Origin of the sequence: Amycolatopsis halotolerans (assembly GCF_042647905.1) — a bacterium.
In the GTDB taxonomy this organism is placed as follows: Bacteria; Actinomycetota; Actinomycetes; order Mycobacteriales; family Pseudonocardiaceae; genus Amycolatopsis; species Amycolatopsis halotolerans.
Genome location: NZ_JBHRWI010000030.1, coordinates 275,680 through 383,441 on the forward strand (window position 1 = coordinate 275,680; position 107,762 = coordinate 383,441).

A 107,762-nucleotide genomic window follows, 5' to 3' on the forward strand; every position below is an offset into this window, starting at 1 on the left:
ACCGGCGTGCCCGGCCGCTCTCGCCGCCACGCCTGCTGAATCTCGTCCACTTCGTCGCTTGACGGGTTTTCCCCGCCGCCGGTACCGTCGTCCACAAGAGGTACTTTAGCAATAAAGGACGTGGGGATGAATCGGGACGTAGTAGTGACCGGGGGCAGCACCGGAATCGGATACGCGACCGCCGCGGCGTTTGCCCGGGACGGCGATCGGGTCACGATCACCGGACGGCGCGAGGACGTGCTCACCGAGGCGGCGACGCTGCTCGGCGCGCGTGCGGTGAGCTTCGACGCGAGCGATCCCGAGGCGGTCGAGGCGGCGTGCGAACAGTTGCCGGAACGGGTCGACGTGCTCGTGAACAACGCTGGCGGCAACACGGATTTCCTGCGTTCCGACGGTTCGGGGCTGAAGGCGCTCGATGCTGCTTGGACGGCCAACATCCGGGCGAATCTGTTCTCCGCCGCGTTCGTGACGTCGGCGCTGGGGGAGCGACTGGCTGACCGCGGCCGCGTCGTCACCATCGGTTCGATCGCCGGGCACACCGGTGCTGAGTCGTACGGCTGGGCGAAAGCCGCGGTGGAAGTGTGGAATACCGAAACCGCTCGCCAATTCGGTCCGCGCGGGATCACCGCGAATATCGTCGCGCCGGGGTTGATCGTGGACACGGAATTCTTCCGCGGCAAGCTCTCCGCCGAACGTCAGGAGCGGCTGGTCGAGAGCACGATGACGAAACGCGCGGGCAAACCGGAGGACGTCGCCGAGGTGGTGCGTTTCCTGGCTTCCCCGGAGGCCGGACACGTCACCGGCCAGGTCGTGCACGTGAACGGCGGCGCGTACGTCGGCTGACCGCAAGGCCGGTAACTTTAGCTGCGTCCCCTACCTCAGCTGGGCGTCACACGCAGCACTTTGTCGTTGCTGCCGTTGGAAGTCGTCACGTACAGCGAGCCGTCCGGTCCGCTTCGGGCTGCTCGCAACCGGCCGAATTTGTCGTTGAATTCCGCGGGCAGTGTCACTCCGGTGACCTTCGCGGCGGCGTCCAGGTGCAGCAGCAAAAGCTTCTGTCCCTTCAACGCCACCACGACCAGCGCGCCTTCGTTCGCGCCCCACTGCTTGCCGGTGAGGAACGCGTCGCCGCTGGTCGCTTCGGTGATCTGGCCGGTGGTCCACAGTGGACGGACCGCGTCCGGGAACCGGGTGGTGTCGGTCATCGGCACGCTCTCGTCGTAGCTGGCATCAGTGCCGTCCTTCGACGGGTCCCAGCCGTAATTCCCGCCTGGTCGCAGGAGATTCACCTCGTCGTCGAACGCCGGTCCGTGTTCGGAGGTGACCACCTGCCCGGTGCCCGGCCGGATCGCGACACCCTGCACGTTCCGGTGGCCGTAGGTGTAGATCCGGCGTTCGTTCGGGTCCGCGGAAGACAGGAAAGGGTTGCCGGGCAACGGTTCCCCGGTCTTGGCGTCGATCCGCAGCACCTTGCCGCCGAGGCTGTGCCGGTCTTGGGCCACCGTGGACCGCGCGGTGTCGCCGGTGCCGACGAGCAGCGCGCCGTCGGGAGCGAGCGTCGGGCGGCAGCCGGAATGCCGTCCGCTCGGGTTCACCGGCAGACCGGTCAGCAGGTCGCGCACCTTGGCCGCGCTCGCGCCGTCGTCGGCGAGCCGCCAGGTGACGAGCCGGACGTCCACCGCGCGGCCGTTTTCCTGGTGGGTCTGGCAGGTGGTGAACTCGCGCGACGCCGCGAAGTCCGCCGCCAGGACCAGGCCCATCAGGCCGCCTTCGCCCCGCACGAGGACGTCGGAGAAATCGGCGCGCACGTCGGTCTTCCGGCCGTCGCGGATCAGCGCGAGCTTGCCGGGGCGCTGCGGCACGAGCAGCGATCCGTCGGGAAGGAAGGCGACGTCCCAGCCGTGTTCGAGGCCGTCCGCGACCTCCTGGACGGCGAACTTCCCGGGCTCGGCCGGAGCCGGGACGCTCGCCGGCGCGGCCGAGCAGGCGGCGAGCAGCAGCACTGGAGCGAGCAACGCGACGAGACGCATGGGTCCAGCATGCCCCGATTCAGCCGCCCGGACGTACCAATCCGGATTCATACGCGAACACGACCGCGTGCACCCGATCCCGCAGCCCGAGCTTGTTCAGCAACCGTCCGACGTGCGTCTTCACTGTCGTCTCGCCGATGAACAGCGTCCCGGCGATCTCGGTGTTCGACAATCCGCGGGCGATCAGGCCGAGCACGTCCTTCTCGCGTTCGGTCAGCGTCTCGAGTTTCTGCTCGTCCAGCGGCGTCCGGTGCGCGCTGAGATAGCGGTCGAGCAGGCGTTTCGTCACCGACGGCGACACCATCGCGTCGCCGCGCAGCACGCCGCGGATGGCCACCAGCATCTCGTCCGAAGGTGCGTCCTTGACCAGGAAGCCGCTGGCCCCGGCGCGAAGCGCGGAGTAGGCGTACTCGTCGAGGTCGAAGGTCGTGATCACCAGCACCGAGGTGTCCGGGAGTTCGGCGCAGATCTGCGCGGTGGCCGCGACGCCGTCGAGGACTGGCATCCGGACGTCCATCAGCACGAGGTCCGGCCGCCGCGCGCGGGCGAGTTCGACGGCTTCCGCGCCGTCGCCAGCCTCGGCGACCACCTCCAGGTCGGGCTGGCTGTCGACGATCATCCGCAGCCCGACGCGCACCAGTTCCTGGTCGTCGCAGATCAGCACGGACGTCATGCGGCGTCCGTCCGCAGCGTGGCCGAGACGCGGTAGCCGCCGTCCGGCAGCGCGCCGGTTTCGAGCCTGCCGTGGTACATCGCGACGCGCTGGGCCATGCCGGTGAGCCCGCGCCCGGACCCGGGCAGTCCCGCCGTGACCGGCTGGCGTCCGCCGGAGTTGGTGACTTCGACGTGGATTTCCGGACCGGCGAACGTGACCCGGACCCGGCCGGTCGCGTCGGACGGCGCGTGTTTGAGCATGTTGGTCAGGGCCTCCTGGACGATGCGGTACGCCTGAAGCGCGACACCGGCGGGCAGGTCGGCGATGTCGCCGTTGACTTCGAGGGTGACGTCGCGGCCGGACTGCTCGACAAGCGTGCGCAACTGATCGAGTGTCGGCTGCGGAGCGCGCGCGGGTTCGCCGGCGTGCATCACCTCCAACAGTCGGCGAAGCTCGGCGAGCGCGGAACGGCCGGTTTTGCTGATGGTGTCGAGCGTACGGTCGACAGCGTCCGGATCGTGATGGCGCGCGAGCTTCGCTCCTTCAGCGTTCAGGACGATCACGCTCATGCTGTGCGCGAGTACGTCGTGAAGCTCGCGCGCGATTCGTGTGCGCTCTTCGGCGACTGAAGCGCGACTGCGGGCCTGTTCCTCGGACGCCGCCAGTTCCGTTCTCAGTCGTTCTTCTTCGGCGAGTTGTTCCTTCGTGCGGAAGAACGCGCCGAGCGCCCAAGCCGCCAAGTACAGCGGCACTGCGCCGACGATGGTGAGCGTCGGGTTCAGGGTGTTGACGCCCCAAGTGAATCCCCAGAAAGTGTCCAGCCCGGCGACAGCTACCGCGAAGCCGATGAACCATCTGTCACCGACTTTAACGAGCGTGTACAGCATGACAGCCATCGCGAGGTCGCCACGGCCACGGTCATACGCCCATACCTCGTTCGTATAGACGACAGCTACCCCGATGAGGATCAGGAGCGCGACTGTGCGCGGATAACGGCGGCGCAGCAGCAGAGGCAGCAGAAACAGCATCGAAGCCATGCGGATCTGCCACGTGTCCTGATCCGCGATGTTGGGCCCGAAGGCGATAAAGACGGCGTACAGCGGCAAGTCCAGCAGCCAGCGCTGCTTGCGCCCCCACATGACCAGTCTCCGCACGAAACGAACGTAACGCGAGACCGTCGTCGCGCGCGTCGTTCCGGAGGATGGCCGGGGTCCTCCGAGCGAACGACTTTTCCCGCCGACCGAGCCGATCCGCGACGACCAGGCCGCTTCCTACCGTCGAAAACATGTCGATTACCAGGGAGTTCTTCCGGCACCCGATGCGAACCGGCGCGATCGCCGCCAGCTCGGCACGGCTGGCCGGAGTGATGACGGCAGGGCTGGGCATCGAGAGCGCGCACAGCGTCGTGGAGTTAGGGCCGGGAACGGGGGTGTTCACCGAAGTGCTGCTTCGCATGCTTCAGCGCGACGCGCACTTCACCGCAGTGGAAATCAACTCGCACCTCGTACAGGAGCTACGCGAACGTTTCCCGTCCCTGCGTATTGCGGAGGGCTCCGCAGAACACGTCGCTGCGTACGTGACGATGCCGGTCGACGTAGTTGTCTCCGGTCTGCCGTGGACAGCTATGCATGCCGCGCCCCAAGCCGCGGTATTGAACTCCGTCTGCGAGGTGCTTTCCCCACAAGGCCGCTTCACCACCTTCGCGTACGCGCACACCTCGTGGACACCGCCAGCGCGTCGCTTCGCACGGCTGCTGCGAAGCCGCTTCGCGGTTGTCGAACGCACCAGCGTGGTTTGGCGGAACCTGCCACCGGCGTACGTGTACCGCGCGGCCTTGCCGGTGCGGTCGGGACTGGACCGGTATGGACAGCCTGCTTCAGCCGCTTCTTGACGCTCCCGCGCCGCTCGTCTACCTGATCTGTGCGCTGGTGATCATGGCCGAGACCGCGCTGTTGCCCGGCATAGTGCTGCCGACGCTGTCCACCTTGCTGCTTATGGGTTTCCTTGTGCAGCGCGGGACTCTACAGCTGTGGCCAGCGCTCACGGTCTGCGTCGCGTCGGCGCTCGCGGGGGACCAGCTCGCGTACTGGGAGGGACGTCTGTGGGGCCCGAAGCTGCGTCGGTCGCGCGTAGGGCAGCGGATCGGCACCGCGAAGTGGGACAAGGCCGAAGCGACCGTCGCGCGTTATGGCGTGCCAGCCGTCGTCCTAGGGCGGTGCCTCGCTGGCGTACGCACTCTCGTGCCGCGCGTCGCGGGTTCTGCTGGGCTGTCGTACCGACGCTTCTTTGTCGGCAGCCTGTGTGCGTCGGTGCTGTGGGCGGGTGTGGAGTTGACGTTGGGTCAGGTCACCGGCTGGGTCGCGCCTTGAGCAGCTCGGCGGTCGAGGCGTCGGCGGGCAGGAAAGTTTCGAGGCTCAGCTCCGCGACGGTCACGTCGACCGCAGTAGCGAACTGCGTGATCGCGGTAAGCAGCCGAAGCTCGCCCGCCGAACTGGACAACTGCAATGGCACAGCGAACCCGAGGTGGTCACCCGACGGTTCACCAGGCGACGGCAGATAGCCGGTGAGTTCGTCCAACAGCGCCTGATGCCGTGGATCAGGCCCGTGCGCCAGACCACGACGCGGCCGTTCGAGCACGTGCTGCGCCCAATCAGCGAAATTCTGGATCCGCGGAGCCATCCCACGAGGGTGCAACGCCAGCCGCAGCACGTTGATCGGCGGTTCGAGCAGTTCCGCCGCGACGCCCTCGGTAAGCAGATCGAAGCCGTCATTAGCCGCGACGAGATCGCCGTAGCGATTCACGACCAGCGCCGGATACGGCTCGTGCCCGGCGAGCAGCGCGCGCAGCGACTCGAGCACCGGCGTCAGCGCGGGGTCGTCCAGCCGCGTTTCGGGGTAGACCGGCGCGTATCCGGCGGTCAGCAGCAGGGCGTTGCGCTCGCGCAGCGGCAGGCCGAGCGCCTCGGCGACCCGCACCACCATCCCGCGGCCGGGCAGCGAACGGCCGCGTTCCATGAAGCTGACGTGGCGTTGCGTCGTCCCGGCTTTCAGCGCTAGATCGAGCTGGCTGAGCCGACGGCGGGAACGGGCGTCGCGCAAGGCGTCGGCGAACGTGGTGGGCACCTGCGCGATTCTGGCCGAGGTTTCGGACGTCGGGCCATTCCCCGCAGGGAATTGCCGGGACGCCAGTCCGCGCTGGATCGTCGACGGCGTGGAATTCGGACTTCTTCTTCCTGCCGGACAGGCACAGCTCGAAGCAGGCGGCACCTCGCGTGCCCTCGTCGCGGTGGCCCGTGAAGCCGAACGGCTCGGGTTCGCGTCGATCTGGGCCGGTGACTCGCTTTCCCGGCCGCGGATCGAACCGCTCACCCTGCTCACCGCGGTGGCGCAGGCGACTGAACGCGTCACCGTCGGAACCGCCGTGCTGCTGCCCGCGCACCGCAATCCAGTGCAGACCGCGATGACGCTCGCCTCTGTCGACCTGATCTCCGAAGGACGCCTGGCAGTCGGCGTCGGCGCGGGTTTCCCCGGCTTCAGCGAGCGAGAGTTCGAGCTGTCCGGGGTTGATTTCCGGACGCGGTTCTCGCACCTGGACGACGTGGTCACGCTCTGGCGCGAACTGTGGACCGGGCAGCCGAGCTCGTTCCACGGCAAGGTCCTGAACTACGACTGGCTGCCGCCGGCGATCCGCCCCGCGCGCCCCGGCGGCCCGCCGATCTGGCTGGGCGGCGCGACGCCAGCCGCGCTTCGCCGTACCGCGCTGCGCTACGACGGCTGGCTCCCGTACCCACCGGATCCCGCTGATTACGCGTCCGGCCTCGCGACGATCCGCGCCGCGACCGATCGCCCGGTCACCCCGTCGCTGTTCCTGACCGTCTACGTCGACCCCGACCCGCGCCGCGGCCAGCGCGTCCTGGAGGACTACGCGCAGGCGACGTATCAACGGTCGTTGGCGCAGATCAGCACCATCCAGGCGACCGTGACCGGCCCGATCGAGGAAGTGGCGGCGACCGTGCGCCGATACGCCGAGGCCGGAGCGGAGCACGTGCTGCTGCGCGTCGGCTCCCTGGAACCCGGTGCGGTCGAGCGGCAGCTGCCCCTGTTGGCGGAGGTGATCGCCGGGGAGCGGAAACCTGTCGGTGCCGCGACGTAGGCTGGGATGGTGACCGACGCTGTACTGTCCGGACTCCTCCAAGCCATCCTTCCCGACCCGGCGCTGCGCGGCGTTGTCGAGCGCGCCGGCGCCCCGCTGCTCGAACTGCAAGGCGCTGTCGCCGTACGGCAGCTCGTGGCCGCCGCGCTGGCCGAAGACCCCGAGCGCGGCGGCGCGGGCCGTCCGGTGCTGGCTGTCACCGCCACCGGGCGCGAAGCCGACGAGCTGACCGCGTCGCTCAGCGCGCTGCTCGGCCCCGATCGCGTGGCCGACTTCCCGTCCTGGGAGACGCTGCCGCACGAGCGCCTTTCGCCGCGCGCGGACACCGTCGGGCGGCGGCTGGAAGTGCTGCACCGGCTGCACACCGGCGACGAGGAACTGCGGGTCGTGGTCGCGACCGTGCGCAGCCTCATCCAGCCGATGGCCCCCGGGCTCGGGTCGCTCGCGCCGATCGACCTGGTCGTCGGCGAGGAGCAGAGCTTCGAGGACCTGCTCGAACGGCTTGTCGAGCTGGCGTACACGCGCGTGGACATGGTCGAGAAGCGCGGCGAGTTCGCGGTCCGCGGCGGCATCCTCGACCTGTTCGGGCCCACCGCGCAGCATCCGGTCCGCGTCGAGTTCTGGGGCGACGAGGTCAGCGAGATCCGCGCGTTCGCGGTGTCCGACCAGCGTTCGCTGCCCGGCGAGATCCAGCGGGTCACCGCGCCGCCGTGCCGCGAGCTGCTGCTCACGCCGGACGTCAAGGCGCGCGCGGCGGAGCTGGCCACCACATACGAGGCCGATGCGCACCTGGCCGAAATGCTCACCAAGCTGTCCGGCGGCATCCCGGTCGAGGGCATGGAGGCGCTCATCCCGGTGCTCTGCGAGGGCGAGCTCGCCCTGCTCACCGACTCCATGCCCCGCGGCGGCCACGTGCTGCTGGCCGATCCGGAGAAGATCCGCGCCCGCGCGGCCGACCTCGTCCGCACCGGGCAGGAGTTCCTCGAAGCCTCCTGGACCACGGCCGCGGCGGGCGGGCAGGCCCCGATCGACCTCGGCGCGTCGGCGTACCGCGAGCTGTCCGAGATCGCCGCGCACGCGCAGGACACCAAGCGCCCGTGGTGGACGCTCACCCAGCTGACCAGCGAAGACCCGGACGTCTACCGCGTCGGCATCGAGCCCGCGCCCGCCTACCGGGGCGAGCTGGAACGCGCGATGACCGACCTGCGCGCGCACCTCGCGTCCGGCGGCACCGGCGTGCTCGTCGTCGCCGGACAGGGCACCGCCAGCCGCGCGGTCGAGCAGCTGATGGCGGCCGAGGTCCCGGCGAAGCACGCCGAGGTGCTCGCCGACGTGCCGCCCGCCGGGGTCGTCACGGTCACCTGCGGCGGGCTCGCGGAGGGCTTCGTCTCGCCGGAGCGCGCGCTCGTGGTGCTGTCCGAGGCGGACCTGACCGGCCGCGGCGCCACCGCTGGATCGTCCACAAAGGACTTGAACACGAAGATGCCGTCGCGGCGTCGCGGCGCGGTCGACCCGCTGGCGCTCAAAGCGGGCGACTACGTGGTGCACGACCAGCACGGCATCGGCCGGTTCGTGGAGATGGTGCAGCGCACGGTCGCCGGCGCGACCCGCGAGTACCTGCTGCTGGAGTACGCCTCGTCCAAGCGCGGCCAGCCCGGCGACCGGCTGTTCGTGCCCACCGACCAGCTCGACGAGGTGTCGCGCTACGTCGGCGGCGAACTGCCCACGCTCAACAAGCTCGGCGGCTCGGACTGGAAGAACACCAAGGCACGCGCCAAAAAAGCGGTCAAGGAGATCGCCGCCGAGCTGGTGCAGCTCTACGCCGCCCGCCAGGCTGCGCCCGGGCACGCGTTCGGCCAGGACACGCCGTGGCAGTCCGAGCTGGAAGACGCGTTCCCGTTCACCGAGACCAACGACCAGCTCGCGGCCATCGACGAGGTCAAGGCGGACATGGAGCGCGGCGTCCCGATGGACCGCGTGATCTGCGGCGACGTCGGCTACGGCAAGACCGAGATCGCGGTGCGCGCGGCGTTCAAGGCGGTGCAGGACGGCAAACAGGTGGCCGTGCTCGTGCCGACCACGCTGCTCGCGCAGCAGCACCTGAACACGTTCACCGAGCGCATGCGGTCGTTCCCGGTCACCATCAAGGGCCTTTCGCGGTTCACGCACAAGGCCGAATCGGACCGGATTCTCGAACAGCTCGCCGACGGCGAGGTCGACATCGTCATCGGCACGCACCGGCTGCTGCAGACCGGCGTCCGCTACAAGGATCTCGGCCTCGTGATCGTCGACGAGGAACAGCGGTTCGGCGTGGAGCACAAGGAACACATCAAGTCGCTGCGCACGCACGTCGACGTGCTCACCATGTCGGCGACGCCGATCCCGCGCACGCTGGAGATGTCGATGGCGGGCATCCGCGAGATGTCGACCATCCTCACCCCGCCGGAAGACCGGCACCCGATCCTGACTTACGTCGGCGCGTACGACGACAAGCAGGTCGGCGCCGCGGTCCGGCGCGAGCTGCTGCGCGACGGCCAGGTGTTCTACGTGCACAACCGGGTGTCGTCGATCGAGAAGGCGGCGAAGCGGATCCGCGAGATGGTGCCGGAGGCGCGTGTCGTCACCGCGCACGGCCAGATGAACGAGGACAAGCTCGAAAAGATCATCCAGGGTTTCTGGGAGAACGAGTACGACGTCCTCGTCTGCACCACGATCGTCGAGACCGGCCTGGACATCTCCAACGCCAACACGCTGATCGTGGAACGCGGCGACATGCTCGGCCTCGCCCAGTTGCACCAGCTGCGCGGCCGCGTCGGACGTGGCCGCGAACGCGGGTACGCGTACTTCCTCTACCCGCCGGAAGCGCCGCTCACCGAGACCGCGCACGACCGGCTCGCCACCATCGCGCAGAACACCGAACTCGGCGCGGGCATGGCGGTCGCGATGAAGGACCTGGAAATCCGCGGCGCGGGCAACATCCTCGGCGCGGAACAGTCCGGGCACATCGCGGGCGTCGGGTTCGACCTGTACGTCCGGCTGGTCGGCGAAGCGGTCGAAGCGTTCCGGCGGCACGCGGGCGCGGAGCCGGCGGAGGACGAGGAACTGGCCGAAGTCCGCGTCGACCTGCCGGTGGACGCGCACATCCCGCACGACTACGTCCCCGGCGAACGGCTGCGGCTGGAGGCGTACCGCAAGATCGCGTCGGCCCCGGACACCGCGGCGCTGGACGCGGTTCGCGAGGAACTGGTCGACCGCTACGGCCAGCCGCCCGCCCCGGTCACGCGGCTCCTCGCGGTCGCCGCGTTCCGGCACACCTGCCGGGCCGCGGGCGTCACCGAGGTCGCGGTGCAGGGCAACACGATCCGGTTCGCGCCGCTGCCGTTGATGGACTCGCAGCTGGTGCGGCTGAAACGCTTGTACCCCAAGGCGTTGTACAAGGCGGTCACCAGCACCGTGTCGGTGCCGAAGCCGACCGAAGGCCCGGCAGGCGGCCGCATGGGCGCGCCGGTGCTGCGGGATCAGGAGCTGCTCGACTGGTGCACGAAGCTGTTGGCCCAGCTGACGAAAACCCCGGCGGCGGTGTGAGCGCTGGGGCATAGGCCACGCACCACCGCCGGACATCGGCCACGGCCGCGGCATAACTGACCGGATCGGCTGTGCCACGCCATTGCGGTACGAAATCGGATGCTCGCGGAGATCTCGATGGCGAAGTACTGCCGCGCCCCTCGGTCACGATGGCGAAGTACTGCCGCGCCCGCTCGGTCGTGACGCGCTTTTCGTGGCCGACCGGGAGACGGTTCAGTTCGCCGGGCAAACCTCGAACCCCGGCGGTTGCGCCGTAGCCAGCCGCAACGACACCTCCTCCTCCGGCGTCGGCAACGCACCGCAGCCGGACATCGGCAACGGCCGGGGACGCCGCGGCACGCGAGCCCCCGAACCGCCGCCGCGACCTGGGTACACGAGCAGCCCGCGTTCCGGATCCGGCACCGCGTCGAGAGCGGCGGTCACCGCGGGCAGGCTCCGGAAGCGGTCCCGTTTCTCTTCCGAGGAAAACTCGATCTCCAGCGTCACGCCCCAGTGGTGGACGTGCCACGTCCACTGCTCGGCGCCGTTGGTCAGCGCGGCCTCGGTCAGCCGGTCGCCGTGAGCGCGTTGCCACGCGCTCGCCGCGAAGGCCCCGTCGAGGACTTCGATCGACAACCAAGAGTCCATATGTCGACAATAGCCCGCTGAATGCCTCGATGGTGTTGCGTTTCGAGGGCATGTGAGAGGGTAGGGCCTGTGATGCGGATCATGGGGCGCCGCCGTGCGCTGGGCGCCGTTCTCGCCGGAGCTTTCCTTCTCGCCGGATGCGGTACCGGCCCCAGTCAGGTGGGCACCGCCGCGGTCGTCGACGGTCAGGTCACCACCATCGACCAGGTTCAGGCCCTGCTCGACCGCGCCGTGCAGGAGCAGCCGTACGCCCGGCAGCTCGCCACGCGGCACCAGCTCGACCTGGTCGGGCGCGAGATCGTCCGGCAGAAGCTGCTGCACGAGGTCGTCGTGAAGGCCGCGCGGAAGGAAGGCATTTCGGTCGACGAGGCCACCGTCACCGAAGCCATGCAACAAGATCCGCTCGCGTCGCCGGTGCCCGAGGCCGTCACGCAGGACCAGTCCGCGGCCGTGACCCAGCTCGTCTGGCGGCTGCGCGATCACCGCGAGGCCGTCACCGATCAGTATCTGCAGCAGCGGATCGCGCTGAAGTACCTGCCGACGCTCGCGGTGAACTTCGACTACACCAGCATCGGCGCGCCGACCTCGGAGAGCCAGGCCCCGTCGATCGACCCGAAGGTCGCGCGCGGCCAGGCCATCGCCAAGGCCGAGGAGTACGCGGCCAACCCGGGCGCGATCCAGTCCGACATCCGCGGCGGCGCGCAGGGCAACGTCGGCCAGCAGGCCCCCGCGCTGTCCTCGCCGCAGGACGCCGCGACCGTGCTGTTCGGCGTCCCCGCGAACACCGCGATCGCGTTCCAGCCGAACCCGGCGAGCGCGCCGACCTGGTGGGTCACCGCCGTGGTGCGGAAGCGGTCGACCGACGCGAAGGTCGCCACCGACCAGGTCCAGCAGCCGACCGCGGCCCAGCTGGGCGCGATCGGCGTGCGGATGCTTCAGCCGTATGTCGGCAACGTGGACTTCAAAATCAACCCGCGCTACGGCGTGTGGGACGCAGTCGGCATGAACCTCGCCCCGAGCGCGGCCGAGGTCACCGGCGTGGCCGTGCCGCTGCGCGGCGGCGGTGCCCCGGCGCAGCAGTGACCGGCACCGTAGTCCTGGTCCACGGCGCGACCCTGCCCGCGGCCGCATTGCCCCTGCTTCGCACTAATGCGGTGTACGCCGCGACCGACGTCGATGCTGCGCAGTTCGGCGTTCCGCCAGTGGGCCAATCTTTCGCGGACATCGTCCTGCTCGCCGCTTCCCGCGCAGAACCGACCGCTGCCGCGATGCTCGCCGCCGGCGCGCAACTGATCGAAACCCCCGTGCCCCCGCTCGTGGAAGCGGTCGAGGTCATGGACCGCCTGCGCTCCCCGGGCGGCTGCCCCTGGGACGCCCGGCAGACGCACGAATCCCTGCGGCAGTACCTGGTCGAGGAAACGTACGAACTGCTGGAAGCCATCGAGGACAACGACCGCGCCGCCTTGCGCGAGGAGTTGGGCGACGTCCTCCTGCAAGTCCTGTTCCACGCCCGCGTCGCAGCGGAGCACGGCCGCGCCCCCTTCACCATCGACGACGTCGCGGGCGACTTGGTGGACAAGCTGGTAGGCCGCCACCCCAACGTCTTCGCCGACGCGGCCCGCATCGCGACGGCCGAGCACCAGGAACTGAAGTGGGAAGAGCTTAAGCAGGCCGAGAAGCAGCGTAAGTCCATTGTGGATGGTGTTGCGCTGGGTCAGCCCGCCGTCGCTTTGGCCGGAAAACTAGGCCAGCGCAGCGGCCGGGCCGGGATCCCGCTGGACCTGTTCCCGCAGGACTCCTCGGCCCCCGCCCAGCTGTTCCGTACCGCGGCGACCGCCCGCCGCGGCGGGTTGGATCCGGAGGGCGAGCTTCGTGCGGTCGCGAAGCAGTTCGCCCGCGACATCCGCGCGGCGGAGATCGCGGCTCGGAAGGCCGGGGTTGAACCGGCGACGCTGGAGGCTGAGGGCTGGCGGAAGTTCTGGCCGTCGGCTTAGTCGGTTTCGCTGCTTGGGTTTCTGTCGCGTGCTCGGTTGACGGCTGGGTGAAGTTCGAGCTTGCCGCATGTCTTCTCGGTCGATGTCGAGTCCGTGCTCGCCGCCCGTATTCCGCGTGTCACTGCGCTTTGCGCTAGGCGTTTCGCGGAGCGCCATGCACTCGCGTTCGTCGTCGTTCCTGGCGCTGACGGGCACTTTCGCTTCGCCCGACAGTCGCGTCGAACCAGCGGCTTCCTGCTCATCACCCGTGCCGGTGTTTAGCTTCGCGACCCGCTCACGCTTTCGTCCGCTGACTCTCACTGCCCTGCGGACGTTGACCGCTCTCCGTGCCGTGTCTCAGCTGCGCCGCCTTGCATGACGTGCAGCCACTTCGTCCGATTGACGGGCTGCCCCATTCATCCACGCCCCGCCGTCTCCCCATCGCGATTGCCCCCGGCGGTCAGCACTCGTGCGTTCGCGCCGCGCTGAGGCTCGGCGCTCTCCCATCGCTCAAAGCCCGTGCCTCTGCGTTGCCTCCGTCCTCGCGCCCCTCGGATTGGCCGCTTCGCCCGTCGACTCTCGCTGCCCGTTTCTTTGTCCCGTGCCTCGGCCACGCGGCTTTGCCTGACCCCGCCGCCCTCACTCGATGGACGGAGCCCCACCCATCCGCCCACGCACCCCCTGTCGTCCGGGCACGATTGCCCTCGATGCCCGAACCGCCCCGACTCCGCAAATGTGATCCACATCACTCGCTCATGAGAACCAGAAGCGCGGAGGTGGCGTCTTGCCTGGTGTGAGACACAAGCCACCCAGGGAGCCGGACGAGGAGCACCTCCTCCGGCGCACCGCCCGCGGTGACCGTGCGGCGTTCGAAGAGCTCTACCGCCGCACGTCGCCGTGGCTCGCGATTCGCCTGCGGCACCGCTGTTCCGACGACCAGATCGTCTTGGAGGTGATGCAGGAGACCTACCTGGCCGTGTGGCGCGCCGCGGGTTCGTTCGCGGGCGTCGTCGCCGGCGGCTCCGCTGTGGGCTGGGTGTGGACGATCGCGGTGCGGCGGCTCATCGACGCCTATCGGCGGCGCGCGCACCACGCGCATCCGCCTCCCGCGGCGCAGGAGGCGCTGTCCGCACCGGCTGCCGAGGAGGAGGCGCTCGCCGGCACGGTCGGCGATTCGGTGGGCGACGCATTGCGCAGCCTCGCGCCGGAGCTGCGCGACGTCCTGCAAGCCATGGTGCTCGACGGATTGTCGGTCCGGGAGACCGCGATCCTGCTGGACCTGCCGGAGGGCACGGTCAAAACCCGGGCCCGCCGTGCCCGGATCGCGATGCGGGAGGCGTTGTCGTGAAACCAGGAGTGGCCGGAGAAGGTCAAGCCATGAACCACGTATCCGACCGGATGCTCGCCGATTACGTCGCCGGTCGCGCACTGCCGGGGGACGAGGCATGGGCGATCGAAGGGCACCTGGAGAAGTGCGCGCAATGCCGGGCGCGGCTCGCCGGCGCGTCCACCGCCGAGGTGGCCGGTCTGCTCGACACCGTCTGGGCCGGGCTGGAGCCGGACCTCGCGCACGCACCGCAGCCGATGCCGCGCCGGGCCGCGAGATTGCTGCATTGCTGGGCGACCCCGGTGATGGTGCCGTGGCTGGTGATGGTCCTCGTGGTCGGCGCGCTGTCGGTCTACCTCGACCGGTCACTGCACGACGGGCTGTCGTTCGTGCAGTTGCTTTCCCCGGTACTGCCGGTCTTCGGGGTGGCGGCGGCGTGGTCGCGCGGGCTGGATCCGTCGTACGAACTCACCGCGGCCACCCCGCGAGCCGGGCTGGAGCTGATCCTGCGGCGGACCACTGCGGTCGTGGTGCCGGTGCTCGCGGTGCTGCTCCTCGCCGGATGGCTGGTCGGCGCGCGCATGGGGCTCGGGCTGCTGCCGAGTCTCGCGTTCACCACGGGGACCCTCGCGCTCGGCACGTTCATCGGCGTCGCCTGGGCTGCGTCGATCCTGATCGGCCTGTGGCTCGGCGCGCTGGTGGTGCCGAGCGTCGCGTTCGGGGGCTCGGTACTGCTGGAGACCGCCGCCTGGCCGGGCTGGCTGGCGGCCGCTGTCGTCGCGGCGGTGTTCGTAGTGCTTCGCCGAAACACCTTCACGCAGCTTGCTGCGCATCACTGACGGAAACGAGAGGGGACACCGATGCGGGCCGTGGAAGCCGCCGAGGTCGCTCCGGCGACCTACGCCTGGGAAATCCAAGCCCAGGCGCTCACAGTACGGGTCGGCCGCAAGAAGATGGCGGTCGACGGCCTCGACCTGGCGCTCGGCACGGGGGTGCACGGGCTGCTCGGGCCGAACGGCGCGGGCAAGACCACGTTGATCCGCACGCTGGCCACGGTGCTGCGGCCGACGGAAGGCGAGCTGTCGCTGCTCGGAGAGCCGATCGGGGGGCACTTCGAACAGCGCGGCCTGCGCCGGCGGATCGGATACCTGCCGCAGACCTTCGGCTACTACAAGCGGTTCACCGTTCGCGAGTTCGTCGAATACATGGCGTGGCTCAAGGAAATGCCCAAGCGCGAGGTGCCGGGCGCGGTGCAGCGCGCGATCGAGCGGGTCGGTCTCGCCGAACGCGCCGAGGACAAGATGAAGACCCTGTCCGGCGGCATGGTCCGCCGGGTCGGCATCGCGCAGGCGATCGTCAACGACCCGGTGCTCCTGCTGCTCGACGAACCCACCGCCGGGCTCGATCCGGCGCAGAGACTGCGTTTCCGGGAGCTGCTGCAGGAAATCGGCCGGGACGCGTGCGTCGTCGTGTCCACCCACCTGGTCGAAGACGTCGCCGCGGCGTGCTCGGACGTTGTCCTGTTCGCCGACGGGAAGCTGGTTTTCCAAGGCACGCCGGCGGATCTGGCCGCGGCGGGCAGTGCGGCGGACGTCGGCGACAGCCCGATCGAGCGCGGTTATTCGGCGCTGCTCGGCCACGCGCAGGGGAAGGGGGCCTGGTGATGAGCGTGTTCCGGACCGAACTCCGGCGCACCGTCGCACCGTGGGTGCTCGTCGCGGTCTTGGCGGTGGGTCTGGGGTTCCTGCTGTTCTCCCGAGGACCGTGGAGCCACGGTTCCGCGGCCTGGAACGCCACGTGGCTGACCTCGGTCCGATGGTCCCGCTACCTGCTGGTGCTGGTGTGGCCGATCATCGTCGGGGCCGCGGCGATCCAGGGGATGCGGGACGCCAGGGCCGGCGTCGGCGAACTGTTCCGTTCCACGCCAAGGCCCGCCGGGCAGCGAGGCACGACGCTCGCCTTGGCCGTCGGGCTCGCCGCGGTGGTCGGGTACCTGGTGCTGGTCGCCGCCGGGGTCGGGCAGGTCGTGGCCGACGGCGGGATGTTCACCGCGGCGTGGATGATGCAACTGCTGCTCGGAGTGCTGTCCGTGGTCGCCGGTGCGGCGCTGGGACTCGGCCTCGGGCGGCTGCTGCCTTATCCGATCACCGCTCCGGCGCTCACGGTGCTCGCCTTGGTCGGCGGGCTGGTGCTGCAGATGTCGGGCGAGACCGAACGGGGGGCGAATCCGGCCGTGCTGCTCGGGATAGGGCAGGTGGAGCCGCGCGGTCCGTTCGACGTGTCAGTGCCAGCGGTGCAACTTGGACAGCTGTGCTGGCTGCTCGGGCTCTCCGCGGCCGGATTCCTGTTGCTGCTCGCCAGTTCGGCGCGGGTCAAGGCGTTCGCGCTGCTCCCGGTGGCGGCAGGGCTGGCAGTGGCCTTGCCGCTGTTCCCGGCCGCTCCGGAGAACAACTACACCGTCGACAAGACGGCCGCCGCCCTCGCGTGCGACGGTCCGGTGTGCGTCACGCGGCTGCACGAGGATTGGCTGTCCACTGTGGCCGGTCCTGGCAAAGAAGCCATGAGGCTGCTGGAGAAACTGCCACAACGTCCGAACCGGGTCGAGGAATCGACGGTGTCGTTCCGCAACAACAAAGTGAGTCCTCGAGACCCGGCCCGGCTGTTGATGCAGCAGGACGACTATGCGATGTATGGCAAGAGCGGCCCCAGTCTCACCGCGACGCTGCTGAGTGGCGCCGGGACGCCGCCCTGCCATGCGGCGTCCTACGGAGGCGAGCAGAACGACCGGGAGGACGCTGCGCGCTGGGTAATGGCGCGATGGCTGATCGGTTCGTACGCGCCGCCGCATTCGTACGCACAGCCTCCGCTGCAGACCCGGACGGACCCGGCGTGGTCCGCGCTGAAGGCGGTGCCGGAGGCGGAGCAGACCGCTCGGGTCGCTGCGGCGCGGCACCTTGAGCTGACCTGCACCGGGGACCCGCTGAGGGTTCTCACGGAAGGTGCGCGCTGATGCGGTGGACGGCGCTGTACGCGCGTTCGCGCCACCTCACAGTGGCGTTGGCGGCGGTGCTGCTCTGTGCCGCCGTTCTCCCGCTGCTGCTGGGCGACAGTTGGTCGACGGTCTTCGCGACAGTCACCCTTGGCGCTGCCGTTGCGGTGGCGGGTGTGGGCCTCAGCGGGCAAGACCTCGACCTGGACCGCACGGCCTCCTTCCGCTGGCCGCCACGGCGACTGACGCACCTCCTGGTGATCGGTGTGGTGGCGGGCGGAGTAATGCTTGCCGCACAAGGTCTTGCCGATCTCCCGATAGACTCGAGCTGGATCCTTCGCGATGTGGCCGGGCTCCTCGGCCTGACCGGGTTGGCGGCCACGCTGTTCGGCGGCCAGTTCGGCTGGACGCTGCCGATGGGCTGGGCGATGACGGCGGCGCTCGTCCCGAAAGCCGTTGGCCAGGCCTACGACGTCGTGGCCTGGCCGATGGCGACGGCGGACTCCGCCCAGGCGTGGTGGGTGGCCGGGCTGCTGTTCGTGGCGGGCACGGCGGCGTACACGATGGCGGGTGCTCATCGTTGAGAGCCAGCGGATTGGTGAAGCCAGGCGCAGTCCCGTCCCTCCCCCGGGCAGGGGCGGGACTGCGGACTGGCGTGCCTTCAGACGTTCCGGTTGTTCGGCTTCACCTCAAGCGGTTCGCTGTCGGGGTCCTCGATGCCCATGCTGATGATGCGCTGCGGGTAGATGCGGATGACCGCGCCGTCGAGGTGGCCGTCCGGTTCGAAGGCGTTCGGCACGGCTTCCGCCCGGCCGCGGATCTCCAAGCAGCGGATGCGCATCGGCTTCGTCGAGGGCTGGTCGTCGATCACGATGGCGACCTGGCCGTTGGCCGCGACGTTGCGGTACTTCCGGCTCTTCGTCAGGTTGTACCCGGACACGTCGATGGTCCGCGTCTCCGGATTCCAGGAGAACGCGACCGGGCTGACCTGCAGGGTTCCGTTCGGCTGCTGCGTGGCGACCCGGGCGAGCGGCCGGTCGGCCAGGTAGCTGAGTTCTGCGTCGGTGAACATGCACCTACCGTGCAAGTTCAAGCTTGCTTGAAGTCAAGCGCACGCGGGGGAGCACGTGCTCGGCGAACCGCCGCATCTCCGCCTCAAAGGGCTGAAATTGCAGCATAAACGTCTCGATTCCCAGGTCAGCCCACTCGCGGATCCGCTGTGCGACGGTGTCGTAACTGCCCACCAGCCCGGCCGCGGTGCCGCCGTTCGTGCCTATGTGCGGGTACTTCGCGAACGTCTGAAACATCACCGCCTTCGGATCGGCGTCCGCGACCAGCGCCTCCCAGCGCGCCTTGCCCGCCTCCGCCAGTTCCCACAACGCCGCCAGCTCCGCTTCCGCCTCGGCGTCGGTTTCGCGGGCGACCACGAACGCGGACAGTCCAAATCGGACTGGCGGGCCGACGCGCGGGCGGGCGGCGACGTCCTCGATCAGCCGGGCGACGTTCTCCCTCGGCTGTCCGTTGATGAACCACACGTCGGCCTTGTCCGCCACCAGCGCGCGTGCCGGGTCCGACTCGCCGCCGACATACACCGTCGGCGACGAACCGGCGGGCCGCAGCTGGTAGCCGTCGACGTGAAAATGCTTGCCCTCGAACGAAACCCGCTCGCCGGCCAGCAGGCCACGCACGACGCTGATCCACTCGCGGCCGTACTCGTACCGTTCGTCGTGCTCGGCGAACGGAATGCCGGCTCGCGCCAATTCCGGCTTGAACCACGCGTTGACCAGGTTCAGGCCGAACCGGCCGCCGCTGATCTCCTGGATCTGCAGCGCCTGCTTGGCCAGCACCACCGGATGCACGAGATACGGCTTGATCGCCGCGATGATCTCGATCCGTTCGGTGAGCGCGGCGAGCGCCGCCGCGGACGTCCACGTCTCCAGCTGGTCCAGTTCGTCGCCGAACGGGTTCACCACGTGCTGCGCGATGAGCGTCGAATCGAAACCGAGCCGGTCGGCCTCGACGATCAGCCGCCGGTTGCGTTCCCAGCTCGCGTCCACCGGATCGGCCGGATGATCGAACGGGCCCCACGACCCGTAGACGACCGCCCACACCCCGAACCGCGGCTGTGCCACAGCGACCACGACGGAACTCCTCACCTCGCGCGGATGAACGCGGTCACCGTCGCTTGCCTGCAAGGCACCGGCAACCGGTCCCACGCAGTGGCGGGGCGAGGAGGTTTGTACTGGTCAGCCGAAGAGCCCGGCACCCCAGTCGCTGGTCGGCGTGAGGCCCGGCGGGATCGCGAAGTGCGCGGAACCGGTGTGCTGCAGGTACTCCATCATCGCGTCCTTCGAAGACAGCACCTGCTGCATCGGGACGTACTGCGTGCGCGTGTCCCGGTTGAACGCCAGGAAGAACAGCCCCGCCTCGAGGTGCCCGACACCGTCGGAGCCGTCGACGAAGTTGTAGCCGCGGCGCAGGATCTGCACGCCCTTGCGTGTCTGGCGCGAGGCCAGCCGGACGTGCGCGTCCTCGGCGATCAGCGGCGTCCCACCCGCGCCGCCGACCTGCAGGTCGACCTGGTCGAACTCGCCGGTCTGCCCGAGCGGCGCACCGCTTCCCTTGGAACGGCCGACAATCTGCTCCTGCCCGGCGAGCGTTTCGCGGTCCCAGGTTTCGATGTGCATCCGGATCCGGCGCGCCACCAGGTAGGTGCCGCCGGCCATCCACGCCTGTCCGTCGCCGGCCTGCGCCCACACCTGATCGCGGAGCACGTCGGTGTCCTCGGCCTTGACGTTGTTCGTACCGTCCTTGAAACCGAACAGGTTGCGCGGCGTCTGCTGCGAGCGCGACGTCGACGAGCTGCGGCCGAATCCGAGCTGCGACCAGCGCACCTCGGTGACGCCGAAGCCCAGCCGCACCAGGTTGCGCACCGCGTGCACCGCGACCTGCGGATCGTTCGCGCAGGCCTGGATGCACAGGTCGCCGCCGCTGCGGGCCGGGTCGAGTTTGTCCTTCGGGAACGCGGGCAAGTCGATCAGCTGCGGCGGACGTTTCGCGGCGAGGCCGAACCGGTCGTCGAAGAGCGAGGGACCGAAGCCGATCGTCAGCGTCAGATCGGAGGCGGGCAGGTCGAGCGCCTCACCGGTGTCGTCCGGCGGGGCCTGCGCGGACCCGGCGAGGGCGCCGTTCGGGCCGACCTCCTCGCCCGCGGTCATCCGCCGTGCCGCGGCAGTCCAGGTGCGCAGCAGTTCGCGGAGCTTCTTGGCGTCCTTCGTGGTCACGTCGAGCGCGGCGAAATGCAGGTTCGGCTGCGCCGGGGTAACGATGCCGGCCTGGTGCTCGCCGTGGAAGTCGACCTTGGCCGTCGCGGCCGCGGCAGGGGTGTCGCCACCGAGCCGGTCGAAGCCGACGCCGGCCGCCGCGCCCGCGCCGGCCAGCGCGACCCCCGCGCCGGCCAGCCCGAACAGCTTCCGGCGGGAAACCTGGGTTCCCTCCTCGGTCCCTGCTTGAGAGGTCACCGCGCCACGACCTCCGCGACCTTGCTGAGCGGCTCGCTCAGCGCGTCGACCGCCGAGGCGAACGCCTTGATCTGATCCTGGGAGAGCTCGTTGTAGTACTTGAACCCGTCCCCGGAGCGGGTCTTGTCCAGCAGCCCCTGCACGTTCGCGAACTCCTTGTCCAAAGTGGACACCAGGGTCGCGTCGCGCTCCTGCAGGATCGGCCGCAGCGCCGCGATCGCGCCCTTGGAACCGTCGAGGTTGGCCTGGAAGTCCCACAGGTCGGTGTGCGAGAAGGTCTCCTCCTCGCCGGTGATCTTCTTCGTCGCGACCTCGTCGAGCAGGCCCTTCGCGCCGTTGGCCAGGTCCAGCACGCTCAGCTGCAGCGTCTTGGTCTTGGCGACGAGCGCCTTGACGTCGGTGAGGAGCTTGTCCGCGATCTGCGGGCTGTCCGGCTTCAGGCCGGTGGTCCACAGGTCCTTCTCCAGCCGGTGGAAGCCGGTGAACTGCTGGCCCGGCTCGACGTCGGCCTCGCGGGCGTCGATCGACGGGTCCAGGTCGCCGAACTTCTCCGCGACCGGCTCGATCCGCTCGTAGAACACGCGAGTGCGCGCGTACTCGGCCTTCGCCTCGTCGACCTTGCCCGCCTTGACCGCGGCGACGAACTTCGCGGTTTCGGTCTCCAGCGCCGAGCTGTTGTTCTCGACGTAGGTCGCGTAGCTCTTGGTGGCAGCGATCTTCTGCGCGCTGGCGTTGCTCTGGCCCTGCGCGCCGCCGGTGACGGTGAAGTCGCCGCGGATGCCGTTGCCCGCCATGCCCGGCTTGCACGCGGTCTGGTACTTGCCGGCGTCCGGGACCTCGACGATGAGCCGCCGGTTCAGCCCCGGCGCGATGTTCTCGACCTCGCCCATGATCCGGTCGCCCTCGGCGTAGAGGTAGAACTCGGTGACCTTGGCGCCCTTGTTGGCGATCTCGAACGTCAGGTTGCCCGCGGCCGCGGTCGTCGCCGACACCGAGCAGGCGGTGTCGGACGCCTCGACCTTGATCGGCCCGCCCGCGGCCGCGCCGGAAGGACCGGACGCGGAGTTCGTGCTGTCGCAGGCGGTCAGCGCGACGAGCGCGCCGAGACTGGCGAGCACAGCCGTCGAGGTTTTGCGGATCTGGGGCACGGTCACTCCTTGGCGGCGGCCGGGGCGGCGGGCGCCGCTTCGGTCTTGTTCTTGCGGGCGGGCTTGAGGAACAGCGGCAGCACGATCGCCACGTAGACGACCCACGCGATCGCTTGCAGCACAGTGGTTTGCTGCGAATAGTTGAAGATTCCCTTGAGCAGCGCGCCGTACCAGGAGGTTTCCGGCAGCGTGCTCGACGCGTCGAAGGCGAGCGTGGTCAGGCCGGGAATGAACCCGGCTTCCTGCAGGTCGTGCAGGCCGTAGCCGAGGACGCCGGCGGCGACGAACACCAGCAGCACACCGGTGATCGTGAAGAACTTCGCCAGGTTGAACCGCACCGCGCCGCGGTAGAGCAGGTAAGCGAGCACGATCGCGGCGGCGATCCCGATCACGAACCCGATCAGCGGCTGCAGGGTGTCGGACTGCGCGGTCTGCACGGCCGAGTAGAAGAAGACGGCGGTTTCGAGCCCTTCGCGGCCGACCGCGAGGAACGACAGCAGCAACACCGCCGCCGGACCGACCTTGAGCGCGTCCTCCATCTTGCCGCGCAATTCGGCCGCGATGTGCCGGGAAGCCTTGCGCATCCAGAAGATCATCGCGGTGACGAAGACGACCGCGACAATGGAAAGCGTGCCGCCGAGCAATTCCTGATGCTCGAAACTCAGCTGCGCCGTGCTGTAGGTGAGGATCGCGCCGACGCCGACCGACAGCAGCACAGCCGCGCCGACCCCAGGCCACACGAACCGCAGCGCCTGCCGTCGCTGCGTTTTGACCAGGAAGGCGACCAGGATGCTCACCACAAGCGCGGCTTCGAGGCCTTCGCGCAGCCCGATGAGCGCGCTCGAAAACACCACTGTTCAGCCCTCCTTCGACTACCTGACCTGATGTTTTTAGGTAAGGCTTGCCTGTAAGTCCAGAGGGAGTTTCGCTGAACGGGCCCGGCAAAACGGGCAAAAAGACGTTCTGGCGGGGGTTAGGTTAGGGTAACCGCAGGTCAGAGCGTCGCCGAGAGGTCACGTAACGAATTGTGTGACCTGGATGGCTCAGGCGTCGAGTTAACCATCCGCTTGCCATTCGCCCAGTCCAGCGTCCCTCAGCCGGGTTCATCAGTAACCTGTCCGGGTGGCCGATACCACTCAGCCGACGATCGCCCCGTCTCCGACGGGCCCGCCGCGCCGCTACCCGAGCCGCATCGCGTTCGCGCTGGGTCTGGTGCTGACCGGGGTCGTGCTGGTGGTGACCATCGGAATCCAGAATCCGAACCCGCCCGCCCCGACCGCCGCGGCCGGTCCGCCGCCGGTTTCGCCGAAGCCGGAACCGCGCCCGCAACCCGGCACCGAAGCCCCGCGGGTCGGCCTGGCCGCGCCGCCGGACCGCCCGCTGGTGTCCGACCAAGCGGAACTGGACGCGTGGGCGACCCGCGTCGCCGACAAGACGCGACTGGACGCGCGAGTGCTCGCCGCGTACGGACGCGCGGAAATGTGGATGCAGCGGCAAAAACCGTCGTGCCACCTGTCGTGGGCGACGCTCGCCGCGATCGGAAATCTGGCCTTCGGAACGGAAAAACCCGGCCCCGACGGCACCATGGCGGTCAACCCCGACCGAGCGGAAGGCCCGGACACCGACGGAGGAAAACTCGACGGCGACCGCACCGCAGACCACCGCGTCGGCCCGCTGCGGATCATGCCCGCCGCCTGGCACAAACACGCCCAACGCGCGAACGGCGACGGCAAACCGGCCGACCCCCGCAACCTCGACGACGCGGCTTTCACCGCCGCCCGCTACCTCTGCTCGGGCGACGACGACCTGGGCGCTCCGGAAGGCTGGTGGAAAGCGATGCTGTTCTACAACCCGGCGGTGAACTACGTGCAGGACGTTTTCACCGCAGCCGATTCTTATGCGGCGGAGAGCGTGGCTCCCTGAGCGGATTGGCCGGGTTGGGCAGCTGCTGGTCGGCGGGAAGGCCTGGCCTGGTTGGCCGGATCTTCCTGACTTGGTTGGCTGGGGTGGCCCGACTTGGTTGGCCGGGACTTCCTGGCCTGGTTGGCCGGAGTGGCCTGACCTGGTTGGCCTGACCTGGTTGGCCGGGACTTCCTGACTTGGTTGGCCGGGGTGGCCTGACCTGGTTGGCTAGCGACGGCGACTTGGTTCGATGTTCGGCCGGGGCCGGTTTTGCTGCTGTGCTTGGCTTTTGGTGGTGGGCTGTCAGCGATGTCGCGTCGCGGTCCGCTCAGCGGCTCGCCGGTGTGGCGGTGCGCGGCGCAATGGCCGGTGCGGCAGCTTAGGCCGATTCGGCTCCGCGCGGCGCACTGTGCGCCCGCTGACCCGCTGACCCGCTGACCCACTGGCGCGCTGGTGCGGTGGCGCGTGGCGCGGTTCGTGACTGGGCGCGAGCGGTGACTTGAGCCGGTTCGGCTCGCGGCTGCTCAGTGTGGCGAACGATCCGGTTCGGCCAGTCGCCGGACTCGGTTGCCCGGTCTGCTTCCGGCCGGTGGGCAACTGCCGTCGCACCTAGCCTGATCAGCTGGGATGGCCGGACTTGATCCGTTCGGCGGTCGGCTGCGCCCCGATCCTGCCAGGGCGTCGCTCAGCCGCCAGCAGTCAGTGGGTCGTCAGCGCGGCGCTCACTCGCACCGGCTTCTGGGTCAGGCCCTCCGTGCGCACCGGCTGCTTGCGCGGCTGGACCGGGTGGCGTTCGTTGAGTTCGACGAGCGTCGGGGCCAGTGCCATCAGCACCAGCACGATCAGCCCGGCGGTCGCTCCGATCACGGTCAGCGCGGTCATGTCGGCCTCCTCTAATCGCTCTCTGTGATGACACCAAGGATCGCGCTTCGCCCGGTCTGCCCGGATCGGCCGACCGGCCGAGCCCTGTCGCCGGATGGCCAGGCTTCCCGCTGCCCTGTTCACTTCAGAAGACGCGCCGGAGCCGTGCTGGATCCGGCGGTTGCACGGGAGTGCCTCCGCGCGTGCACATTCGGGACGTGCGGGCTCAGTGGTCGCTCAGCGTGATCCTTGCCCTGACCTCGCTGATCGCCTCGAGATACTCCGGCACCGGGTTCATCGCCGACGCCATCCGCAATTGCGCCAGCGCCTCGGCCAAACGGCCGAGGCGCTGGAGGGTGCGGCCGAGCACGAACCGGGCGTAATGGTCGGTGGGGTCGAGCTCCAGTACGCGGGTGAACGCGCGTTCGGCGCGGCGCAGCTGGGCGGAGTGGAAGTACGCGCGCCCGGCGAGCAGTTGCACGCTCGGCTTGTCCTGCTCGTCGGCGAGGAGGGGTTCGAGCTCTTTGAGCGCGTCGAGCGGGCGCCGCCGTGCGACCAGATGCTCGGCGTTGCGGAACCTGCGGAAGCGCGATTCGCCGTCGGGTTCGGGGGCTGCTGCGGCGTCCGTCATGGTCGCCTCACGATACCGGCGAGGAGGGCGTTGCACGACCGTCAGACGAGTCGTGATGGACTGTTCCGCCATGAGCAGCGATCAGGAACCCGACTACGTGGGACTGGCGCCGTACCTCTACTACAGCGATGCGACCGCCGCGCTCGCCTGGCTGACCAGGGTGTTCGGCTTCACCGAGGAAGTCCGCTTCGAGGACGGGGCGGGCGAGGTCTTCCAGGCCACGCTCCGCGCGGGCGGCGCGCGGCTGCAGCTGGCCGGGGTCGGTCCCGAATACTGGGAGGCCAAGGGGGTCGAAGGGCCGGTCGGGCAGTTGAACGTCGTGTACGTGACCGACGTCGACGCGCAGCACGAGCGCGTGTCCGCGGCGCTCGGCGAGGACGCCGCGCCGGAGCCGCCCCAGGACCAGCCTTACGGCGCGCGGATCTTCACCGTGGCCGATCCCGGCGGCAACAGCTGGACGTTCTGGCAGCAGGTGACCGATCAGGTCGAGCTGCCGTCGGGGTGGCGCGAAGTCCGGCCGGAGGACCAGGCCGCCGACGAGACCGGCGAAGTGCCCGGCTGAGCTGGAGAACACGCAGCGGAACGGCCCCGCACCGGCCTGGCCTCCAACGGGTGAACCCGCTGGGCGGTTACTCTGGGCGGCGTCACCGCAGGCACGACCCACCAAGGAGCAGAGCGTGGCTCTCATCGAGCAGGTAGGCGCGCGCGAGATTCTCGATTCGCGCGGGAACCCGACCGTCGAGGTGGAGGTGGCGCTCGACGACGGCACCCTGGCCAGGGCGGCGGTCCCGTCCGGGGCGTCGACCGGCGAGCACGAAGCGGTCGAGCTGCGCGACGGGGACACCGGCCGCTACAACGGCAAGGGCGTGGAGCGCGCGGTCGCCGCGGTGCTCGACGAGATCGGGCCGGACCTGGTCGGCGTCGAAGCGGTCGACCAGCGGATCGTCGACCAGAAGCTGGTGGACCTCGACGGCACGCCGGCGAAGTCGCGGCTGGGCGCGAACGCCATTCTCGGCGTTTCGCTTGCCGTCGCGAAGGCCGCCGCGGAATCGGCCGAGCTCGAGCTGTTCCGCTACCTGGGCGGGCCGAACGCGCACGTGCTGCCGGTGCCGATGCTGAACATCCTCAACGGCGGCGCGCACGCCGACACCGACGTCGACATCCAGGAATTCATGATCGCGCCGATCGGCGCGGAGTCGTTCCGGGAGGCGCTGCGCTGGGGCACCGAGGTGTACCACGCGCTGAAGTCCGTGCTGAAGGGCCGCGGCCTGGCCACCGGCCTCGGCGACGAGGGCGGTTTCGCGCCGAGCCTCGCCAACAACCGCGAGGCGCTCGACCTGATCCTCGCCGCGATCGAGAAGGCGGGCTACGCGCCGGGCCGGGACGTCGCGCTCGCGCTGGACGTCGCCGCGACCGAGTTCTACTCCGACGGCGCCTACACCTTCGAAGGCTCGAAGCGCAGCGCGGAGCAGATGTCCGCGTACTACGGCGAACTGCTGCGCGACTACCCGCTGGTCTCCATCGAGGACCCGCTGAGCGAGGACGACTGGGACGGCTGGGTCCAGCTGACCTCCGAGATCGGCGACAAGGTCCAGCTCGTCGGCGATGACCTGTTCGTCACCAACCCGGACCGGCTCGAGGAGGGCATCACCCGCCGCGCGGCGAACGCGCTGCTGGTGAAGGTCAACCAGATCGGCACCCTGTCGGAGACGCTGGACGCGGTGTCGCTGGCCACGTCGTACGGCTACAAGTCGATGATGAGCCACCGGTCCGGCGAGACCGAGGACACCTTCATCGCCGACCTCGCGGTCGCCACCGGCGTCGGCCAGATCAAGACCGGGGCCCCGGCGCGCGGCGAGCGGATCGCGAAGTACAACCAGCTCCTGCGCATCGAGGAAACCCTCGCGGACGCCGCGCGCTACGCCGGCGACCTCGCCTTCCCGCGGTTCAGCGCGGAGGCCTGAGGGGCACATGGCCGACCGGGGGAGGGCGCGCGGCCGCCGCGGCGGCCGGGCCACGGCGGGAAGCGGGTCCAGCAGGGCCCGCCGTCCCGCATCGGCCCGGCGCCGCACCGGCGCGGGCACGACGGAGACGACCAGGGCCCGGCTTCGCCGCGGCCTCGCGGCGAAGCGCGCCTCCGGTGCGGCCAAGGTGCTCGGCATGTCGACCACCCGGCGCGCCGCCGTGGTGGCGATCGTGGTGTGCGCGCTGGCGTTCACCGTCGCGGTCCCGTTGCGCACCTACCTTTCCCAGCGGTCCGAGGTCCGCGACCAGGAAGCCCAGCTCGCCCAGCTCCAGCACGAGGTCGCCCAGTTGCGCGACCGCAAGGCCCAGCTGAGCGACCCGGCCCAGATCGAGGCGGAAGCCCGCCGCCGGCTCCGGTACGTGAAGCCTGGCGAGACCCCGTGGATGGTCCAGCTGCCAGAGGACCAGCCCGGTTCGCCGACGGCTGCTCAGCCTGGGCAGCAGCCCGCTCCGCAGGCGCCTTGGTACGAGAACCTGTGGGCGCAGGTCTCCGGGGGTTGAGGTTCCCGGCCGGTTGGCTTTGGGGTCGTTAGGCATGCTCCTTGCGTGTTGTGGGTGCTGATACTTCTCTCGCGGCTGGGCTGGGGTTCCGTTCGCGTGGGCTGACTTTTGTTCCGGTGCCTTGATTTCGTGGCGAAGCTTCGGCTGCCATCCACGTTAACCACATCGCAAGGGCCCCGGAGGCGGCTGAGGCGAGTTGTCCACACGGTGTGCGGGTTGTGGACAACTCGGCCGTTTCGGCGGAGGTCGCGAGGGGTCGGACGGACGGCGGCATTAGCCTGGAGAGCGTGAACAGCAGCACGGAGACACCCCGATTCGAGCCCGTCACCGATGCCGACCGGGAGGTCATCGCGCAGCAGCTCGGACGGCCGCCGCGGGCGTTGCGGGCGGTGGCCGCCCGGTGCCCCGGCGGGCATCCGTCGGTGGCCCAGACCAGTCCGCGGTTGGAGAACGGGACTCCGTTCCCGACGTTGTATTACCTGACCTGCCCGCGGCTGTCGTCGATGGTGGGCACGCTGGAGGCGTCCGGCGTGATGAAGGAGATGACCGAACGGCTCACCACCGATCCCGAACTCGCGGCGACTTACCAGCGCACGCACGAGACGTACCTCGCCGAGCGGGATGCCATCGAGTCGCTCGGGACCCAGGTGACCGCGGGCGGGATGCCCGGACGGGTGAAATGCCTGCACGTCCACCTCGCGCACACGCTCGCGGCCGGCCCGGGAGTGAACCCGTTCGGCGACGAGACCCTCGCCTGGGTCCGCGAACAGGGCTGGCCGACCGGCGACTGCGCCGGGTAACGCTCCGGTCTCGGGCGCGGATAGGCACAGCAGAGGCCGGTGCCCGCCTGGGTGGGAATGCTTCGCGGCGCGCACCGGAGCTTCACACCGAGCAGGCGAGCCTGGGCGCACCGCCGGGCGCGCCGGGGAGGGGCGGAAAGTGCGGGTGCCACGCAGATCTCGGCGGTCGGTGCGTGCTGAATCGTCTCCTGGTGCGGACGGCCGGGTCGAGCCGGTGGTGGACGGTGCGGGTGAGCGGGGCACCGGTGGTGAGTTAGGTGCTGGCGATGAAGTAGCTGGCGACGCGGCGGCTGGGGAGTCCGGTGCTGGCGATGCGGCGGGCGGTGAGTTCGGCGCTGAGCGTGGGGCGGTCGAGGAGCCCGGTGCTGGCGACGCGGAGGTGGGTGAGTTCGGCGCTGAGCGTGGAGCGGCCGGGGAGTCCGGCGCGGGCCACGAGGCGGGCGGTGAGTTCGGGGCCGATGCCGTCGGTGACGGGATCGCTGCGGGTGGCGAGACCAGTGCGGGTGACGAGACCAGTGCTGACGGCGAGACCAGTGCTGACGGCGGGGTTGCCGATGCGACCGGCGACGGGGTCGTCGAGGGGACTGTTGTTGGCGGCGGGATCGGCGATCGCGCGGTTGTCGCTGTGGCTGACAGCGGGACCGCTGCTGGCGGCGATGCAGCTGGCGGCGACGGGATCGGTGAGGGTGGCGCTGATGGAGAAACCGCCAGCGCGACAGTCGGTGGAGGCCGCGTCGATGAGGCGGTGGCGGGGGCTGAAGTAGCGGGCGAAGACGGCGAAACCGCCTCTGGATCGGCTGGAACCAAGAAGAGAACCGCCGTGTTGGTCGGGCCGCCGCTGGATAGGTCTCGGTGGGTGCGGGTTCGGGCTCGGCGGGGGCGTTATCGGGCTCGGCGAGTGGCGTCGCGGCATCGGACGGTTGTCGCGGTGCTCGCCGGGGTTCTTGGGGTGCTTCCGGCGGTCGTCGGTGCGGGGGTGGTCGTCGGGTGGGTCGGGCGGATGCCGGTGGTGCATACGGCGGACGTTATGCCTGATCAGGGGTACGACCCGGGGATTCGCGGCGTCGCGGTCGACGGGCGGTTGCCTGATGCGCCGGCGCCGATTCCCCTGCCTGCGTATGACCTTCCGGACGGGCCGCTCGGGATTCCGGCTACTGCGCTGGCCGCGTATCGGCACGCGGCGGAGGTCTTGGGGAAAGAGCAGCCGGGATGTCATATCGACTGGGCGCTCATCGCGAGCATCGGGCGGATCGAGTCGGATCACGCGCGGGGCGGGTACGTCGACGCTGCGGGGACGACGCTTCAGCCGATCCTCGGGCCTCAGCTCAACGGGACTGGGCCCTACGCGGCGATTCCGGACACTGATCACGGCGTGCTCGACCACGACCCGGTTTGGGATCGTGCGGTTGGGCCGTTCCAGTTCATTCCGGCGACCTGGCGGATCTACGCGGCTGACGGCAACGGTGATGGCAAGGCTGACCCGAGCAATCTCTTCGACGCCTCGCTCGCGGCGGCGCGGTACCTCTGCTCTGGTGGGCTTGATCTGGCCAATCCGGATCAGTTGAGGACCGCGATTTACCGCTACAACAACTCCGATGCGTACGTCACCACGGTCATTCTCTGGGCGGAGGCCTACCGGAAGGGCGTCGCGCAGGTGCCGGACAGTCCGGTTCCGGTCGGGGCGCCTGGGCCGACGGCGTCCAGTGCCGCGTCGCCAGCGAATCCGGGGGATCGGCCGAGAACTACCGAGTCGTCGTTACCGCCGGTCTCTACTGGGGCTCCGTCGGTGACGCCTACGGGGACGACGCTGCCGGGCAGTTCGTCCGGGAGTCCGTCGGGCAGTCCGACTGAAACGTCGACCAGTTCGACGTGCGGATCCACCACGCCTACGACGACGACCACTACGACGCCGACGGAGACCTGCACCTCGTCGAGCAGCACTCAGGCGAGCAGCAGGGCGTCGGCTGCTGGCTGACCAGCGAAACCAGCGAAACCGGCGACCAGATCTCCTCCGGTAGCCTCGCTTACATCATTACAAAGCAGGGGAGCCGATGAGTCTTCGTCAGTTCGAGTACGCCTTGGCGGTCGCCGAGGCGGGGTCGGTGACTGCCGCGGCCGAGCTGCTTCACGTCGCTCAGCCGTCCGTGTCGCAGCAGATCCGCGGGCTTGAGCGGGAACTCGGCGTGCAGCTCTTCTCCCGCACGCCCACGGGGCTGGTGCCGACCGTCGTGGGGCGGGCGTTTCTCAAGGACGCTGAAGTCGCGGTAAGGGCGGCGCGGCGGGCGCAGGCGACGGCGCGTGCGGGCGCGGACGAGCTGGCCGGCGAGTTGCTCGTCGCGGCGCAGATGGGGTTGGGGACTCGGCAGTTGCCGGGCGCGTTGGCTGCGTTGCGAAGGCGGTTTCCGCGGTTGGCGGTGACCGTTTTCGAGGAGCCGAATCCGGCGGAGCTGGAGCAGTTGGCGCGGCGTGGGGTACTGGATCTCGCGTTGCTCGGGTCGGCCTGCGATGAGGGGTTGTACGAGGGGCATCACCTTGGTGACGAGGAGTTCGTGGTCGTCCTGGGGACCGGGCATCGGTTGCTCAAGAAGGACCGGATCGCGTTGCGGGAGTTGGAAGAAGAGCAGTGGATCCGGTTCGATCCGGACAGTGCGCTCGACGGTCACCTAACAGAAGTGTTGCGCGACAACGGGCTGGAGCCGACGGCGGTCGCGCGGGTGTCGCAGACTTCGACGGCGGTGCGGTGGGCCGCGCACGGGCTGGGCGTGACGCTCGTTCCGGCGTCGGCGGTGCCGGAGGGGCATGAGCACCTCGTGCGGCCGGTGTTTCCGGTCGTGGCCCAGCCCGTCGTCGCGGCGGTGCGGCCCGGGGCCGGGCCCGCGGAGATGGCGTTGCTCGAGTTCCTGCGGCAGGAAGCCTGGTACCAGTCCGAGGCTCCGGCCGCCTGAAGCGTCAGAGTTGCGTGTCGCCTCCGTCTACGACCAGTTCGATGCCGGTGGTGAAGGTGGCGTCGAAGGCCAGGAAGGCGACGGCACGGGCGATTTCCCCAGGGGTGCCCAGCCGTTTCATCGGGTTCGCCGCGGCTCGGGCGGCCTTGAACTGTGCGGCCTCCTCGGCAGACATTCCGGCTTCCAGGATCTCGGTGTCGATCGGGCCGGGGCTGATCGCGTTCACCCGGATGCCGCGCGGGAGCAGTTCGGCGGCGAGGGTGCGGGCCATCGATCGCAGGGCGGCTTTGCCCGCGGAGTAGACGCTGGTTTCGGCAAGGCCCATGACGTTCGCTGTCGAGGTGGTCAGGACGACGCCCGCGCCGGAGCGCAGCAGGGGTGCGAGCTTCTGCACGGTGAAGTACGCGCCCTTGACGTTCACCGCGAACTGCTCGTCGAACTGCTCCTCGGTGACCGACTCGAACGGTGCCGTCCGCGCGATCCCGGCGTTGGCGAACAGGGCGTCGACCGGGCCGGGGACCTGGGCTGCCAGTGTGTCCAGGTCGGAGAGCGACGCCACATCGCCGCGGACGGCGGTCGCGCGGTCACCGAGTTGGGCTAGCGCGGCGTCGAGGCGAGATTGCGAGCGGCCGGTGATAATTACTCGAGCGCCGCCGTCGGCGAACAGTTTCGCGGTGGCGAAACCCATTCCGGTGCTGCCGCCGGTGACGACGACAGTTTTGTTCTGGTAAGCATTCATCGCGGGTATTCGCCTCCGTCGACGGCCAGACCGCTCCCGGTCAGCCAGTTCGCTTGGTCGGACAACAGGAAGAGCACGGCGTTGGCGATGTCGTCGGGGTCGCCGTCCCGGCCCAGCGGGACGCCGGGGAGGTCAAGACCGCCGGACGACAGGCTCGCCCACTGCTCCCGCGTCGCCACGCCGCCGGGGGTGGCGGTCCGGCCGGGAGACACGGTGTTGACGCGGACGCCGGCGGGTGCCAGTTCGGCGGCCAGGCCTTGGCTGTACGCCTCGAGCGCCGTCTTCGCGGCGACGTAGTGCAGGAAGGGCGGGAACGGCGGGCGGATCGCGGCGGTGGAGATGTGCACGATCGAGCCCGATCGGCGCTCCCGCATGCCGGGGGCCAGCAGCGCGTCCAGGCGGACCGCGGCCAGGAGGTTGACCGACAGCGCGTCCTGCCATTCGTCGTCGGGGATCTCCAGGGCGCTGGGGTGCGGACGCGCGCCGCCGGCGTTATGGATCAGCAGGTCGACGCCGCCGAGGACCTCCTGCGCGGCGGAGGCGATCGTCTGGGCACCGGCCCGCGTGCGGACGTCGGCCTGGACGAAGGACGCGCCTTCCGGCGCCGGACCGGCCGACCGGGCGGTGGTGAGCACCGTCGCGCCCGCGGCCAGCAATTGCGTCACGATCGCCGCGCCGATTCCGCGGGAACCGCCGGTGACCACTGCGCGCTTTCCCGCTATCCCGTAATCGGGCATGCCAATGAACCTCTCGATAAAAGAAGAAGAAAACCGCCGCGAAATGAAATGCGGCGAACACGTCAACCGTACGGCCGGAAAAGAGGGAAAGGCAAAGACCAAATGTCGGTCAGGGGGCATAGGGCCCGCCTATGCCCGCCTCGCCTGCGAAGCGCCGCAGACCAAGTAAAGTCGGAGGTATGCCTCGGGTAGCTGCGATCGACTGTGGGACCAACTCCATCCGTCTGCTCGTCGCCGAGTTGACGCCGCGCCACGACGGCACGGTCGACCTGCGCGACCTGCACCGCGAGATGCGCATCGTGCGGCTCGGCCAGGGCGTCGACGCCACTGGCCGGCTCGCGCCGGAAGCGCTCGAGCGCACCCGCGCGGCGCTCGCGGACTACACCGTCGCCGCGCGGCGCAAGGGCGTCGAGAAGGTGCGCATGGTCGCCACCTCGGCGACGCGCGACGCGAGCAACCGCGACGAGTTCTTCGCGATGACCCGCGAGACGCTCGGCGTCGAGGCCGAGGTGATCAGCGGCGACGAGGAAGCCCGGCTGTCCTTCACCGGCGCGGTCGGCGAGCAGGACCCCGAGGACGGGCCGTTCGTGGTCGTCGACGTCGGCGGCGGCTCCACCGAACTCGTCCTCGGCACCTGGAACGGCCGCGAGGCCGAGGTGATCGCCGCGAAATCCGTCGACATCGGCTGCGTCCGGATCACCGAGCGCGCGCTGAAGGGCGACCCGCCGACCGCCGACGAGGTCGCCGCCGCCCGCGAACTGGCCCGCGGCATCCTCGCCGAGGCGTTCGACGTCGTGGACGTCGCGAAGGCTCGCACCTGGATCGGTGTGGCCGGCACCGTGACCACGTTGTCAGCGGTTTCGCTGGCGCTGCCCGAGTACGACTCCGAGCGCATTCACCTGTCGAAGCTGACCCATGGCGAGATCGACCGGGTCGCGCAGGAGCTCCTCGCGGCCGACCGCGAGACCCGCGCCGCGAACCCGGTGATCCACCCCGGCCGGGTCGACGTGATCGGCGGCGGCGCGGTCGTCGTGCAGGTGCTCGCCGAGGAACTCGCCGCGCGCGGTGGTCCGGACCAGTTGGTCGTCAGCGAGCACGACATCCTGGACGGCATCGCTTTGTCGCTCGCCTGAACGCTCCGCAATGCCCCGGTGACCACGCGCGCACCCCGCGTCCGAACCCGTACCAAAATGACCGAACGTCATCTACCTCACTTCGTTGTGGGCTGACTGGGTGACGGTCGGCGTTGTTATTCATGTGCAACCCGGTGATCCGGTTACGAAGGGCCGATCACGCTAGCCTCCATCTCGCTATTCGGACGCTAGAAACGGAGGGGACATGCGGGGTTCATCCAGGCTCTGGAGCGCGGCCGCAGTCGTGACAACCTTGTCACTGCTCCTGACTGCCTGTGGGGGCGGCGGATCCAGCAGCGGGTCGTCGGGGGAGGCGGATCCGAACGGGACCTTCACGGTCTACGGCACGGAACCGCAGAACACACTGATCCCGACGAACACCAACGAACTCGGCGGTTCCAAGGCCGTCGACCCGATGTTCTCCGGACTCGTCGCGTACAAGGGCGAAAACGGCGAGCCGTACAACTTGATGGCGGAGTCGATCACCACGACCGATTCCAAGGTCTTCGACATCAAGATCAAGCACGGCTGGAAGTTCCACGACGGCACCGAGGTCAAGGCGAAGAACTTCGTCGACGCCTGGAACTACGGGGCCAACTCCGCGAACGGCCAGATCAACAGCACGTTCTTCGAGAACATCCAGGGCTACTCCGACGTCCACCCCGCCGACAAGACGGCGAAGCCGACCACGGACAAGATGTCCGGCCTGGTCGTGAAGGGCGACTACGAGTTCCAGGTGACCCTGGAAGCGCCGTTCTCCGTTTTCACCACCAAGATCGGCTACACCGCGTTCGCGCCGCTGCCGGACTCCTTCTTCAAGGACCCCGCGGCCTTCGCGAAGCACCCGATCGGCAACGGCCCGATGAAGTTCGTCAGCCGCACGCCGAACGTCGAGATCAAGCTGACCCGGTTCGACGACTACCAGGGCTCGGACAAGGTCAAGTTCAAGGACCTCGACGACAAGATCTACGCCAGCCAGGAAACCGCGTACCAGGACCTGCTGAGCAACAAACTCGACTTCATCGAGACGCTGCCGCCGTCCGCGCTCACCGCGGACAAGTACAAGACCGACCTCAAGGACAACCTGGTCACCGGGCACCTGCTGGGGATCAGCACGATCGCGGTGCCGTACTACGTGCAGGGCTACAACAACCTCGACCTGCGCCGGGCCATCTCGATGGCGATCGACCGCACGCAGATCACCAAGACGGTCATGCACGACACCTACGTCCCGGCTGACGGCTACGTCTCGCAGGGCATTCCGGGCTACCGGCCGGGCGTGTGCGGCGAGTACTGCAAGTTCGACCCGGCGAAGGCGAAGGAACTGTTCGCGAAGTCCGGGTTCAAGGGCAAGCTCACCATCGCCTCGAACGCCGACGGCGGCCGCAAGGAGCCGCTGGTGGCCGCGTGCAACAGCATCAAGAACACCCTCGGCGTCGAATGCGACTTCGTTCCGGCGACCGACTTCGGCCAGTGGCGCAGCATCGTGACCGGGCACAAGCTGACCGGCATGGGCCGTTCCGACTGGTCGGCGGACTATCCGTCCATTGAGGACTTCCTCAACCCGCTCTACCGGACCGGGGCCTCGTCGAACGACTCGACCTACTCCAACCCGCAGGTCGACGCCCTGCTGAAGCAGGCAGACTCGACGGCGGACAAGGACGCCGCGGTCAAGCTGTACCAGCAGGCCGAGGACCTGGTCGCGAAGGACCTGCCCTCGATCCCGGTGTGGGACGAGAAGGGCGTCGCGGCCAAGTCGAAGCACACCAAGACCGTGGTCCTCGACTTCCGCCGCCGCGCGGACTACTCCTCGGTCGAGGTCCTCAAGAAGTGATGCGCTGACTCGTCCGTTCCCACCACGCGGCTCGTGAGTGTCCGCGCCGGCCACAAGCAGGCGCGGGCACTCGCGGGCCCGGCGCGCACTCCTAGGAACCACGCATGATTCGTTACGTCTTGCGCCGACTGCTCCAGTTGATCCCGGTGTTCTTCGGCACCACGTTCCTGATCTACGCACTGGTGTGGGCCGTGCCGGGGGACCCGTTCTCCGGCAAATGCGGTCAGCAAGCCTGCCCGCAGGCCTACATCGACCTGATGACCGAGAAGTTCCACCTGAACGACAATCTGATCGTCCAGTACTTCAAATACCTCGGGAGCCTGTTCAGCGGCGACTGGGGCGAGACGTTCAACGGCTCCTCGGTCGGCGAACTGATCTCCACCTCCTACCCGATCACGCTGCGCCTCGCGCTCGTCGCGGTGCTCATCGAAGCCATCATCGGCCTCACCGCCGGCGTGCTGACCGGCTTGCGCGGCAAGGGTTTCCTCGACAACCTGGTGCTGGTCTCGACCACGTTCCTGATCTCGCTGCCGGTGTTCGTCACCGCGATCGTGCTGCAGATCGTGCTCGGCGTGAACCTGGGCATCATCGACGCCAGCGTCTCGGACGATCCGAGCTTCGGCGAGCTGATCGTGCCGGGTATCGCGCTCGGCAGCCTTTCGATGGCTTATGTCGCGCGGTTGACGAGAACGTCGATCGCGGAGAACCGGCACGCCGACTACATCCGCACCGCCATCGCCAAGGGACAGCCCAACAGCCGCGTCATCGGCATCCATTTGCTGCGCAATTCGGTGATCCCGGTGCTGACCTTCCTCGGCACCGACCTCGGTTCGCTCATGGGCGGTGCGATCGTGACCGAGGGCGTGTTCAACATCAACGGTCTCGGCGGGCTGATCTTCCGCGGCCTCCAGAACCGGGAAAGCGCGACCGTCGTCGGCGTCGTCGTGCTGCTGGTGCTGGTGTATCTGCTGATGAGCCTGATCGTGGACCTGCTCTACGCCGTTCTCGACCCGAGGATCCGTTATGACTGACCCGAATCTCGTCGGCGGCGGAGGAGTCGACGCGGCACAGCTGTCGCATGTGGACAGCTCGGCCGACGTCGGTCCGAAGAAGCCGCGCAGTCTCTGGGGCGACGCGTGGCGGCAGCTGCGCCGCAAGCCGACGTTCGTGATCTCCGCGCTGATCATCCTGCTGATCGTGCTGATCGCGATCGCGCCGGGGCTGTTCTCGCATCGCGACGCCGGTTACAGCGATCTGACGCACGCCAACGAAGGCCCGTCCGCGGACGCCTGGTTCGGCTACGACAACCAGGGTTACGACGTTTACGCGCGGACCATCTACGGGGCCAGGGCTTCGCTGCTCGTCGGTGTTTTCGCCACGCTGCTGACTGTCCTTTTCGGATCGTTGATCGGCATCGTCGCGGGCTACTACGGCCGCCTCATCGACAGCCTGCTGTCCCGGCTCGGCGACGTTTTCGCCGGGCTTCCGTTCGTGCTCGGCGCGATCGTCATCCTCACCACGTTCAACGCGCCGGGCACAAATCCGGGGCAGGTCACCATCATCGTGCAGGTGGTGTGCTCGATCGCGGTGCTGACCTGGCCGGTGGCGATGCGCATCATGCGGTCCGCGACGCTGGTGGCCAAACAGCTGGACTACGTCAAGGCGGCCCGCGCGCTCGGGGCCAGCACGCCGCGGATCGTGTTCCGGCACCTGCTGCCGAACACGCTCGCGCCGGTGCTCGTGTACGCCACGATCGCGCTCGGCGCGGCCATCGGAGCCGAGGCGACGCTGGCGTACCTCGGCATCGGGGTGCGGCCGCCGGTGGTGTCGTGGGGCGTCATGATCAGCGACGCCCGCGACTATTTCCGCGCGGTCCCGCACATGCTCCTGTTCCCCGGTGCGTTCGTCACCGTCACCGTGCTCGCGTTCGTGATGCTCGGCGACGGTATCCGCGACGCGCTCGACCCGAAGTCGAGGTAGCCGCGATGTCCACAGTGTCCAATGCGCCTGGTCCGGCGGCCGAGAACGAGCTGCTGCTCGAGGTCGAAGACCTGCACGTGGAGTTCCGCACTTCCGACGGCGTGGCCAACGTGCTCAACGGCGTCGGCTATTCGGTGCATGCCGGGGAAACCCTTGCCGTGCTTGGCGAATCAGGTTCCGGCAAGAGCGTCACGGCGCAGACCATCATGGGAATTCTCGACACTCCGCCGGGCGTGATCACCGGCGGGTCGATCCGCTATCGCGGCGAGGATCTGCTCACCGCGCCGGAAGACCGGCGGCGGCAGGTGCGCGGTGCGGAGATCGCGATGATCTTCCAGGACGCGCTTTCGGCGCTGAACCCGGTTTTCACCGTCGGGTTCCAGATCGAAGAGCAGCTGCGGGTCCGGCTGGGCATGTCCAAAAAGGACGCGCGCAAGCGGGCGGTCGAACTGCTCGACCTGGTGCGCATTCCGGCGGCGGAACGGCGGGTGAAGGACTATCCGCACCAGTTCTCCGGCGGGATGCGGCAGCGCGCGATGATCGCGATGTCGCTGGCCCTCGACCCGGATCTGCTCATCGCGGACGAGCCGACGACCGCGCTGGACGTGACCGTGCAGGCGCAGATCATGGACCTGCTCGCGGACATCCAGCGGGAACGGCGGATGGGGCTCGTCCTCATCACGCACGACCTCGGCGTGGTCGCGGAGGTCGCGGACCGGATCGCGGTGATGTACGCCGGGCGGATCGTGGAACAGGCCGACGTGCGGGAATTGTTCAGCTCGCCCGGGCATCCCTACACCGCCGCGCTGATGGACTCGCTGCCCCGGCTGGACCTCAAAGGACAGACCCTGGAGACGATCAAGGGCCTGCCGCCGAGCCTGCTCGACATCCCGGCCGGATGCCCGTTCCATCCGCGCTGCAAGCGGGCCGAGGGGCGGTGCCGCGACGAGCGGCCGTCCTCGCACACGCTCGGGTTCGGCCGGGTCAGTGCGTGTCACTTCGCCGAGGAGGTGGTGGAGAGCCGTGGGTGAGCCGATTCTCAGCGTCCGCGATCTGGTCAAGCACTTCCCGGTGCGTGACGGTGTGCTGTTCAAGCGGACCATCGCACACGTGAAGGCCGTCGACGGCGTGTCCTTCGACCTGCAGCCCGGCGAAACGCTCGGCGTGGTCGGCGAATCCGGCTGCGGCAAGTCGACGCTCGCCCAGGTGCTGATGCGCCTGGAGGAGCCGACCAGCGGGGCGGCGACGTTCGAGGGCCGCGATCTGTTCAAGCTGCGCGGCGCGGAACTGCGGCGGATGCGCCGGGAGATCCAGATCGTGCTGCAGGACCCGTACACGTCGCTGAATCCGCGGATGACCGTCGGCGACATCGTCGGCGAGCCGTTCGAGATCCACACCGACGTCGCGCCGAAGGGTTCGCGGGCGAAGAAGGTGCAGGAACTGCTGGAGGTGGTCGGGCTCAACCCCGAGCACGTGAACCGGTATCCGCACCAGTTCTCCGGCGGGCAGCGCCAGCGCATCGGGATCGCGCGGGCGCTGGCGTTGCGGCCCAAGGTGATCATCTGCGACGAGCCGGTGTCCGCTTTGGACGTTTCGATTCAGGCGCAGGTGATGAACCTGCTCGGGGAACTGCAGGGCGAGTTCGGACTGTCCTATGTGTTCATCGCGCACGACCTTTCGGTGGTGCGGCATCTGTCCACCCGGGTCGCGGTGATGTACCTGGGCAAGATCGTCGAAATCGGGACCGAGGACGAGATTTACGAGCGACCGTCCCATCCCTACACCCAGGCGCTGCTGTCGGCGGTGCCGGTCGCGGACCCGGCGGTGCGCGGGCAGCGGCAGGTGATCCGGCTGGAAGGCGACGTGCCGAGCCCGATCGATCCGCCGTCCGGCTGCCGTTTCCGCACGCGGTGCTGGAAGGCCGCGGACATTTGCGCGACCGAGGCCCCGAAGCTGGAACCCCGGACGGACGGGCATCTGTCGGCTTGTCACTTCGCCGAGGTGAGGTCGGTGGTTCCGTAACGCCTCGTGAGTGCTGATCACGGTGAGAGCGCACAGTGTTCTGGCTGCCTGCGGACCCCCGCTGCTCGAATGCCGCATCGGGGTTTTCTCGGTAGCGGCCGCTATGACAAGGAACGCGACACCTTCCCCTCCTCGCCTGGCCGCGTCCCGCCCTGCGGGCACGTCCGTGAGGGGAACCCTGAGGGACTCAGAGTCCCTCAGGGTTCCCCTCACGGACAGTCAACGGGAACGAAGAAAGCCCGCGGCTACCGAACGGCTCGCGAGCGGCGATCCCAGTTAGGACCGTGATCGGCACTGACGAGTGATTCCTCCGGTTTGCCGATTGCCGCACGCAGTGTCCGCTATGTACGTTGCATTGTCGGTTTTCGTGAGGAGGACTCGTGAAAAGACCAAGATTGCTCGCTATGGCGCTAGCGGTGCCATTGTTCGGTGCGGTGTCCGTCGTCGCCCTTCCAGCGGCGTCGGCGCAACCGGCCGGACCGCTGACGGAATTCAGCGTCCTGGCGCGGGACGGCCAGAGTGTCGCCGCCGCACAGCAGGCCGTGCGCGACGCCGGCGGCACGATCGTCGCGACCAATACCGCCGTCGGGCTCATCACCGCCACCGCGCCCGCTACTGGCTTCACTGAGCGGGTTTCGGCCAATCGCGCGGTATTCGGCGCGGCCAAGGCGAAAGCGATCGGCAGCGCGCCGAAGGCGGGCAAGAAGGAGAAGCCGGACGCGGTCGAGAAGGAAGGCCGCGGCAGTGTTTCGCGCAAGGCCGCGGCGAACAAGGCGGTCGGCACCGATCCGCTGGACGACCAGCTCTGGGGCCTCAAATCGACCCGCTCCGACCTCGCGCGCACCAAGCAGGCGGGCGACAAGCGGGTGAAGGTCGGCATCATCGACACCGGTGTCGACGGCAGTCACCCGGACATCGCGCCGAACTTCGACAAAGCCGATTCGCGCAACTTCACCAAGGACATCGTCGCGGACGTCAACGGCACCGTGGTCGACGGGCCGTGCGAGTTCCGCGGTTGCGTCGACCCGGTGGACCACGACGACAACGGCCACGGAACGCACGTCGCGGGCACGATCGCCGCGGCTGCCAACGGATTCGGCGTGTCCGGGGTCGCGCCGAACGTGACGCTGGTGAACATCCGCGCCGGACAGGACGCCGGATTCTTCTTCCTGCAGCCGACAGTCGACGCGCTGACGTATTCCGGCGACGCGGGAATCGACGTCGTCAACATGAGCTTCTACGTCGACCCGTGGCTGTACAACTGCCGTTCGAATCCGGCGGATTCCGCCGCGGAACAAGCGGAACAGCGCACGATCATCGAAGCGACCACGCGGGCGTTGAACTACGCGCACCGCAAGGGCGTGACGATGGTGGTCGCGCTCGGCAACCAGCACGACGAGCTGGCCGCGCCGCACGATGACGTCACGAGCCCGGACTACCCGGCGAACGGGCCGCATCCGCGCAAGATCGACAATGCTTCGTGCTTCTCGCTGCCGGTCGAAGGCCCGCACACGATCGGTGTCGGCTCGTTCGGCCCGACGCAGGCGAAGGCGGACTACTCGAACTACGGCACCGAGCAGATCTCTGTTTCCGCGCCCGGCGGCTACTTCCGCGACGGTTACGGCACGCCTTGGTACCGGACGGTCGAGAATGAGATCCTGTCCACGTACCCGCGCAATGTGGGTGTGGCGGCAGGAAACATCGACGCAGCGGGCAATGTGACACCGGCTGGGGTCGCACTCGGTGTGCAGAAGGCGACTGCTCCCGACGGTCGCGTCGGCTATTACCAATGGCTGCAAGGGACTTCGATGGCCGCCCCGCACGCGACTGGCGTCGCGGCGCTGATCATTTCCCAGTACGGCAAGAAGACCGGGCATTCGGTCTCGATGGATCCGGACGCGGTGCAGCGAGTGCTGGAAGGCACGGCGGCACCGATCGCGTGCCCGGTTCCGCGCACGGTCGACTACCTCAAGGAGGGCCGGGACGCTTCGTTCACTGCTACTTGCTTGGGTGACGCGTCGTTCAACGGGTTCTACGGACATGGTTCGGTGGACGCTTATTCCGCGGTGACGCGGGGATCGGCGTTCCTGCGCTGAACGAGCGGCGGTGGGGCGGGTGTTCCGCCCCACCGCCTGTTTCAGTACTGCCGCAGCCGGTCCATGATCTTGTCGGCCGCCTGTTGTTGTTGCGGGGTAAGCGATCGAGTGGCGTTCGTTTCCGCGCCGCAGAATTTGTCGGTTTCCGGTCGCGTGCCGTGCACGAGATAGCCGACGGCGGCGTTGAAGCCGCAGCTGTTCAAGTACGGGAGGACGGCACCGTGGCCGCCTTGGTCCACAGTGACCATTCGCGCCCGGTTGCCGAATGCTTCGCGGGTGTCCTGCGCGCCGGACAGCGGCGTCGCCGGGTCGCGCAGGTTCTGGACCAGCAGCAGGTTCGACGGTCCTCGGTCACTGAACCGCACTGGTTGTTCGATCGGCTTCGTCGGCCAGTACGCACACGGCCCGACGTTCGCTGTCGAGCCGCCGACGAGTGGATACGCGACCCGGTCCTGGGCGACATTCCGCTGATAGGTCGAAATCGACCTCGGCCACGCGTGGTCCCCGCACACCACCGAGAGCTGGGTGCCCACCTGGCTTTGGATCGGACCGCCGATGCTCGGCAGCGAACCGGGCGGGGGAGCCTGATCCTCGAGGGCGGTTTGCCACAGCTGCGCGACTAGCGGGAACTCCGAGTCCCGGTAGATCAGGCTCTCCGTCGCCAGCCGGAAGAGCGACCCGTCGAACCCCCATGCCGGATGCCGGTCGAGTTTGTCGGCGAGCTTGGAGAAGGTCGCGGTGACTTCGGCGGGGGTGGCGCCGAGCCGGTAGGAAGAATCGCGTACGGCGGCCCACTTGGCGAAGTCCGGGAAGCGATCCTGCATTCCTTCTCCGAAGCGCCGTGCCGCGGTGATGTCGTACCCGTCCGGTCCGAGAACACTGTCGAGCACGACACGGTCGGTCCGGTCCGGGAACAGCGACGCGTATACCCCGCCGAGGTAGGTGCCGTACGACAGGCCGAAGTAAGAGATCTTGGGCTCGCCGAGCGCGGCCCGGATCTGGTCCATGTCCCGCGCGGTGTTCGCGGTGGTGATGTACGGCAGGACCGGCGCGGATTTCGAAGCGGCGCATTGCTGTGAGATCTGCTTGGCGGACGCCGCGGCCGCCACGACTTCGGCGGGGTTGTGCGCGTACTTCGGCACGATGGTGAGGAGCTGTTCCGGCTTCAGATCGCAGTTCACCGGGCTGCTGTGGTCGACTCCTCGCGGGTCGAAGCCGATCAGGTCGTACTCGGCGAGCAGGCTCGCCGGCAGGCCGAGCTGGAACATCTCCAGCGGGAAGGTCAGGCCAGTGCCGCCGGGGCCACCGGGGTTGAACAGCAGCACCCCGCGCCGTTTCGTCGGAATGCCGCTGGACAGCCGGGAGATTTCGACGCTGATCTTCTTGCCGTCCGGATTCCGGTAGTCCAGCGGCACTTCGATGGAAGCGCAGTGCAGCAACGGAGACGTGATGTCGGCCGGACACTTTCCCCAATTCACCGTGGGTTCGGCGGACGCCGGAACCGCGGTCGCCGTCAAGGTCGCGGCGGCGAGTACAACGAGCAATTGCTTTCGCACGGGTTTCCTTTCCTCGCGGACAAACGGCGGTGGGGCGGGAAGCCCGCCCCACCGCCGGTCATCGTGGATTCATTACCGCCGCAGCTGATCCGTCAACTTCTCGGCTGCCTGTTGTTGCTGCGGGCTGAGCGATCGCGCGGCGTTCGCTTCGGCACCACAGAATTTGTCGATTTCGGGCCGGGTTCCGTGCACGAGGTAGTCGGTGACGGCTGCGAATCCGCAGCTGTTCAGATACGGGAGGCCGACGCCGTGCCCGCCCTGGTCCACAGTGACCATTCGCGCCCGGTCGCCGAACGCCGCGCGGGTCTCGAGCGCGCCGGAGAGCGGGGTCGCCGGGTCGCGCATGTTCTGGACCAGCAACAGGTTCGACGGCCCCTGGTCGCTGAACGACACTGGTGGTTCGAGCGGCTGCTTAGCCCAGTGCGCACAGGGCCAGACGTTCGCCGCCGAGCCGCCGATCATCGGATAAGCGGCGCGGTCCTGGGCGACGTTGCGCTGGTAGGTCGAAATAGTCCGGGGCCACGCGGTGTCCCCGCACAGCACCGAGATCATGGTGGAGCGCTGGCTCTGCGCCGAAGCCGTGGCGGGCAGCTGCAGCGCCGGGGGAGCCTGGTTGTTGAGTAAGGCTTGCCACGTCTGCGCCAGTCTGGGAAAGGACAACGTCTGATAAGTCAGGCTGTGCGTTCCCAACCGGAAGAGCGAGCCGTCGAGGCCGCCGATCGGGTGCTGGTCGAGCTTGTCCGCGAGCTGGTAGAAGGTCGCGGTGACTTCGGCGGGCGTGGCGCCGAGGCCGTAGATCGAACTCCGGGCAGCCGCCCATTTCGCGAAGTCGGGGAAGCGGTCTTGCATTCCCTCGCCGAAGCGCCGTGCCGTGGAGACGTCGACACCTCCCGGTCCGACGACGCTGTCGAGCACGACGCGGTCGGTCCGGTCCGGGAACAGCGAGGCGTAGACCCCGCCGAGATAGGTGCCGTACGACAAACCGAAATACGAGATCTTGGACTCGCCGAGCGCGGCCCGGATCTGATCCATGTCCCGCGCGGTGTTCGCGGTCGTGATGTACGGCAGGATCGGTGCCGACGCCGAAGCGGCGCACTGGCGCGCGATCTGCTTCGCGGCTTCCGATGCCTGCACGACTTCTTCGCGGTTGTGTGCGTATTTCGGGGCGAGCACAAGCTGCTCTGGCTTCAGATCGCAGCTCACCGGAGTGCTGTGGTCGACCCCGCGCGGGTCGAAGCCGATCAGGTCGTACTCGGCGAGCAGGCTAGCCGGAGCCCCGAGATTCGCCCAGGTCAGCGGGAAGGCGAGGCCAGGCCCGCCGGGGCCGCCCGGGTTGAACAGCAGCACCCCGCGTCTTTTCGCCGGATCGGTGCTGGGCAGGCGGGAGATTTCGACGCTGATCTTCTTGCCGTCCGGCTTCTGGTAGTCCAGCGGCACTTCGAGCGACGCGCACTGCAGTGCCGGGGAAGCGACATCGGCCGGGCACGCGCCCCACTTCACCGTGGTTTGAGCGGATGCGGCGGTCGCCGGAACCGCCGTCGCGGTCAATGCGACGGCGGCGAGTACGACGAGCAATGGTTTTCGCACTTTTTTCCTTCCTTTGTGTCGAGATCGATCGGACTCGGGAAATCGGAGGGAAGAGGGCGCGAGGCTGATCGCCGAGACTCGGGGTTCCGCGCGGACATACGACGGTGGGGCGGGAAAGCCCGCCCCACCGCCGATCATCGTCCCACCCATCGTCCGTTCAGTGTCGCGTCATCCGGTCGAGAATCTTGTCGGCCGCTTGCTGCTGCTGCGGGCTGAGCCCGCGTGCGTTCGCTTCGGCGCCGCAGTACTTGTCGGCGTCCGGGCGAGTTCCGTTCACCAGGAAATCGGTGACGGAGCTGAAACCGCAGCTGTTCAGGAACGGGAGCGCCGCTCCGTGACCGCCCTGGTCCACGGTGACCATCCGGGCCCGGTCGCCGAACTGCGCGCGGGTTTCCAGCGCGCCGGACAGCGGGGTCGCCGGGTCACGGGTGTTCTGGACCAGCAGCAGGTTCGACGGTCCCTGGTCGCTGAACTGGACCGGCGTTTCGATCGGCTGCTTCGGCCAGTGCGCGCACGGCCAGACGTTCGCCGTCGCGCCGCCGATCAGCGGGTATGCCGCCCGGTCCTGCGCGACGTTGTCCTGATAGGTCGAAATCGTCCGCGGCCACGCGTTGTCCCCGCACAGAATCGAAACCATCGTTCCGACCTGGCTCTGCTCGACCGGCGTCGGGGCCGGCGGGACCGCGCCCGACGGGACCTGGTTCGCGAGGAGGGCCTGCCACGCCTGCGCCAGCCTCGGGAACGACTGGTTCTGGTAGATCAGGCTGTGCGTCGCCAGCCGGAAGTACGAACCGTCGATTTCCGACACAGGGGTCTCGTCGAGCTTGTCCGCGAGCTTCGTGTAGGTCGCGGCGACCGCGGTCGGCGTGGAGCCGAGCCCGTAGACGGAATGGCGGGCAGCCGCCCACTTCGCGAAGTCCGGGAAGCGGTCCTGCATGCCTTCGGCGAATCGCCGTGCCGCGGTGATGTCGTAACCGCCCGGCCCGAGAACGCTGTCGAGCACCACTCGGTCGGTCTGGTCCGGGAACAGCGTCGCGTATGCCCCGCCGAGGTAGGTGCCGTACGAGTAGCCGACGTAGGAGATCTTCGACTCGCCGAGGGCGGCCCGGATCTGGTCCATATCCCGCGCGGTGTTCGCGGTCGTCAGATACGGCAGCACGGACGCGGATTCCGAGGCCGCGCACTGTTGCGCGATCCCCTTGGCGAATGCGGAGGCTTCGACGACGTCAGCCTCGTTGTGCGCGTACTTCGGCGCGACCGTCAGCTGTTCGGCGGTCAGGTTGCAGTTCACCGGACTGCTGTGGCCGACTCCGCGGGGGTCGAAGCCGATCAGGTCGTAACGGGCGAGCACGCTTGTCGGGATGCCTGCCCGGACCAGGTCCAGCGGGAACGTCAGGCCGAGACCGCCGGGGCCGCCGGGGTTGAACAGCAGCACTCCGCGCCGGGCGGCCGGATCGATGCTCTGCAGCCGCGAGATCTCGATGCTGATCTTCTTGCCGTCCGGCTGCCGGTAATCCAGCGGCACGTCGAGCGACGCGCACTGCAGTTGCGCTGGCGCGGCGACGTCGGCCGGGCACGCTCCCCAGTTCACCGTGGACTTCGGGGGAGCCGCGTACGCCGGAACAGCGGTCACCGTCAACGCGGCGGCCGCCAGTACGACGAATAGTTGTTTTCGCACTGTCTTCCATCCTTTGCCGAGATCAATCGAACTCAGGAAACTGACGGGAAAGTGCACGAAATCAAGCTGTGTTCGCGGCCGCCGCGGTTCGGTCGCCGGTCGGGGCCGACTTCCGGCCGCGTCGCCGCGGACACGTCGACGATCGAGAGCGCCGCCGAGGTTACTCCGATCTCCTCGGCGCCGGAAGGGGTTTCAGCGGCGCGGTTCCCAGCGGAATAGTCGGGTCGCCAGGGTGACGCTGAGAATCAGCCACGCCGCGATCGGGCCGAGCAGGACGAGTGAGTCGGTGACCGAAGCTCCGCCATTCCAGGAATTCAACACGAGTTCGGTGGCCGCCCCGCCGGGGAGAAGTCGTTTCAGGAGGGAAAGCTGTTCCGTTCCGGTGATTCCGATCCAACTCGCCACCGCGAGGACGGCGAGGGTGATCGGCAGCGTGGTGACCTGAGCGTGCTCCGGGGAGTTCGTGAGACCGGCGGTGGCCAGGCCGAGGGCGAGCATCATGGCGACGGTCGCGACGACCGCGACCACCAGCAGCAGCGGATTCTTCGGCAGGCCGGTGACCGCGCCGAGCACGGCGAGGATGACGGCGACCTGGATCGTGGTGATCACCGTGATCGGCAGGAGCAGGCCGACGAGAATGCCGGAGTCGCTCGCCGAGGTGGAACGCAATCGCTTGAGGAACAGGTTCTGCCGCCGGGCGGCGAGTGTGGTGACGGTGGTGGTGTAAAGGCCGATCGCGGTGATGAAGGAAAGCGTCAGCGCCGCGATATAGCCGAGGCTGCCGAGTTTCGCGAAGGTTTCGTGCCGGGAAATGAAGAAAGCGCTGAACGCGACAGGCAGGATTAGCGAGGTGACCAGTACTAAGCGATTTCGGAAGAGCTGGATCAGTTCGCCGCGGGCGATGGAGAACATGGTAAATCCTTTCCGGAATGGGTTACGCGTTGCCGATAGCGCGGAAGACGTCGTCGAGGCGGGTCGGGCCAGCCTCCAATTCGGCCAGTTCCACCGCACTGTCCTGTGCCCAGCCGAGGAGGGTGTGCAGGTCTTTTTGCAGGCCGAAGGTCTCGATGAGGAACCGGCCGTCCTCCTCGCGGGTCGCTTGCAGCGGCGGCATCGGCGCGTGCGGCGGAAGTCCGAAGCGGATGGTCGCGGGCAGCGTCCGGGTCAGTTCGGCGACGGTGCCTTCGCGGTTGAGCGTGCCCTGGTGCATCAGGCCGATGCGGTCGGCGCGCTGCTGTGCTTCCTCGAGGTAATGCGTCGTGAGGACGATGGTGGTGCCGTCCTCACGGAGCCGGTCCACTGCGGTCCACAGCGCGTCGCGCGACTGGATGTCGAGACCGGTGGTCGGCTCATCGAGGAAGACCAGATCCGGCGTCCCGTACACGGCGGTCGCGAAGTCCAGCCGGCGCTTTTCGCCGCCGGAGAGCTGCGACACCCTCGTCGTGGCTTTGCGGGTGAGGTCGGTGATGCCGAGCAGCCGTTCGACGTTGTCGCCGCGCTGGGTCAGGCTGCCGATCAGCCGGATCGACTCGCGCACGGTCAGGTCCGGCGAGAACCCGCTTTCCTGCAGCATGATCCCCATCCGCGGCCGGACGGCGGCGCGGTCGCGCGGGTCCTTCCCGAACACCCGCACGGTGCCTGAGCTGGGCGGCCGGTGTCCCTCGACGGTCTCCAGCGTCGAGGTCTTCCCCGCGCCGTTCGTGCCGAGCAGCGCGTACAGTTCGCCGCGGCCGACCTGGAACGACAGGTCGCGCACGGCCTGGAAATCGCCGTAGGTGAGGTTCAGGTGGTCGACGTCGATGACTGGGGTCGTGGACATGCTCCGATTCCAGCCGGTTCTCCCTGGTCCGGAGTAGTGCGGCCACGTCAGCCGAAGACATGACGCTGCGTCACTGGTGGGGCATCGGCGGCTGCGGCATGCTGGGGCCGAACCGCCCGGCCGAACCTGGAGCACCATGACCGAGACCCGTCCGCCGCGGCCCCGCCGGATGTCCTGGTCCGGCGACGCGGTCCAGGACCGGCTGCGCCGGCTCAATCTCATGACGGTGATGCCGCCGCTGCTGCTCGTCGGGGTGCTGCTGGTGGTCTTCTCCTCGAAGACCTGGTGGCACGTCGTCATCCAGGTGATCGGGCTGCTGGCCGCGACCGCCACCGCCGAACGCTGGACCGCGGGCGACTTCATCCGCACCGCGCGCCCGAGCCTGGTGCTCACCGCGTTCGTCTGGTTCGCCGGTGCGCTGAGCAACTGCGCCATGGCGTTCTACGGGCTGAGCATGGTCGGGTCGTTCCTCATCCCGCCGCTGCCGCGGCACCGGTTCGCCGCGCTGGTCGGCTTCGCCGTGCTGACCGGCGCGATCGGCTCGACCAATTTGCTGCTGCACCAAGACCATCTCGGCGCGCGAGTGCTGGGCTATGTGGTGACTCCGGCGGTCGGCTCGGCGCTGTCGACGCTGCTGATGTTCGCCAGCCAGCGGCTCTACGACCTCGTCGCGGAGCTCGAGGAGTCGCGCGAGAAGGAGGCGGAGCTGGCGGTGGTCCGGGAACGCGTCCGGTTCGCCAGCGAACTGCACGACATCCAGGGGCACACGCTGCACGTGGTGAAGCTGAAGGTCGCGCTCGCGGAGAAGCTGCTGCACCGGGATCTCGAACGGGCCCAGGAAGAATTGCGCGAGGTGCACACCCTGGTCGGCGACACCATCGTCCAGACCAAGGAACTCGCTTACGCCCAGCGACGGCTCAATCTGTCCGCGGAGCTGGAGAACGCGAAGAACCTCTTCGAGGCAGCGGGAATCCACGTGCGGATCGATCGGCAGGCGGTGGTCCACTCGGGAGTGGACGAGCTGCTCGGCCAGGTGCTGCGCGAGACCACCACGAACATCCTTCGGCACGCGCAAGCCCGGCAGGTGCGGATCACCTTGACCGAAGCGGGGATCAGCATCGTCAACGACGGCGTCGCGGACGGTGCCGCGCTGGTGCTGAGTGGACTGTCCACATTGGCGGATCGGCTGGCTGATCAGGGCGGAGAATTGACGGTGGAGCAGAAGGACGGCCGGTTCGTGACGGCGGCGGCCTTCCCGGAGAAGGTGTCGCGATGACGACGGTGGTGCTTGCAGACGACGAAGCTCTGCTCCGCAAGGCGATGGCCGCATTGCTGCCGATGGAAGGCGAGATCACCGTGCTCGCCGAGGCGGAAGACGGCGAGGCGGCGGTACGGGCCGCCATGGAGCATCGGCCGGATGTCCTGGTGATCGACCTGGAAATGCCCAATGTGGACGGACTGGGCGCGGTCGCGCGGATCCGGCGGGAACGGCCGGAACAGGTGATCCTGATGCTGACCCGGCACGCGCGGCCGGGAGTGCTGCGCAAGGCGTTGAAGCTCGGTGTGCAGGGATTCGTGAGCAAATCAGCGGAACCGGCGCACATCGCGTCGGTGATCCGGACGCTGGACGAGGGCAAACGCTGGATCGACCCGGATGTCTCGGCGCTCGCGGTGGTGGACGACTGTCCGTTGACCGTGCGGGAGATCGACGTGCTGCGGGCGACGCGGGAGGGGTATTCGGTCGCCGATATCGCGGCGCAGTTGCATTTGGCGGAGGGGACCGTGCGGAACTATCTGTCGAACGCGATGCAGAAGACGCAAACGCGGACGCGGCATGAGGCGGCGCGGTACGCCCGGGAGCACGACTGGTTGTGAGTGCCTATCGCGGTGAGAACCGCGATAGGCACTCACGAGGTCAGCGGTTGGACGCCTTCTTCACGAACTTGCCCAGGTCCTTCGACTGCTGCACTCGCGACGGTTCGTGCACGTACATCATGTGCCCGGCCGGGTAGTAAGCCGTGTCGATGTTTTCCCGCAGTTCCTCCGGGATCTTCAGCTGCGAGAGCACGTACTCGGACGCGTAGTATGCCGTCGCGCCGTCGTAATGTCCGAAGGCGACGTGGACCTGCAGGTGCGGGTTCGATCGCATCGCCGCGCTCAAGGTGTCCACAACGGACACTGAACGGCCCTCGAACTCCTTGTAAGACCAGGCCTTGAACACGTCGGTCGACAGGATCTCGTACGGCAGGTCGTTCTCGTAGCCCAGTTCAGCGCGCACGTAGTGGTTGAACCCGGCCGAGTAAGCGCCGATGATCCGCGACACCGACGGGTCGTCGCTCATGTGCTCGACACCGCCGTCCGGCTCCCACGTGGTGAACCGGCCGTCCATCCGGCCGACGGTCTTTCCCTGGTCGCGCAGCAGCTCGGTGAAGAACCGGATGTGCTCGATCCGCAGGTTCACCCGGTCCACATAGGACTCGCTGAGCCCGGTGAGCGACGCGAGCGTCTGCACCGCCTCGGTACGGTCCTGAGTGGACAGCCGCGCGCCGCGGGAAAGCGCCCACGGCAGTTCCTTCGCGGCGAAGTCCTCGGCGTCGGCGAGCACGTCGTCGAGCGGACGGTCGCCGTGGCGCCCGTGGTAGTGCGCGATCGCCGTGTACGTGGGCAGGAACAGCGAGTACGGCAGGTCGTTGCCCTCGTGGAAGCGCAGCGTGCCGAGGTCAAGAACGGACGAGATGAGCATCAAGCCGTTGAGGTACAGGCCGTAGCGTTCCTGCAGGTGCCCGGCCAGCGCGGCGGCGCGCAGCGTGCCGTACGACTCTCCGGCGAGGAACTTCGGCGACAGCCAGCGCTCGTTGCGCGAAACCCACAGCCGGATGATCTCCGCGATCGATTCGACGTCGCCCTGGAAGCCGGTGTACGGCTGGGATTCGCCGCCCTCGGTCACCCGCGAGTAACCGGTCTGGACCGGGTCGATGAACACCAGGTCGCTGTGCGCGAGCAGGCTTTCCGGGTTGTCCTCGAGCCCGTACGGCGGCGGCACCGGGTCGTCGACGTCGCCGGACAGCACCCGGCGCGGCCCGAGCAGGCCCATGTGGAGCCAGATGCTGGAGGAACCGGGGCCGCCGTTGAAGGCGAAGGTGACCGGCCGCGAGCCGGGGTCCGCGTCGTCGAGGGTGTAGGCGGTGAGGAAAACCTCGGCCTTGGCCTGGTGGCCCTCGGACTTGCCGTCCTTCTTGACCTCTTGGCGGAGCACGATCCGGCCGGTCTGGGCGGTGTAGGCGAGCTTGCGCCGCTTGACGGTGAGGGTGTGCTGCGTCGTGACGAGGTCGTCGACGGGCTCGGCCGCCTTCGTCTCCTCGTCCTTGGTCTTCTCGGCGGTCTCGTCCGCGGTGGTGTCGGCCATGGCCCCAACCTATCCCGCGTTACCGTGGCAGCACACCAACGCGGAGGAGATCGATGCGCACGTTCGCCGCCCTCGACTCGGAGCTGGTGCAATGCCGGGCCTGCCCCCGGCTGGTCGAATGGCGCGAAAGTGTGGCCGGGACGAAGGCCGCGTTCGCGGGCGAGCGTTATTGGGCGCGGCCAGTTCCCGGTTTCGGCGCGGAAGACGCCGCGCTGGCCGTGGTCGGGCTCGCGCCGTCCGCGCACGGGGCCAACCGCACCGGGCGGATGTTCACCGGCGATCCGTCCGGCGACTTCCTCTTTCGTGTGCTGTACGAGGTCGGTCTCGCGTCGCAGCCGGTGTCCGCGGCCATCGGCGACGGGCTCACGCTGCGCGGCACCCGGCTCGTCTCGCCGGTCCGCTGCGCACCGCCGGAGAACCGGCCGACCACCGCTGAACGGGACACCTGCCGGCACTGGCTGGCCGACGAACTGGACCTGCTGCGGCCGACCCTGCGCGCGATCGTCGTGCTCGGGGCGTTCGGCTGGCAGGCGTTGCTGCCCGTGCTGTCCGCCGCGGGCTGGCCGGTGCCGAAACCGCGGCCGGCCTTCGCGCACGGCGCCCGGACGCAGCTCGGCGACCTAGCGGTGTTCGGCTGCTACCACGTGTCACCGCGCAATGTCCAGACCGGTCGTGTGACACAGCCCATGGTGGTGACCGCGTTCACCGCCGCAGCCTCGGCGGCCGGGCTCATCTGAATCGTGACAACCAGCGTGGCGATGCTGGTCACAGCGGGGTGGGGTACCCGAGCGGAGCCGCTTTGGAAGTGCGACTATAGGTACATGGCTGCTGCGAAGTCGGAACCGACTCGGATCCTCGTCCTCGGTGGTGGATACGTCGGCCTGTACACCGCGTACGGGCTTCAGAAGATGCTGCGTGCCAACGAGGCCTCCGTGACCGTCGTTGACCCGCAGCCGCACATGACCTATGCCCCGTTCCTGCCCGAGGCGGCGGCCGGCGCGATCGAGCCGCGGCACGTGGTCGTGCCGCTGCGCCGCGTGCTGAAGCGCTGCCACGTGCTGACCGCGCGGGTCACGAAGATCGAGAACGAGCGCAAGGCCGTCACGGTCGAGGCGGCCGACGGCCACATCGAGACGCTGAACTACGACGTGCTCGTGGTCGCGCTCGGCGCCGTCGCGCGGATCCTGCCGATCCCCGGTCTCGCCGAGGAGGGCATCGCCTTCAAGACCATCGGCGAAGCGATCTACCTGCGCAACCACATCATGACCAAGCTGGACGAGGCCGCCAGCACGCTCGACCCCGAGCTGCGCAAGCGCCTGCTCACGTTCACCGTGGTCGGCGGCGGGTTCGCGGGCATCGAGGCGCTGGCCGAGCTCGAGGACATGACCCGCTTCGCGGTCGAGAACTACTACCCGAACATCAAGCCGGCGGACATCCGCTGGGTGATGGTCGAGGCGGCCGGGCGGATCCTGCCCGAGGTGCGCGAGACGCTGGGCGTGTACACGGTGCAGCAGCTGGAGAAGCGCGGCATCGAGGTCTACCTGTCGACCGCGGCGAAGTCGTTCGAAAACGGCCACGTGGTGCTCTCGGACGGCACCGAGTTCGACACCGACACGATCATCTGGACCGCGGGCGTGAAGGCCAACCCGGTCCTCGCCGGCTCGGACCTGCCGCTCGACAAGCGCGGCCGCGTCGAGGCCACCGCGGCGATGCAGGTGGTCGGCCACCCGGACGTGTGGACCGCGGGCGACAACGCGGCCATCCCGGACCTGTCGCGCACCGAAGCTGACCCGACCGCGACCTGCCCGCCGAACGCCCAGCACGCGGTCCGCCAGGCCCGCCTGCTGGCCAAGAACATCATCAAGGTGATCCGCGGCGGACAGCCGAAGGACTACTTCCACAAGAACCTGGGCGCGGTCGCGAGCCTCGGCCTGCACAAGGGTGTCGCGGACGCGCTGAACCTGAAGATCAAGGGCTTCCCCGCGTGGCTGTTCCACCGCGCCTACCACCTCAAGGCGATGCCGACGTGGAACCGCAAGATCCGCATCCTGTTCGACTGGATGCTGGGCGGGTTGTTCCGGCGTGAGGTCATCTCGCTGGGGCAGATCAACAACCCGAAGGAAGAGTTCAACCGGGCTAGCAAGGGCTGAGTGGTTTTTGGTGGAGCCGGGTCGTCTTCGGGCGGCCCGGCTTTGTCGTGTCTGGGGGCGGGTTCGCTAGGGTGGGCAGGCCCCCGTAGCCCAATTGGCAGAGGCAGTCGACTTAAAATCGACCCAGTGCGGGTTCGAACCCCGTCGGGGGCACCGTTTGAGCGGGTGGATTGAGCCCCGGCTCGTCAGTTGGAGAGCCGATCTCGCACTCCGGTTTCGGTTTGGCGCTGACGAGCAGCAGGGAGTCCACCCGGCCGTCGCGGTCGACGAAGATCCGGTAGGCCGCGTCGGCGCCGCCCGTTTGCCCGGTGGCGATCGCCTTGGCGAGGGGCATGCCGAGGGTGAGCTTGCCGAAGCCGGTCGGGCCCAGCCGGTGATTCCTGGCGACGGACGCTGCTTGTTCGGTCACCGGACCGGTGCCGGACTGGTGGACATGGGCGAACCGGTTGGCTCAGCCGGTTGCCAGCGGGACCAGAACGGCAAGAGCCTCTGCCAGTGGCCGAACGCGGCGACAAGCAGCCGATCAGGGTAATCGGGCCGTTCGTGTCCCGGTGACTGTGTCAGGGCGAAAACCCGGCTAAGGGACGAGACCCACGTCAGTGCTGATCCGCCCGTGCTCCAACGCGATCACCGTCCGCGCCCGGCGCACCGTCGCGGGACGGTGGGCGATCACCAGCAGCGCGCACTCCCCGGCAACCTGATCCAGCGTCCGCGCGAAAGCGGCTTCGTTTGCCGCGTCCAGTTGGGACGTTGGTTCGTCCAGGAGCAGCAGTTCGGGCCGGGCCAGCAGGGCTCGGGCGATGGCCAGTCGTTGGCGTTGGCCGCCGGAAAGCATGCCGCCGTGTTCGCCTGCGGGGGTTTCCAAGCCGGCGGGGAGGCGGTCGACGAACTCGGTCAGGTTGGTTTTCTCCAGTACGTCACGGATTTGCTCGTCGGTCGCGTCGGGAGCGGCGTAGGTGACGTTGTCGCGCAGAGTGCCGTGGAGGATCGGGGTTGTTTGTTCTACCAGGCCGATTCGCTGGCGGCATTCGGCGATGGACGGCTGGTGCCCGTTGAACAGAATGGTTCCGCGATCCGGTTCGTAGAAACGCTCGATCAGCGCGAGAATGGTGGACTTTCCGGCTCCGGAAGGGCCGACCAAGGCGACGTGGCCTCGGTGCGGCACGGTGAAGGAGACGCCGCGCAGTACTGGGCTGTCGGGGTGGTAGCTGAACCAGACGTCGCGCAACTCCAGCACCGGGGCGGAAGCCACGGAGGTGCGCGAGAGGGGCGTGTGGTCGGTTTCGGTGGGGAGCTGGGTCATGTCGTGGACCCGCTGGAACGCGGCCAGTCCTTTTTGGATGGTGGCGGCCAGTTCGAACAGGCCGGCGCTCGGGACGGCGATGTAGCTGACGTAGAGCAGGAAAGCGACGAGTTCGGACAGGGTGAGGCCGCCGTTGGCGACCTGGATCCCGCCGGCGACCAAGACCGCGATGAGGGCGCCGTGGGCGGAAAGGGTTACCGCGGGGGCTGCGATGGAATTCAACCGCGCGGCCCGGACGTTGTCTTGATAGGTGGTGCGGGCATAGTGACCGATGCGGTCGGTTTCCCGGTCTTCCGCGCGGGTGGCGCGGATGGTGCGGATGGCGCTGAGGGCTCGTTCCAGTTCGGCGGACATCAGGCCTAGGTTGTCTTGCGCGTTTTCGGTGGCGTTTCGGATGCGCGCCAGCACAAACAGCGTGACGCCGCCGACGCCGCCGACGATCACCGCCACGATGCCGAACAGCAGCGGGCTCAGCCAGATCATCGCGACGGCGCCGCCGACGACTACGAAGCTGCCGGTCAGCATTTCGACCAGGTCGTAGGCGAGGGTGTCGCGCAGCAGGGTCGTGTCGGCGGTGGTCCGGGAGAGCAGGTCGCCGATCCGGTGTTTGTCGTACAGCCGCATGGGCAGCCGCAGCAAATGGCTGACCAGGCGGACTCGCAGGCCCAGCACGACACCTTCGCCCGAGCGTTCCAGCCAGTAGCGGCCGATGGTGTCCGTGACGGCTTCGGCGACGAACACGGCGATCAGCGCGACCAGCAGCCAGCCGACCGCACCGCCCGCCCCGACGGCGTCGATGGTGTCCATGGCCAGAACTGGTTGCAGCAGGCCCAATCCGGCGCCGACGAGGGTGAACAGGAGCGCGACGGCGATGTTCTTGCGGTGCCCGCGGGTGGTGGCGAACAGATGACGAAGGCCGACCCGGGTCCGGACGTGTTCCTCGGCGGCCGGCGGACTGCTCTCGGGGGCGGTGACGGTCATTCGGCCTTGTCCTCGCCAGTCAATGGGGCGACGGTCAGCAGCGGGGCGAAATAGCCCGCTGGATGGATTTCGTCGACGACCTGGCCGTCGGCTTCGATCCACGCGTGGGCGCTGAACGGTTGCGTGCGCACGCCGGTGCGCCAGGTCGGCCAGGCGCCGTGCGCCCGGCACAGCAGTGCGGTGGCGACGGAGCGGAGCAGACAGCCGTCGCCCGCGCAGCGCAGGCTGATCGCGACTACTGCTCGACGCGCGTCGCGGGCTTGGTCGAAGGTGGCGGGCCGGGCGCCTCGGCGGGCGAACTCCAGGATCGCGCAGAGGTGCTTGGGAGACAGCCAGATCAGCACGGTGGCGACGCCGACGGTGAGCAGCGGCAGCAGCTTTCGGTGCAGGGGAAGGCGAATTCGGCGCGGTACCACGGACGGCTGGCTCACGGCGATTCGACCAATCCGGCGGCGAGCAGGTTGTCGGTCATCTTGGCGATGTCGGCGCGGACCCGGGCGGCGTCGATGTCGTACCGCGCGGCGAGGTCGGCGGCGATCCGGTCGGCGGATTCGCCCGCCAGCAGGCGGTCGAGGGTGTGCGTGCCGGTCCGGTTGACCTGCCAATAGCGTCCGGTGCGCCGGTTGAGCAGGACCGAGCCGTCGGGAGTGTCGGTGAGCGCGGTGTCAGGGTGCAGGTGCATGGGTCCTCCGGTCGGTCGCTGGCCGGGCCTCGGCGATCGCGCGCAGCCACATCTCGCAGCCCAGCGCGGTTTCCAGATGCGCTTCCATCTCGTCGTCCAGCCGCGGCTCGAGCAGGGCGGCCCGGAGGGCGTCGAGATCGAGCAGACCGCGCGCGGCCAGTGCCGAATCGGCGAAGTAGCCGAGCAGATCGGGCACGTGGCGGTGGGCCTCGGCGTCGTCGTCGTCCTGGTAGTCGCCCTTGGTGGTGCGGTCGAGGATGAAGTCCGGGACGAGCCCCCGCATCGCGTCGGCGAGCAGCGGTTTGTACCGCCACGGCGTGAACCGGTCGGCCGTCCGGACCGCGAGCGCGGCCTCGACGACCCGGTCGTCCAGGTACGGGAGTTCGAGCGGCACGCCGTGGTCGGCGTACTCGCGCTGAACCTGCTGGGACAGCGGTCCCGCTGCGCGCAGGCTGGTCAGCGCCTCGTGCTGACCGCGATCGGCCGCCAGCGGCGTGGCCTCGCCGGCGATTTCGTACAGCACCCGGCGGGTCGTCGCGAGCGCGTCGCCGGTGGCCCACGGCGAGGCCCGGACCACGTCGGCCCAGCCCAGTTCCGGCGTTCCGCGCCGCGGCAGCGGATCGGTGAGGTGGTCCGCGGACTCCCGCCACCAGCCGCCCCAGCTTTGCCTGCTCGCGAGGCCGGCCAGGGTGCGCCGCCACGACCAGCGGCCGAGAGCGCGGTAGACCCGGAGATGCCGCAGGCCGGTGATCGGGCGACGGCGGATCAGGGTGTGCAGATATCCGGGCGAGGCGCTGAAGACCTCGTCCCCGCCGTACCCGGCCAGGTGCAGGCCCGTGCCGCGTTCGGCGAGCAGGCGGATGCCGTGGGCGGAGCTGTTCAGGCCTCTGGTCGTCGCCCACGGCGCTTCCAGATCGGCCGTCGAGTAGGGCGGTGCGAACAACGCGGGCGCGTCGTCGCCGAGCAGGTCGAGGTGTTCGGCGCGGGGGAGCAGCCGGGCCGCCTCGGCGGCGAAGTACGGATCGTCGTTGACGACGCTTCCTTCGGTACACCGGAAAGTGAGCAGGTCGGGGGTGTGCTCGGCGGCGAGGAAGCACAGCGTGGTGGAGTCCATCCCGCCGGACAGATCCGCCGACAGCCTGCCGTTGGTCGGCCGCCGGTCCGCGACCGCCTCGCGCAGCGCGGTGCGCACGGCCGGAGCGCCCTTGCGGATCGGCAGGACCGGTTCCGGCGGGCGCCACCAGCGGACCGTGCGCGCGGTTCCGTCCTCGGCGAGCGCGACGTAGGAATCCGGCGGCACGGAATGCACTGTGCGCCACCAGCTTTGCTCGATCAGCGGCGGCAGCAGCTGCATTTGGGTCAGGTGCGCGGCGAGGAGATCCTCGTCAACGCCCGCGCCGGTCATCTCGGCCAGCAGGTCGGCGCGGGTGCCGGCGATCGCGGTGGGACCGACCCGGGTGTGGAAAGCCCGGCGCAGGTTCGTCAGGGTGCCCTGCAGCCGGACTTGCCCGTTCACCGAGGCGATGAGGTGCGCGCTGCCGGGCAACACCCTGGCGAGCGCGTCCGCGTCAGCGGCGGTGCGCAGGCATGCGGTGCGGGCGGTCAGCCGTTCGACCGGCATCGGGCAGAACCCGAACACGGCGACGCGGGCCCGGCCGGCGATCGCCACCCGGATGTCGCCGGGCTCCCAGCGGCCTGCCAGCCACGGCCGCCCGGAAGAATGGAACAGGACGCTCGGTCGCTGGTAAGGGACTCTCGGCAGCAGCGCGGCTCCGCCCGGCGAATCCGGGAGCACGACAAGACTGCTCGACACTGCGTTCATCGGACCACCGGTCTGGATCGAGTGAACGACGGGATGACGAAGGTGGCTGAAAGCCGGTTGACTCGGCCTTCAGCCACGGCTGGCTGTCACCGCGGGATTGCTTGGTCAGCGGCGACGACGACGGAAGCGACGGCGGCTGTCGCGCGGGCCGCCGACCAGGATGCGGCGGGTGTCGGTCGCGAAGCAGCCGACGGAAGCTGCCTCGGGGGCTTGGTAGCGTTCGGCAAGCGTCACAGTCTGCACGGAAACCAGTCCTCTGCCTTTCCGGTGAACGACGGGGCCGACGAACGTGGCTGAAGACCGGTTGACCAGGCCTCCAGCCACGTCAGCTCAGCTCAGCGGGCACCAGGTGTCGCCCGCGGGGTTCGCTTGCTCAGCGACGACGACGCGAGCGACGGCGGCCGTCACGCGGGCCGCGGCGGTGCCGGCGGGTGTCGGTCGCGAAGCAGCCGACAGACGAGGCATCAGGTGCCTGATAGCGCTCGGGAAGAGTCTTCACAAAAACCAGTCCTCCTCAACTCGCTCTTTCGAAAAGCATTTCTTATGGGTTGAATAGCGATCGCTAATGAACTTTCGTTCTGCGCGGAGTACCCCGCGTTGAAGACGCTAGCAGGAGCGCCTTGCTCCGGCACTCGTGCGTTCAGTCGAATCAGTTGGGCCGACGGCGTTGCCGCGTTGGAACTGCGGCGAGATCTGCTGTCGGTGACCGGTGGCCGCTTTTGTTTTTCATCAAATACATGAGCAGCTGCGCACTTCGCCCGCTGGAGGTCGGTCGTCCGGTTCGACCTCCAGCGGGCAGACACTTCGGTGGAAGAATTAGTACGGGCGACCAGGGTGCGATGAACGCTTGCCGAATTGTTTTCAGAAGGTCTGGTCTGAACGGCGTCGAAATCGCCTTCGACGGCCCCGCCGCCGTTGGCGGCCGGTCGAACTCATGCGGGGAGTTCGAGTGCGCCGGGAGCGCTGGCCGGGACCGCGGGATGGCGCGGGGCTACCGGGTCGATGCGTCGGTACGGCGCGCCGAGCGGAGGCCGTCGGTCTTCCTCGCCGTGGTTGGGCCAGAGGGACATCGCGCGTTCGGCTTGGGCGGTGATCGTCAGGGAAGGGTTGACGCCCAGGTTCGCCGAGATCGCCGAACCGTCGACGACGTGCAGGCCGGGGTGGCCGTGGACGCGCTGGTACGGGTCGAGGACGCCGCCCGCCGGATCGTCGGAGATCGCGCAGCCGCCGATGAAATGGGCGGTCATCGGGATGTTCAGGATCTCGCCGGTGGTGCCGCCCGCGATGCCGTCGATTTTGTCCGCGACGCGGCGGGCGGCGTCGTTTCCGGCGGGGATCCACGTGGGATTCGGCTCGCCGTGGCCGGGTGCGGACGTCAGTGTGTGCCGTCCGGTGCGAGTGCGTTTGCCGGATACGGTGATGGAATTGTCGAGCGTTTGCATCACCAGCAGGATGATGGTGCGTTCGGACCAGCGGCGCGGCGAGAACCAGGTGAGGTTGCGCGGGTTTCGGGCGAAGGCGCCGAGCCAGGTGAGCCAGCGTGGGACGGGCTTTCCGCCGTCGGTGAGCGCGGTTTGCAGCAGCGACATCGCATTGCTGCCCTTGCCGTAGCGGCACGGTTCGATGTGCGTGTGCGCGTCGGGGTGGATGGACGAGGTGATCGCGACGCCGTGGGTGAAGTCGACGTCCTTGCGTTTCGATTTCGCGCCGAGGATGGATTCCGAGTTCGTCCGGGTCAGTCGGCCGAGGCTGGCGGAAAGCCGGGGCAGCGCGCCGGTTTCGCGGGCTCGGTGGAGCAGTTTTTGCGTGTTGTAGGTGCCTGCGCTGAAGATGACGTCGCGGGCGAAGAAGGTGCGCACGTTTTTGCGGCGGCGGGGCGACTTTCCCGTGCGGACAGCGGTGACGACGTAGCCGCCGTCCGCGGGGCGCACGTCGAGCACTGTGGTCATCGGGATGACGTTCGCGCCGCGTTGTTCGGCCAGGTAGAGGTAGTTGCGGTCCAAGGTGTTTTTGGCTCCGACGCGGCAACCGGTCATACAGGACCCGCATTCGGTGCAGGTTCGGCGGGCTGGCCCGGCGCCGCCGAAGAACGGGTCCGGCACGACGGTTCCGGCGGGAGTGTCCTTGTCGCCGAAGAAAACGCCGACCGGGGTGAGCTGGAAGGACGAGCCGACGCCCAGGTCGTCGGCGACTTCGCGGAGTACCTCGTCCGCGGTGGTGACGGTGGGGTTCTGGGTGACGCCGAGCATCCGGCGGGCCTGGTCGTAGTGCGGTTTCAGTTCGGCTTGCCAGTCGGTGACGTGCGCCCACTGTGGGTCCGCGAAAAACGGCGCGGGCGGTTCGTAGAGGGTGTTGGCGTAGTTGAGGGAACCGCCGCCGACGCCCGCGCCGCCGAGGATGACGACGTCGCGGAGCAGGTGGATGCGCTGGATTCCGTAGCAGCCAAGGCGCGGTGCCCAGAGGAAATTCCGGACGTCCCAGGAGGTTTTGGGCAGCGTCTCTTCGGTACGGCGTGGTCCGGCTTCCAGCACGGTGACGCGGTATCCCTTTTCGGACAGTCGCAGGGCGCTCACGGAGCCGCCGAAACCGGAGCCGATCACGAGGGCGTCGGTCTCTTCGCGGGTGGTGTCATTCATTGTTGTCCTCGCAGGCGTCAGCGCGCGGTGGCGAACTCGAGTGCGTCCTGCCAGGCGGCGCGACGCGTGATCCGGTTGCGGTACTTCATGATCCGGCCGGGCTGGTTGAGCGCCAGCGCGCCGGCCAGCCGGTCGCCCGCGCGGTAGAGGGCGAGCCAGGATTCGTCGCCGGGGCAGCCGAGCAGGGTGACGTCGTCGGTCACGACGCCGACCATCTGGATCCGGTTGCCGTACCAGTCGGACCAGAAGTACGGCACCGTCGAGAACGGGGTCGCGATCGGACCGACGGCGTTGCGGGCGGCGGCTTCGGCTTGGGCTGCGGCGGAGGTCCAGTTCTCCAGCCGCATCGTCGTCGAGAACAGCGGGTTGTGCCAGCGGGCCGCGTCTCCGGCAGCGTAGATTCCTGGGGCGGCGCAGAGGGTTTCGTCGCAGAGCACGCCGTCGTCGAGTGGCAGGCCGCTGTCGGCGAGCCAGCCGACGGCTGGGCGGGCACCGATGCCGACGATCACCAGGTCGGCGTCGAGGACGCTGCCGTCGGACAGCGTGACCGTATCTGAGTCGATCGCCTGAACGGTTGTGCCGCAACGCAGATCGACTCCGTTGCGAAGGTGCAGGTCGGCGAGTACGGAGGCCATTTCCGAGCCGACGGCGCGGACGAGAGGAACGTCAGCGGCTTCGACGATGGTGACCGCGGCACCGCGTTTGTGCAGAGCGGAAGCGATTTCCGCACCGATAAAGCCGCCGCCGATGAGGACGGCCCGCTCGGTGGTCGGGATGCGGGCGCGGATCGCGCGGGCGTCGTCCAGGGTGCGGAGGGTGTGTCCGCCGAACGGCAACGCGACGGGGGCGCAGCCGGTGGCGATGATCAGCGAATCGAAGGGCACTGTGGACGGTCCGATAAGGACTTCACGGTCCGAAACCGACAACCCGCTCGCCGGTTCGCCGAGTCGGAGATCGATGCCCAGCGACGAGAGGGCATCGGCGTCGGCCAGCGTAGGCGTCGCGTAGTCCGGATCGGCCAGGAAAGCCTTCGACAGCGGCGGCCGGTCATACGGCAGATGCGGTTCGGCTCCGACGAGCGTGACCGGGCCGTCGTATCCGGTCCGGCGGGCGGCGGTGGCGGCACGCAGTCCGGCCAGCGCCGCTCCGACGACTACCAGTCCTGCCTCGCGCATGGCTCCGTCCTCGGCCTTTGAGGGTCTGGGAACGCCGCCGGACGGCGATTGGGCACCGTCCGGCGACGTCGGCCCGAAGTCTTCCCCGCGAGGCGGGGCGCGAGCATCGGTCCGCGGACCGGGAGGTGAGGACCCGACTGGTCCCGGAGCACAAATTCAGTCGACCGGCCGGAGCACCGCGGGACCCAGCAGACGGCACGCCAACAGCGCCACCTCGACGTCGATCCGCCCCTCGGACAGCGGACGGCCGCGTTCCTGCTCGGCCTTGCGGAGCCGGTACTGGATGGTGTTCTTGTGCAGGTGCAGCTCCTGCGCGGCGACCATCAGGCTGCTCCCGCTGGACAGATACGCCCACACCGTCTCGCGCATCCGGCGGTGCCCCTCGTCGTCGTCGGCCAGCGCGCCGAGCACCGACTGGACCCAGCCCGCGACCGCCGACGGATCGGCCGCGACCAGCGCCAACGGCCCGAGCTGCGCCGCCGCGGTGACCGGCCGCGGCTGGCTGCGCTCGGTCATCTGCGCCACGGCTTCGGCTTGCCGGGCCTGCTGGTGGGTGGTGCGGAAACCGGCCAGTCCGCTCGCCGGGTCGCCCAGCGCGACGCGGACCGGGTCGGGTGAGCCGGCGAGCGCGGCGGACACCGCGTCGAGGTCGAGGCTCGCCGCCGGGAACCAGGCCCAGACGGTCGAGGCGTCCGGGGCCACGACCAGCGGCGTCGTGCCGAGGGCGTTCGCGAGCAGCGCCGCGTGCCGTTCGAGGGTGGTCAGCCGGGCGCTTTCGTCCAGCTCAGGGCCGCACCACAGCACCGCGCCGACGTGCCGGTCCGACAACGCGTAGCCGAGGGTTTTCTCGACGTCGGCGGTGTCGACGGGCTTGCCGGACAGCGCTGCCTGCACCTTCGCGAGCCGGGCCGCGTTGCGGTGGCGCAGCCAGGTGTCGCGTTCCAGCTGGTAGGCCTCGACGACCTCTTCGGAGATCTTGTCGATGTAGGTGAAGGCGACCTGCGACAGCTCGGTGGCGGCGACCGCGACGTCCGCGGCCTCCACCGGCTCGGCGGCGATCCGGGCGATCATCTCCTGCTGGAAGGCCGCCTGGCCCAGGCGGTACGCGCGCAGCATCGCGGTGATCGGCACCCGCCGCTGGGCCAGCCGCCGCGCGAACTCCAGCGCGACCGGCGGCGCCCCGACGTCCACCGGCTCCGTCGCGCCGCCCAGCACGCCCAGCGCGGCGACCAGGTTTTCCCGGACCGTGCTGTCCAGCAGCTCAGCAGCCTGCGCGTCGGGCGCGAGCGAGGGCAGTTCGACGGAGATCTCCTCCGCGATTCGCGCGCAGAGCAGCGCGAGCTCGGCCAGGACCGAGTCCGCGACCTTGGCCAGCGTGGCGGCAGCCGTCGACGTCACAGGCAGCACCGTACGCCCGGTTCGTGCCCGAGACCCAACGCAGCCGAGCGTTTCGGTTTCGCGCACAGTGTCCCGCCGCCCGCGAATTCCTACCTTCAGGAAAACGACAGACCGCGTGGAGGCCGCCATGAAGAAGTACCGCCTCGCCGGAGCTCACGGCGAGACCGCCTGGCACGACCGGAAGCGGCACCTGTGGCTGCTCGGGCTGGTGGTGCCGCTGCTGCCGTTCGCCGCGATCGGGCTGCACGCCGCGACCGGGTCCGACGCCGTGCTGTGGCTCGGACCGCTCGTCGTGCTCGTCCTCGTGCCGCTGATCGACCTCGTCGCCGGATACGACCACACCAATCCGCCGGACGAGGTGATGGAGGCGCTGGAGGAGGACCGCTACTACCGCTGGATCACTTATCTGTTCCTGCCGTTGCAATACGCCGGTTTCATTGCGGGCGCGTGGATGCTCGCGCAAGGCGATCTGTCCGTCGGCGGCAAGATCGGCCTCGCGATCACGCTGGGCACGGTCGCCGGCATCGGGATCAACACCGCGCACGAACTCGGGCACAAGCGGGAAAGCACTGAGCGCTGGGCGGCGAAAATCGCGCTGGCGCAGTGTTTCTACGGGCATTTCTACATCGAGCACAACCGCGGGCACCACGTCCGCGTCGCCACTCCCGAGGACCCGGCGTCGAGCCGCATGGGCGAGAGCTTCTACCGGTTCTGGCCGCGTACGGTCTTCGGTTCGCTGCGCAGTGCCTGGGGTGTCGAGCGGAAACGCTATGCCCGCAAGCAAAGCCATCCGTTCCACCTCGGCAATGACGTGCTCAACGCGTGGCTGATGAGCGTCGTGCTGTGGGGCGGGCTGGTCGCCTGGCTGGGCGTCGGGATCCTGCCGTATCTGGTGGTGCAGGCGGTGTTCGGGTTCTCGCTGCTGGAAATCGTGAATTACATGGAGCACTACGGGATGCTGCGCAAGCAGGTCACCCATGGCGCCAAGACGCGGTACGAACGGGTTACTCCGGCGCATTCGTGGAATTCCAACAATGTGGCGACGAATGTGCTGCTGTACCACCTGCAGCGGCACAGCGATCATCACGCGAACCCGACGCGCCGGTTCCAGACTTTGCGCGACTTCAAGGAAAGCCCCGTTCTGCCGACCGGCTACACCGGGATGATGGTCGTCGCTTTGGTCCCGGCGTGGTTCCGCAAGGTGATGGATCCGCGGGTCTACCGGCATTTCGACGGCGACATCCGGCAGGCGAACGTGCAGCCGGGCAAACTGCCGTCACTGCTGAAGAAGTACCCGGTCGTCGCCGCTGCCGAAGAGGAACCCGCCGCGGACACGCGGTCGAAGCTGGCCGACGACGTGGACGCCGCGCGGTGCCCCGGCTGCGGCTACGTCTACCGCGTCGCGGAAGGCAACGAGTTGGAGGGCTTCGCCGCTGGGACGGCGTGGTCGGAGATCCCGGACGACTGGACGTGCCCCGACTGCGGCGTGCGCGACAAGGTCGACTTCGTGCCCGTGGTGCGGGAGGCGGCGTAATGAAGATCGTCGCGGACCACGGCAAATGCGAGGGCCTCGGCATGTGCGAGGCGATGGCGGACCAATTCTTCGAGGTCGGGGACGACGGAGTGGTGCAGGTCCTCGACGAAACCCCGCCCGAGGCAGACCGGCAGTTCGTCGACGCGGCGGTGCGGGCGTGCCCGGTCGCCGCGTTGCGGCTGCAGGGTTGAGGCCCGGTGGAGACGGAGCTGCTGGGGCGAGCGCGGTCTGGCGACCAGGCCGCGTTCGCCGTCATCTACCAGGAACACGCGTCGCCGATCTTCCGCTACCTGCGGATGCGGGTGCCGACGGCGACCGTCGCCGAAGATCTGACGAGCGAGGCGTTCCTGCGCGCGTGGCGGAAACTGCCGGACTTCCGCCCGGACGTCGGCTCGTTCACCGGCTGGCTGTACACCATCGCCGACAACCTGCTGCGCGACCACCGCAAATCGGCCCGCTACCGGCGTGAACTCCTCGACGGGAAAGACCACGACGGGCCGGACGCCCGGGGCGGAGCCGACCGGCTCGCGCTGGCCCGGATCGAAGCCGCCGCGCTCCGGCGGTGCCTGGCCGGCCTCAGCGAACCGCAGCGCGAGTGCGTGCGGTTGCGGTTTTTCGCCGGGCTTTCCGTCGCCGAGGTCGCCGAAACGATGAACAAGAACCCCAACAGCGTCCGGGCGCTGCAGCACCGCGCGGTGCGCACGCTCGCGACGCTGCTGGCCGAGACCGAGAAGGCGTGACGCTGTTATGCACGGATTCCTGGAGATTTTCAAGATCATGGGGCCGCTGCTGGTCCTGATGCTGTGCCCGATCTGGCTTCCGCTGCTGGGGATGGCGATCGGGAAGCTCGCGGATGTCTTCTCCGGCGGCGGCAAGCGGGTCGAGCCCGCGCGTCGGGTGGTGCGCGCTGAGCCGGCCGAGGCGGGGAGTCGCGCTTCGCGGTGAGACTTCCTCTGCGAAGGCACGGCGCCCGACCTGCGGCGGTCCGTGAAGGGCTCCTTGAGGGAATCAGATTCCTTCAATGAGTCCTTCACGGATCTTCCACGGAGCTGATCAGCGGCCGCGGGGGAGCATCGGGGTATAGCCGGGCAAGCATGTCTCGGGCGGCAAAGAGCATTGGTCAGGCATTCCGGACTTTCTTAGCCTGACTGCGGGTCGAAGGTGCCGGACACCCGCTCAAAGGAGAGCCGCGATGACCGAATGCCAGCCTGTCACTGCTCAGCCGCCGTCCGGTCCGGTCATCGGCGTCGACGACGGCGTCCTGCGTTTCCGCGGCGTGCGGTACGGGACCGCTGAGCGATTCCAGCCGTCGCGACCGGTTCCGCCGCATGTCGAGGCGGTCGACGCCACGCTGCCGGGCCCGATCTGCCCACAGCTCGGCTCTCGGCTGGAGGCCGCGATGGGGCCGCCGCGGGATGAGCCGCCCCAGTCGGAGGACTGCCTTCACCTCGCCGTCGCGACACCGGCGCTGACCGGGTCGCGCCCGGTGCTCGTGTGGCTGCACGGCGGCGGTTTCCTGAGCGGCGGCGGCACGCTTCCCTGGTACGACGGCGGGCGGCTCGCGGCGGACGGTGACGTGGTCGTGGTGTCGGTCAACTACCGGCTGGGCACGTTCGGCTACCTGGTCCACGACGGCGTCAGCGAGGGCAATCTCGGCTTGGCGGACCAGACGCTCGCGCTCGAATGGGTGCGCGACAACATCGCGGCGTTCGGCGGCGACCCGGGCAATGTCACCGTGTTCGGACAGTCCGCGGGCGCGCTTTCGACGCTCGCCTTGCTGTCCAAACCGGACAGCCGTCCGCTCGTCCGGCGGGCGATCGTCCAGAGTTCTCCGGATCCCGCGATCATCCAGGATCGCGCGAAAGCACTTGAGATCGGCCGCTATTTCGTCGACGCGGTCGGCGGAGACCCGGTTGCCGCTTCCGTCGACCAGCTGCTTGCCGCGCAACGGCAGACTCTCCGGTGGAACGCGGCGAAGGACCCGACGTCGACCCGGCCGCCGTTCGGGATCGTCGGCCTCGACATCCGGCTGTCCGATCCGTTGCCGGACTTGATGATCGGATATACCACGCAGGAGTGTGAGGCGTTCGCGATCGGAGTGCCGGACGCCGAGATCCGGCAGGCGATCGTGGACCAGACCGAGCCGCTTTTCGGTCGTCCGGCACGTGACTTGGCACAGCGGTACGGCGCGTACTCCTACGAGTTTGCCTGGACTCCGGAAACCGGCGGCTACGGCGCGATCCATTGCCTGGAACTGCCTTTCCTGCTGGGCACCCCGGAATCCTGGCGGGAGAGCCCGATGCTGGGCGACACGAGCTGGGCCGACGTCGAACGTCTCGGTGCCCAGATGCGCTTGTGGTGGACCGAATTCGCGCGGTCGGGCTCGCCGGGACCGCGCAGCGGCTTCCGGATCGGGAATTCCCCTCAGACACTGGAGAACACGCCATGAGCAAGAGTATCCATTGGCCCGTCGTCATTCTCTGCTTCCTCGCTGTTCTCCTCGACGGTTTCGACACCGCCGCCCTGTCGTTCACCATCCCGACGCTGTCGCACGAATGGGGTTTCGCTCCCGCCGCTTTCACCTTGCCGTTGGTGCTGACCAACATCGGCGTCGTCGTGGGATATCTGGCGGCGGGTTACGTCGGCGCTCGGATGAAGGCGCGGTCCGTCGTGCTCACCGGAGTCCTGATCTTCGCGGGCGCGACGGTGCTGACCGCGGCGATCCTGCACCTGAAATCCATGCCGGTCTTCGCCGCGACCCGCCTGGTGACCGGCCTCGGTCTCGGACTCGTGCTGCCCGCCGGGGTCTCGCTCGCGACGAAACACAGCGCGGAGGGGCGTCGGGAGCTGGTCTCCGTGGCGGTGACCCTCGGCCTCGCTTCCGGGAGCAGCCTCGGCGGGTTCTTCGGCGGCAAGCTGCTGCACAGCGTCGGGTCTGCCGGGGTCTTCTACGTCGCCGGGCTGGCTCCGTTGGTGCTGGCCGCGGTCATGGCGATGGTGCTGCCGACTCGCGAGCCCGCGGTCGCGAGCACGGCGAAGCAAGAAGCCAAGGTGAGCAGGCTGTTCGGCCAGGGACTGCGGCTGCCGACCTCGCTCATCTGGGCGTTCTCGTTCCTCATCTTCATCACCGCGTACGTGCTGATCTCCTGGGTTCCGACTCTTCTCACCGGGTATGGCTTCGCCGCCGGGAAGGCCCCGCTGGGACTCGCGTTCCTCACCCTCGGCGGTATCGCGGGCGGCCTGGTGCTCATCCCGTTGGCCGCGCGGATCGGGATCGCGCGTGCGTTGATCCTCATGCCCGCCATCGGGGCCGTGTGCATGGTCCTCGTCGCGACGGTGCCGGTCGGCGAGACTGTGCTGTTCCTGCTGCTGGCCGGGGCCGGTTTCGGGGTTACGGCCGGGCAGATCGGCCAGCTGACCCTCGCGGTCTCGATCTATCCCGCGAGCACTCGCACCACCGGCGTCGGCTGGGCCGCGGCGCTCGGGCGGATCGGGTCGATCGTGGGGCCGGGGGTTGCGGGATTGCTGCTCGCGCTGGCGTTGTCGGCGCAGACGATCGTCCTCGCTACCGCCGTTCCGGTGCTGGTGGCAATCGCTTGCGCGGTCGGGTTGAGCCGGGTGCGGTCGCAGGCAAGGAGGGAGCGCGATGGCGCACTGGTTCGATCTCGGTGACGTCGCGGTCGTTCCGCTGATCGAGGACGACCGGCTGCTGATCGAGCCCGGGGAGTTCTTCCCGGGACTCGAGCCCGACCTCGACGACTGGTACGCGCGGGAGCCGTGGTTCGACCGGGCGGCGGGGAAGCTGGTCTTCGTCATCCAGTCGTTCCTCGTCTGCTCTGCCGACGAGGTGCTGGTGGTGGACGCGTGCGTCGGGGCGGGGAAGGACCGTCGGCGCGCGGAGTTCGACCAGTTGCCGGATCGGTGGATGCAGCAGTTCCTCGCGACCGGGCTGCGGCCTTCGGACGTTGATGCGGTGGTGTTCACGCATCTGCACACCGATCACGTCGGGGCGGCTACTGCCCAGCTGGAACCGGTTTTCCCGGACGCGCCGCATTTCGTGGTCGAGGAGGAGTTCCGGTATTGGTCGAGCGAGGCTGGCGGGGAGGCCATGCGCCGGACTGGTGACTACTTGGCCGACAGCGTGCTGCCGATCGAGCGGGCCGGGCAGTTGCGCTTCGTCGCTCCGGACGCGGCGGTGGGCAAGCATGCTTCGCTGGTTCCCGCTGCTGGGCATACGCCGGGGAATGTGTGCGTGCGGGTGCGCGGCAGTGCGGGGACTGTCCTGCTGGCCGGGGACACGATGCATCACGGGGTGCAGGTTCGGCATCCGGAGCTGAGCACGAGGTACTGCGTCGATCCGGAGGAAGCGGCGAGGGTCCGGAGCCGCCTGCTGGCGGAAGAGCTGGGCTCCGTGCTGCTTCCGACCCACTTCCCGGCACCGTCGGCGGGCCGGGTCCGGCGTGGTCAGGCTGGGTATGGGTTCGAGTTCGCCGCCGACCTGCTTCGGACCGGGCAGTTCCGCTACCGGGATTGGCTGGCGTAGCTGGCCAAAGTACGTGAGGGGAACCCTGAGGGAATCAGATTCCCTCAGGGTTCCCCTCACGTACTGCGGAGCGGGTCGACTCGGCGGCGGAGCAGGCAGAACACGTTCCCCTCCGGGTCCGCAAGCACGTGCCACGACTCCTCCCCGGTCTGCCCGACGTCGGCGGGCCGCGCCCCGGCCGCCAGCAGGCGTTCCAGTTCCGCGTCCTGGTCCCGGTCGGTCGGGTTCACGTCCAGGTGCAGCGGCAGTTTGGCCGGTTTCGGATCAGTGCTGCGGCTGAGGATCAACGTCGGCTGCGGGCCGCCGAAACCGGCCTCGGGAGGGCCGATCTCCAGGTCCTCTCCGTCCCAGCCGAGTTCGACGTAGCCGAGGACTTCGCACCAGAAATCGCCCATCCGTCGCGGGTCGGCGCAGTCGAGGACGAGTTCGGTGATCCGGCAGGCCATGCGCGCGAGCTTAGGGCCCGCGCGCACCCCGGCCCAGCGGATTCCGGTTTGTGCGCGCGGATAGATCTGCCGCCCCGGATTCGTCCGCGCGCACGAACGTCTTGCCCGGGAAACCTCCTAGGGTCGCCAGCAGCGAGGCGAGGAGGCAAGCATGCGGACACTGCTGCGTGGCGGTCGCGTCATCGACCCGGCTACGGGCTTCGACGGCACAGCTGACGTGCTGGTATCCGACGGCGAGGTGATCGCGGTCGGGCCGGGACTGCCGAGCTCGGACGACCAGGTCGAGATCGACGTCGCCGGGTACATCGTCGGGCCGGGGTTCATCGATCTGCACAGCCACGTGCACACGATCGCGGGACAGCGGCTGCAGGCGATGGACGGCGTCACGACGGCGCTCGACCTGGAGGCCGGGCTGATGCCGGTCGAACGGGCCTACGCCGAGGCCGCCGCGGCGGGGCGTCCGCTGCACTACGGGTTTTCGGCCTCGTGGGGGTCCGCGCGGGCGAAGGTGCTCGCCGGCATCGAGCCGGACGCGAACATCAACACCGGGCTCTCCGTGCTCGGCAATCCGGCCTGGCAGCGGTCCTCGTCGAAGACCGAGCTGGCCGCGTGGCTGTCGCTGGTGGAGGGCGAGCTGGCGGCGGGCGCGCTCGGCGTCGGCGTGCTGCTCGGGTACGCGCCGGCCAGCGATCCGGCCGAGTTCCTGGCGTTGGCGAAGCTCGCCAAGCAGGCTGAAGCGCCGACGTACACGCACGTCCGCGAGCTGGTCGAGGTCGATCCGGGCACGCCGGCCGACGGGTCCGAGGAGATCGCGATCGTCGCGGCCGAGACCGGCGCGGCGATGCATCACTGCCACGTCAACAGCACGTCCGGACGGCACATCGACCGGGTGCTCGCCGCGCTGGAGTCGGGCCGTTCCGCCGGGTCGCGGGTGACGGTCGAGGCCTATCCGTACGGCGCGGGCAGCACCGCGGTCGGCGCGGCTTTCATCTCGCCGGAGCGGCTGAAGATGAAGGGGCTCAACCCGTCGCGGGTGATCCTGCTGGAGACCGGCGAGCGGATCGCGGACGAGGGACGGTTGCTGCAGGTCCGGGCCGAGACGCCGGGTGCGCCGTGCATCCTGGAGTTCCTCGACGAGGACGACCCGGCCGATCGCACTCTCCTGCATCAGGCGCTTGCCTTCCCGGACTCGATCGTCGCGAGCGACGCGATGCCGGTGTACTGGCAGAACGGGGCCAACGAATCCACCGAGTGGCCGCTGCCGCCGGGCGGTGCGACACATCCGCGTACGGCGGGGACGTTCTCGAAGTCGCTGCGGCTGATGGTGCGCGAGGCTGGGGTCTGGACCTGGTTGGAGGCGTTCCGGCGCTGTTCTTACCTCCCGGCGCGGGTGCTCGACGAGGTCGCGCCCGGTGCGCGGGCCAAGGGCCGGTTGAACGTCGGCGCGGACGCGGACATCGTCGTCCTCGATCCGGCCACGATCACTGACACCGCAACGTATTTCGACGCTACCCGGCCCGCGGTCGGCGTCCGGCACCTGTTCGTCGCGGGCACTCCGGTGGTGCGCGACGGGCAGCTGCTGACCGACGCGTTCCCGGGCCAGCCGCTGCGAGGGGAACCGCGATGACCGAGTTCACTGTGGACGATTTGCTTGCCGACATCGAAACGTTGGTGTGCTGTGAATCCCCGTCGTCCGATCTCGACGCGGTGGCGCACAGCGCGGACGTGCTGACTGGCGTCGGCAAGGCGTTGCTGGGCGTGGAGCCGGAGCGGATTGTCCTGGATGGACGGACGCATCTGCGCTGGCGGTTCGGTGACGGCCCGGCGCGCGTGCTGCTGCTCGGCCACCACGACACGGTCTGGCCGATGGGCTCACTGGAGACGCATCCGTTTTCCGTGCAGGACGGGGTATTGCGCGGTCCGGGCTGCTTCGACATGAAGACCGGCGTCGTGATGGCGTTGCACGTCGCGGCTTCGCTGGAAGACCGGAGTGGACTGTCCATTTTGGTCACCGGCGACGAGGAGCTGGGCTCGCCGTCGTCGCGCGGGCTGATCGAGGAAGAAGCGCAGGGCTGCGCGGCGGCGTTCGTGCTGGAAGCCTCAGCGGACGGCGGCGCGATCAAGACTCGGCGCAAAGGCGTTTCCCACTACCGGATCGAGGTGACCGGACGCGCCTCGCACGCCGGGCTCGAACCGGAGAAGGGGATCAACGCCGGGATCGAGCTCGCGCATCAGGTGCTCGCCGTCGCCGCGCTCGCCAGTCCGGAGCGTGGGACCAGCGTCGTGCCGACAGTGCTTTCGGCTGGTACCACGGTGAATACCGTGCCCGCCGCGGCTGCGGTCGAGGTCGACGTGCGGGTGTGGGACGAGGAAGAACAACTCCGCGTCGACCGAGAAGTCCGCGCGCTGCAACCGGTCCTCGACGACGCGCAGGTGAGGGTCACCGGCGGGATCAATCGTCCGCCGCTGGACGCTGTTTCGTCAGCCGCGTTGTACGGGCTGGCAAAGGAACTGGCCTCGGAACTGGGCTTGCCGGAATTGACCGAGGCAGCCGTCGGAGGGGCTTCGGACGGCAATTACACCGCGGGTCTCGGTGTGCCGACGCTCGACGGTCTCGGCGCGGTCGGCGGCGGTGCGCACGCGGATCACGAACATGTCCTGGTCGAGGAATTGCCGAAGCGGACCGCGTTGCTGGCCGCGCTGGTGGAGAACGTGCTGGCGAAGGGGAGTCCGTCGATTCAGACGAATCCGGTGGACGATTCTGGTCGAGCACGACGGTGACGTCGGTGGGGAAGCCGGGAAAGGATCATCCCGTGACGAATCTTGCGATGAACACTGAAAGACCCGTCGCGGCGGAAGTGTGCGACGAGGCGGTCGCGGCCGCTGAAGCGGCGGCTGCCGCCTCGGGGGTCGAAGTCCGGGAAATCACCGAGATCGCGGAAATGACCGCGGTCGGAGTGCTGTTCGAGACGATCTGGCGGTCCGCGCCGGGCACCCGGCCGGTGAACCCGGAACTGCTGCGCGCGCTCTCGTCGGCGGGAAATTACGTGGCAGGCGCGTTCGCCGACGGAGAAATGTTCGGTGCGTGCGTCGGCTTTTTCGGAAACCCCGGAAAAGGCAGCCTGCACAGTCACATCGCCGGAGTCGCGAAGGCCGGCGCGGGTCGCGGAATCGGGTACGCGCTGAAATTGCATCAGCGCGGCTGGGCGCTCGGACAGGACGTCTCGACGATCAAATGGACGTTCGACCCGCTGGTGCGCCGCAACGGCTATTTCAACCTCGGCAAACTCGGCGCGCTCCCGGTGCGTTATCTGCGGGATTTCTACGGCCCGATGGCGGACGGCATCAACGGTTCGGGCGACACCGATCGGCTGATGGTGTCCTGGGACCTGGCCAGTCCGACAGTGCGGACCGCCGCGTTCGGCGAACCGATCCGCACCGACGCGAAGACGTTGCTCGACCAAGGCGCGGCAGTGGCCCTTGAAGTGGCCGATGACGGTGGTCCGGCCGCCGGTTCCGCGGACGCCCCGGTGGTGCTCGTCGCGGTCCCGTCCGACATCGAAGGCTTGCGCACCACGGATCCCGGCAAGGCGGACGCGTGGCGGGTCGCGCTGCGCGAATCGCTCGGCGGGCTGATGGCCGCCGGGGGCCGGGTGACCGGCTTCGACCGAGCCGGCTTTTACGTGATCTCCAAGGAGGAGCAGTGAAACTCAGCGGTGTGGAACTGCGCCGGGTGCAGATGCCGCTCGTCGCCCCGTTCCGGACTTCGTTCGGCACCCAGTCCGTCCGCGAGCTCTTGCTGCTGCGCGCGGTCACGCCGGCCGGCGAGGGCTGGGGCGAATGCGTGACGATGGCCGGGCCGGTGTACTCGTCGGAGTACAACGACGGCGCGGAACACGTGCTGCGGCACCACTTGATCCCGGCGCTGCTGGCCGCGGAAGACGTCACCGCGGCGAAAGTGACGCCGCTGCTGGCGAAGTTCAAGGGCCACCGGATGGCCAAGGGCGCGCTGGAGATGGCGGTGCTCGACGCCGAACTCCGCGCGCACGAGCGGTCGTTCGCCGCCGAACTCGGGTCCGTGCGCGATTCCGTGCCGTGCGGCGTTTCGGTCGGGATCATGGACACCATCCCGCAGCTGCTCGACGTCGTGGGCGGATACCTCGACGAAGGCTACGTCCGGATCAAGCTGAAGATCGAACCCGGTTGGGACGTCGAGCCGGTGCGCGCGGTCCGCGAACGCTTCGGCGACGACGTGCTGCTGCAGGTCGACGCGAACACCGCCTACACCCTCGGCGACGCGCCGCAGCTGGCCCGGCTCGACCCGTTCGGCCTGCTGCTGATCGAGCAGCCGCTGGAAGAGGAGGACGTGCTCGGCCACGCCGAGCTGGCCCGCCGGATCCAGACGCCGATCTGCCTCGACGAGTCGATCGTGTCGGCGCGCGCGGCGGCGGACGCGATCAAGCTGGGCGCGGTCCAGATCGTGAACATCAAACCGGGCCGCGTCGGCGGTTACCTGGAGGCGCGGCGGGTGCACGACGTGTGCGCGGCGCACGGGATCCCGGTGTGGTGCGGCGGGATGATCGAGACCGGCCTCGGCCGGGCGGCCAATGTCGCGCTGGCCTCGCTGCCGAACTTCACCCTGCCCGGCGACACCTCGGCGTCGGACCGGTTCTATAAAACCGACATCACCGAGCCGTTCGTGCTGTCTGACGGCCACCTCCCGGTGCCGACCGGACCGGGTCTCGGCGTGGTGCCGATTCCGGAGCTGCTCGACGAGGTGACCACGGCAAAGGTGTGGATCGGTTCGTAGCCCGCTACGAATTCCGGAGGTAGATTTGGTCGGATCGGACCAGCCGGTCCGCACGAGGCCGGATCTACCTTCGGGGGGTGCTGACACCGGTGCCGAGCAAACCGCACACGAGTCTGGGACGCGTCCTCGAAGCTCTCGGGGACGTGCTCCTCGAACCGGTCGCCGTCGGCCGCGACACGCGGCGGCAGCTCGGCGGGGTGGTGATTCACGACCCGCACGACGACGCGGAATTCCCGGCACAGGCGGTCGTCCTCGGCGTCGGCGTGCGCGAATCCGGCGAGATCGTCCGGCTCCTGCACACCGTCGCCGCGCGCGGAGCGACCGCACTGGTCGTGCGAGCGCCGGTCGCCGCATCGACGGAACTCGTGCGGGCGGCGAATTCCTCCGGGGTCGCGCTGCTCGGGCTTGCCAGCGGCGCGTCGTGGGCGCAGCTGGCCGCCATGCTCCGCACGCTGCTCGCGGAGGGCGACGTCGGCGATGTCTCCCCGCAGACGCTCGGCGGGATGCCGTCCGGCGATCTTTTCGCGCTCGCCAACGCCATCGCCGCGCTGCTCGACGCGCCGGTCACCATCGAGGACCGCAACTCGCGCGTGCTCGCGTTCTCCGGCCGTCAGGACGAGGCCGACCCTTCGCGGGTCGAGACGATCCTCGGCCGCCAGGTGCCCGAACGGTTCACTCGCGAACTGGAGAAGGACGGCGTTTTCGAGCGGCTCTATCGCGATCAAGGCCCGGTTTACGTCTATCCGGGCGACGGCTACGACAAGAAGATCGTCATGATCCGCGCCGCCCTCGCGGTCCGGGCCGGTGACGAGGTCCTCGGGTCGATTTGGGCCGCTGTCGACAAAGAGCTAAGCGAAGAACGTACCGCGGCGTTGGTCGACGCTTCGAAAATCGTTGCGCTGCATATGCTTCGGCTGCGCGCGGGGGCGGACGTCGAACGCCGGTTACGAGCCGACCTGGTCAGCACCGCTCTCGAAGGCGGTTCCGGCGCGCAGGAAGCCATCGCGCGCCTCGGGTTGCTGGGCCAGCCCACGATCGTGCTCGCCATGGGTCTGATCGAAGCACCCGACGACGATCTCCGGCTGGTCGCGGAACGCCAGCGGGTCGCCGACGCGTTCGCCATGCACCTCAGCGCCGTTCAGCCTCGATCGGCGGTCGCGCTGGTCGGCGACGTCGCGTATGGCATCGTCCCGATGCCCGGGAACCACGGCGATTGCCGCGAACGCTCGGTGCGCGTCGCGTCGACTTTCCTGGAACGCACCGGCCGCCGGGTCGCCGCCGCGATCGGCATCGGCCCGCTGGCCCTCGACGGATCCGGTTTGCGCGCGTCCCGCGACGGGGCCGACCGCGCGTTGCGGGTGCTGCTCACCAACGGCGGCTCGAAGCGGGTGATCGCCGCCGAGGACGCGCACATCGAGGCGTTGATGCTGGAACTGGCCGACCTTTCCGCCGCCCGAGGCGACGTCGCGACCGGGCCCATCGCGCGGCTGCTGGAGTACGACACCAAGCACCAGTCGCAGCTGGTGCACACGCTGCGGTGCTGGCTCGATTCGTTCGGCGACATCAGCGCGGCTTCGGCGGCGGCGTACGTGCACCCGAGCACGTTCCGGTACCGGCTGCGCCGGCTGGCCGAAGTGGGCGGAATCGATCTGGACGACCCGGGGGACCGGTTCGCGGCGATGGTGCAACTGCACTTGCTGCCGCGGGTGGAACGGCCCGAAGAGGCCTGAGTCTTGCTCTCCTGACGGGAAACGCGCGGCAACCTTCCTGCGAACGCACCAACCCCGGGCGCCGCCGAGCCCAAGACAATGGGGAATCGGCAGGCCGGACCAGTGTGGTTTTCGGGTCGCACCAAGAACTCCCTGCCTGCTGCCGGAGAAGTCCACAGTAGACAGGAGGGCCATGGCCACCGCATCCGAAACGATCACCCGCCGCGCCGAAGAGGTCGGCGTCGAGGTCCGGCTGCACGCCGCCGAGGTCGACGGCGCGCGCAGTCTCGGCATCGGACAGGACGTTCCGGTCGTTCCCGCGTCGGTGTTCAAGGTTCCGATCGCGCTGGAACTCGCCCGCCAGGCCGCCGACGGAAAGCTCGATCTCGGTATCCGCATCACCGTCAAGCCCGGGCATCCGACACCGAGCCCGTACGGTCTCGCCACCTTCCGGCACGACGTCTCGATGTCCTGGCACGATTTGGCGGTTCTGATGATCGGAATCAGTGACAACGTTGCCACGGACCTGATTCTCGCCGAAGTCGGCAAAGACGCGGTGAATAGCACGTTGCGGCGCCTCGGATTCACGCGAACCGTCGTGCCGCAGGACTGCGGTGAACTGCTGGCCACCATCGGCGAGGATCTCGGGGTTTCTTACGAGGACGACGAACGCGCGCTCGCCGAACTGACCTACGAACAGGTTTCCGGGTTGCGCGCGCTGCAACCGGAGAAATCGTGCAGCACCACCGCCGCCGAAATGACCCGGCTGCTGGGACTGATCTGGCGCGACGAAGCGGCCGCCCCGGAGGCGTGCGCGGACGTCCGGCGCTGGATGGAACTGCAGGTCTGGCCGCACCGGCTGCGTTCCGGGTTCCCGGACGATCGCATCCGCACCAGCGGCAAGACCGGGACGTTGCCCGCCGTGCGCAACGAGGTCGGCGTGGTCGAGTACCCGGACGGCGGCCGCTACTCCGTCGCCGTGTTCACCCGCGCCGAGGATTCCCGGTCGAGGGTGCCCGAGCGCGACGCGTTCATCGGTTTCGCCGCGGCGACGGCGATTGAGTCCCTGCGCACGGCTTGATTCGTCGGAGCGGAGGAACTTTCCCCCGGCTCTCCTCGGTCCGGACGAACAAGTGACGTCCGCCACCGACCTAGCATTTCCGAAACGCCGGTCCACCATCCCCCGGACAGAAGGTGCACATGTCGAAAATTTCCGAGATCGAGACCTGGCTTCAGGAGAATTTCGCCGCTCTGCTGGCCAAGCATCAGGTCCCCGGAGCCGCGATCGCGGTGCTCGCCGGCGGCGAGGTGATCGACCACTCGGCGGGCATCCTGAACAAGGGCACCGGCGTGGAGTCCACTGTGGACTCGGTGTTCCAGATCGGGTCGATCACCAAGGTGTGGACGACCACGCTGGCGATGCAGCTCGTCGACGAGGGCAGGCTGGACCTCGACCGGCCGGTGCGCGACTACCTTCCCGAGTTCGTGCTCGGCGACGACGAGGCCGCGGCGGCGATCACGGTCCGTCAGCTGACCTGTCACACCGCCGGCTTCGAAGGCGACATCTTCACCGACACCGGACCCGGCGACGACTGCGTGGAGAAGCTCGTCGCGACGCTGTCCGACGTGCCGCAGCTCTTCCCACCGGGCGAGCGGTTCTCCTACAACAACGCCGGCTACTGCGTGCTCGGCCGCGTGATCGAGGTGCTGCGCGGCAAGTGCTGGGACGACTGCGTGCGCGACCACCTCTTCGCGCCGCTCGGCCTGACCCACGCGGCATCCGGCCCGTACGACGCGATCCGCTACCGCGCCGCGATCGGCCACGTTTCCCCGAAGCCGGGCGAGGACCCGGTGCCCGCGCCGATCTGGGCGCTCACCCGCTCGAACTCGCCCGCCGGTTCGACGCTCGCGATGCGCCCGCGCGACCTGCTGACGTTCGTCCGGATGCACCTGAACGAGGGCAAGGCCGACGACGGCACCCAGGTGGTCCTGCCGGAATCGCTGCTCGCGATGCGCGAAGCGCAGGTGGACGTGCCCTACCTCGGGATGTCCGACAGCTGGGGCCTCGGCTGGATGCTCTTCGACTGGGACGGCGGCAAGGTGATCGGCCACGACGGCGGCACCATCGGCCAGTCAGCCTTCCTGCGCGTGGTTCCGGAGAAGGGCGTGGCGGTCGCGCTGCTGACCAACGGCGGTCAGCCGATGCACGTGTACCAGGAGATCTTCGCGAAGCTGCTGGACGAACTCGCGGGTGTCACCGTTCCGGCACGGCCCGAGCCGAATCCCGCGGCCGCTCCGGCCGACTTTTCCCGGTACGTGGGCGAGTACTCGTCGATGGTCGCCGACACGGTCGTCACCGAGGAGGACGGCAAGCTCTGGATGAGCCGCACCCCGAAGGGAATCTTCGCCGAGATCGGCGCACCCTCGGGGAAGGAAGAACTGCTGCCGAGCCGGGGCGACACGTTCGTCGCGAAAACCGCGCAGTTGCCCGGTGTCTACATGGCACACGCGTTCATCGGTGACGACGGCAACGGCCGCGCGCAGTTCATGCACACCGGACGCGCCGACCGACGGGTCACCCAGTGAGCGGGATCCGCGAACAGATCGAGGCCGTCTTCGCCGACGCTGGCGCGGAAGGGTTCCTGCACGCCCGGGAGATCGGCGTGCAGGGCCCCGAAGTGTCGGCGGGCGGAGACGACCCGGTCGTCCTGGCCTCGGTGTTCAAGATCCCGGTGGCGCTCGCCTATGCCCGCGAGGTCGCCGCCGGACGTCTCGATGACACCGAACAGACCTTGGTGACCGCGCGGTACCGCATCGGCGGCATCGGCACCGCGGGCTGCGCCGACGACGTCGAGATGAGCTGGCGCGACCTCGCGCACTTCATGCTCACGATGAGCGACAACGCCGCGACCGACGTCCTCTACCACCGGCTCGGCCAGGAAACGGTGGACCGCGTGCTGGCCGATCTCGGGCTCGCCCGCACCCGGCTGATCGGCTGCTGCGAGGACCTGTTCGCGTCTGTCATCGCGGATCTCGGCGGCACCCCGGATTCCGACCTCGAAGCTCTTTTCAGCGAAGCGACGCCGGAGCAGATGGACAAGCTGTCGGTCCGCGATCCGGAGCGCACCACGTCGTCCACGCCGCGCGAGATCACGACGCTGCTCGACGCGATCTGGACCGACCGGGCAGGCGAACCCGAAGCGTGCGAACGGGTCCGCACGATCATGGCGCAGCAGATCTGGCCGCACCGATTGTCGTCGGGCTTCCCGTCCGGCGTGCGGGTGGCGGCGAAAACCGGGACGCTGCCCGGAATCCGCAACGAAGCGGGCGTGGTGACCCTGGGGGACGGCCGCCGGTTCGCGGTCGCGGTGTTCACTCGCGCGCATTCTCTCGAAGACCGCCTTCCCGCGGTCGACGCGTCCATCGGCGCCGCCGCCCGGCTGGCGCTCGACCACCTCCAGAGCGCGACCCCGTAGGAGAAATCCCATGAAAACTGCCCGGCTCACCGCCGCGATGGCGGGCGTGGTGGCCTTGACCGTGAGCGCGTGCGGGGGATCAGCGCAATCCGGGACGGACCGGACCGCGAACCAGAAACTGGTCGACGGCAAGACTTTCACCTATGCGATCCCGACCGATCCGGGAACGCTCGACCCGGCGATCACCGTGCTGTCGGTCGCCCGCAATATCGACGGGTTCCTCTACGACTCCCTGATCAACCTCGACTCCAAGGGCCAGCCGGAGGCGGCGCTCGCGGAGAAGTGGGAAGCGGACACGACCACCGCTTCGTTCACCCTGCGCAAGGGGGTCGCCTGCGCCGACGGGAGTCCGCTGACCGCGAACGACGTGGCGGCGAACATCAACTTCATCGGCGACCCGGCGAACAAGTCCCCGCTGGCGGGCGTCACGGTGAAGAGCGGCACCAAAGCGGTCGCCGGCGAGGGCACGGTCAAGATCACCAGCGGCGCGCCGGACGCGTTCCTGCTCCGCAACATCGCCGGTCTGCCGATCGTCTGCGCCAAGGGAATGGCCGACCGGAAGACGCTCGCCAAGGGAGAGAACGGCACCGGCATGTTCGCCGTGTCCGAGATCGTCCCGAACGACCACTACACCCTGACCCGGCGCAAGGACTACACCTGGGGTCCTGGCCAGTTCGACCCGAAGCAGCAGGGCCTGCCGGACAAGATCGTCGTCCGGGTCGTTCCGAACATGACGACGATGTCGAACCTGCTGCTGTCCGGAGAGGTCAACGCCGGCTCAGTGATCGGGCAGGACCAGCAGCGGCTCAAGGCGCAGCGGCTGTACCACTCCGACATCGTCTCCCCGTTCGGCGAGCTGTTCTTCAACCAGGCTCCCGGCCGGTTCGGCGCCGACCAGGCGATGCGCCGCGCGCTGACCCAGGCGCTCGACCTCCCGCAGGTCGCGAAGGTGCTGACCCGGGACGGCAGCGCGCCGGTCAAGGGCATGGTCACCATCGAACCGCGGCCCTGCGACGGCGATTCGGTCACCGGCAAGATCCCTGGATTCGACGTCGCCGCGGCCAAGGCGGCACTCGATCAGGCGGGCTGGAAGCCGGGGCCGGACGGCATTCGCGTCAAGGACGGGAAGCGGCTGTCGCTGACCGCGATCTACGGCACGCAGGCCGGACCGACGATGGCCCCTGGCGCGGAGCTGATGCAGCAGGGCTGGAAGAGCGTCGGCGTCGACGTCCAGCTCAAGGGCGTCGACAGCCCCGGCCTCAGCCAGGCGCTGTTCGCCACCGGCGAGTGGGACATCTCGATGGCTCCGCTCGGCCTCACCCTGCCCAGCCAGCTGGTGCCGTTCATGTCCGGCGGGCAGCCGCCGGAGGGCACGAACTTCGCGCACATCAAGAACCCGCAGTACGACGCGCTGGTCGCCAAGGCGTCCACCCAGGCCGGGCAAGCGGGCTGCGCGGACTGGATGGCCGCGGAATCGGCGCTGTTCGAGAAGCAGGACGTCGTGCAGTTCGCGAACACGGTGGTCCCGACCTACGGCAGCAACGCGAAGTTCGAGATCGTCAACGGCTACCTCAAGCCGACCACCATCCGGATGTACGCCTGATGACCGGCGCGATCGCCGTCGCGGGCCCGAAGGTCAGCCCCTGGCTGGCCTTCGGCGCCCGCCGCCTCGGGCGGTTCGTGGTGTCGCTGTGGGTGCTGGTGACCATGGCGTTCCTGATGATCCAGCTGATCCCGGGCGACCCGGTGCGTTCGGCGCTGGGCCTGACCGCGCCGATCGAGATGGTCAACGCCCGCCGCGCCGCGCTCGGGCTGGACCATCCGCTGTGGCAGCAGTACCTCGACTACTTCGGCGGGCTCTTCCGCGGCGATTTCGGCACGTCGATGCTGACCGGGCAACCGGTCGGCGACGTCATCTCCGACCGGCTCCCGGCGACGCTGCAGTTGGCGCTCCCCGCGTTCGTGGTGGTCATCGGGCTGGCGATCCCGCTCGGCCTGACCTTCGCCGTGCTGACTCGCGGCGGTCGCCGTCGCGGCGCCGAACTCGGCTTCACCTCGACCACCGTGCTGTTCGCCGCGATCCCGGAGTTCCTCGTCGCGGTGGCACTGGTGGCGTTCTTCGCGGTGCAGCTCGGCTGGTTCCCGGTGGCCGGCCACGAGGGCGCGGGTTCGCTTGTGCTGCCGATCATCGCCTTGGCACTGGGTCCGACCTCGACGATGTCCCGGATCGTCCGGGTGGAGACGCTTTCCGTGCTGGGCAACGATTTCGTCCGCACCGCGCGAGCGAAACGGCTGCCCGCCCGGATCGTCTACCTGCGCCACGCGCTGCCGAACGCGCTGACCGCGACGCTGACGCTCGGCGGGATGATGCTCACCACCCTGGTCGCGGGCACCGTGCTGGTGGAGAACGTGTTCGCGTGGCCGGGCCTCGGTTCGACGATCTCGCAATCCATTCTGCAGAAGGACTATCCGCTGGTGCAGGGGATCGTGCTCGTGTACGGCATCGGCGTGCTGCTGGTGAACCTCATCGTGGATGTGCTGCTGGCGATCCTCGATCCGCGTTCGACGATCCGGGAGAACTGAGATGGCGAAACGGCGCGGACAACAGTGGCTGGCCGCCGTGCGCACCCCGCTCGGCGCGTTCGCCGCCGTCCTGCTCGTACTGGTGATCGCGGTCGCGGTGCTGGGCCCGATCCTGTGGCAGGACGCGGCTTCGGCGATCGACACGAACGCGATCGGCCAGGGCCCGTCGGGCGACCACCTGGTCGGCACCGACGAACTGGGCCGTGACATCTTCTACCGGGTGCTGGTGGCGACCCGGCTTTCGGTGCTGCTGGCGCTGATCGCCGCGGCACTCGGCGTCGCGACCGGACTGGTGCTCGGCATGCTGCCCGCGGTGCTGCCGCGCCCGCTGGGCAGATTGCTGACGGCGGCGGTGAACATCGCGGTCGCGTTCCCCGGGCTGCTGCTGGTGCTGTTCTTCGCGGTCATTTTCGGCGTGGGCACCCAAGGCGCGGTGATGGCGATCGGGTTCGCGCTGGCTCCGCAGTTCGCCCGGCTGACGCAGACGCTGTCGGCTTCCGTGGCCGGACGGGACTTCGTGTCCGCCGCGCGAGTCGCCGGGGTGGGCCGGATCCGGTTGCTGTTCCGGCACATTCTGCCGAACATCGGCGAGCCGCTGGCGGTCAACGCCACCATCGGCGCCGGTGGTTCGCTGCTGGCGTTCTCCGGGCTGTCGTTCCTCGGGATCGGCGTGCAGGCCCCGGATTACGACTGGGGGCGGCTGCTCAACGAGGGCCTCAACGGCATCTACGTCAACCCGGCGGCGGCGCTCGCTCCCGGCGTCGCGGTGGTCCTCGCGGGGCTCGCGTTCAACCTCTTCGGCGAGACTGTCGCCGGAGTGATCGGCGTGCGAACCCGGTTGCCACGGCTCACTCCTCGCGTGCTGCGAAAGTCCAAAGTGGATCCAGTCTCCGCGGATGACGCTGTGCTGGTCGTCGAGAACCTGGAAGTCGCCTTCCCCCGCCCGGCGGGCTGGACGGTTCCGGTGCGCGGCGTGAGCTTCACCGTACGAGCGGGCGAGGCGATCGGAGTGGTCGGCGAATCCGGTTCGGGCAAGAGCTTGACCGGACTCGCGGTGTCGCGGCTGATCGAATCGCCCGGTTCGGTGACCGCGGACCGGCTGGACTTCGCCGGAACTCCGGTGCTCACCACGCCGGAACGCGAATTGCGGACGCTGCTCGGGACGTCGCTGGCGATGGTGTTCCAGGACCCGATGACGTCGTTCAACCCGACCCGGCGGATCGGCCGTCAGCTCGCCGAGGTTTCCGAGCAGCACCAAGGACTCTCGCGAACCAAGGCGTTGGAGCGAGCGGTCGACCGGCTGCGCGCGGTACGCATTCCGGCGGCGGAACGGCGGGCGAAGCAGTACCCGCACGAGTTTTCCGGCGGCATGCGGCAGCGCGCGATGATCGGCATGGGCCTGATGGGCGACCCGAGGCTGATCATCGCCGACGAACCGACAACGGCGCTGGACGTGACCGTGCAACGGCAATTGCTGCGGTTGCTGGCCCAGACCCGCGCCGAACGCGACACCGCGATCATCCTGATCAGTCACGACATCGCGGTCGTTTCCCAGACGTGCGAACGGATTCTGGTGATGTACGCCGGACGGATCGTGGAGGATCTCCCCGCCGCCGGACCGGACATCACGCCGCGGCATCCGTACACGCGGGCGCTGCTGGCCACGACGATCGACCTGGAGACGGACCCGGACGCGCCGCTCGCGGTGATCCCCGGCCGTCCGCCGGAACCGGACCAGATGCCGTCCGGCTGCGCGTTCGCGAGCCGCTGTCCGGTGGCGACCGACCAGTGTCGCGAGGAGGACCCGGAACTGACCGTGCTCGCGCCGGAACATCGGGTGGCGTGCTGGCATCCGGATGCGGCAGTGTCGGAAGCAGTGGGCGCCACCGCCACCTCTGGAAGTGCGAAATGACCGCCCCGCTCCGCCCCCGCTGGCCAAGGTCCGTGAGGGGAACCCTGAGGGATTCAGAGTCCCTCAGGGTTCCCCTCACGGACAGTCGGCGCGGCGAGGCAAGGTCGGACGAGGGAGGAGCGGAATGAGCGAGTTGGTCTTCGACTCGGTCAGCGTCCGGTACGGCGGACGGCGCGGGCTCACCGCGGTGGACGGCGTTTCGCTGACCGTCCCGGCGGGCAAGGTCGTCGGCCTGGTCGGCGAATCGGGTTCCGGCAAGTCGACGCTCGCCCGGGCGGCCGTCGGACTGTCGCCGGTGAGTGCGGGGCGGGTGCTGCTCGGCGGCGTGGACGTGCGGAAACTCCCGCGCCGGCGCCCGCTGCAGATGGTGTTCCAGGACCCGTACTCCTCGCTCAACCCGCGGATGACCATCGGCGAGTCGATCGCCGAAGCCATGCCGCGCGGGACGGATCGCCGAGCCGAGGTCGCCCGGCTGCTGGAGCTGGTGAACCTCGATCCGGAACGTGCCGCGCACCTGCCGGGCCAGCTCTCCGGCGGCCAGCGGCAACGCGTCGCGCTCGCCCGGGCGCTCGCGGGTCAGCCGGAAGCGTTGATCGCGGACGAGATCACTTCCGCGCTCGACGTTTCGGTGCAGGGCGCGGTGCTCAATCTCGTGCGTGAAGTGCAGCGGCAACTCGACCTGTCGATGCTGTTCATCTCGCACAACCTCGCCGTGATCCGGTATCTCAGCGATTTCGTCGCGGTGATGTACCTCGGCCGGATCGTCGAAGCCGGACCGGCCGAGCAGGTGCTCACCGATCCGCAGCATCCCTACACCCGCGACCTGCTCGACGCCGCCCCGTCGGCGCACAAGTCGCTGTTCGACCTCGAACCCGGTGCGACCGCGGACACGGAACCGGCCGATCCGCACCATCCGCCCGCCGGATGCCGGTACCACCCGCGCTGCCCGGTCGGCCCGCTCGTGCGGAGCGACCGCGAGATCTGCCTGCGGGCGGATCCGGCCGAGGACGCCGCACCCCGGCGACACGCGTCGGCCTGCCACTTCAGCGAAAGCGAATCCGAGGGCCACGAGCCCGCGATCTCCCAAGGAGCCAGCGTATGACCCGCCGTCTCGGCATCGATGACCTGTACGACCTCGCCGCGCCCAGCCAGCCCGCGCTTTCGCCGGACGGCAGCCGCATCGTCTACGTGCTGCGGACCGCGGACCGGGAGGAGGACCGGAACGTCGACGCGCTCTGGACGGTCGGCACCGCCTCCGGCGAGGCCCGCCAGCTCACCCGCGGAAACGCTGACGCGGCACCGAAATGGGCTCCGGACGGTTCCCGGTTGGCGTTCCTGCGCGCCCAGGACGGTCCGCCGCAGGTGTGGGTCCTCCCGGCGGACGGCGGCGAGGCCGAGCAGCTCACCAAGCTCCCGCTCGGCGCGGGCGCACCGGTGTGGAGCCCGGACGGCAGCAAGATCGCGTTCTCCGCGGCGATCGACCTCGCCGCGATTGTCGAAGCGCCGCCGGCGAACACACCGATCGTCGCCGAGCGGCTGGACTACAAGTCCGATGGCCCCGGCCTGCTGAAGACCCTCCGCGGCCACATCCACGTCCTCGACGTCGCCACCGGAGAAGTCCAGCAGCGCACCTTCGGCGACTGGCACGCGGGCCAGCCCGCCTGGTCGCCCGACGGCAAGCACGTCGCGTTCACCGCGTCCCTCGACGACGACGCCGACCTCACCTTCCGGTCCTCCGCCTACGTCCTCGACGTCACCGAGCGGAACGCCGAACCGCGCCTGGTCGGCACCGACCAGGGCATGGCGGGCACGGTCGGCTGGACCACCGACGGCAAGGCGCTGCTGATGGTCGGCCGCACCGACACCATCACCGGGCACCTCGGTCTGCTGCGCGTTCCGCTGGACGGCGGCGAGACGGTCAACCTGGCCGCCAGCCTCGACCGTAACGTAATGTCCGGCGGCCCCGGCTACCCGGGCGCGCTGCCGCAGCTGAACGAGGCGGGCGACGTCGTGCTGTTCGCGATCCGCGACCGCGGCTGCACCCATCTGTACGAAGTGGACCTTGCCGGCGGAGACCCGCGTCCGGTGCTGGTGGGCGACGGCAACGTGGTGTCCGGAGTGGACTTGGTCGGCGGCCAAGCCGCGATTGTGCTGGCAACCAGCGATTCCTTCGGCGAGATCGCCGTTCTCGACCGTGCCACGGGTTCGGTCGACGTGCGCACGAAGCACGGCGACGCAGTGTCCGAAGTGGAATTGTTCGGCCGCGAGTCGCGCGAATTTACCATCAGCGACGGCACTGTCGTCCAGGGCTGGCTCATCCGCGACCCCGAACGCACTGGCCCGCAGCCGCTGCTGATCGACATCCACGGCGGCCCGCACAACTCGTGGAACGGCGCGGCGGATTCGATTCACCTGTACCACCAAACACTTGCCGCGCGCGGCTGGGCAGTGCTGCTGATCAACCCGCGAGCCAGCGACGGCTACGGCGAAGAGTTCTTCACCGCGGCGATCGGCGCGTGGGGCAGCGCGGACGCGCCGGACTTCCTCGAGCCGATCGACCAGCTCGTCGCCGAAGGTCTCGCCGACCCGGACCGCCTCGCCGTCACCGGATACAGCTACGGCGGCTACATGACCTGCTACCTCACCAGCCGCGACGACCGATTCGCCGCAGCGGTCGCCGGTGGCGTCGTCAGCGACCTGACCAGCCTGGCCGGGACGTCCGACGGCGGCCACTACATGGCAGTCAACGAATTCTCCGGGCTTTCGTCGGGCAAGTACGAGAAGTCCTCGCCGCACGCGCAGGTCGAACAGGTCCGCACGCCGACGTTGATCCTCCAGGGCGGCGAAGACGTCCGGTGCCCGGTCGGGCAGGCCGAGCAGTGGTTCACCGCGCTGCGCGAGCGCGACGTGCCGTCCCGGCTGGTGCTGTACCCGGGCGGCGCGCATCTGTTCGTTTTGGACGGTCCGCCTTCGCATCGCGCTGACTACAACCAGCGCGTGGTCGACTGGATCGAGCAGTACGCCGGTTCGCGGGTGCCGATCGACGCCGCGCACTGGAGCCGTCGCCTGGCGGAACTGGCGCGCAAGCACGACGTTCCCGGTGCGTCGCTGGGCATCTTGCGCGTCGACACCGGCGAGGAGGTGTTCGCGACCCACGGCGTGCTGAACAAGACGACCGAGGTCGAGGTCACCGAGGATTCGCTGTTCCAGATCGGCTCGATCTCCAAGGTGTGGACGTCGACCGTGGTGATGCAGCTCGTCGACGAAGGCCTGCTCGACCTCGACGCCCCGATCCTCGACGTGCTGCCCGAACTGCGCCTGTCGGACCCGGAGGTGACCAAACGCGTCACCATGCGGCACCTGCTGACGCACACCAGCGGCATCGACGGCGACATCTTCACCGACACCGGCCGCGGCGACGATTGCCTCGAGAAGTTCGTCGACCTGCTGGACGAAGCCGCGCAGAACCATCCTCTCGGCGCGACTTTCTCCTACTGCAACTCGGGTTTCGTGCTCATGGGCCGGGTGATCGAGAAGCTCACCGGGAAGACCTGGGACGCCGCGATGCGAGACAAGCTGTACACCCCGCTCGGCCTCACCCACACCGTCACGCTGCCGGAGGAGGCGCTGCTGTTCCGCGCCGCCGTCGGCCACGTCGCGCCGGACGGCGCGGACCCGGTTCCGGCCCCGGTCTGGCAGCTGCCGCGCTCGGCCGGACCGGCCGGTCTGATCACCGCGCGCACCGCGGACGTCCTCGCCTTCGCCCGCCTGCACCTCACCGGCGGCCTGACCGCGGACGGCACGCGGATCCTGTCGGCGGAATCGGCCGCGGCGATGGCGGAGAAGCAGGCCGACGTCCCGGACAAGCACACCCTCGGCGATTCGTGGGGCCTCGGCTGGATCCGCGACGGCTGGAACGGCCGCCGCGTCATCGGCCACGACGGCAACACGATCGGCCAGTCGGCGTTCCTGCGCCTGCTGCCGGACGCGGGCCTCGCGGTCACGCTGCTGACGAACGGCGGCCACGCACGGGATCTGTACACCGAGCTGTACCGGGAGATCTTCGCCGAACTCGCCGACGTCGCCATGCCGCGTCCGCTCGAACCCCCGGCAACGCCGGTCACCGTGGACGCGAGCTGGCACCTCGGCGTGTACGAACGGGCAGGCGCGCACGTCGAGGTGGTGGAGCGCGAGGGCGGTTTGCGCGTCGTGTACACGACCACCGGACCGCTGGCGGAACTGATGCCGGACAAGGTCCAGGAGTTCGACCTGGTGGCGATCTCGGACACGCTGTTCGTGCTCCGGATGCCGGGCGGGCAGTTCTGGACGCCGGTGCTGTTCTACACGCTGCCGACCGGCGAGCCGTATATGCACTTCGGCGCGCGGGCGACGCCCAAGGTGGCCTGACCTTCAATACCAGGCCCTTAAGGCTGCGATGCAGGACCCGGGAGCGGAAGCCGGGCAGTGGTCCGTGAGGGGAACCCTGAGGGAATCAGATTCCCTCAGGGTTCCCCTCACGTACTTCAAGACACGGCAACATGGCGACAAATCGGGCATTCCGGTGCGTCACTCCGAGTAAGCTCGGCTCGTGCCGGAAATCCGCCCGAGGCCCGCGGTGGTCTCGCAGATCGTGGAGAAGCGCGGCCGCCTCGCGCACGGGGACGGCATCGCGCCGCACCGGCATGTCCAGGGCCAGCTGCTGTATCCGTCGGCGGGCGTCCTCGCCACCACGACCGAACGCGGCACCTGGGTCGCTCCGGCCAACCGGGTCGCGTGGACGCCGCCGGGTTTCGAGCACTATCACCGCGCGTATGGCCAGACCGAGGTCCGGGTGCTGGAGTTCTCCGGGGAGCTCTCCGCGTCGCTGCCGGATCAGCCGACCGTGTTCGAAGTGTCCCCGCTGCTACGGGAGTCTTTGCTCGTCCTCACCAGCGGCCGGAAGCTTCGCCCGGAGGCCAGGGAACGGCTGCGTGGCGTGGTCGTGGACGAGCTGGTCGTCGGCCCCGACGAAGCGATGTACTTACCCGCCGCGTCCGACGACCGCCTGCGCGCGGTCACCGATCTCCTCCACGCCGACCCTGCGACGTCGCTGACGCTGGCCGAGTTCGGCCGCACTGTCGGGGCAGGGGAGCGGACCTTGAGCCGCCTGTTCCAGACCGAGCTGGGGATGAGCTTCCACCAATGGCGCAGCCTGCTGCGAGTGCAGCACGCCCTCATCCGGCTGGCCGAGGGCGACGCCGTCATCGACACCGCAGCCCGGCTCGGCTGGGCCAATCCGACCAGCTTCATCGAAGCGTTCACCGCCGTGGTCGGCCAGACACCCGGCCGCTATCAGCAGGAACTGCGCCGCGCCGACCGGTGAGGTTTGGCGGGTTTCCGGAAGACCTGGTCGGGCTGCTGGTACCGCTGGCCGCTGGGTTCCGGCGAACCTGGAGACATGACCGCAACACCGTCCGAAGTGGACGAGAAGACCACCGTAGTGATCGTGGGCGCCGGAGTCGCCGGGCTCACCCTGGGGATTTTCCTGCGGCACAGCGGAATCGACTGCGTCATCGTGGAGAAACGCAGCCGGGAATATGTAGAACAACGCCAGCGAGCCGGAGTCATCGACACCCGCGCGGCCCGGATGTTCCGCGCACACGGCCTGGAAGACCGGGTCGTCGGCGGCGTCCCGACCCAGCCGGTGCTGAACTTCCGCATCGACGGCGAAACCCGCCCGCTGGCCCTGGCCGCGGACGACCAAGACGACGGACGGTTCTGCCCCCAGCAAGTCCTGGTCCGGAACCTGATCGAAGTTTTCCTCGCCGACGGCGGAGATCTCCGCTTCTCTGTGGACGCTTCGATCGAGAACCTCGACCGCCCGCTGGTCCGGTGCTCAGACAACCGAACGATCGCCTGCGAATTCATCGCCGGATGCGACGGAGACCGCGGCGTGAGCCGAGCCGCGATTCCCGACCTCACGCGCTGCACCCACGAATACGGCTACGCGTGGCTGACAGTATTAGCGGAAGTACCCGCCAATCACCAGTCCATGATGGCACTCCACCGCCGCGGCTTCGCCGGTCAATTCGCCCGAGGCCCGCAAGCGAGCCGGTTCTATCTGCAATGCCCGCTGGACAGCTCTCTCGAGGAATGGACCGACGAACGCATCTGGACCGAGATCGAAGCCCGGTTCGAGGAACCCATGACTCGGGGCACGATCGCCAGCACCCAATTGGTGCCGCTGCGAAGCGTGGTGCACAGCACGATGAATCACGGCCGTCTGTATCTACTCGGCGATGCGGCGCACATCGTCCCGCCGATGAGTGCGAAAGGAATGAATCTGGCCCTGCACGATGCCGAGCTGTTCGCGGACGCCGTTGTCCGCTACCGGAAAGAACAGGATTCAAGCCTGCTAGACAGCTACTCGGCGACCGCGCTGCGCCACGTCTGGAAATACCAGGCGTTCGCGAGCTGGTGGACCGAGTTGGTGCACAACGCCGGTGACGCTTCCTACGAGGGAGAGTTCCGGCGGCAAGCCGCACGGGCGGAGTTGGAAGGTTTGTTCGAGCCCGGCCCAGCGAACCGCCGGCTCAGCGAGTTCATCGCCGGGCTCGCCTGATCAATCCTTGCGCCGCGCCAAAAACCGCACCAGCAGAATCACCAAACACACCCCCGCCACACCGCCGCCGATGTACCGGTAAGTGTCCTCCAGTCCGGCGAACTGGCCGATCGAATTGGCGGCGGCGCCGGCGAGAAAAACCAGCCACAGCAAGGTAGTCACAACAGGGCCGCCGGCGGTGCGGCTTCGGGAAGTCTCCATGCCGAGAACACTATGGACCGACGGGGGCGGCAACCACGCCGTAGACCCCCAACTTCGTGGTAGCGCCTGCGCTACCTCTTCCCGTTCAAATAAGCCAGCACCGCCAGCACCCGCCGGTGTCCGCTGTCCTCCGGCAAGCCGAGTTTCGCGAAGATGTTGCGGATGTGCTTCAGCACTGTCCCGTCGCTCACCACCAGCAGTTCCGCGATCGTGGCGTTGTTGTACCCCTCCGCCATCAGCCCGAGCACCTCGCGTTCGCGCGCGGTGAGGGCGTCGATCGGGTCGCGGCGGTGGGCCAGCAGCTGGGTCACCACCTCGGGGTCCATCGCCGTGCCGCCTTCGACGACTCGGTGCAGCGAGTCGAGGAACTTGGCGACCTTGCCGACGCGTTCCTTGAGCAGGTAGCCGACCGCGCCCTTGCCGTCCGCGAGGAGCTCGGCCGCGTAGCCGGTCTCGACATGCGCGGACAGCACCAGCACCGGCAGCCCGGGGTGCAGTTGCCGCGCTTCCACGGCCGCGCGCAGGCCCTCGTCGGTGTGCGTCGGGGGCAGGCGGACGTCGGTGATCACCGCGTCCGGCCGGTCTTCGCGGACGAACTCGAGGAACTCGCCGGTATTGTCGAAAGCCGCGGCGACCTCGATGCCCGAGGTGTCGAGCAGCAGCACCAAACCTTCTCGCAGCAGGGCGTCGTCCTCGACGATCACGACCCGCATGGCAACTCCACTTCCAGAACAGTCGGTCCACCGGGCGGGCTCGTGAGCGTGACCGTCCCGTCGAAGGCCTCGGCGCGTTTCCGGATCCCGGCCAGCCCGCTGCCTTGGGATTCGTCCGCGCCGCCGCGGCCGTCGTCGCGGATGTGGATCCGCAGGGTGTCGATGGTGCCGTCGAGCGTAATCGACGCCTGTTCGGCGCCGGAATGCTTGGTCACGTTCGCGAGCGTTTCGGCGACGATGAAGTACACCGCCGCCTCGACCGCGGCCGGTCGGCGCGCGCTGCTGCGAACGTCCACAGTGCACGGAACCGCGCACCGATCGGCGAGAGCGGTGATCGCGCCGTCGAGGCCGCGGTCGGTCAGCAACGGCGGGTGGATGCTCCGCACGACGGTGCGCAATTCGGCGAGCGCTTCGGTCGCCGCGTCCTGCGCCTTGCCGAGCAATTCCCTTGCCTTGGCCGGATTCCCTTCGAAAAGCTGATCAGCGACGCCGAGCTGCAGCACGACCGCGGACAGTCGCGCCTGCGTCCCGTCGTGCAGATCACGTTCGAGACGGCGGAGTTCCGCACCGTGCGCCTCGAGCGCGGCGGCGCGGGTCGCGGTCAGCTCGACGACCCGGTCGGTCAGCGAGGCGCCCGGCCGCGGGCCGAGAAGCGCCCGAGTCGCGAGTGCTTGCCAACGCGCCAGCGGCGAGGCCCAGAAGGTGAGCGCGATCATGACGAGCCCGCTGAAAACACAGAGCGCGGCCGACGGCCACGAGTTCACCATGAACTCCAGCGAGCTCTGGATTCCGCCGGGCACCAGCCACCAGAACACGCCAGTGAGGATCTGGCGCAGCCCGCCGAGCGGCAGGCTGAACGCGAGCACCCCGACGATGAAGCCGACCACGGCGTGCGAGGCGAGCCACGCGAGATCCCGCAGGCTCGCCGGGTCGCGGATCGGCGAAACGTTCGCGTACGGCTCGGCGATCGGCTCGCCGAGCCTGCGGCCGGCCCGGCGGCGTTCGAAGCGCAGCGGGTAGCGGATCAGCTTCAGCGCGACCGGCAGCGCCGGGATCCCGACGCCGATCAAGCACGTCGCGAGCACGATGGCCATCGCGAAAAAGAGCAGCAGGGCGAGGAACGAGGTCGCGGCCCCCACCAGCAGATAGCGGAGTCCGGACCACCACGAGCGCAGCCGGTTTTTCACTCCCGCATTGTCCCATTAGGACCTCCCCACCGGGCGTGGTGGTGCCTGCGCTACCCCCAAGACTCCCGCGCTCGGGATCGTTTTCGCCCGACCGCGGCCATAACTTCGATACCGACAGAGAATCTGCTGGTCCGAGGAGCGACGCGAAGATGAACACAGGCGGTACACACGCCCTGAGGCTGGAAGCGGTGCGCAAGATCTACGGCTCCGGCGACGGCGCGGTCACCGCGCTGGACGGGGTGTCGGTCGGGATCCAGCGGGGCTCCTTCACCGCGGTCATGGGGCCGTCGGGATCCGGCAAGAGCACCTTCCTGCATTGCGCGGCCGGGCTGGACAAGCCGAGTTCGGGCAAGGTGCTGCTCGGCGAAACCGAACTCGGCGGGCTCCGTGAGCGGTCGCTCACCGAATTGCGCCGGACCCGGATCGGGTTCATTTTCCAGGCCTACAACCTGCTGCCGTCGCTGAATGTGCTGCAGAACATCACCCTGCCGATGCGATTGGCGGGCAAGAAGCCGGACGCCCGCTGGCTGCGCGAGATCGTCGACGGCGTCGGCATCGCGAAGCGGCTGGAGCACCGCCCGGCGGAACTCTCCGGCGGACAGCAGCAGCGCGTCGCGATCGCCCGCGCGCTGATCACCCGCCCCGAGGTCGTGCTCGCCGACGAACCGACCGGCGCGCTCGACACCCGCACCGCGCGCCAGGTGCTCGACCTGTTGCGCACCGTGGTCGACCAGATGGGCCAGACCGTGTTGATGGTCACCCACGACCCGGTCGCCGCGTCCGCCGCGCACGGCGTGCTGTTCCTCGCCGACGGCAAGCTCGCCGGCCACCTCCCGCAGCCGACCCCGGAACGGGTTGCTGAGCGGATGACCCACCTCGGGGAGTGGTGACCGCCATGTGGTCGTTGGCTCTGCAGACGACGAAGGCCCGGCTGAGCGGGTTCGTCGGCGCGTTCATCGCGATCCTCTGCGGCACCGCGCTCGTCGCGGGCTGCGGCATCCTCATGGAGTCCGGCCTGCGCGCCGGAGTCCCGACCCAGCGCTACGCCGAAGCCGCGGTGGTGGTCGGCGGTCCGCAGACCACGAAACCGCCGGGCGCGGATTTCGGCGAGTCCGAGCAGATCAGCGAACAGACCACGGTGCCGGAGACGCTGATCTCCAAAATCGCCGAGGTGCCGGGCGTGCGCCAGGCGGTGCCGGAGCAGGACTTCCCGGCGAACGTCGTGACGTCCAGCGGGCAGGTGCTCACCGGCCCGAACGGCGCCCAGTCACGCGGACACAACTGGGACTCGGCCGTACTGGCCCCGTTCTCGCTGCGCGAAGGTCACGCTCCCGAAGCGGCGAACGAAGTTGTCCTCGACGCGGAGCTCGCGGCTCGCAGCGGGGTTTCGGTCGGCAGCACGGTGCGGGTCTCGACCCGCTCCACGCCCATGGAGTTCCGCGTCACCGGCATCGCCGCGCCCAAATCCGGCAACGGTTTGCCACGACAGTCGGCAGTGTTCTTCTCCGCCGGGCGCGCCGCTGACCTTTCCGGGAAACCCGGGCAGGTGCACGCGGTCGGTGTGCTGGCCGAGCCCGGAGTGTCCACGGGAGACCTGGAAAGCCGCATCAGCGAGGCGGTCAGCGGGCAACCGGTCACGGTGACGACCGGCGTCGGGCGCAGCACCGTCGAATTCCTCGACGTGAGCCAGACCCGGGTGCTGCTGTTCGCCCTCGCGGGTTCGTTCGGCGGGTTCGCGATCCTGGTCGCGGTGTTCGTCGTGTCGAGCACGCTGGCCTTGGTGATCAACCAGCGCCGCCGGGAATTCGCGCTGCTGCGGGCGATCGCGGCCACGCCGAAGCAGATCCGCAAGCTGATCGGCGCCGAAACCATGCTGGTCGCGATCACCGCCGGAGTGTTCGGCGCGGGCTTGGGCGTGGCCGTGGCCCACGGATTGCGCAACGCGTTCGCCGGAGTCGGGGTGATTCCGCAGGACTTCGACCTCGCGGTCGGCCCGGTCCCGCTCGTCGTCGCGTTCCTGCTCGGCTTGGGAGCGGCGCGGCTGGCCGCGTGGTCGGCGGCGCGGCGCCCGTCGTCGATCCGCCCGATCGAAGCGCTCGGCGAGGCAGCTGTCGAACGTCGTGAACTCGGCCGGACCCGCCTCCTGATCGGCTGGCTGCTGGTGGTGGCCGGCTTCGGCGGCGCGACCGTCCCGATGTACGTGACCGGCGACGGCGCGCTCGCGGCCTCCTCGATGTCCGCGCTGGTGGTCGTGATCGGGCTCTCGGTGCTCGGACCGAGGGTGGTCGCCTTCATGACCCGCGTCATCGCCCCGGTCTACACCGGCGTCTCGCGGATCAGCGGCTACCTGGCCGCCGCGAACAACCAGGCCAACGCCCGGCGGCTCGCGTCGGCGGTGACCCCGGTGATGCTCGCGGTCTCGTTCGCGATCTCGATGTTCTACAGCCAGACGTCGGCCGCCGCGGCCAGGGAGGAACAGGCCGTCCGCTCGACCACCGCGGACCACGTCCTGACCAGCACCACCGGTGCGCTGTCCCCGGAAGTCGCCGCGGCGGCACGGGCGATCCCCGGCGTCGCGGCGGCCACCTCGGTGGTCCGCACTGACGTCGTCACCACGGTCCCGGAGGAGAAGCGGCTGCGCGTGATGAAGTACCCGGCGCAGGGGCTGAACGGCGACCAGGTGCGCGGCGTGCTCGACCTCGGTGTGGTGTCCGGGAACCTGGCCGACCTGCGCGGCGACACCGTCGCGATGAGCAAGGGCGAGGCCGATTGGTACGACAAGAAGATCGGCGACGAGGTCGACTTCTGGTTCGCCGACGGCCGCCCGGCGAAGGTGAAACTGGTCGCGGTCTACACGCACAACCAGGCGTTCGGCGAGTACGTGCTGCCCGCCGACCTCGCCCGCTCGCACACCGGCGACCGGATGGACAGTTCCGTTCTGGTGCGCCAAGACCCGAACGCGGACCCGGCCGCGATGACCGCCGCGCTCCGTGAGCTCAGCACTCGCTACCCAGGCCTGACTGTCGCGCCCGGTTCCACAGTGTCCGCTTCGGCCAACTCGGCGAGCCAGCAGCAGTTCTACCTGAACCTGGTCGCGGTCGGCGTGATCCTCGGCTACGTGGTGATCTCGGTGGCCAACACGCTGGTGATGACCACGGCGCAGCGCTCCCGGGAATTCGCGCTGCTGCGGCTGATCGGCACCACGCGAGGCCAGGTTGTGCGAATGATGCGCCTGGAAGCGCTGGCGACCGCAGGAATCGCGGCACTGCTCGGCACGGTGGTAGCGGCGATTCCGTTGGTACTGCTGAACCTCGCGACTCGCAGCACGCCGCTGCCGTCCGGAACGCCCGCGGTGTTCGGCGGAATCATCGCCGGAGCTTTCCTGCTCAGCCTGGTTTCGCTCGGGCTGTCCACGCGGGTCACCTTGCGCGCCAAGCCCATCGACGCCATCGGCCTCCGCGAATAAGAAGGAAAAACCTTGCTGAAACAGCTTTCGGTGGCAGTCCTCACCGCGGCGGGCCTGCTCCTGCCCGCCGCGGCGGACGCCTCACCGGCTCGCTTTCTAGACCAGTCCACGATTCCCGATCTGCAGCGTGCGATGGACCGCAGGCAGTTGACGTCGGAACAACTGACCCGCGGCTACCTGCGCCGCATCGAAGAACTGAACCCGCGGTTGCACGCCGTCGTGCAAACCAATCCGGACGCGCTGGCGGCGGCAAAGGAGAGCGACACCCGCCGCCGGACGCACTCCTCCCGCAGCCCGCTGGAAGGAATCCCAGTGCTGCTGAAGGAAAACACCGACACCGCGGACCGTCAGACCACCACCGCGGGCTCAACCGCGATGCTCGGCTCACGTCCGGCTAAAGACGCTTTCCTAGTCCAGCGCCTCCGCTCCGCCGGTGCGGTCGTGCTCGGCAAAGCGAACCTGTCGGAGTGGTCGAACTTCCGCTCAACCGCACAGATTCCCGGCTGGAGCGGGGTCGCCGGACAGACTCGCAACCCCTACGCGCTGGACCGCAGCCCATGCGGTTCGTCGAGCGGCTCGGCAGTCGCCGCGGCGGCCGGTCTCGCGACGGTCGCCATCGGCACCGAGACCGACGGTTCGATCGTGTGCCCGGCGGCAGCGACCTCGACCGTCGGCGTGAAAACCAGCCTCGGCGTGGTGAGCCGCGGCGGCGTCGTGCCGATCACCGCCCAGCACGACACGCCCGGCCCGATCGCGCGCAACGTCACCGACGCCGCACTCACCCTCTCCGTGCTCGCCGGTGCCGACCCGGCCGACCCCGCCTCAGCTGCGGCGACGTTCCCAAAGGACCTTCGACTGGACCGCAATGCCCTGCGCGGCAAGCGAATCGGCGTCTGGCGAAAAGGCCACACCGGCATCGACCAACAGTCCGATCGCATTTTCGAGTCCACAGTGCACACTCTGCGTTCGCTAGGCGCGACGGTCGTTGACGGGGCGGACGTCGAGGACATCTCCTGGTCAGTCAAACCGGATCTTCTCCCCGCGTTGCTGACCGAGTTCAAACACGACCTGAACGCCTACCTCGCCGCGACTCCTGGCGACCACCCGCGGAACCTGTCCGAGCTGATCGCCTACAACGACCAGCACCGCGACGTCGAAATGCCGCTGTTCGACCAAAACCTCTTCGTCGAAGCGAACGCGACCGACGGCAACCTGAACGACCAGGCCTACCGCCGCCACCGCGCCGCCGCGACAGGCATCGCGCAGCGTTCGATCGACGACGTACTGGCCTCGAACGGCCTGGACGCGATCGTCACCCTGAGCGGCTTGCCCGCCTCGCCGCTGGACCGCCCAGGCGACCCGAGGTTCTTGAGCAGCACCCGCAACACTTCCGTGGCTGGCTACCCGAACATCACGGTGCCTGCCGGATTCGCGGGCCCGCTGCCGGTCGGTATTTCTTTCCTGGGCACGAAATACCACGACGCGCAGTTGCTGAGCTTCGCTTACGCGTACGAGCAGGCGACACACGCGCGGCAGGCACCCCGGTACCTGCCCGCCGCTACTGGCTAGGCGGTGTCCACGGACCCGCCGGGAGGCCGACCTGGCGGAGGACGTCGGCGAGGTTGTAGTAGTCGGTGAGCTGGCGGATCCGCTCGCCGCGCAGGTCGATCAGCGTGCTGACCGGAACGCTGAAGGACTTGCCGGTGGCGGGCCGGGTCTTGTCGAACGCTCCCGTGTCGGTGCCGGAGAACGTCCAGCGCACCGCGATGCGATCGCCGGAGCGGAACGCGTCTTGGACGTCGACGTGCGCGTTCCGGATGCTTCTCTCAGTGATCTCGACCCACGTCGCGACGCCCTGATGGCCGCTCATCGCGACCTGGAAGGCGTTGTCCTGGTAGGTGCCGTCGTCGGTGAACAACGAGGCCATCTTGGCGGCATTTCCGGTGTTCCAAGCGTCTGCCCAAGCCTTGACGACGTGCGGGATTCGCTGACTGACCTGGGCCTGAGCGACGCTGCCCGAGGTGAGCGCGGCCAAGACAGCGACAACTCCGCCGACGACGACGTTGCGGATCTTCTTCATGACGTTTCCTCTCCGAGTTAGACTTACAGCCGTAACCATAGATGCATAACCTAACGCCTGTAAACCCATCTCGCTAACAGCTGTAAGCTTGCGGTCGTGAACGCAGCAGAAGGACGCTCCCGAAACCGCCGCGGCGAAGGCGCCCGGCTGCGGGAGGAGATCGTGCGGGCGGCGGCCGAAATCCTCGACGAAGGCAGTGGCGAGGACGCGGTCACCCTGCGCGCGGTCGCCCGGCGGATCGGCATCGCGGCGCCGTCCATCTACCGGCACTTCGCCGACCGCGACCAGATCCTGCTGGCCGTAGTGGAGGAAGCGTTCGCCGAGCTGAAAGAACGCATCGAAGCCGGACTGGCCAAGGTGGACAAGCCGGACGCGCGGCTGCGCTCGGTGTGCACGACGTACCTGGACTTCGCCCTGGAACGCCCCAAGCGCTACCGCATCCTGTTCGGCGGAGTATGGAATGCCGCGCGGGCGGCGGGGAACCCGGACATGGCCCCGGCAGCGGAGGAGATCGGGCAGGACGTGTTCGCCCTGCTGGCGCAAGCAGTACAGGACTGCGCGGACGCCGGTTTGTCGCGCAGCACCTCCGCGTTCTCCGACGCGACCGCCCTGTGGGCCGGACTGCACGGCCTGGCCGAACTACGCCCGGCGGCCCCGATGTTCCCTTGGCCGGAGGGAGTTTTGGAGGTGCTGGTGGACCGACTCGCCCTGCTGGACTGAGCCTCGCCCTGCTGGACTGAACCTCGCCTTGCTGGACTGAACCTCGCCCTGCTGGACTGAGCCCCGCCTGCTGGACTGAGCCCCGCCCTGTTCGCCCGCCGCTCGCGCCCCAATGTGGCATTGGGTGCGTCTGACGCACCGAATGCCACATTGGGTGCGTGGGATGCACCGAACGCCACATTGGGTGCGTCGCATGCACCCAAAGCCACATTGGGGCAGCGCGAGCCGAGCTGCGGACGCCCGGGTGTCCCGCTGATTGGGATAAACTCCCGCAATCCCGCCTCGGCGGCCGAATGGCGCAACCTCCAGGCAAAACGCGCCCACGCCGTTAGCATTCCGTGACCAACCCCCGACCCGGCGTATCGGCGGCGTCAGTTTCTACCTCAGTCATCGGATTAATCGGGCACACTCACTCATTCGGGTTAACTACTTCGCTATCTTGGACCCCGTGGTGCACGCAAAGTCACGTTCCGCCCAGCGGGCGAGCCTTCGGCTGGGTGCCGTGGCCGTCGCCACGGTGCTCGGGGCCGGGCTCGCCGGCGCCTACGTCGGCCTGCAGCGGACCGCGGAGGCCCAGACCGCCAAGCCGGTGTCGAATGTCGCCGTCGCGCGCGGGGCCAGCGGCAGTGCGGGCAATGCCAGCAGCACAGTCAGCGGCGGCACCGGCGGCAAGGCGCCGGCGTCCTCGCAGCCCGCCACGCCCGCGCTGCCCGACCACCCCACCCCGTTCAGCGTCAAACTGTCCTCAAAGGACATTCCGGAGAAGGGCGGCGGCGTCCGCACCGGCGGCTGCAGCGGTTCGCTGATCGCCCCGCAATGGATCGTCACCGCGGGCCACTGCTTCCACGACCTCGACGGCACCCGCGTCAGCGGCAAGCCCGACTACACGATGACCGCCGCGATCGGGAAGCTCACCGATTCCGACCCGCGCGGGCACGTGCTGAAGATCGTCGACGCGCGCCAGTCCGCGGTCAACGACCTCGCGCTCGCCAAGCTGTCCGAGCCGGTCGCCGACATCGAACCGCTCGCGCTCCCGGACGGTCCGCCGGATCCGGGCCAGCACACGACCTTCGTCGGCTGGGGTTCGCTGTCCTCCAAGGTCATCGTGCAGACCGACCACATCAAACGCGGCGACTTCCAGGTCGACGAAGTGCGCAAGAACGAGATCACCCTGGAACCGCTGAAGAAGCGCACCGTCGAGAACAGCCCGTGCCCGGACGACTCGGGCTCGCCGTTCTTCGTGCCGATCAAGGGCAAGAACACGCTGATCGCGGTGGAGAACTTCGGCCCCGACTGTCCTCAGCCCGGCACCGAAACCGCGGCGCGCGTGGACCAGCTCGTGTCGTGGATCAAGGGCGAGATCGGCGAATAAGCCTCACCGGGGCAGCAACGCCGCCAACTCCCTCGCCGCAGCACGCAAAGCGGGCACGAACTCCTCCAGTTGCGCGACCGTCAGCCGATAAGCCGGCGCTGCGGTGGACAGCGCGGCGATCGCGGTCCCGTCCGGCGTCCTGATCGGAACGCCGACCGCGCGGATGCCTTCCTCGTGCTCCTCGTCGGCGATCGCGAAACCGCGTTCGCGCACCGCCGCGATCTCCGCCGCGAACGCCTCGCGCGCGGTGATCGTGCGCGGGCCCAGCTCCGGCAGGTCCAGCGAGGCGACCAACTCGTCCCGATTCGACGCGAACGCGACCAGGCACTTGCCCATCGACGTGCAGTGCAACGGCCCGCGCGCACCCGGCTCGCCGCGGATCTGCAGCCGCTGCGACCCCTGCACCGAGTGCACGTAAACCTGGTTGTGCCCGTCCAGCACGGCCAGCAGCGTCGGCTCGCCGGTCTCCGCGGACAGCTTCTGCATCACCGGCAGCGCGACGCCCGCGAACCCGCGCGCCTGCGACACCGACTGGCCAAGCTCGAACAGTCGCAACCCCAGCGAGTACCGCTTCGAAATCGGGTCGTTGCGCGCGAAACCCTCGCTCTGCAAGGAGCTGAGCAGCCGATGCGTGGTGCTCACCGGATATCCGGCGGCGCGCGCGAGCTCGGACAGCGGCACGCCTTCGGGGTAGCCGCCGAGCAGGGACAGCACCCGCAAAGCCTTGCCGACCATGTCCGCCATCGAACCCCCTTGACGTTCCCGGGCACGGCGACGCACACTGCCTCTCACCGCATTGCGGAATAGCTTTCCATATGACGGAAAACGCGTCAAGGACTTGGGTCAGCGGCGACAGGAGTACCGGATGAACACCGTCGAGCAGGCGGGCACGCTCGGGAGGCAGCGCTGGCTGCGGCTGATCCCCATCGTCTTCGTCACCTACAGCCTCGCCTACCTCGACCGGTCGAACTTCTCGATCGCGACCGCGGGCGGCATGGCCGAGGACCTGAACCTCACGAGCACGACGTCCGGGCTGATCGGCGCGTCGTTCTTCCTCGGCTACTTCCTGCTGCAGGTCCCCGGCGTCCTCTACGCCGACCGCCGCAGCGTGCGGAGCCTGATCTTCTGGTCGGTGCTCGCGTGGGGCGTCCTGGCGACCGCGCAGGGCCTGCTCAGTTCGGTGCCGGTGCTGATCGTGGTGCGGTTCCTCCTCGGCGCGGTGGAAGCGGCGGTGCTGCCCGCGCTTGTCGTGCTGCTCGCGCGCTGGTTCACGAAGGCCGAACGCGGCCGGGCCAACGCTTTCCTGATCCTCGGCAACCCGGTCACGGTGATGTGGCTGTCGGCGTTGTCGGGGTATCTGATCGAGGCGACGTCCTGGCGCGGCATGTTCATCATCGAGGGAATTCCGGCGCTGATCTGGGCTTTCGTGTTCCGCGCGCAGGTCCGCGACCGGCCCGCCGACACGCAGTGGCTCGACCCGGCTGGGCGCGACGCGATCGAGCGCGCGATCGCCGCGGAGCAGGCGCAGCTGCCGGAACCAGCCGATCGTCCGGTGCGGGAAGCCTTGCGGTCCAAGGCAGTTCTGGTGCTGTCGGCGCAGTACCTGTTGTGGAGCATCGGGGTTTACGGCTTCGTGTTCTGGCTGCCGTCGATCGTCAAGGCGGGCTCGTCCGCCGGAATCGGCGCGACCGGTTTGCTGTCGGCGATTCCGTACGCGTTCGCCGTGGTGGCGATGCTGATCAACTCGCGCAGCTCGGACCGATCCGGCGTGCGTCGCCGATACGTCTGGCCGTGGCTGCTCGCTGGTGCGGTCGCGTTCTATGGTTCGTATTTGCTGGGCAAGCAGCATTTCTGGTGGGCATTCGTCCTGCTGGCGATCGCCGCAGTGGCCTTGTACGCGCCGTACGGCCCGTTCTTCGCGCTGATTTCCGAACTCCTGCCGCAACGGACCGCCGGGGTGGCGGTGGCCGTGATCAACGCGGCCGGCGCGCTCGGCGGGTTCCTCGGGACCTACCTGGTCGGCTGGCTCGAATCCGTTACCGGCAGCACGGCTGCCGCGTTCTTGATGCTGGCGGGGACAATGGCCGCAGCCGCGGTGCTGGTGCTCGCGGTTCCGGTGAAAACGAAGGAAAGGCGAGCATGACCGCGCGTGTACTGGTGCCCTGGTCCGACATTTCCGTTCCGGCCGAACTGAACGCGGTGGTGTGGGACGGCCGCGGCACCCCGCCGGACGGTCTCGACGACGTCGAGTTCTACGTCCTGCCCTACGACCAGGGCCCGGCGGCGGCGAAGCTCATCCCGCAGCTGCCGTCGCTGCGCGCGGTGCAGACGCTCTCCGCCGGTTACGACAACCTGTTGTCGCTCGTCCCGTCCGGCGTGCAGCTGGCGAACGGCCGGGGTCTGCACGACCTCAGCGTCGCCGAGCACGCGCTCGCGCTGATCCTTGCCGCGCAACGGTATTTCCCGCGCTGGTTCGCGCAGCAGCAGACCGGTTCGTGGGACCGGGCGCACACGCGCTCGCTCGCCGACTGCCGCGTCCTGCTGGTCGGCTACGGCTCGATCGGCCGCGCCATCGAGCGGTACCTGGAGGCAGGCGAGGCCGAGGTGGTCCGGGTCGCCAGCACCGCTCGCTCCGGTGTGCACGGCATCGCCGAACTGCCGGACCTCCTGCCGACCGCGGACATCGTGGTGCTGGTCCTGCCCGACACCCCGCAGACCCGCGGCCTCCTCGGCGCGGCGGAACTGGCCCTGCTGCCGGACACCGCCCTGATCGTGAACGTCGGCCGCGGCACCGCCGTCGACACCGACGCGCTCACCGCCGAGGTCTCCGCCGGCCGCCTGCGCGCCGCACTCGACGTCGTCGATCCGGAACCGCTGCCCGCCGACCATCCACTGTGGACGCTCGACGGCGCGATCATCACCCCGCACATCGCGGGCGGTTCGGACTCGTTCTACCCGCGCGCGAAGCGACTGGCCGAACGCCAGCTCGCGCACTACGCGAAGGGCGAGCCGCTGGAGAACCTGGTCAACTGAGCACGGCCGCGATGGCGGGCTGATAGGCGGCGATCTGGTCGGGCGTCCAGCGTCCGGCCAGGTCGTGCGTGACGATCCGGTAGACGAGCGCGCGAATCAGCATCTGCCGCCACTCGGGCAATTGCGCCCAGCGGTCGATCAGGCCGGGAGTCGCTCCGTACCAGCACAATGCGTCGGCGACCGCCACCGCGGCGGCCCAGGCCGGGGGACGCCAGTAGATCGCCCAGTCGATCACCGCGGGCGGCTGTCCCGGTGCGAAGAGGACGTTGCCGGGGAGATCGCCGTGCACCGCCTGCGCGGGCAACTCGACCGGCCGCCGCTCGGCGAGCAGCGGGTCGAGAAGACGTCGAGCGGCCGCCGAGCCATCGGGCGGCAGTTCTTCCCAGGCGACCCGATCTCCGACCGCCCAGGGATCAGTCCGGAGATCGAGAAACTCCGGCCGGGGCAGGTGCGCGATGGCCCGATGAAACGCGATCCCGGCCCGGATGGCGTCGTCGGGCCGGGACGTGTCCGGGTGGCCGGGGACCAGTCGGCTGGCCTCCCACTCCCGCGCGACCGGATGACCGCCGGATGAACTCTGGCCGTCGGCTCCCGCTCCGGCGGTCCAGCCTCCGGCGCGAGTCCGCAGCGGCCGGGCGATCCGAAACTCCGCCGAGTCGGTCACCGCCGCGAGCGCCGCCGCCCGCCACGGCGTTTCCGGAGCGAACTCCACCGGTTTCAGCACCACGTCCCCGACGCGCCAAGTCCCGCCTTTCCCGCCTTCCAGCCGAACCGGGGCTCCGGTGCACTCGAAGGCGGCCAGCACGTCCGCCGGAGGTCGCGAGATCACAGTTGTGCGTCCTTTCTGGAGCGCCGTTTCCCGGTGTTCCCGCAGCTCCGCGCACACCTACCCAGAGCAACACAAGGGGAGGAACGACTCCGACTAGTGGTATGAAAGCGCATTCAGGGGACCACCCACAGTGCACATGTGAGCCCTGTGTATGCTTCGCCATCGCTTGACTGGGTGGATTCTTCACCCGAATTGGTGGCCGTCGTGGTCGGGGAGATGTGGTCTCACGCGGTCCGTCGTTCGTGGTTCGGGACTGGATGGGAGAAAGCATGCACGGCAGGTCAATTCTGGTCCGGGGAGGGGCCGCGGTGGCTTCCGCGGCAGCGGCGCTCATGATCGCCGCGCCGGTCGCCCTCGCGGACGACAACGCCCCCTCGGCGCGCAGCGGCGCGGCCTCGGGCGAGCTGGTGTACGGCGGCACGTCGGGCTTCGACGTCAACATCGCCGACAAGGGCAAGGTCCAGACGACGCTGTTCAACTTCAAGCTGTCGGACGGCGCCATCTCGAAAATGTACTGCGTGCAGATCGAGGTCGGCGCGCGCTTTGGCGAGACGATGGTCGAACACGCCTGGAACGACTACCCCGACGCGTCGTCGCCGTTCCGCAAGAACAACAAGAACATCAACTGGGTGCTGCACCACAGCTACCCCTCCACGGACGCGGCGTCGCTTGAGAAGACGCTGACCGACAAGGGCGCCAAGCTCCACGACGGTCTGTCCACGAAGGAAGCGCTGACCGCGACGCAGGCCGCGGTGTGGCACTACAGCGACGGCAAGGACCTCGACGCCGAAAACCCGCTGGCCAACGGCTCCGCGGACGAAGCGGCCGACGTCCTCGCGCTGTACAACTACCTGACCGGCGACGCGAACACCGGCGTCGAGGAGAAGAAGCCGACGCTGAGCATCACGCCGGCCAAGGCGAACGGCGAAGCGGGCACGAAGATCGGCCCGTTCACCGTCGCGACGACCGGCAGCGTCACCGACTTCACGAGCAAGCTCCCCGAGGGCGTGAAGGTCGTCGGTGAGAATGGTCAGGATATCAAGTCCTCGGCGATCAAGAACGGCACGAAGCTGTTCCTGGACGTCCCGAAGGACGCGAAGCCCGGCACGGCCGAACTCGCGGTGAAGGCCGCTGGCGACGTCAACACGGGCCGCCTGTTCGTGGCCAAGAACTACGCGGACAAGCCGGCGCAGTCGCTGATCGTTGCGCAGTCGCAGAAGAGCGCTGTCGAAGCCGCGGCGACCGGCACCTGGACCGAAACCGGCCCGGTGACCACCGCCCCCGCGACGACCGCCCCCGCCGCCGGCGGCAACAACTCGGGCCAGACCCCGCTGGCGAACACCGGCGTGAACGCCGCCCTGCCCATCGGCATCGGCGCGGCCCTGGTGATTGCTGGCGGCGCGATGATCCTGGTGGTTCGCCGCCGTCGGAGCAACGCCTGATTTAGCCTCAGGTAGTACGCGCTAGGCGAGCGGGCCGGTCCTTTGAGGACCGGCCCGCTTCGCTATGCGCGGCAGGCGACTGCCACGGCCGTGGCCATGACCACGGCTGCGGCTATGGCCACGACCACTGGCACCACCTCGCCATCGCCATCGCCATCGCCATCGCCATCGCCACCGCCACCGCCGCTGCTGCCACGGCTACGGCCGCTGCCACCGCCGCTGCTGCCACGGCCACGACCACGGCCGCTGCTGCTGCTGCTGCTGCTGCCGCTGCTGCTGCTGCTGCCGCCGCTGCCGCTGCTGCTGCCGCTGCTGCTGCCGCTGCTGCGATTGGCTCCGCTGCGAATGCCGCCGCTCGCTTCCGCCACTCCGCCGCAGGTCCGTGAAGGGCTCCTTGAGGGAATCTAATTCCCTCAAGGAGCCCTTCACAGCTTCCGAGACCTGGCAGGGTCCGTGAGGGCCACCTTCACGGACTTCGAGGCCAGTGGTGTTCCGTGAGGGCCACCCTCACGGACTCTGAGTCCCTCAGGGTTCCCCTCACGGACGGCTGCGGGTGGCGAGGAATCCCTTCGCAGGCTTGGACTTCCTCCGGCTCCCCTCACGACCCGCCGCACGCCGTGAAGGGCTCCTTCACGGACTTAGATTCCGACTTGTATGTGGGGACCGGTTGGGCGGGCTGGCTGATCACTGGTCGTAGT

Annotated in this window: 97 protein-coding genes, 1 tRNA gene and 1 pseudogene (1 of these 99 running past the window's edge); 62 read left to right on the top strand and 37 right to left on the bottom strand. The window is 68.9% G+C overall.

The features are described from left to right. On the bottom strand, positions 1–95 hold the 5' portion of the coding sequence (locus ACFORO_RS26980) for a MarR family winged helix-turn-helix transcriptional regulator (protein WP_377869219.1). 439 nt of this gene lie to the left of the window's left edge; 95 of the gene's 534 nt are visible here — the first part of the coding sequence; it begins with the start codon at positions 93–95; its stop codon lies beyond the left edge, outside the window. A gap of 31 nt (positions 96–126) precedes the next feature. Between ACFORO_RS26980 and ACFORO_RS26985 the strand changes: the two genes are divergently transcribed. Then, positions 127–843: an SDR family NAD(P)-dependent oxidoreductase gene (locus ACFORO_RS26985; RefSeq protein ID WP_377869220.1), complete on the top strand. Its 717-nt coding sequence runs from the start codon at positions 127–129 to the stop codon at positions 841–843. A 35-nt stretch (positions 844–878) separates the two neighbouring features. Here the strand turns inward: ACFORO_RS26985 and ACFORO_RS26990 are convergent, their stop codons facing one another. The 3 genes from ACFORO_RS26990 to ACFORO_RS27000 are packed head-to-tail and all read right to left on the bottom strand — an operon-like array spanning position 879 to position 3,824. Next, the gene (locus ACFORO_RS26990) at positions 879–2,030 is read right to left on the bottom strand and encodes a PQQ-dependent sugar dehydrogenase (RefSeq protein WP_377869221.1); all 1,152 of its coding nucleotides are present in this window, start codon (positions 2,028–2,030) and stop codon (positions 879–881) included. A 19-nt stretch (positions 2,031–2,049) separates the two neighbouring features. Continuing rightward, entirely contained in the window at positions 2,050–2,703 is a 654-nt protein-coding gene (locus ACFORO_RS26995) for a response regulator (protein ID WP_037820214.1), read from the bottom strand. Further along, positions 2,700–3,824 carry a sensor histidine kinase gene (locus ACFORO_RS27000; protein ID WP_377869305.1) on the bottom strand — a complete coding sequence of 375 codons (1,125 nt, stop codon included), beginning with the start codon at positions 3,822–3,824 and terminating at the stop codon, positions 2,700–2,702. Before ACFORO_RS27000 ends, ACFORO_RS26995 begins: the two co-directional genes overlap by 4 nt. A 146-nt stretch (positions 3,825–3,970) precedes the next feature. On the opposite strand from ACFORO_RS27000, the gene ACFORO_RS27005 reads away from it, so the two are divergent. Beyond that, positions 3,971–4,576 carry a class I SAM-dependent methyltransferase gene (locus ACFORO_RS27005; protein ID WP_377869222.1) on the top strand — a complete coding sequence of 202 codons (606 nt, stop codon included), beginning with the start codon at positions 3,971–3,973 and terminating at the stop codon, positions 4,574–4,576. Next, entirely contained in the window at positions 4,548–5,054 is a 507-nt protein-coding gene (locus ACFORO_RS27010; protein WP_377869223.1) for a DedA family protein, read from the top strand. Before ACFORO_RS27005 ends, ACFORO_RS27010 begins: the two co-directional genes overlap by 29 nt. Here the strand turns inward: ACFORO_RS27010 and ACFORO_RS27015 are convergent. Continuing rightward, complete coding sequence (locus ACFORO_RS27015) at positions 5,032–5,808, bottom strand: MmyB family transcriptional regulator (protein ID WP_377869224.1); 777 nt, start codon at positions 5,806–5,808, stop codon at positions 5,032–5,034. The two genes, ACFORO_RS27010 and ACFORO_RS27015, sit on opposite strands and share 23 nt — an antisense overlap. On the opposite strand from ACFORO_RS27015, the gene ACFORO_RS27020 reads away from it, so the two are divergent. Both ACFORO_RS27020 and mfd read left to right on the top strand, forming a co-directional pair. Then, complete coding sequence (locus ACFORO_RS27020) at positions 5,798–6,838, top strand: LLM class flavin-dependent oxidoreductase (protein WP_446681587.1); 1,041 nt, start codon at positions 5,798–5,800, stop codon at positions 6,836–6,838. The genes ACFORO_RS27015 and ACFORO_RS27020 overlap by 11 nt on opposite strands. A 6-nt stretch (positions 6,839–6,844) precedes the next feature. Then, positions 6,845–10,423, top strand: a complete 3,579-nt coding sequence (gene mfd / locus ACFORO_RS27025) for a transcription-repair coupling factor (protein WP_377869225.1) — start codon at positions 6,845–6,847, stop codon at positions 10,421–10,423. Positions 10,424–10,636: 213 nt separating this feature from the next. Here the strand turns inward: mfd and ACFORO_RS27030 are convergent, their stop codons facing one another. Further along, the gene (locus tag ACFORO_RS27030; protein ID WP_354743685.1) at positions 10,637–11,050 is read right to left on the bottom strand and encodes a hypothetical protein; all 414 of its coding nucleotides are present in this window, start codon (positions 11,048–11,050) and stop codon (positions 10,637–10,639) included. A gap of 81 nt (positions 11,051–11,131) precedes the next feature. Between ACFORO_RS27030 and ACFORO_RS27035 the strand changes: the two genes are divergently transcribed. The 7 genes from ACFORO_RS27035 to ACFORO_RS27065 all read left to right on the top strand — a co-directional run bounded on the left by ACFORO_RS27035 (position 11,132) and on the right by ACFORO_RS27065 (position 17,923). Continuing rightward, entirely contained in the window at positions 11,132–12,133 is a 1,002-nt protein-coding gene (locus ACFORO_RS27035) for a hypothetical protein (protein WP_377869226.1), read from the top strand. Then, complete coding sequence (locus tag ACFORO_RS27040; RefSeq protein WP_377869227.1) at positions 12,130–13,044, top strand: MazG family protein; 915 nt, start codon at positions 12,130–12,132, stop codon at positions 13,042–13,044. The genes ACFORO_RS27035 and ACFORO_RS27040 overlap by 4 nt, the downstream gene beginning before the upstream one ends. Positions 13,045–13,816: 772 nt before the next feature. Continuing rightward, entirely contained in the window at positions 13,817–14,371 is a 555-nt protein-coding gene (locus ACFORO_RS27045; RefSeq protein WP_377869307.1) for an RNA polymerase sigma factor, read from the top strand. Positions 14,372–14,400: 29 nt separating this feature from the next. Then, positions 14,401–15,189 carry a zf-HC2 domain-containing protein gene (locus ACFORO_RS27050; protein ID WP_377869228.1) on the top strand — a complete coding sequence of 263 codons (789 nt, stop codon included), beginning with the start codon at positions 14,401–14,403 and terminating at the stop codon, positions 15,187–15,189. Between the two features lie 21 nt (positions 15,190–15,210). Then, on the top strand, positions 15,211–16,014 hold the full coding sequence (locus ACFORO_RS27055; protein ID WP_377869229.1) for an ABC transporter ATP-binding protein: 804 nt from the start codon (positions 15,211–15,213) through the stop codon (positions 16,012–16,014). Beyond that, positions 16,014–17,360 carry a hypothetical protein gene (locus ACFORO_RS27060; RefSeq protein ID WP_377896650.1) on the top strand — a complete coding sequence of 449 codons (1,347 nt, stop codon included), beginning with the start codon at positions 16,014–16,016 and terminating at the stop codon, positions 17,358–17,360. The genes ACFORO_RS27055 and ACFORO_RS27060 overlap by 1 nt, the downstream gene beginning before the upstream one ends. Further along, entirely contained in the window at positions 17,360–17,923 is a 564-nt protein-coding gene (locus ACFORO_RS27065; protein WP_377869231.1) for a hypothetical protein, read from the top strand. Before ACFORO_RS27060 ends, ACFORO_RS27065 begins: the two co-directional genes overlap by 1 nt. Positions 17,924–18,000: 77 nt before the next feature. Here the strand turns inward: ACFORO_RS27065 and ACFORO_RS27070 are convergent, their stop codons facing one another. The 5 genes from ACFORO_RS27070 to efeU all read right to left on the bottom strand — a co-directional run bounded on the left by ACFORO_RS27070 (position 18,001) and on the right by efeU (position 22,862). Continuing rightward, positions 18,001–18,411 carry a PPOX class F420-dependent oxidoreductase gene (locus ACFORO_RS27070; protein ID WP_377869232.1) on the bottom strand — a complete coding sequence of 137 codons (411 nt, stop codon included), beginning with the start codon at positions 18,409–18,411 and terminating at the stop codon, positions 18,001–18,003. Positions 18,412–18,415: 4 nt separating this feature from the next. Further along, positions 18,416–19,480, bottom strand: a complete 1,065-nt coding sequence (locus ACFORO_RS27075; protein WP_377869233.1) for an LLM class flavin-dependent oxidoreductase — start codon at positions 19,478–19,480, stop codon at positions 18,416–18,418. A 105-nt stretch (positions 19,481–19,585) separates the two neighbouring features. Further along, a complete protein-coding gene (gene efeB / locus ACFORO_RS27080; RefSeq protein WP_377869234.1) occupies positions 19,586–20,860 on the bottom strand; it encodes an iron uptake transporter deferrochelatase/peroxidase subunit in 1,275 nt (424 codons plus the stop codon). Beyond that, positions 20,857–22,008: an iron uptake system protein EfeO gene (efeO, locus tag ACFORO_RS27085; RefSeq protein ID WP_377869235.1), complete on the bottom strand. Its 1,152-nt coding sequence runs from the start codon at positions 22,006–22,008 to the stop codon at positions 20,857–20,859. Before efeO ends, efeB begins: the two co-directional genes overlap by 4 nt. Positions 22,009–22,010: 2 nt before the next feature. Next, entirely contained in the window at positions 22,011–22,862 is an 852-nt protein-coding gene (efeU, locus tag ACFORO_RS27090; protein ID WP_354743707.1) for an iron uptake transporter permease EfeU, read from the bottom strand. A 268-nt stretch (positions 22,863–23,130) separates the two neighbouring features. Between efeU and ACFORO_RS27095 the strand changes: the two genes are divergently transcribed. Continuing rightward, positions 23,131–23,931, top strand: coding sequence for a murein transglycosylase (locus ACFORO_RS27095; RefSeq protein ID WP_377869236.1), 801 nt, complete (start codon positions 23,131–23,133; stop codon positions 23,929–23,931). 678 nt (positions 23,932–24,609) lie between these two features. Here the strand turns inward: ACFORO_RS27095 and ACFORO_RS27100 are convergent. Both ACFORO_RS27100 and ACFORO_RS27105 read right to left on the bottom strand, forming a co-directional pair. After that, the gene (locus ACFORO_RS27100; protein WP_377869237.1) at positions 24,610–24,792 is read right to left on the bottom strand and encodes a hypothetical protein; all 183 of its coding nucleotides are present in this window, start codon (positions 24,790–24,792) and stop codon (positions 24,610–24,612) included. Positions 24,793–24,997: 205 nt separating this feature from the next. After that, positions 24,998–25,402, bottom strand: coding sequence for a tetratricopeptide repeat protein (locus ACFORO_RS27105; RefSeq protein ID WP_101437659.1), 405 nt, complete (start codon positions 25,400–25,402; stop codon positions 24,998–25,000). A 70-nt stretch (positions 25,403–25,472) separates the two neighbouring features. Between ACFORO_RS27105 and ACFORO_RS27110 the strand changes: the two genes are divergently transcribed. The 4 genes from ACFORO_RS27110 to ACFORO_RS27125 all read left to right on the top strand — a co-directional run bounded on the left by ACFORO_RS27110 (position 25,473) and on the right by ACFORO_RS27125 (position 28,728). Beyond that, the gene (locus ACFORO_RS27110; RefSeq protein WP_354743713.1) at positions 25,473–25,964 is read left to right on the top strand and encodes a VOC family protein; all 492 of its coding nucleotides are present in this window, start codon (positions 25,473–25,475) and stop codon (positions 25,962–25,964) included. 115 nt (positions 25,965–26,079) lie between these two features. Beyond that, a complete protein-coding gene (eno, locus tag ACFORO_RS27115) occupies positions 26,080–27,366 on the top strand; it encodes a phosphopyruvate hydratase (RefSeq protein WP_344280197.1) in 1,287 nt (428 codons plus the stop codon). A 196-nt stretch (positions 27,367–27,562) separates the two neighbouring features. After that, the gene (locus ACFORO_RS27120; protein WP_078870811.1) at positions 27,563–27,928 is read left to right on the top strand and encodes a septum formation initiator family protein; all 366 of its coding nucleotides are present in this window, start codon (positions 27,563–27,565) and stop codon (positions 27,926–27,928) included. 278 nt (positions 27,929–28,206) lie between these two features. Next, positions 28,207–28,728: a DUF501 domain-containing protein gene (locus ACFORO_RS27125; protein ID WP_377869308.1), complete on the top strand. Its 522-nt coding sequence runs from the start codon at positions 28,207–28,209 to the stop codon at positions 28,726–28,728. A gap of 253 nt (positions 28,729–28,981) precedes the next feature. Here the strand turns inward: ACFORO_RS27125 and ACFORO_RS27130 are convergent, their stop codons facing one another. Further along, complete coding sequence (locus ACFORO_RS27130; protein WP_377869238.1) at positions 28,982–29,743, bottom strand: hypothetical protein; 762 nt, start codon at positions 29,741–29,743, stop codon at positions 28,982–28,984. A 12-nt stretch (positions 29,744–29,755) separates the two neighbouring features. Here ACFORO_RS27130 and ACFORO_RS27135 point away from each other — a divergent pair, with 12 nt between their 5' ends. Continuing rightward, positions 29,756–30,703, top strand: coding sequence for a lytic transglycosylase domain-containing protein (locus ACFORO_RS27135; protein ID WP_377869239.1), 948 nt, complete (start codon positions 29,756–29,758; stop codon positions 30,701–30,703). Positions 30,704–30,779: 76 nt separating this feature from the next. Continuing rightward, positions 30,780–31,673, top strand: a complete 894-nt coding sequence (locus ACFORO_RS27140) for a LysR family transcriptional regulator (protein ID WP_377869240.1) — start codon at positions 30,780–30,782, stop codon at positions 31,671–31,673. A 4-nt stretch (positions 31,674–31,677) separates the two neighbouring features. On the opposite strand, the gene ACFORO_RS27145 is transcribed toward ACFORO_RS27140, so the two are convergent. Both ACFORO_RS27145 and ACFORO_RS27150 read right to left on the bottom strand, forming a co-directional pair. Then, positions 31,678–32,412, bottom strand: coding sequence for an SDR family oxidoreductase (locus ACFORO_RS27145; protein WP_377869241.1), 735 nt, complete (start codon positions 32,410–32,412; stop codon positions 31,678–31,680). Further along, the gene (locus ACFORO_RS27150; RefSeq protein ID WP_377869242.1) at positions 32,409–33,149 is read right to left on the bottom strand and encodes an oxidoreductase; all 741 of its coding nucleotides are present in this window, start codon (positions 33,147–33,149) and stop codon (positions 32,409–32,411) included. Before ACFORO_RS27150 ends, ACFORO_RS27145 begins: the two co-directional genes overlap by 4 nt. A 179-nt stretch (positions 33,150–33,328) precedes the next feature. Between ACFORO_RS27150 and ACFORO_RS27155 the strand changes: the two genes are divergently transcribed. The 7 genes from ACFORO_RS27155 (at position 33,329) to ACFORO_RS27185 (ending at position 42,214) form a co-directional block, all read left to right on the top strand. Further along, entirely contained in the window at positions 33,329–34,282 is a 954-nt protein-coding gene (locus tag ACFORO_RS27155) for a Ppx/GppA phosphatase family protein (protein ID WP_354743727.1), read from the top strand. Between the two features lie 205 nt (positions 34,283–34,487). Further along, the gene (locus tag ACFORO_RS27160; RefSeq protein WP_354743729.1) at positions 34,488–36,116 is read left to right on the top strand and encodes a peptide ABC transporter substrate-binding protein; all 1,629 of its coding nucleotides are present in this window, start codon (positions 34,488–34,490) and stop codon (positions 36,114–36,116) included. 104 nt (positions 36,117–36,220) lie between these two features. Beyond that, positions 36,221–37,147 (top strand): ABC transporter permease, encoded by a 927-nt coding sequence (locus tag ACFORO_RS27165; protein ID WP_354743731.1) that lies wholly within the window; start codon positions 36,221–36,223, stop codon positions 37,145–37,147. Further along, positions 37,140–38,096, top strand: a complete 957-nt coding sequence (locus ACFORO_RS27170; RefSeq protein ID WP_354743733.1) for an ABC transporter permease — start codon at positions 37,140–37,142, stop codon at positions 38,094–38,096. Before ACFORO_RS27165 ends, ACFORO_RS27170 begins: the two co-directional genes overlap by 8 nt. Before the next feature lie 5 nt (positions 38,097–38,101). Then, positions 38,102–39,127: an ABC transporter ATP-binding protein gene (locus ACFORO_RS27175; RefSeq protein ID WP_354743735.1), complete on the top strand. Its 1,026-nt coding sequence runs from the start codon at positions 38,102–38,104 to the stop codon at positions 39,125–39,127. Beyond that, positions 39,120–40,118, top strand: a complete 999-nt coding sequence (locus tag ACFORO_RS27180; RefSeq protein ID WP_377869243.1) for an ABC transporter ATP-binding protein — start codon at positions 39,120–39,122, stop codon at positions 40,116–40,118. The genes ACFORO_RS27175 and ACFORO_RS27180 overlap by 8 nt, the downstream gene beginning before the upstream one ends. Positions 40,119–40,522: 404 nt before the next feature. Then, positions 40,523–42,214: a S8 family serine peptidase gene (locus ACFORO_RS27185; RefSeq protein ID WP_377869244.1), complete on the top strand. Its 1,692-nt coding sequence runs from the start codon at positions 40,523–40,525 to the stop codon at positions 42,212–42,214. A 41-nt stretch (positions 42,215–42,255) separates the two neighbouring features. Here the strand turns inward: ACFORO_RS27185 and ACFORO_RS27190 are convergent, their stop codons facing one another. The 5 genes from ACFORO_RS27190 to ACFORO_RS27210 form a co-directional block, all read right to left on the bottom strand. Then, complete coding sequence (locus ACFORO_RS27190) at positions 42,256–43,770, bottom strand: alpha/beta hydrolase (protein ID WP_377869245.1); 1,515 nt, start codon at positions 43,768–43,770, stop codon at positions 42,256–42,258. Positions 43,771–43,842: 72 nt separating this feature from the next. Next, the gene (locus ACFORO_RS27195; RefSeq protein WP_377869246.1) at positions 43,843–45,357 is read right to left on the bottom strand and encodes an alpha/beta hydrolase; all 1,515 of its coding nucleotides are present in this window, start codon (positions 45,355–45,357) and stop codon (positions 43,843–43,845) included. Positions 45,358–45,514: 157 nt separating this feature from the next. Beyond that, positions 45,515–47,035 (bottom strand): alpha/beta hydrolase, encoded by a 1,521-nt coding sequence (locus tag ACFORO_RS27200; RefSeq protein WP_377869247.1) that lies wholly within the window; start codon positions 47,033–47,035, stop codon positions 45,515–45,517. A 192-nt stretch (positions 47,036–47,227) separates the two neighbouring features. Next, positions 47,228–47,947, bottom strand: a complete 720-nt coding sequence (locus ACFORO_RS27205) for an ABC transporter permease (protein WP_377869248.1) — start codon at positions 47,945–47,947, stop codon at positions 47,228–47,230. Positions 47,948–47,969: 22 nt separating this feature from the next. Beyond that, positions 47,970–48,854 (bottom strand): ABC transporter ATP-binding protein, encoded by an 885-nt coding sequence (locus ACFORO_RS27210; RefSeq protein WP_377869249.1) that lies wholly within the window; start codon positions 48,852–48,854, stop codon positions 47,970–47,972. Positions 48,855–48,990: 136 nt separating this feature from the next. Between ACFORO_RS27210 and ACFORO_RS27215 the strand changes: the two genes are divergently transcribed. Together ACFORO_RS27215 and ACFORO_RS27220 are read left to right on the top strand one after the other, a co-directional pair. Continuing rightward, on the top strand, positions 48,991–50,130 hold the full coding sequence (locus tag ACFORO_RS27215; RefSeq protein ID WP_377869250.1) for a sensor histidine kinase: 1,140 nt from the start codon (positions 48,991–48,993) through the stop codon (positions 50,128–50,130). Further along, positions 50,127–50,729 carry a response regulator transcription factor gene (locus tag ACFORO_RS27220; protein ID WP_377869251.1) on the top strand — a complete coding sequence of 201 codons (603 nt, stop codon included), beginning with the start codon at positions 50,127–50,129 and terminating at the stop codon, positions 50,727–50,729. Before ACFORO_RS27215 ends, ACFORO_RS27220 begins: the two co-directional genes overlap by 4 nt. 40 nt (positions 50,730–50,769) lie before the next feature. Here the strand turns inward: ACFORO_RS27220 and ACFORO_RS27225 are convergent, their stop codons facing one another. Next, positions 50,770–52,260 (bottom strand): S10 family peptidase, encoded by a 1,491-nt coding sequence (locus ACFORO_RS27225; protein WP_377869252.1) that lies wholly within the window; start codon positions 52,258–52,260, stop codon positions 50,770–50,772. 53 nt (positions 52,261–52,313) lie between these two features. Between ACFORO_RS27225 and ACFORO_RS27230 the strand changes: the two genes are divergently transcribed. The 3 genes from ACFORO_RS27230 (at position 52,314) to ACFORO_RS27240 (ending at position 54,563) form a co-directional block, all read left to right on the top strand. Continuing rightward, entirely contained in the window at positions 52,314–52,997 is a 684-nt protein-coding gene (locus ACFORO_RS27230; RefSeq protein ID WP_377869253.1) for a uracil-DNA glycosylase, read from the top strand. An 84-nt stretch (positions 52,998–53,081) separates the two neighbouring features. Further along, positions 53,082–54,410, top strand: coding sequence for an NAD(P)/FAD-dependent oxidoreductase (locus ACFORO_RS27235; RefSeq protein ID WP_377869254.1), 1,329 nt, complete (start codon positions 53,082–53,084; stop codon positions 54,408–54,410). Between the two features lie 79 nt (positions 54,411–54,489). Beyond that, positions 54,490–54,563: transfer RNA gene (locus ACFORO_RS27240), tRNA-Leu, on the top strand. A 424-nt stretch (positions 54,564–54,987) separates the two neighbouring features. Here ACFORO_RS27240 and ACFORO_RS27245 read toward each other — a convergent pair. From ACFORO_RS27245 to ACFORO_RS27280, 8 genes are all read right to left on the bottom strand, one after another. Beyond that, complete coding sequence (locus ACFORO_RS27245) at positions 54,988–56,694, bottom strand: ABC transporter ATP-binding protein (protein ID WP_377869255.1); 1,707 nt, start codon at positions 56,692–56,694, stop codon at positions 54,988–54,990. Next, on the bottom strand, positions 56,691–57,125 hold the full coding sequence (locus ACFORO_RS27250; protein ID WP_377869256.1) for a lasso peptide biosynthesis B2 protein: 435 nt from the start codon (positions 57,123–57,125) through the stop codon (positions 56,691–56,693). Before ACFORO_RS27250 ends, ACFORO_RS27245 begins: the two co-directional genes overlap by 4 nt. Further along, positions 57,122–57,376, bottom strand: coding sequence for a lasso peptide biosynthesis PqqD family chaperone (locus ACFORO_RS27255; protein ID WP_354743759.1), 255 nt, complete (start codon positions 57,374–57,376; stop codon positions 57,122–57,124). The genes ACFORO_RS27250 and ACFORO_RS27255 overlap by 4 nt, the downstream gene beginning before the upstream one ends. Then, complete coding sequence (locus ACFORO_RS27260) at positions 57,360–59,198, bottom strand: asparagine synthase-related protein (RefSeq protein WP_377869257.1); 1,839 nt, start codon at positions 59,196–59,198, stop codon at positions 57,360–57,362. Before ACFORO_RS27260 ends, ACFORO_RS27255 begins: the two co-directional genes overlap by 17 nt. Positions 59,199–59,303: 105 nt before the next feature. Continuing rightward, positions 59,304–59,441: a hypothetical protein gene (locus ACFORO_RS27265; protein WP_354743763.1), complete on the bottom strand. Its 138-nt coding sequence runs from the start codon at positions 59,439–59,441 to the stop codon at positions 59,304–59,306. A gap of 689 nt (positions 59,442–60,130) precedes the next feature. Continuing rightward, positions 60,131–61,834: a GMC oxidoreductase gene (locus tag ACFORO_RS27270; RefSeq protein ID WP_377869258.1), complete on the bottom strand. Its 1,704-nt coding sequence runs from the start codon at positions 61,832–61,834 to the stop codon at positions 60,131–60,133. Positions 61,835–61,851: 17 nt separating this feature from the next. Next, complete coding sequence (locus tag ACFORO_RS27275) at positions 61,852–63,009, bottom strand: NAD(P)/FAD-dependent oxidoreductase (RefSeq protein WP_377869259.1); 1,158 nt, start codon at positions 63,007–63,009, stop codon at positions 61,852–61,854. A gap of 156 nt (positions 63,010–63,165) precedes the next feature. Beyond that, positions 63,166–64,407: a PucR family transcriptional regulator gene (locus tag ACFORO_RS27280; RefSeq protein ID WP_377869260.1), complete on the bottom strand. Its 1,242-nt coding sequence runs from the start codon at positions 64,405–64,407 to the stop codon at positions 63,166–63,168. Between the two features lie 127 nt (positions 64,408–64,534). On the opposite strand from ACFORO_RS27280, the gene ACFORO_RS27285 reads away from it, so the two are divergent. The 7 genes from ACFORO_RS27285 to ACFORO_RS27315 all read left to right on the top strand — a co-directional run bounded on the left by ACFORO_RS27285 (position 64,535) and on the right by ACFORO_RS27315 (position 70,484). Continuing rightward, positions 64,535–65,941, top strand: a complete 1,407-nt coding sequence (locus tag ACFORO_RS27285; protein ID WP_377869261.1) for a fatty acid desaturase — start codon at positions 64,535–64,537, stop codon at positions 65,939–65,941. Further along, a complete protein-coding gene (locus ACFORO_RS27290) occupies positions 65,941–66,132 on the top strand; it encodes a ferredoxin (RefSeq protein WP_377869262.1) in 192 nt (63 codons plus the stop codon). The genes ACFORO_RS27285 and ACFORO_RS27290 overlap by 1 nt, the downstream gene beginning before the upstream one ends. A gap of 6 nt (positions 66,133–66,138) precedes the next feature. Further along, positions 66,139–66,681 carry an RNA polymerase sigma factor gene (locus tag ACFORO_RS27295; protein ID WP_377869263.1) on the top strand — a complete coding sequence of 181 codons (543 nt, stop codon included), beginning with the start codon at positions 66,139–66,141 and terminating at the stop codon, positions 66,679–66,681. 7 nt (positions 66,682–66,688) lie between these two features. After that, complete coding sequence (locus ACFORO_RS27300; protein ID WP_377869264.1) at positions 66,689–66,886, top strand: hypothetical protein; 198 nt, start codon at positions 66,689–66,691, stop codon at positions 66,884–66,886. Positions 66,887–67,133: 247 nt separating this feature from the next. Beyond that, complete coding sequence (locus ACFORO_RS27305) at positions 67,134–68,390, top strand: carboxylesterase family protein (RefSeq protein WP_377869265.1); 1,257 nt, start codon at positions 67,134–67,136, stop codon at positions 68,388–68,390. Next, complete coding sequence (locus ACFORO_RS27310) at positions 68,387–69,613, top strand: MFS transporter (RefSeq protein WP_377869266.1); 1,227 nt, start codon at positions 68,387–68,389, stop codon at positions 69,611–69,613. Before ACFORO_RS27305 ends, ACFORO_RS27310 begins: the two co-directional genes overlap by 4 nt. Beyond that, positions 69,588–70,484, top strand: coding sequence for an MBL fold metallo-hydrolase (locus ACFORO_RS27315; protein WP_377869267.1), 897 nt, complete (start codon positions 69,588–69,590; stop codon positions 70,482–70,484). The genes ACFORO_RS27310 and ACFORO_RS27315 overlap by 26 nt, the downstream gene beginning before the upstream one ends. Before the next feature lie 56 nt (positions 70,485–70,540). Here the strand turns inward: ACFORO_RS27315 and ACFORO_RS27320 are convergent, their stop codons facing one another. Then, complete coding sequence (locus ACFORO_RS27320; RefSeq protein ID WP_377869268.1) at positions 70,541–70,930, bottom strand: VOC family protein; 390 nt, start codon at positions 70,928–70,930, stop codon at positions 70,541–70,543. A 151-nt stretch (positions 70,931–71,081) separates the two neighbouring features. Between ACFORO_RS27320 and ACFORO_RS27325 the strand changes: the two genes are divergently transcribed. From ACFORO_RS27325 to ACFORO_RS27395, 15 genes and pseudogenes are all read left to right on the top strand, one after another. Next, positions 71,082–72,557, top strand: coding sequence for an amidohydrolase family protein (locus ACFORO_RS27325; RefSeq protein ID WP_354743787.1), 1,476 nt, complete (start codon positions 71,082–71,084; stop codon positions 72,555–72,557). Further along, a complete protein-coding gene (locus tag ACFORO_RS27330; protein ID WP_377869269.1) occupies positions 72,554–73,711 on the top strand; it encodes a M20 family metallopeptidase in 1,158 nt (385 codons plus the stop codon). Before ACFORO_RS27325 ends, ACFORO_RS27330 begins: the two co-directional genes overlap by 4 nt. Before the next feature lie 47 nt (positions 73,712–73,758). Further along, positions 73,759–74,637 (top strand): GNAT family N-acetyltransferase, encoded by an 879-nt coding sequence (locus ACFORO_RS27335; RefSeq protein ID WP_377869270.1) that lies wholly within the window; start codon positions 73,759–73,761, stop codon positions 74,635–74,637. Further along, the gene (gene menC / locus ACFORO_RS27340) at positions 74,634–75,740 is read left to right on the top strand and encodes an o-succinylbenzoate synthase (RefSeq protein ID WP_377869271.1); all 1,107 of its coding nucleotides are present in this window, start codon (positions 74,634–74,636) and stop codon (positions 75,738–75,740) included. Before ACFORO_RS27335 ends, menC begins: the two co-directional genes overlap by 4 nt. Positions 75,741–75,817: 77 nt before the next feature. Continuing rightward, positions 75,818–77,470 (top strand): PucR family transcriptional regulator, encoded by a 1,653-nt coding sequence (locus ACFORO_RS27345; RefSeq protein ID WP_377869272.1) that lies wholly within the window; start codon positions 75,818–75,820, stop codon positions 77,468–77,470. 172 nt (positions 77,471–77,642) lie between these two features. Then, positions 77,643–78,530 (top strand): serine hydrolase, encoded by an 888-nt coding sequence (locus ACFORO_RS27350; RefSeq protein WP_377869273.1) that lies wholly within the window; start codon positions 77,643–77,645, stop codon positions 78,528–78,530. Positions 78,531–78,649: 119 nt separating this feature from the next. Beyond that, complete coding sequence (locus ACFORO_RS27355) at positions 78,650–80,035, top strand: serine hydrolase (protein ID WP_377869274.1); 1,386 nt, start codon at positions 78,650–78,652, stop codon at positions 80,033–80,035. After that, the gene (locus ACFORO_RS27360) at positions 80,032–80,925 is read left to right on the top strand and encodes a serine hydrolase (protein WP_377869275.1); all 894 of its coding nucleotides are present in this window, start codon (positions 80,032–80,034) and stop codon (positions 80,923–80,925) included. The genes ACFORO_RS27355 and ACFORO_RS27360 overlap by 4 nt, the downstream gene beginning before the upstream one ends. A gap of 10 nt (positions 80,926–80,935) precedes the next feature. Then, positions 80,936–82,528, top strand: coding sequence for an ABC transporter substrate-binding protein (locus tag ACFORO_RS27365; RefSeq protein WP_377869276.1), 1,593 nt, complete (start codon positions 80,936–80,938; stop codon positions 82,526–82,528). Continuing rightward, entirely contained in the window at positions 82,528–83,508 is a 981-nt protein-coding gene (locus ACFORO_RS27370) for an ABC transporter permease (RefSeq protein ID WP_377869277.1), read from the top strand. Before ACFORO_RS27365 ends, ACFORO_RS27370 begins: the two co-directional genes overlap by 1 nt. Position 83,509: 1 nt before the next feature. Beyond that, positions 83,510–85,414, top strand: a pseudogene (locus ACFORO_RS27375) (dipeptide/oligopeptide/nickel ABC transporter permease/ATP-binding protein); the annotation flags it as partial. 130 nt (positions 85,415–85,544) lie between these two features. Then, the gene (locus tag ACFORO_RS27380) at positions 85,545–86,522 is read left to right on the top strand and encodes an ABC transporter ATP-binding protein (RefSeq protein WP_377869279.1); all 978 of its coding nucleotides are present in this window, start codon (positions 85,545–85,547) and stop codon (positions 86,520–86,522) included. After that, on the top strand, positions 86,519–89,827 hold the full coding sequence (locus ACFORO_RS27385; protein WP_377869280.1) for a serine hydrolase: 3,309 nt from the start codon (positions 86,519–86,521) through the stop codon (positions 89,825–89,827). The genes ACFORO_RS27380 and ACFORO_RS27385 overlap by 4 nt, the downstream gene beginning before the upstream one ends. 181 nt (positions 89,828–90,008) lie before the next feature. Then, positions 90,009–90,782 carry an AraC family transcriptional regulator gene (locus ACFORO_RS27390; protein WP_377869281.1) on the top strand — a complete coding sequence of 258 codons (774 nt, stop codon included), beginning with the start codon at positions 90,009–90,011 and terminating at the stop codon, positions 90,780–90,782. A gap of 75 nt (positions 90,783–90,857) precedes the next feature. Beyond that, positions 90,858–92,021 carry a 4-hydroxybenzoate 3-monooxygenase gene (locus ACFORO_RS27395; RefSeq protein ID WP_377869282.1) on the top strand — a complete coding sequence of 388 codons (1,164 nt, stop codon included), beginning with the start codon at positions 90,858–90,860 and terminating at the stop codon, positions 92,019–92,021. Here the strand turns inward: ACFORO_RS27395 and ACFORO_RS27400 are convergent, their stop codons facing one another. The 3 genes from ACFORO_RS27400 to ACFORO_RS27410 form a co-directional block, all read right to left on the bottom strand. Next, on the bottom strand, positions 92,022–92,222 hold the full coding sequence (locus tag ACFORO_RS27400) for a hypothetical protein (RefSeq protein ID WP_354740352.1): 201 nt from the start codon (positions 92,220–92,222) through the stop codon (positions 92,022–92,024). It lies immediately after the preceding gene. Positions 92,223–92,293: 71 nt separating this feature from the next. Continuing rightward, positions 92,294–92,935, bottom strand: a complete 642-nt coding sequence (locus tag ACFORO_RS27405; protein WP_354740350.1) for a response regulator transcription factor — start codon at positions 92,933–92,935, stop codon at positions 92,294–92,296. After that, positions 92,923–94,122 carry a sensor histidine kinase gene (locus ACFORO_RS27410; RefSeq protein WP_377869283.1) on the bottom strand — a complete coding sequence of 400 codons (1,200 nt, stop codon included), beginning with the start codon at positions 94,120–94,122 and terminating at the stop codon, positions 92,923–92,925. Before ACFORO_RS27410 ends, ACFORO_RS27405 begins: the two co-directional genes overlap by 13 nt. 149 nt (positions 94,123–94,271) lie before the next feature. Here ACFORO_RS27410 and ACFORO_RS27415 point away from each other — a divergent pair, with 149 nt between their 5' ends. From ACFORO_RS27415 to ACFORO_RS27425, 3 genes are read left to right on the top strand one after another with little or no spacing between them, the layout of a single operon-like run. Further along, positions 94,272–95,012 (top strand): ABC transporter ATP-binding protein, encoded by a 741-nt coding sequence (locus ACFORO_RS27415; protein WP_377869284.1) that lies wholly within the window; start codon positions 94,272–94,274, stop codon positions 95,010–95,012. Positions 95,013–95,017: 5 nt separating this feature from the next. Then, the gene (locus ACFORO_RS27420) at positions 95,018–97,588 is read left to right on the top strand and encodes an ABC transporter permease (protein ID WP_377869285.1); all 2,571 of its coding nucleotides are present in this window, start codon (positions 95,018–95,020) and stop codon (positions 97,586–97,588) included. A 12-nt stretch (positions 97,589–97,600) separates the two neighbouring features. After that, entirely contained in the window at positions 97,601–99,157 is a 1,557-nt protein-coding gene (locus ACFORO_RS27425; RefSeq protein ID WP_377869286.1) for an amidase, read from the top strand. On the opposite strand, the gene ACFORO_RS27430 is transcribed toward ACFORO_RS27425, so the two are convergent. Then, complete coding sequence (locus tag ACFORO_RS27430) at positions 99,147–99,668, bottom strand: nuclear transport factor 2 family protein (protein WP_377869287.1); 522 nt, start codon at positions 99,666–99,668, stop codon at positions 99,147–99,149. The two genes, ACFORO_RS27425 and ACFORO_RS27430, sit on opposite strands and share 11 nt — an antisense overlap. 96 nt (positions 99,669–99,764) lie before the next feature. On the opposite strand from ACFORO_RS27430, the gene ACFORO_RS27435 reads away from it, so the two are divergent. Further along, complete coding sequence (locus tag ACFORO_RS27435; protein ID WP_377869288.1) at positions 99,765–100,388, top strand: TetR/AcrR family transcriptional regulator; 624 nt, start codon at positions 99,765–99,767, stop codon at positions 100,386–100,388. Positions 100,389–100,890: 502 nt separating this feature from the next. Further along, positions 100,891–101,760: a S1 family peptidase gene (locus ACFORO_RS27440; protein ID WP_377869289.1), complete on the top strand. Its 870-nt coding sequence runs from the start codon at positions 100,891–100,893 to the stop codon at positions 101,758–101,760. A gap of 3 nt (positions 101,761–101,763) precedes the next feature. Here ACFORO_RS27440 and ACFORO_RS27445 read toward each other — a convergent pair whose 3' ends face one another. Further along, entirely contained in the window at positions 101,764–102,504 is a 741-nt protein-coding gene (locus ACFORO_RS27445; protein ID WP_354740334.1) for an IclR family transcriptional regulator, read from the bottom strand. Positions 102,505–102,625: 121 nt separating this feature from the next. Here ACFORO_RS27445 and ACFORO_RS27450 point away from each other — a divergent pair, with 121 nt between their 5' ends. Both ACFORO_RS27450 and ACFORO_RS27455 read left to right on the top strand, forming a co-directional pair. Then, positions 102,626–103,903 (top strand): MFS transporter, encoded by a 1,278-nt coding sequence (locus ACFORO_RS27450; protein WP_377869291.1) that lies wholly within the window; start codon positions 102,626–102,628, stop codon positions 103,901–103,903. After that, a complete protein-coding gene (locus tag ACFORO_RS27455; RefSeq protein ID WP_377869292.1) occupies positions 103,900–104,793 on the top strand; it encodes a 2-hydroxyacid dehydrogenase in 894 nt (297 codons plus the stop codon). The genes ACFORO_RS27450 and ACFORO_RS27455 overlap by 4 nt, the downstream gene beginning before the upstream one ends. Here ACFORO_RS27455 and ACFORO_RS27460 read toward each other — a convergent pair. Further along, positions 104,786–105,622 carry a TIGR02569 family protein gene (locus ACFORO_RS27460; protein WP_377869293.1) on the bottom strand — a complete coding sequence of 279 codons (837 nt, stop codon included), beginning with the start codon at positions 105,620–105,622 and terminating at the stop codon, positions 104,786–104,788. The two genes, ACFORO_RS27455 and ACFORO_RS27460, sit on opposite strands and share 8 nt — an antisense overlap. Positions 105,623–105,930: 308 nt before the next feature. On the opposite strand from ACFORO_RS27460, the gene ACFORO_RS27465 reads away from it, so the two are divergent. Together ACFORO_RS27465 and ACFORO_RS27470 are read left to right on the top strand one after the other, a co-directional pair. Further along, the gene (locus ACFORO_RS27465) at positions 105,931–107,064 is read left to right on the top strand and encodes a thioester domain-containing protein (protein WP_377869294.1); all 1,134 of its coding nucleotides are present in this window, start codon (positions 105,931–105,933) and stop codon (positions 107,062–107,064) included. A 114-nt stretch (positions 107,065–107,178) separates the two neighbouring features. Next, complete coding sequence (locus ACFORO_RS27470) at positions 107,179–107,472, top strand: hypothetical protein (RefSeq protein WP_377896652.1); 294 nt, start codon at positions 107,179–107,181, stop codon at positions 107,470–107,472. Positions 107,473–107,762 lie beyond the last annotated feature (290 nt).

Coding starts and splice junctions, on each gene's coding strand:
- ACFORO_RS26985 (WP_377869220.1), top strand. CDS start 127: ATGAATCGGGACGTAGTAGTGACCGGGGGCAGCACCGGAATCGGATAC.
- ACFORO_RS26990 (WP_377869221.1), bottom strand. CDS start 2,030: ATGCGTCTCGTCGCGTTGCTCGCTCCAGTGCTGCTGCTCGCCGCCTGC.
- ACFORO_RS26995 (WP_037820214.1), bottom strand. CDS start 2,703: ATGACGTCCGTGCTGATCTGCGACGACCAGGAACTGGTGCGCGTCGGG.
- ACFORO_RS27000 (WP_377869305.1), bottom strand. CDS start 3,824: ATGTGGGGGCGCAAGCAGCGCTGGCTGCTGGACTTGCCGCTGTACGCC.
- ACFORO_RS27005 (WP_377869222.1), top strand. CDS start 3,971: ATGTCGATTACCAGGGAGTTCTTCCGGCACCCGATGCGAACCGGCGCG.
- ACFORO_RS27010 (WP_377869223.1), top strand. CDS start 4,548: ATGGACAGCCTGCTTCAGCCGCTTCTTGACGCTCCCGCGCCGCTCGTC.
- mfd (WP_377869225.1), top strand. CDS start 6,845: ATGGTGACCGACGCTGTACTGTCCGGACTCCTCCAAGCCATCCTTCCC.
- ACFORO_RS27030 (WP_354743685.1), bottom strand. CDS start 11,050: ATGGACTCTTGGTTGTCGATCGAAGTCCTCGACGGGGCCTTCGCGGCG.
- ACFORO_RS27035 (WP_377869226.1), top strand. CDS start 11,132: ATGGGGCGCCGCCGTGCGCTGGGCGCCGTTCTCGCCGGAGCTTTCCTT.
- ACFORO_RS27050 (WP_377869228.1), top strand. CDS start 14,401: ATGAACCACGTATCCGACCGGATGCTCGCCGATTACGTCGCCGGTCGC.
- ACFORO_RS27055 (WP_377869229.1), top strand. CDS start 15,211: ATGCGGGCCGTGGAAGCCGCCGAGGTCGCTCCGGCGACCTACGCCTGG.
- ACFORO_RS27060 (WP_377896650.1), top strand. CDS start 16,014: ATGAGCGTGTTCCGGACCGAACTCCGGCGCACCGTCGCACCGTGGGTG.
- ACFORO_RS27065 (WP_377869231.1), top strand. CDS start 17,360: ATGCGGTGGACGGCGCTGTACGCGCGTTCGCGCCACCTCACAGTGGCG.
- ACFORO_RS27070 (WP_377869232.1), bottom strand. CDS start 18,411: ATGTTCACCGACGCAGAACTCAGCTACCTGGCCGACCGGCCGCTCGCC.
- ACFORO_RS27100 (WP_377869237.1), bottom strand. CDS start 24,792: ATGACCGCGCTGACCGTGATCGGAGCGACCGCCGGGCTGATCGTGCTG.
- ACFORO_RS27105 (WP_101437659.1), bottom strand. CDS start 25,402: ATGACGGACGCCGCAGCAGCCCCCGAACCCGACGGCGAATCGCGCTTC.
- ACFORO_RS27110 (WP_354743713.1), top strand. CDS start 25,473: ATGAGCAGCGATCAGGAACCCGACTACGTGGGACTGGCGCCGTACCTC.
- ACFORO_RS27120 (WP_078870811.1), top strand. CDS start 27,563: ATGTCGACCACCCGGCGCGCCGCCGTGGTGGCGATCGTGGTGTGCGCG.
- ACFORO_RS27130 (WP_377869238.1), bottom strand. CDS start 29,743: ATGCACCACCGGCATCCGCCCGACCCACCCGACGACCACCCCCGCACC.
- ACFORO_RS27135 (WP_377869239.1), top strand. CDS start 29,756: ATGCCTGATCAGGGGTACGACCCGGGGATTCGCGGCGTCGCGGTCGAC.
- ACFORO_RS27140 (WP_377869240.1), top strand. CDS start 30,780: ATGAGTCTTCGTCAGTTCGAGTACGCCTTGGCGGTCGCCGAGGCGGGG.
- ACFORO_RS27145 (WP_377869241.1), bottom strand. CDS start 32,412: ATGAATGCTTACCAGAACAAAACTGTCGTCGTCACCGGCGGCAGCACC.
- ACFORO_RS27150 (WP_377869242.1), bottom strand. CDS start 33,149: ATGCCCGATTACGGGATAGCGGGAAAGCGCGCAGTGGTCACCGGCGGT.
- ACFORO_RS27155 (WP_354743727.1), top strand. CDS start 33,329: ATGCCTCGGGTAGCTGCGATCGACTGTGGGACCAACTCCATCCGTCTG.
- ACFORO_RS27160 (WP_354743729.1), top strand. CDS start 34,488: ATGCGGGGTTCATCCAGGCTCTGGAGCGCGGCCGCAGTCGTGACAACC.
- ACFORO_RS27165 (WP_354743731.1), top strand. CDS start 36,221: ATGATTCGTTACGTCTTGCGCCGACTGCTCCAGTTGATCCCGGTGTTC.
- ACFORO_RS27170 (WP_354743733.1), top strand. CDS start 37,140: ATGACTGACCCGAATCTCGTCGGCGGCGGAGGAGTCGACGCGGCACAG.
- ACFORO_RS27175 (WP_354743735.1), top strand. CDS start 38,102: ATGTCCACAGTGTCCAATGCGCCTGGTCCGGCGGCCGAGAACGAGCTG.
- ACFORO_RS27185 (WP_377869244.1), top strand. CDS start 40,523: ATGGCGCTAGCGGTGCCATTGTTCGGTGCGGTGTCCGTCGTCGCCCTT.
- ACFORO_RS27205 (WP_377869248.1), bottom strand. CDS start 47,947: ATGTTCTCCATCGCCCGCGGCGAACTGATCCAGCTCTTCCGAAATCGC.
- ACFORO_RS27210 (WP_377869249.1), bottom strand. CDS start 48,854: ATGTCCACGACCCCAGTCATCGACGTCGACCACCTGAACCTCACCTAC.
- ACFORO_RS27215 (WP_377869250.1), top strand. CDS start 48,991: ATGACCGAGACCCGTCCGCCGCGGCCCCGCCGGATGTCCTGGTCCGGC.
- ACFORO_RS27220 (WP_377869251.1), top strand. CDS start 50,127: ATGACGACGGTGGTGCTTGCAGACGACGAAGCTCTGCTCCGCAAGGCG.
- ACFORO_RS27225 (WP_377869252.1), bottom strand. CDS start 52,260: ATGGCCGACACCACCGCGGACGAGACCGCCGAGAAGACCAAGGACGAG.
- ACFORO_RS27230 (WP_377869253.1), top strand. CDS start 52,314: ATGCGCACGTTCGCCGCCCTCGACTCGGAGCTGGTGCAATGCCGGGCC.
- ACFORO_RS27235 (WP_377869254.1), top strand. CDS start 53,082: ATGGCTGCTGCGAAGTCGGAACCGACTCGGATCCTCGTCCTCGGTGGT.
- ACFORO_RS27245 (WP_377869255.1), bottom strand. CDS start 56,694: ATGACCGTCACCGCCCCCGAGAGCAGTCCGCCGGCCGCCGAGGAACAC.
- ACFORO_RS27255 (WP_354743759.1), bottom strand. CDS start 57,376: ATGCACCTGCACCCTGACACCGCGCTCACCGACACTCCCGACGGCTCG.
- ACFORO_RS27260 (WP_377869257.1), bottom strand. CDS start 59,198: ATGAACGCAGTGTCGAGCAGTCTTGTCGTGCTCCCGGATTCGCCGGGC.
- ACFORO_RS27270 (WP_377869258.1), bottom strand. CDS start 61,834: ATGAATGACACCACCCGCGAAGAGACCGACGCCCTCGTGATCGGCTCC.
- ACFORO_RS27275 (WP_377869259.1), bottom strand. CDS start 63,009: ATGCGCGAGGCAGGACTGGTAGTCGTCGGAGCGGCGCTGGCCGGACTG.
- ACFORO_RS27285 (WP_377869261.1), top strand. CDS start 64,535: ATGAAGAAGTACCGCCTCGCCGGAGCTCACGGCGAGACCGCCTGGCAC.
- ACFORO_RS27290 (WP_377869262.1), top strand. CDS start 65,941: ATGAAGATCGTCGCGGACCACGGCAAATGCGAGGGCCTCGGCATGTGC.
- ACFORO_RS27300 (WP_377869264.1), top strand. CDS start 66,689: ATGCACGGATTCCTGGAGATTTTCAAGATCATGGGGCCGCTGCTGGTC.
- ACFORO_RS27305 (WP_377869265.1), top strand. CDS start 67,134: ATGACCGAATGCCAGCCTGTCACTGCTCAGCCGCCGTCCGGTCCGGTC.
- ACFORO_RS27310 (WP_377869266.1), top strand. CDS start 68,387: ATGAGCAAGAGTATCCATTGGCCCGTCGTCATTCTCTGCTTCCTCGCT.
- ACFORO_RS27315 (WP_377869267.1), top strand. CDS start 69,588: ATGGCGCACTGGTTCGATCTCGGTGACGTCGCGGTCGTTCCGCTGATC.
- ACFORO_RS27320 (WP_377869268.1), bottom strand. CDS start 70,930: ATGGCCTGCCGGATCACCGAACTCGTCCTCGACTGCGCCGACCCGCGA.
- ACFORO_RS27325 (WP_354743787.1), top strand. CDS start 71,082: ATGCGGACACTGCTGCGTGGCGGTCGCGTCATCGACCCGGCTACGGGC.
- ACFORO_RS27330 (WP_377869269.1), top strand. CDS start 72,554: ATGACCGAGTTCACTGTGGACGATTTGCTTGCCGACATCGAAACGTTG.
- ACFORO_RS27335 (WP_377869270.1), top strand. CDS start 73,759: ATGAACACTGAAAGACCCGTCGCGGCGGAAGTGTGCGACGAGGCGGTC.
- ACFORO_RS27350 (WP_377869273.1), top strand. CDS start 77,643: ATGGCCACCGCATCCGAAACGATCACCCGCCGCGCCGAAGAGGTCGGC.
- ACFORO_RS27355 (WP_377869274.1), top strand. CDS start 78,650: ATGTCGAAAATTTCCGAGATCGAGACCTGGCTTCAGGAGAATTTCGCC.
- ACFORO_RS27365 (WP_377869276.1), top strand. CDS start 80,936: ATGAAAACTGCCCGGCTCACCGCCGCGATGGCGGGCGTGGTGGCCTTG.
- ACFORO_RS27370 (WP_377869277.1), top strand. CDS start 82,528: ATGACCGGCGCGATCGCCGTCGCGGGCCCGAAGGTCAGCCCCTGGCTG.
- ACFORO_RS27380 (WP_377869279.1), top strand. CDS start 85,545: ATGAGCGAGTTGGTCTTCGACTCGGTCAGCGTCCGGTACGGCGGACGG.
- ACFORO_RS27385 (WP_377869280.1), top strand. CDS start 86,519: ATGACCCGCCGTCTCGGCATCGATGACCTGTACGACCTCGCCGCGCCC.
- ACFORO_RS27395 (WP_377869282.1), top strand. CDS start 90,858: ATGACCGCAACACCGTCCGAAGTGGACGAGAAGACCACCGTAGTGATC.
- ACFORO_RS27400 (WP_354740352.1), bottom strand. CDS start 92,222: ATGGAGACTTCCCGAAGCCGCACCGCCGGCGGCCCTGTTGTGACTACC.
- ACFORO_RS27405 (WP_354740350.1), bottom strand. CDS start 92,935: ATGCGGGTCGTGATCGTCGAGGACGACGCCCTGCTGCGAGAAGGTTTG.
- ACFORO_RS27415 (WP_377869284.1), top strand. CDS start 94,272: ATGAACACAGGCGGTACACACGCCCTGAGGCTGGAAGCGGTGCGCAAG.
- ACFORO_RS27420 (WP_377869285.1), top strand. CDS start 95,018: ATGTGGTCGTTGGCTCTGCAGACGACGAAGGCCCGGCTGAGCGGGTTC.
- ACFORO_RS27430 (WP_377869287.1), bottom strand. CDS start 99,668: ATGAAGAAGATCCGCAACGTCGTCGTCGGCGGAGTTGTCGCTGTCTTG.
- ACFORO_RS27445 (WP_354740334.1), bottom strand. CDS start 102,504: ATGGCGGACATGGTCGGCAAGGCTTTGCGGGTGCTGTCCCTGCTCGGC.
- ACFORO_RS27450 (WP_377869291.1), top strand. CDS start 102,626: ATGAACACCGTCGAGCAGGCGGGCACGCTCGGGAGGCAGCGCTGGCTG.
- ACFORO_RS27455 (WP_377869292.1), top strand. CDS start 103,900: ATGACCGCGCGTGTACTGGTGCCCTGGTCCGACATTTCCGTTCCGGCC.
- ACFORO_RS27470 (WP_377896652.1), top strand. CDS start 107,179: ATGGCCACGACCACTGGCACCACCTCGCCATCGCCATCGCCATCGCCA.